The sequence below is a fragment of the Streptomyces sp. NPDC002619 genome, from assembly GCF_042889305.1.
Taxonomy (GTDB): domain Bacteria; phylum Actinomycetota; class Actinomycetes; order Streptomycetales; family Streptomycetaceae; genus Streptomyces.
The window spans coordinates 1-108,133 of the sequence record NZ_JBIAQV010000025.1 but is presented as its reverse complement, the minus strand read 5'-3'; the positions used below and the strand labels follow the sequence as shown (position 1 = coordinate 108,133).

91 protein-coding genes, 1 tRNA gene and 6 pseudogenes are annotated in these 108,133 nt (G+C 69.8%); 58 read left to right on the top strand and 40 right to left on the bottom strand.

The window, feature by feature from the left end:
• Positions 1-176 precede the first annotated feature (176 nt).
• The 4 genes from ACFYXB_RS30810 to ACFYXB_RS30795 all read left to right on the top strand — a co-directional run bounded on the left by ACFYXB_RS30810 (position 177) and on the right by ACFYXB_RS30795 (position 4,368).
• A complete protein-coding gene (locus tag ACFYXB_RS30810; RefSeq protein ID WP_389587859.1) occupies positions 177-446 on the top strand; it encodes a WhiB family transcriptional regulator in 270 nt (89 codons plus the stop codon).
• A gap of 123 nt (positions 447-569) precedes the next feature.
• Positions 570-2,195, top strand: coding sequence for a cytochrome bc complex cytochrome b subunit (locus tag ACFYXB_RS30805; RefSeq protein ID WP_389587857.1), 1,626 nt, complete (start codon positions 570-572; stop codon positions 2,193-2,195).
• Between the two features lie 226 nt (positions 2,196-2,421).
• Complete coding sequence (locus ACFYXB_RS30800) at positions 2,422-3,372, top strand: alpha/beta hydrolase (protein ID WP_351360495.1); 951 nt, start codon at positions 2,422-2,424, stop codon at positions 3,370-3,372.
• 153 nt (positions 3,373-3,525) lie between these two features.
• Complete coding sequence (locus tag ACFYXB_RS30795; RefSeq protein ID WP_351360492.1) at positions 3,526-4,368, top strand: alpha/beta hydrolase; 843 nt, start codon at positions 3,526-3,528, stop codon at positions 4,366-4,368.
• Positions 4,369-4,825: 457 nt separating this feature from the next.
• On the opposite strand, the gene ACFYXB_RS30790 is transcribed toward ACFYXB_RS30795, so the two are convergent.
• The 4 genes from ACFYXB_RS30790 to ACFYXB_RS30775 all read right to left on the bottom strand — a co-directional run bounded on the left by ACFYXB_RS30790 (position 4,826) and on the right by ACFYXB_RS30775 (position 10,608).
• A complete protein-coding gene (locus tag ACFYXB_RS30790; protein WP_389587867.1) occupies positions 4,826-5,284 on the bottom strand; it encodes an Ohr family peroxiredoxin in 459 nt (152 codons plus the stop codon).
• Positions 5,285-5,855: 571 nt separating this feature from the next.
• Positions 5,856-8,543 (bottom strand): pyruvate dehydrogenase (acetyl-transferring), homodimeric type, encoded by a 2,688-nt coding sequence (gene aceE / locus ACFYXB_RS30785; protein WP_389587854.1) that lies wholly within the window; start codon positions 8,541-8,543, stop codon positions 5,856-5,858.
• 256 nt (positions 8,544-8,799) lie between these two features.
• A complete protein-coding gene (locus ACFYXB_RS30780; protein ID WP_389587852.1) occupies positions 8,800-9,627 on the bottom strand; it encodes a helix-turn-helix transcriptional regulator in 828 nt (275 codons plus the stop codon).
• A gap of 48 nt (positions 9,628-9,675) precedes the next feature.
• Complete coding sequence (locus ACFYXB_RS30775; protein ID WP_389587850.1) at positions 9,676-10,608, bottom strand: SDR family oxidoreductase; 933 nt, start codon at positions 10,606-10,608, stop codon at positions 9,676-9,678.
• Between the two features lie 228 nt (positions 10,609-10,836).
• Between ACFYXB_RS30775 and ACFYXB_RS30770 the strand changes: the two genes are divergently transcribed.
• Together ACFYXB_RS30770 and ACFYXB_RS30765 are read left to right on the top strand one after the other, a co-directional pair.
• Positions 10,837-11,274, top strand: a complete 438-nt coding sequence (locus ACFYXB_RS30770; protein WP_389587849.1) for a cupin domain-containing protein — start codon at positions 10,837-10,839, stop codon at positions 11,272-11,274.
• 102 nt (positions 11,275-11,376) lie between these two features.
• A complete protein-coding gene (locus tag ACFYXB_RS30765) occupies positions 11,377-12,042 on the top strand; it encodes an NUDIX domain-containing protein (RefSeq protein ID WP_389587847.1) in 666 nt (221 codons plus the stop codon).
• Positions 12,043-12,058: 16 nt separating this feature from the next.
• Here ACFYXB_RS30765 and ACFYXB_RS30760 read toward each other — a convergent pair whose 3' ends face one another.
• The 4 genes from ACFYXB_RS30760 to ACFYXB_RS30745 all read right to left on the bottom strand — a co-directional run bounded on the left by ACFYXB_RS30760 (position 12,059) and on the right by ACFYXB_RS30745 (position 16,246).
• Positions 12,059-12,946, bottom strand: coding sequence for a carbohydrate ABC transporter permease (locus tag ACFYXB_RS30760; protein WP_389587846.1), 888 nt, complete (start codon positions 12,944-12,946; stop codon positions 12,059-12,061).
• Entirely contained in the window at positions 12,943-13,923 is a 981-nt protein-coding gene (locus tag ACFYXB_RS30755) for a sugar ABC transporter permease (RefSeq protein ID WP_351360466.1), read from the bottom strand. The genes ACFYXB_RS30760 and ACFYXB_RS30755 overlap by 4 nt, the downstream gene beginning before the upstream one ends.
• Positions 13,920-15,233 (bottom strand): ABC transporter substrate-binding protein, encoded by a 1,314-nt coding sequence (locus tag ACFYXB_RS30750; RefSeq protein ID WP_389587843.1) that lies wholly within the window; start codon positions 15,231-15,233, stop codon positions 13,920-13,922. Before ACFYXB_RS30750 ends, ACFYXB_RS30755 begins: the two co-directional genes overlap by 4 nt.
• A 293-nt stretch (positions 15,234-15,526) precedes the next feature.
• The gene (locus tag ACFYXB_RS30745) at positions 15,527-16,246 is read right to left on the bottom strand and encodes a GntR family transcriptional regulator (RefSeq protein ID WP_389587841.1); all 720 of its coding nucleotides are present in this window, start codon (positions 16,244-16,246) and stop codon (positions 15,527-15,529) included.
• Between the two features lie 211 nt (positions 16,247-16,457).
• Here ACFYXB_RS30745 and ACFYXB_RS30740 point away from each other — a divergent pair, with 211 nt between their 5' ends.
• The 5 genes from ACFYXB_RS30740 (at position 16,458) to ACFYXB_RS30720 (ending at position 21,178) form a co-directional block, all read left to right on the top strand.
• Positions 16,458-17,477 carry a sugar ABC transporter substrate-binding protein gene (locus ACFYXB_RS30740; RefSeq protein ID WP_389587839.1) on the top strand — a complete coding sequence of 340 codons (1,020 nt, stop codon included), beginning with the start codon at positions 16,458-16,460 and terminating at the stop codon, positions 17,475-17,477.
• A gap of 5 nt (positions 17,478-17,482) precedes the next feature.
• Complete coding sequence (locus tag ACFYXB_RS30735; RefSeq protein ID WP_389587837.1) at positions 17,483-18,553, top strand: ABC transporter permease; 1,071 nt, start codon at positions 17,483-17,485, stop codon at positions 18,551-18,553.
• 4 nt (positions 18,554-18,557) lie between these two features.
• Complete coding sequence (locus ACFYXB_RS30730; RefSeq protein WP_351360452.1) at positions 18,558-19,469, top strand: ATP-binding cassette domain-containing protein; 912 nt, start codon at positions 18,558-18,560, stop codon at positions 19,467-19,469.
• Positions 19,470-19,661: 192 nt separating this feature from the next.
• Positions 19,662-20,930 (top strand): serine hydrolase domain-containing protein, encoded by a 1,269-nt coding sequence (locus ACFYXB_RS30725; protein ID WP_389587835.1) that lies wholly within the window; start codon positions 19,662-19,664, stop codon positions 20,928-20,930.
• Positions 20,931-20,980: 50 nt separating this feature from the next.
• The gene (locus ACFYXB_RS30720) at positions 20,981-21,178 is read left to right on the top strand and encodes a hypothetical protein (RefSeq protein WP_351360446.1); all 198 of its coding nucleotides are present in this window, start codon (positions 20,981-20,983) and stop codon (positions 21,176-21,178) included.
• A 129-nt stretch (positions 21,179-21,307) separates the two neighbouring features.
• On the opposite strand, the gene ACFYXB_RS30715 is transcribed toward ACFYXB_RS30720, so the two are convergent.
• Genes ACFYXB_RS30715 through ACFYXB_RS30705 form a run of 3 tightly spaced genes read right to left on the bottom strand, consistent with a single transcriptional unit; the run spans position 21,308 to position 24,329 of the window.
• Positions 21,308-22,315, bottom strand: coding sequence for a Gfo/Idh/MocA family oxidoreductase (locus ACFYXB_RS30715; protein WP_389587833.1), 1,008 nt, complete (start codon positions 22,313-22,315; stop codon positions 21,308-21,310).
• Positions 22,316-22,358: 43 nt separating this feature from the next.
• Positions 22,359-23,147 carry an SDR family oxidoreductase gene (locus ACFYXB_RS30710; RefSeq protein WP_389587831.1) on the bottom strand — a complete coding sequence of 263 codons (789 nt, stop codon included), beginning with the start codon at positions 23,145-23,147 and terminating at the stop codon, positions 22,359-22,361.
• Between the two features lie 15 nt (positions 23,148-23,162).
• Positions 23,163-24,329: a phytanoyl-CoA dioxygenase family protein gene (locus tag ACFYXB_RS30705; RefSeq protein WP_389587829.1), complete on the bottom strand. Its 1,167-nt coding sequence runs from the start codon at positions 24,327-24,329 to the stop codon at positions 23,163-23,165.
• A 120-nt stretch (positions 24,330-24,449) separates the two neighbouring features.
• Between ACFYXB_RS30705 and ACFYXB_RS30700 the strand changes: the two genes are divergently transcribed.
• Positions 24,450-25,481 carry a LacI family DNA-binding transcriptional regulator gene (locus ACFYXB_RS30700; protein ID WP_389587827.1) on the top strand — a complete coding sequence of 344 codons (1,032 nt, stop codon included), beginning with the start codon at positions 24,450-24,452 and terminating at the stop codon, positions 25,479-25,481.
• On the opposite strand, the gene ACFYXB_RS30695 is transcribed toward ACFYXB_RS30700, so the two are convergent.
• Positions 25,462-26,622 carry a Gfo/Idh/MocA family protein gene (locus ACFYXB_RS30695; RefSeq protein ID WP_389587825.1) on the bottom strand — a complete coding sequence of 387 codons (1,161 nt, stop codon included), beginning with the start codon at positions 26,620-26,622 and terminating at the stop codon, positions 25,462-25,464. The genes ACFYXB_RS30700 and ACFYXB_RS30695 overlap by 20 nt on opposite strands.
• 111 nt (positions 26,623-26,733) lie before the next feature.
• Between ACFYXB_RS30695 and ACFYXB_RS30690 the strand changes: the two genes are divergently transcribed.
• Positions 26,734-27,738 (top strand): LacI family DNA-binding transcriptional regulator, encoded by a 1,005-nt coding sequence (locus tag ACFYXB_RS30690; RefSeq protein WP_389587823.1) that lies wholly within the window; start codon positions 26,734-26,736, stop codon positions 27,736-27,738.
• On the opposite strand, the pseudogene ACFYXB_RS30685 reads toward ACFYXB_RS30690, so the two are convergent.
• Positions 27,728-28,110: pseudogene (locus ACFYXB_RS30685) on the bottom strand (cupin domain-containing protein). The gene ACFYXB_RS30690 and the pseudogene ACFYXB_RS30685 overlap by 11 nt on opposite strands.
• Before the next feature lie 142 nt (positions 28,111-28,252).
• Between ACFYXB_RS30685 and ACFYXB_RS30680 the strand changes: the two are divergent.
• Positions 28,253-28,765, top strand: coding sequence for a hypothetical protein (locus tag ACFYXB_RS30680; RefSeq protein WP_389587821.1), 513 nt, complete (start codon positions 28,253-28,255; stop codon positions 28,763-28,765).
• A gap of 84 nt (positions 28,766-28,849) precedes the next feature.
• Here ACFYXB_RS30680 and ACFYXB_RS30675 read toward each other — a convergent pair whose 3' ends face one another.
• The gene (locus tag ACFYXB_RS30675; RefSeq protein ID WP_389587819.1) at positions 28,850-29,428 is read right to left on the bottom strand and encodes a TetR/AcrR family transcriptional regulator; all 579 of its coding nucleotides are present in this window, start codon (positions 29,426-29,428) and stop codon (positions 28,850-28,852) included.
• Positions 29,429-29,636: 208 nt separating this feature from the next.
• On the opposite strand from ACFYXB_RS30675, the gene ACFYXB_RS30670 reads away from it, so the two are divergent.
• From ACFYXB_RS30670 to ACFYXB_RS30660, 3 genes and pseudogenes are all read left to right on the top strand, one after another.
• Positions 29,637-31,064: an MFS transporter gene (locus ACFYXB_RS30670; RefSeq protein ID WP_389587817.1), complete on the top strand. Its 1,428-nt coding sequence runs from the start codon at positions 29,637-29,639 to the stop codon at positions 31,062-31,064.
• Positions 31,065-31,109: 45 nt separating this feature from the next.
• Positions 31,110-31,183, top strand: a tRNA-Pro gene (locus ACFYXB_RS30665).
• 48 nt (positions 31,184-31,231) lie between these two features.
• Positions 31,232-31,558, top strand: a pseudogene (locus ACFYXB_RS30660) (AMP-binding protein); the annotation flags it as partial.
• Between the two features lie 27 nt (positions 31,559-31,585).
• Here ACFYXB_RS30660 and ACFYXB_RS30655 read toward each other — a convergent pair.
• The 9 genes from ACFYXB_RS30655 to ACFYXB_RS30615 all read right to left on the bottom strand — a co-directional run bounded on the left by ACFYXB_RS30655 (position 31,586) and on the right by ACFYXB_RS30615 (position 39,762).
• Complete coding sequence (locus ACFYXB_RS30655; RefSeq protein WP_351365807.1) at positions 31,586-32,284, bottom strand: GntR family transcriptional regulator; 699 nt, start codon at positions 32,282-32,284, stop codon at positions 31,586-31,588.
• A 17-nt stretch (positions 32,285-32,301) separates the two neighbouring features.
• On the bottom strand, positions 32,302-33,303 hold the full coding sequence (locus ACFYXB_RS30650; protein WP_388504335.1) for a proline racemase family protein: 1,002 nt from the start codon (positions 33,301-33,303) through the stop codon (positions 32,302-32,304).
• A 21-nt stretch (positions 33,304-33,324) separates the two neighbouring features.
• On the bottom strand, positions 33,325-34,224 hold the full coding sequence (locus tag ACFYXB_RS30645) for a dihydrodipicolinate synthase family protein (protein WP_389587814.1): 900 nt from the start codon (positions 34,222-34,224) through the stop codon (positions 33,325-33,327).
• A gap of 70 nt (positions 34,225-34,294) precedes the next feature.
• Positions 34,295-35,683, bottom strand: coding sequence for an NAD(P)/FAD-dependent oxidoreductase (locus tag ACFYXB_RS30640; RefSeq protein ID WP_389587813.1), 1,389 nt, complete (start codon positions 35,681-35,683; stop codon positions 34,295-34,297).
• Complete coding sequence (locus tag ACFYXB_RS30635) at positions 35,676-35,975, bottom strand: (2Fe-2S)-binding protein (protein WP_389587811.1); 300 nt, start codon at positions 35,973-35,975, stop codon at positions 35,676-35,678. The genes ACFYXB_RS30640 and ACFYXB_RS30635 overlap by 8 nt, the downstream gene beginning before the upstream one ends.
• Positions 35,972-37,132: an NAD(P)/FAD-dependent oxidoreductase gene (locus tag ACFYXB_RS30630; RefSeq protein ID WP_389587809.1), complete on the bottom strand. Its 1,161-nt coding sequence runs from the start codon at positions 37,130-37,132 to the stop codon at positions 35,972-35,974. The genes ACFYXB_RS30635 and ACFYXB_RS30630 overlap by 4 nt, the downstream gene beginning before the upstream one ends.
• A gap of 64 nt (positions 37,133-37,196) precedes the next feature.
• A complete protein-coding gene (locus tag ACFYXB_RS30625) occupies positions 37,197-38,048 on the bottom strand; it encodes a hypothetical protein (RefSeq protein ID WP_389587807.1) in 852 nt (283 codons plus the stop codon).
• Between the two features lie 124 nt (positions 38,049-38,172).
• Positions 38,173-38,439: a hypothetical protein gene (locus tag ACFYXB_RS30620; RefSeq protein ID WP_389587805.1), complete on the bottom strand. Its 267-nt coding sequence runs from the start codon at positions 38,437-38,439 to the stop codon at positions 38,173-38,175.
• A gap of 228 nt (positions 38,440-38,667) precedes the next feature.
• Entirely contained in the window at positions 38,668-39,762 is a 1,095-nt protein-coding gene (locus ACFYXB_RS30615) for a M12 family metallopeptidase (RefSeq protein ID WP_389587803.1), read from the bottom strand.
• Between the two features lie 94 nt (positions 39,763-39,856).
• On the opposite strand from ACFYXB_RS30615, the gene ACFYXB_RS30610 reads away from it, so the two are divergent.
• A complete protein-coding gene (locus ACFYXB_RS30610) occupies positions 39,857-41,689 on the top strand; it encodes a LuxR C-terminal-related transcriptional regulator (RefSeq protein WP_389587801.1) in 1,833 nt (610 codons plus the stop codon).
• A gap of 30 nt (positions 41,690-41,719) precedes the next feature.
• Here ACFYXB_RS30610 and ACFYXB_RS30605 read toward each other — a convergent pair whose 3' ends face one another.
• A complete protein-coding gene (locus ACFYXB_RS30605) occupies positions 41,720-44,284 on the bottom strand; it encodes a CHAT domain-containing protein (RefSeq protein WP_389587865.1) in 2,565 nt (854 codons plus the stop codon).
• Between the two features lie 188 nt (positions 44,285-44,472).
• Here ACFYXB_RS30605 and ACFYXB_RS30600 point away from each other — a divergent pair, with 188 nt between their 5' ends.
• From ACFYXB_RS30600 to ACFYXB_RS30590, 3 genes are read left to right on the top strand one after another with little or no spacing between them, the layout of a single operon-like run.
• Complete coding sequence (locus tag ACFYXB_RS30600; protein ID WP_389587799.1) at positions 44,473-45,909, top strand: S8/S53 family peptidase; 1,437 nt, start codon at positions 44,473-44,475, stop codon at positions 45,907-45,909.
• Positions 45,906-46,544, top strand: a complete 639-nt coding sequence (locus ACFYXB_RS30595) for an RNA polymerase sigma factor (RefSeq protein WP_389587797.1) — start codon at positions 45,906-45,908, stop codon at positions 46,542-46,544. The genes ACFYXB_RS30600 and ACFYXB_RS30595 overlap by 4 nt, the downstream gene beginning before the upstream one ends.
• A gap of 5 nt (positions 46,545-46,549) precedes the next feature.
• On the top strand, positions 46,550-47,065 hold the full coding sequence (locus tag ACFYXB_RS30590; RefSeq protein ID WP_389587795.1) for a hypothetical protein: 516 nt from the start codon (positions 46,550-46,552) through the stop codon (positions 47,063-47,065).
• A gap of 85 nt (positions 47,066-47,150) precedes the next feature.
• Here ACFYXB_RS30590 and ACFYXB_RS30585 read toward each other — a convergent pair whose 3' ends face one another.
• On the bottom strand, positions 47,151-47,963 hold the full coding sequence (locus tag ACFYXB_RS30585) for an N-formylglutamate amidohydrolase (RefSeq protein ID WP_389587793.1): 813 nt from the start codon (positions 47,961-47,963) through the stop codon (positions 47,151-47,153).
• A gap of 84 nt (positions 47,964-48,047) precedes the next feature.
• On the opposite strand from ACFYXB_RS30585, the gene ACFYXB_RS30580 reads away from it, so the two are divergent.
• Positions 48,048-48,389, top strand: a complete 342-nt coding sequence (locus ACFYXB_RS30580; RefSeq protein ID WP_389587791.1) for a DUF5713 family protein — start codon at positions 48,048-48,050, stop codon at positions 48,387-48,389.
• 112 nt (positions 48,390-48,501) lie between these two features.
• Here the strand turns inward: ACFYXB_RS30580 and ACFYXB_RS30575 are convergent, their stop codons facing one another.
• A complete protein-coding gene (locus ACFYXB_RS30575) occupies positions 48,502-50,721 on the bottom strand; it encodes an NADP-dependent isocitrate dehydrogenase (RefSeq protein ID WP_389587790.1) in 2,220 nt (739 codons plus the stop codon).
• Positions 50,722-50,891: 170 nt separating this feature from the next.
• Here ACFYXB_RS30575 and ACFYXB_RS30570 point away from each other — a divergent pair, with 170 nt between their 5' ends.
• Complete coding sequence (locus tag ACFYXB_RS30570) at positions 50,892-51,401, top strand: hypothetical protein (RefSeq protein ID WP_389587788.1); 510 nt, start codon at positions 50,892-50,894, stop codon at positions 51,399-51,401.
• A 12-nt stretch (positions 51,402-51,413) separates the two neighbouring features.
• On the opposite strand, the gene ACFYXB_RS30565 is transcribed toward ACFYXB_RS30570, so the two are convergent.
• The 3 genes from ACFYXB_RS30565 to ACFYXB_RS30555 form a co-directional block, all read right to left on the bottom strand.
• Positions 51,414-52,520: a mechanosensitive ion channel family protein gene (locus ACFYXB_RS30565; protein WP_389587786.1), complete on the bottom strand. Its 1,107-nt coding sequence runs from the start codon at positions 52,518-52,520 to the stop codon at positions 51,414-51,416.
• A gap of 248 nt (positions 52,521-52,768) precedes the next feature.
• Entirely contained in the window at positions 52,769-53,533 is a 765-nt protein-coding gene (locus ACFYXB_RS30560; protein WP_389587784.1) for a crotonase/enoyl-CoA hydratase family protein, read from the bottom strand.
• Positions 53,534-53,687: 154 nt separating this feature from the next.
• A complete protein-coding gene (locus tag ACFYXB_RS30555; protein ID WP_351356481.1) occupies positions 53,688-54,662 on the bottom strand; it encodes a lysylphosphatidylglycerol synthase domain-containing protein in 975 nt (324 codons plus the stop codon).
• Between the two features lie 144 nt (positions 54,663-54,806).
• Between ACFYXB_RS30555 and ACFYXB_RS30550 the strand changes: the two genes are divergently transcribed.
• From ACFYXB_RS30550 to ACFYXB_RS30540, 3 genes are all read left to right on the top strand, one after another.
• Entirely contained in the window at positions 54,807-56,690 is a 1,884-nt protein-coding gene (locus ACFYXB_RS30550) for an ABC transporter ATP-binding protein (protein WP_389587781.1), read from the top strand.
• Between the two features lie 178 nt (positions 56,691-56,868).
• Positions 56,869-58,224, top strand: a complete 1,356-nt coding sequence (locus ACFYXB_RS30545; protein WP_351356475.1) for a lectin — start codon at positions 56,869-56,871, stop codon at positions 58,222-58,224.
• 85 nt (positions 58,225-58,309) lie between these two features.
• Entirely contained in the window at positions 58,310-60,472 is a 2,163-nt protein-coding gene (locus tag ACFYXB_RS30540; protein ID WP_389587863.1) for an RICIN domain-containing protein, read from the top strand.
• 3 nt (positions 60,473-60,475) lie between these two features.
• Here ACFYXB_RS30540 and ACFYXB_RS30535 read toward each other — a convergent pair.
• Positions 60,476-60,664, bottom strand: a pseudogene (locus ACFYXB_RS30535) (3-oxoadipate CoA-transferase); the annotation flags it as partial.
• A gap of 108 nt (positions 60,665-60,772) precedes the next feature.
• Positions 60,773-62,050, bottom strand: coding sequence for an ATP-binding protein (locus ACFYXB_RS30530; RefSeq protein WP_389587779.1), 1,278 nt, complete (start codon positions 62,048-62,050; stop codon positions 60,773-60,775).
• A 443-nt stretch (positions 62,051-62,493) separates the two neighbouring features.
• Between ACFYXB_RS30530 and ACFYXB_RS30525 the strand changes: the two genes are divergently transcribed.
• On the top strand, positions 62,494-62,826 hold the full coding sequence (locus ACFYXB_RS30525) for a deoxyxylulose-5-phosphate synthase (RefSeq protein WP_389587777.1): 333 nt from the start codon (positions 62,494-62,496) through the stop codon (positions 62,824-62,826).
• Between the two features lie 208 nt (positions 62,827-63,034).
• Positions 63,035-63,130, top strand: a pseudogene (locus ACFYXB_RS30520) (TetR/AcrR family transcriptional regulator); the annotation flags it as partial.
• Between the two features lie 86 nt (positions 63,131-63,216).
• Here ACFYXB_RS30520 and ACFYXB_RS30515 read toward each other — a convergent pair.
• Positions 63,217-63,834, bottom strand: coding sequence for a LysE family translocator (locus tag ACFYXB_RS30515; RefSeq protein WP_389587775.1), 618 nt, complete (start codon positions 63,832-63,834; stop codon positions 63,217-63,219).
• 115 nt (positions 63,835-63,949) lie between these two features.
• Here ACFYXB_RS30515 and ACFYXB_RS30510 point away from each other — a divergent pair, with 115 nt between their 5' ends.
• From ACFYXB_RS30510 to ACFYXB_RS30460, 11 genes and pseudogenes are all read left to right on the top strand, one after another.
• Entirely contained in the window at positions 63,950-64,402 is a 453-nt protein-coding gene (locus ACFYXB_RS30510) for an Lrp/AsnC family transcriptional regulator (RefSeq protein WP_389587773.1), read from the top strand.
• Positions 64,403-64,684: 282 nt separating this feature from the next.
• Positions 64,685-65,623 (top strand): ATP-binding cassette domain-containing protein, encoded by a 939-nt coding sequence (locus ACFYXB_RS30505; RefSeq protein WP_389587771.1) that lies wholly within the window; start codon positions 64,685-64,687, stop codon positions 65,621-65,623.
• Positions 65,620-66,474: an ABC transporter permease gene (locus ACFYXB_RS30500; RefSeq protein WP_351356467.1), complete on the top strand. Its 855-nt coding sequence runs from the start codon at positions 65,620-65,622 to the stop codon at positions 66,472-66,474. Before ACFYXB_RS30505 ends, ACFYXB_RS30500 begins: the two co-directional genes overlap by 4 nt.
• A 76-nt stretch (positions 66,475-66,550) precedes the next feature.
• Positions 66,551-67,810, top strand: coding sequence for a histidine kinase (locus tag ACFYXB_RS30495; RefSeq protein ID WP_389587861.1), 1,260 nt, complete (start codon positions 66,551-66,553; stop codon positions 67,808-67,810).
• Complete coding sequence (locus tag ACFYXB_RS30490) at positions 67,807-68,475, top strand: response regulator (protein WP_389587769.1); 669 nt, start codon at positions 67,807-67,809, stop codon at positions 68,473-68,475. The genes ACFYXB_RS30495 and ACFYXB_RS30490 overlap by 4 nt, the downstream gene beginning before the upstream one ends.
• A gap of 454 nt (positions 68,476-68,929) precedes the next feature.
• On the top strand, positions 68,930-69,529 hold the full coding sequence (locus ACFYXB_RS30485; protein ID WP_389587767.1) for a TetR/AcrR family transcriptional regulator: 600 nt from the start codon (positions 68,930-68,932) through the stop codon (positions 69,527-69,529).
• Positions 69,530-69,640: 111 nt separating this feature from the next.
• Positions 69,641-70,192 carry a carboxymuconolactone decarboxylase family protein gene (locus tag ACFYXB_RS30480; RefSeq protein ID WP_389587765.1) on the top strand — a complete coding sequence of 184 codons (552 nt, stop codon included), beginning with the start codon at positions 69,641-69,643 and terminating at the stop codon, positions 70,190-70,192.
• Between the two features lie 91 nt (positions 70,193-70,283).
• Positions 70,284-71,189, top strand: a complete 906-nt coding sequence (locus ACFYXB_RS30475; protein WP_389587763.1) for a fumarylacetoacetate hydrolase family protein — start codon at positions 70,284-70,286, stop codon at positions 71,187-71,189.
• Positions 71,189-72,448, top strand: coding sequence for a VOC family protein (locus ACFYXB_RS30470; RefSeq protein WP_389587761.1), 1,260 nt, complete (start codon positions 71,189-71,191; stop codon positions 72,446-72,448). The genes ACFYXB_RS30475 and ACFYXB_RS30470 overlap by 1 nt, the downstream gene beginning before the upstream one ends.
• 3 nt (positions 72,449-72,451) lie before the next feature.
• A pseudogene (locus ACFYXB_RS30465) lies at positions 72,452-72,607 on the top strand (FAD-dependent monooxygenase); the annotation flags it as partial.
• Between the two features lie 193 nt (positions 72,608-72,800).
• The gene (locus tag ACFYXB_RS30460; RefSeq protein ID WP_389587759.1) at positions 72,801-73,193 is read left to right on the top strand and encodes a lipocalin family protein; all 393 of its coding nucleotides are present in this window, start codon (positions 72,801-72,803) and stop codon (positions 73,191-73,193) included.
• A 22-nt stretch (positions 73,194-73,215) separates the two neighbouring features.
• Here the strand turns inward: ACFYXB_RS30460 and ACFYXB_RS30455 are convergent, their stop codons facing one another.
• Positions 73,216-74,277, bottom strand: coding sequence for an amidohydrolase family protein (locus ACFYXB_RS30455; protein WP_389587757.1), 1,062 nt, complete (start codon positions 74,275-74,277; stop codon positions 73,216-73,218).
• A gap of 61 nt (positions 74,278-74,338) precedes the next feature.
• On the opposite strand from ACFYXB_RS30455, the gene ACFYXB_RS30450 reads away from it, so the two are divergent.
• The 12 genes from ACFYXB_RS30450 to ACFYXB_RS30395 all read left to right on the top strand — a co-directional run bounded on the left by ACFYXB_RS30450 (position 74,339) and on the right by ACFYXB_RS30395 (position 85,876).
• Positions 74,339-75,118 carry an MBL fold metallo-hydrolase gene (locus ACFYXB_RS30450; RefSeq protein ID WP_389587755.1) on the top strand — a complete coding sequence of 260 codons (780 nt, stop codon included), beginning with the start codon at positions 74,339-74,341 and terminating at the stop codon, positions 75,116-75,118.
• Positions 75,119-75,146: 28 nt separating this feature from the next.
• A complete protein-coding gene (locus tag ACFYXB_RS30445) occupies positions 75,147-76,253 on the top strand; it encodes an NAD(P)-dependent alcohol dehydrogenase (RefSeq protein ID WP_389587753.1) in 1,107 nt (368 codons plus the stop codon).
• A gap of 36 nt (positions 76,254-76,289) precedes the next feature.
• Complete coding sequence (locus tag ACFYXB_RS30440) at positions 76,290-76,841, top strand: VOC family protein (RefSeq protein ID WP_389587751.1); 552 nt, start codon at positions 76,290-76,292, stop codon at positions 76,839-76,841.
• Positions 76,838-78,511: an FAD-dependent monooxygenase gene (locus ACFYXB_RS30435; RefSeq protein ID WP_389587750.1), complete on the top strand. Its 1,674-nt coding sequence runs from the start codon at positions 76,838-76,840 to the stop codon at positions 78,509-78,511. Before ACFYXB_RS30440 ends, ACFYXB_RS30435 begins: the two co-directional genes overlap by 4 nt.
• Before the next feature lie 34 nt (positions 78,512-78,545).
• The gene (locus tag ACFYXB_RS30430) at positions 78,546-79,406 is read left to right on the top strand and encodes a fumarylacetoacetate hydrolase family protein (protein WP_389587748.1); all 861 of its coding nucleotides are present in this window, start codon (positions 78,546-78,548) and stop codon (positions 79,404-79,406) included.
• 10 nt (positions 79,407-79,416) lie between these two features.
• Positions 79,417-79,860 carry a hypothetical protein gene (locus ACFYXB_RS30425; RefSeq protein WP_389587746.1) on the top strand — a complete coding sequence of 148 codons (444 nt, stop codon included), beginning with the start codon at positions 79,417-79,419 and terminating at the stop codon, positions 79,858-79,860.
• Between the two features lie 5 nt (positions 79,861-79,865).
• Complete coding sequence (locus tag ACFYXB_RS30420; RefSeq protein WP_389587744.1) at positions 79,866-81,116, top strand: oxygenase MpaB family protein; 1,251 nt, start codon at positions 79,866-79,868, stop codon at positions 81,114-81,116.
• A gap of 83 nt (positions 81,117-81,199) precedes the next feature.
• Positions 81,200-81,865, top strand: coding sequence for a TetR/AcrR family transcriptional regulator (locus ACFYXB_RS30415; protein WP_389587742.1), 666 nt, complete (start codon positions 81,200-81,202; stop codon positions 81,863-81,865).
• A gap of 158 nt (positions 81,866-82,023) precedes the next feature.
• On the top strand, positions 82,024-82,737 hold the full coding sequence (locus ACFYXB_RS30410) for a GntR family transcriptional regulator (protein WP_389587740.1): 714 nt from the start codon (positions 82,024-82,026) through the stop codon (positions 82,735-82,737).
• An 88-nt stretch (positions 82,738-82,825) separates the two neighbouring features.
• Complete coding sequence (locus ACFYXB_RS30405; protein WP_389587738.1) at positions 82,826-84,145, top strand: MFS transporter; 1,320 nt, start codon at positions 82,826-82,828, stop codon at positions 84,143-84,145.
• 48 nt (positions 84,146-84,193) lie between these two features.
• On the top strand, positions 84,194-85,555 hold the full coding sequence (locus ACFYXB_RS30400) for an acyclic terpene utilization AtuA family protein (protein ID WP_389587736.1): 1,362 nt from the start codon (positions 84,194-84,196) through the stop codon (positions 85,553-85,555).
• A 3-nt stretch (positions 85,556-85,558) separates the two neighbouring features.
• A complete protein-coding gene (locus ACFYXB_RS30395; protein ID WP_389587734.1) occupies positions 85,559-85,876 on the top strand; it encodes a DUF4387 domain-containing protein in 318 nt (105 codons plus the stop codon).
• A gap of 481 nt (positions 85,877-86,357) precedes the next feature.
• Here the strand turns inward: ACFYXB_RS30395 and ACFYXB_RS30390 are convergent, their stop codons facing one another.
• Complete coding sequence (locus tag ACFYXB_RS30390; protein WP_389587732.1) at positions 86,358-87,044, bottom strand: SDR family oxidoreductase; 687 nt, start codon at positions 87,042-87,044, stop codon at positions 86,358-86,360.
• Between the two features lie 255 nt (positions 87,045-87,299).
• Complete coding sequence (locus ACFYXB_RS30385) at positions 87,300-87,917, bottom strand: TetR/AcrR family transcriptional regulator (RefSeq protein WP_389587730.1); 618 nt, start codon at positions 87,915-87,917, stop codon at positions 87,300-87,302.
• Positions 87,918-88,167: 250 nt separating this feature from the next.
• On the opposite strand from ACFYXB_RS30385, the gene ACFYXB_RS30380 reads away from it, so the two are divergent.
• A complete protein-coding gene (locus ACFYXB_RS30380; protein WP_389587729.1) occupies positions 88,168-89,400 on the top strand; it encodes a PP2C family protein-serine/threonine phosphatase in 1,233 nt (410 codons plus the stop codon).
• A gap of 228 nt (positions 89,401-89,628) precedes the next feature.
• On the opposite strand, the gene ACFYXB_RS30375 is transcribed toward ACFYXB_RS30380, so the two are convergent.
• The 4 genes from ACFYXB_RS30375 to ACFYXB_RS30360 are packed head-to-tail and all read right to left on the bottom strand — an operon-like array spanning position 89,629 to position 94,114.
• Positions 89,629-91,032, bottom strand: a complete 1,404-nt coding sequence (locus tag ACFYXB_RS30375; protein ID WP_389587727.1) for a sensor histidine kinase — start codon at positions 91,030-91,032, stop codon at positions 89,629-89,631.
• On the bottom strand, positions 91,013-91,690 hold the full coding sequence (locus ACFYXB_RS30370; protein ID WP_389587725.1) for a response regulator transcription factor: 678 nt from the start codon (positions 91,688-91,690) through the stop codon (positions 91,013-91,015). Before ACFYXB_RS30370 ends, ACFYXB_RS30375 begins: the two co-directional genes overlap by 20 nt.
• 4 nt (positions 91,691-91,694) lie before the next feature.
• Positions 91,695-91,937, bottom strand: a complete 243-nt coding sequence (locus ACFYXB_RS30365) for a hypothetical protein (protein ID WP_389587723.1) — start codon at positions 91,935-91,937, stop codon at positions 91,695-91,697.
• Positions 91,934-94,114 (bottom strand): MMPL family transporter, encoded by a 2,181-nt coding sequence (locus tag ACFYXB_RS30360; protein WP_389587722.1) that lies wholly within the window; start codon positions 94,112-94,114, stop codon positions 91,934-91,936. The genes ACFYXB_RS30365 and ACFYXB_RS30360 overlap by 4 nt, the downstream gene beginning before the upstream one ends.
• A gap of 271 nt (positions 94,115-94,385) precedes the next feature.
• Between ACFYXB_RS30360 and ACFYXB_RS30355 the strand changes: the two genes are divergently transcribed.
• The 3 genes from ACFYXB_RS30355 to ACFYXB_RS30345 are packed head-to-tail and all read left to right on the top strand — an operon-like array spanning position 94,386 to position 98,387.
• Entirely contained in the window at positions 94,386-95,516 is a 1,131-nt protein-coding gene (locus ACFYXB_RS30355; RefSeq protein WP_389587720.1) for an ABC transporter substrate-binding protein, read from the top strand.
• Between the two features lie 5 nt (positions 95,517-95,521).
• On the top strand, positions 95,522-97,273 hold the full coding sequence (locus ACFYXB_RS30350; protein WP_389587718.1) for an ABC transporter permease: 1,752 nt from the start codon (positions 95,522-95,524) through the stop codon (positions 97,271-97,273).
• Positions 97,266-98,387 carry an ABC transporter ATP-binding protein gene (locus tag ACFYXB_RS30345; protein ID WP_389587716.1) on the top strand — a complete coding sequence of 374 codons (1,122 nt, stop codon included), beginning with the start codon at positions 97,266-97,268 and terminating at the stop codon, positions 98,385-98,387. Before ACFYXB_RS30350 ends, ACFYXB_RS30345 begins: the two co-directional genes overlap by 8 nt.
• Before the next feature lie 95 nt (positions 98,388-98,482).
• On the opposite strand, the pseudogene ACFYXB_RS30340 reads toward ACFYXB_RS30345, so the two are convergent.
• Positions 98,483-98,641: pseudogene (locus tag ACFYXB_RS30340) on the bottom strand (transcriptional regulator); the annotation flags it as partial.
• Between the two features lie 137 nt (positions 98,642-98,778).
• Between ACFYXB_RS30340 and ACFYXB_RS30335 the strand changes: the two are divergent.
• The 3 genes from ACFYXB_RS30335 to ACFYXB_RS30325 all read left to right on the top strand — a co-directional run bounded on the left by ACFYXB_RS30335 (position 98,779) and on the right by ACFYXB_RS30325 (position 107,825).
• On the top strand, positions 98,779-101,931 hold the full coding sequence (locus tag ACFYXB_RS30335; RefSeq protein ID WP_389587714.1) for a discoidin domain-containing protein: 3,153 nt from the start codon (positions 98,779-98,781) through the stop codon (positions 101,929-101,931).
• A gap of 284 nt (positions 101,932-102,215) precedes the next feature.
• Complete coding sequence (locus ACFYXB_RS30330; protein WP_389587712.1) at positions 102,216-105,776, top strand: choice-of-anchor D domain-containing protein; 3,561 nt, start codon at positions 102,216-102,218, stop codon at positions 105,774-105,776.
• A 75-nt stretch (positions 105,777-105,851) separates the two neighbouring features.
• Positions 105,852-107,825, top strand: a complete 1,974-nt coding sequence (locus tag ACFYXB_RS30325; RefSeq protein WP_389587710.1) for a discoidin domain-containing protein — start codon at positions 105,852-105,854, stop codon at positions 107,823-107,825.
• Positions 107,826-108,133 lie beyond the last annotated feature (308 nt).

Sequence of the window (108,133 nt, the reverse complement as noted above, 5' to 3'; positions counted from 1 at the left end):
CAGCCACCACACCCCCCGACAGTCGGATCGCATGTCACCACACATCCAACCGCCGCAACCGCCAATCCGGCGAACCTTCCCGGTCAGAGCACTAGCTCTCGCCACACCGAGGCATCCGGCGCCTGAGAAGTGTTCCGTACGACATCAAGAAAGAGATCTTCGACGAGGAGGTTTCCGTGGACTGGCGTGAAAGGGCGATCTGCTGGGGCGCGGACCCGGACCTGTTCTTTCCCGTGGGGAACAGCAGCAGCGGTCCGACGCTGATCCAGACGGACGGGGCGAAGGCCGTGTGTCGGCGTTGCCCTGTGATGCGGGAGTGCCTGCAGTGGGCCATCGAGGTCGATCCCGTGGAGGGAGTTTGGGGCGGCACCACAGAACAGGAACGCCGCGTCATGAAAGCACGCCTGATGCGTGAGTCCCAGAAGGCGACGGCACCAGCGGCGTGACGGGCACGGCGACTTTCTGACAGGTACCATTCCGGCGTTTCGGCATGTCACACCTTCATGGGCTGACTGGTCATAAAGATGACAGCAGTTCACGGATCCTGTTTCAGGAATGAATGGTGAGACATGGAGAACGAGAGTCAGTCAACCGGTTCGGAGGAAGGCCGTAGAGGCGAAAAGGTCATCGATTGGCTCGACATCAGACTGGGCCGCCGTGGCACAGCGAAGACCTTGATACGAAGGGCCTTTCCGGACCACTGGTCCTTCATGCTGGGGGAGATCTGCCTCTACAGCTTCGTCGTCCTCGTCATCACGGGCGTGTACCTGACTTTCTATTTCCATCCCTCGTCGGAGCAGGTCCACTACCACGGAAGCTATGTTCCTCTGCAGGGCCAGATGGTGTCGGAAGCATTCAATTCGACCATGCACATATCCTTCGATGTCCGTGGCGGCCTGCTGATGCGGCAGGCCCACCACTGGGCGGCACTGATCTTCGTCGCCGGCATGATCGTGCATATGATGCGAGTGTTCTTCACAGGGGCCTACCGCAAGCCGCGCGAGCTCAACTGGGTTTTCGGCTTCCTGCTGTTGATCCTCGGTATGTTCGGAGGGCTGACCGGATACGACCTGCCGGACGATCTCCTTTCCGGCACCGGGCTGGCGGTGGTCAACGGAACGATCCTCTCGGTGCCCGTCGTAGGCACCTATCTGTCGATGTTCCTCTTCGGCGGGGAATTCCCGGGCGATGATCTGGTGGCGCGATTCAATGCGATCCATGTACTGGTGATCCCCGGTGCCATGGTGGCCCTGATCGTCTGGCACGTGGTCCTGTACCGCCGGCACGGGCACATGCAGTATCCCGGGCCCGGACGCACGAACAAGAACATCGTCGGGACACCGCGTCAGGTGCACGCCGTGAAAGCGGCCGGATACTTTTTCCTCGTAGCCGGGGTCATCTTGTTTATCGCGTCGATCGCGCAGATCAACCCCGTCTGGAATTACGGCCCCTATCGTCCCGATCAGGTCTCAGCCGGATCTCAGCCCGACTGGTACATGGGCGTGGCCGACGGCATGCTGCGCGTCATGCCCGGCTGGGAGATCAGCGCCTGGGGCCACACTCTCGCGCTCGACAACCTGATCCCGCTCGCGGCCGGTGTCGGCTTCTTCCTCGCGTTGGGCGCGTATCCCTTCGTCGAGTCCTGGGTGACCGGCGACGACCGCGACCAGAACCTCCTCGACAGACCACGCAACCGGCCGGTGCGCATGGCTCTTGGTAGCGCATGGCTGAGTGTCTACTGCGTGGCACTGCTCGGAGCGGCGAACGATCTGATCGCCACTCGACTGCACGTCTCCGTCAACGACGTGACGTGGGCGGTCCGCATCGGTCTGTTCGCCGTGCCCGTTGTCGTCTACACCGTGACGAAGCGGTGGGCCCTCGGCCTCCAGCGCAGCGACCGCGACTTGGTGCTGCACGGCCGCGAGACCGGCATCGTCGAACGACTGCCGAACGGGGGGTTCGTCGAGGTGCACGAACTCCTCGGTCAGGAACGGCTGCACATCCTCACCGGGCACGAGCAGTACACACCCCTCACCGCCGTCCCCGCGGGAAGCGAGGACAACGCGGGGAGCAGACCCACTCCGGCCCCGCGGCTGCGAGCACGGCTCAGCCGCCGCTTCTACGGTGCGGGAGCCCAGATCCCCAAGCCCACCATGTGGGAGTACGAGGAGATCACCAGCCGGCACGGACGGTGACACAACCCCCCGGTCCAGGACGCGAATTCGCGCCTGGACCGGTCTCTTTCCCTCGATTGATTCCGCCGAGCTACCAGTGATATTTCAGCCGACGATAGCCCGCAGTGCCCTCTTACAGGCGGCAAGGGCGGAATAAGGGTTGTCATGGATTTACGTCACACATTCGATGGAGGGCCTGTCATAAGGGTGAAAGCAGCATGCAGGCCCGCTAGAAAGGAGCAAATTCATGAACCATCACGTTCTTGAGCCTGCCGCGCAGAAGATCGCGGATGCCACGGCCAATCCGCCTTTCCTGTACGAGCTCGGTCCGGAGGATGCGCGGAAGGTCCTGGACGACCTGCAGGCGGCGCCCGTCGAGAAGCCCGACGTGCAGGACAAGTGGATCACGGTACCCGCCGAAGTCGGCGATGTCCGGGTTCGTATCGTCAAGCCCGTCGATGCCCGGGGCATGCTGCCGGTCGTTCTCTACGTGCACGGCGGTGGCTGGGTGCTGGGGAATTCCGGCACTCATGACCGTCTGGTGCGTGAGCTGGCCGTGGGCGTGGACGCCGCTGTCGTGTTCGTCGAGTACGACCGTTCTCCCGAGGCCAAGTACCCGGTCGCCATCGAGCAGGCGTACGCGACGGCGCGGTGGGTCACGGCGAACGGTGCCCAGGAGGGCCTGGACGCCTCTCGTATGGCCGTGGCCGGTGACTCCGTCGGCGGGAACATGACCGCGGCGCTGGCCATCCTGGCCAAGCGGCGCGGCGACGTGACCTTCGTGCACCAGTCGCTCTACTACCCGGTCACGGACGCCGCCCAGGACACCGAGAGCTACCGGGATTTCGCGGACGGGCCGTATCTGACCGCGAAGGGCATGGCCTGGTTCTGGGACTGCTACACCACCGACCTCGTCCAGCGGGCCGAGATCACCGCGTCGCCGCTGCGGGCCAGTCTGCAGGACCTGGAAGGGCTGCCGCCCGCCCTCGTCATCGTCGACGAGAACGACGTGCTCCGGGACGAGGGCGAGGCCTACGCCCGCAAGCTGACCCAAGCCGGTGTGCCCACCACCAGCATCCGCATCAACGGCATCCTGCACGACTTCATGATGCTGAACGCCGTCCGGCCCACGCAGGCCGCAACTGCGGCGATGCAGCAGGCCGTTCACACGCTGCGTACCGCCCTGCGCACAGTCTGACGCACGTCCGGCGGCTCGGCGCGCAGCCGCTGCCGTCCACGGCCCCCTGCTCTCCACCCACCTGAGTTCGGTGTGCGGCAGTGCGCTGCCCCACACCACGCCTGTCCGCGCATGCGGACACGGCTGGACACACACACCTTCGAAAGGCCTGTCATGAACCGTCGTTCTTTCTACCGACGTGCCCGCACTCCGCTCGTCCTCACGGCCACGCTGACCGTTGCCGCGGCTCTCCTTGCCGCCACGGTCGCCCCGGCGAGTGCCGGCAAGGGTTCCTCCTCGCAGAGCCGTATGCCGACCGTGGTCCTCGTCCACGGAGCCTTCGCCGATTCGAGCAGCTGGAAGGGTGTTGTGAAGAGGCTGATGGACGAGGGCTTCCCGGTGGTGGCCGCGGCCAATCCGCTGCGCGGACTCAGCAGCGACGCCGCCTACCTCAAGCACATCCTGGCCGACATCGACGGGCCCGTCGTACTGGTCGGCCACTCCTACGGTGGTGCGGTCATCAGCGACGCCGCGGTCGGCGCGGACCACGTCAAGGCGCTGGTCTACATCGCCGCGTTCCTGCCCGAGAAGGGTGAGAGCGCCACTGAGCTCGCCGGCAAGTTCCCCGGCAGCACGCTCGGCGAAGCCCTGCTCCCCGTCCCGATCACCCTGCCCGACGGCTCCCAGGGCACGGATCTCTACATCGAAGAGTCCAAGTTCCACGACCAGTTCGCCGCGGATGTCCCGGAGAACACCACCGACCTCATGGCGGTCACCCAGCGGCCCGTGACCAGTGCCGCACTGGAAGAGGGCGCCTCCGAGCCCGCCTGGAAGACCATCCCGTCCTGGGTCCTGGTGGCCACGGAGGACCGCAACATCCCCAGCAAGCTCCAGACCTTCATGGCCGAACGCGCCGAAGCTCACACGGTGCAAGTCCGGGCATCGCACGCCGTGAGCGTCTCCCGCCCCGACGCCGTCGCCCGGATCATCGAGGACGCGGCGCGATCGACCCGCTGACCGACCGGCACCGAGGGGCGGGGGGGCTCTTTTGCCACCTCGCCCTCACGCTCGGCCGCCGGCCCGCGAACCTGATCCGTCCACTGGGTGGGCGGCCGACCGCTTCTTCGCTCGCAGCCCGTTCGCTCCGGCGGCGGGCGAAGAGCGACGCATCGTCCGGATAGGCCCCGACGGCCTGGAGCGCGCCGCGGCCACGCACCACGGGTGCTCCACACACACGTTGTGGAGCCGGTACCACAGGGCGATGGGTGATCCCCGCACCTACCCGCGCGCGCTGCTCGCTCGCCCGGGGGCGGTCCATCGTGCGGTGCAGGACACCCTCCGACCGAAACTCGGCCGCCATGCTGTCAGGGAAGGCAGGAGGGAGGTCTACGGCCTCGTACTTCCCGGTGACGAGAACCAGTGATACCGCGGCCGCCGGCCGCGCCCGGAGAGAAATAAAGGCCTCCTGTACCGTTCAGGGAGCCAACCTGATGGTTGTCGGCGTTCCCTTCCAGGCCATCTTGGCGTAGGGGCACAGTGCGTCGGCCTTCTCCAACAGGGGAGCGGCGACCTCCGGCGCGGCACCTGGCCAGTTGACCACGAGGTCGACACGCAGCAGATAGCCACCGTCTGCCGGATCCCGTCCGAAGGCCACGGTCGCGTCCACGGAGATCGCGGCAGGATCGAGTGCTTCCTGCCGCGCCACCAGGCTGAGGGCCCCGTGGAAGCACGCCGCGAAGCCGGCGGCGAACAGCTGCTCGGGGTTGGTTCCCTGGCCGTCGCCGCCGAGTTCGGCAGGCATGCGCAGGCTCAGGTTCAGGACCCCGTCGGCCGACTGGGCCAGCCCCGAGGCTCGCCCGTGCGCGGCCGCACCGCCGCTGACGGTCACGGTCGTGGAGTAGATCGTGGAGAAGGACGCCCCGTCGAAGTCCATGTCGGTGGACAGATTGGGCAACCGGAACTGCTCGGTCACAGCATGACTCCGACGTCGTGGCATCCGCTTCGGTACGTCCCCGGCAGCACGCCGAGAGCGGGCAACACGGAGGGGCGTGCGGGCTCAGTGTGTGCACGGGTTCTCGCCCGGCGGGTAGGACCGTACACCCGTCCGCAGACAGGGGGCAGTGCGCCGCTCATGATCATGACCATCGTCACGTCGTGTGTCCTTGAAGTAATGGAGAAATCTTCGTTCCGGATAACCGGTTGACCGGCAAGTCACTCCTCTTGTGACACGTCGTCCATCGGCCCGGATCCGCCGAATCCCGGCCGGCGGCCAGAAGCGGGGCGAAAGGCACCGACGTACCTGGAGACGCGCGATCGTCCGATGACCAGAATCTTCGGGGCGCCGCGCACCCCGCCGCCGGCGAGCTCCAGCAGTACTCCGGCGGCGGGAGAGGGACCTGGCCTCCACCTTGTCGGTGGAGGCCTCCGGCGGGAGTTCGTCTGCCTCGGCCTCGCCGGCCTGCTTCAGCCGGCAGGTGTCACTGGCAGCAATCTGTGGGACCGGCTCAGCTCTGCCGGCCGTAGCGCTCGCGGGCCTGTGCGACCGTCTCCGGGCGGACCGCTCCTGTTCGTGCCAGCTGGTCCAGGGCCGCCACGACGATCGACTCGGCGTCCACGCGGAAATAGCGGCGCGCCGCGTCCCGGGTGTCCGACAGACCGAAGCCGTCCGTCCCCAGGGACGAGTAGTGCTGCTCGACCCACTGGCTGATCTGGTCGGGCACCTGCCGCATCCAGTCGCTGACGGCCAGGACCGGTCCTTCGGCATCCGACAGCGCGCGGGCCACATACGGGACGCGCTCCTCGCCGCGCAGCCGCGCCCGGTCGACGCTCAACGCATCACGGCGCAGTTCCGTCCAGGAGGTCACCGACCAGACGTCGGCCTGCACTCCCCACTGGGACTCGAGCAGTTCCTGCGCGTCCAGAGCCCAGTGGATCGCTGTACCGGAAGCCAGCAACTGGATCCGGGGCCCGGCATCGGGGGACTCCGCCCGCCGGAACCGGTACATGCCCCGCAGGATTCCCTCTTCCACCAACGGCCCGGAGGGCATCGGCGGCTGCTGCTTCGGCTCGTTGTAGACAGTCAGGTAGTAGAAGACGTCCTCCGGCTGCTCGCCGTACATGCGCCGCAGACCTTCCCTGACGATCACCGCGATCTCGTAGGCGAACGCGGGGTCGTAGCTCACCGCTGCCGGATTGGTGGATGCCAGGAGATGAGAATGCCCGTCGGCGTGCTGCAGACCCTCGCCCGTCATCGTCGTACGACCGGCCGTCGCCCCGATGACGAACCCGCGCCCCATCTGATCCGCGAGTGCCCAGAACTGGTCACCGGTTCGCTGGAACCCGAACATGGCGTAGAAGATGTAGAAGGGGATCATGGGTTCGCCGTGCGTGGCGTACGAGGTCGCCGCAGCGGTGAACTCGGCCATGGAACCGGCCTCGGTGATGCCTTCGTCGATGAGCTGGCCGTTCCTGGCCTCTCGGTAGTGGAGCAGCTGATCCGCGTCGACCGGTTCGTACGTCTGCCCCTGCGGCGAGTAGATTCCGGCCGTCGGGAAGAGGGACTCCATACCGAACGTACGGGCTTCGTCGGGGATGATCGGCACCCAGCGCTGCCCCGTCTCCTCGTCGCGCATCAGGTCCTTGACCAGACGCACGAGCGCCATGGTCGTGGCGACCTCCTGCTTGCCGAAACCCTTCCGCAGGGTTTCGAAGGGGCGCGACGGCGGCTGCTTCAGTGGCTTGACGACAACGGTGCGTACCGGAGCGGGCCCTCCCAGGGCAGTACGTCGGTCGTGCAGGTACTGCACCTCGGGCGAATCCTCACCGGGGTGCCAGTACGGCACCAGGTCCCCGCTGAGGGCACTGTCCGGTATGGGCAGTTCCAGCACGTCCCGCATCTGACGGAACTGTTCCATGGTCAGCTTCTTCATCTGGTGGTTGGCGTTGCGCGACTCGAAGTCCGGCCCCAGCGCGTGTCCCTTCACCGTCTGGGCGAGGACGACGGTCGGCTGCCCCCGGTGCTCGACCGCGGCCCGGTAGGCGGCGTAGACCTTCAGCGGTTCGTGCCCGCCGCGCGAGTTCCCGAACAGATCGGTGAGCTGGGAGTCGTCCAGGCCCGCGGCGATGACGGAGAGCTGGTCGCCGGTGAAGAAGTGCTTGCGGATGTAGGCCGCGTCCCGAGCCGCGTACGTCTGCATCTGGCCGTCGGGCACCTCACCGAGGCGGCGGACCAGAGCGCCGCCGGTGTCCTGCCGCAGCACGGGGTCCCAGGCCTCGCCCCACAGAGACTTCACCACGTGCCAGCCTGCTCCGCGGAATCGGGCCTCGAGTTCCTGAACGATCTTTGAATTTGACCGTACGGGACCGTCCAGGCGCTGCAGGTTGCAGTTGACGACGAAGGTGAGGTTGTCGAGACCCTCACGGGCGGCGAGCGCCAGCGCGGCTGTCGATTCGGGCTCGTCCATCTCCCCGTCCCCGAGGAACGCCCAGACACGGGATCCCGAGGTGTCCTTGATGCCGCGGTCGTGCAGATAACGGTTGAACCTGGCCTGGTAGATGGCTGCGAGGGGACCGAGACCCATGGAAACGGTCGGGAACTCCCACAGCCACGGCAGGCGCCTGGGATGCGGGTAGGACGGCAGTCCGTGGCCGCCGGCCTCACGGCGGAAGCCGTCCAGCTGCTCCTCGCGCAACCGTCCTTCGAGGAACACCCGCGCATAGATGCCCGGCGACGCGTGCCCCTGCAGGTACAGCTGATCGCCGGAACCGTCCCGGTCCTTCCCCTGGAAGAAGTGGTTGAATCCGATCTCGTAGAGCCATGCCGCCGAGGCGTAGGTGGAGATATGTCCGCCGAGGCCCAGGCGGGAGCCACGCGTCACCATCGCCGCCGCGTTCCACCTGTTCAGAGCGGTGATACGGGATTCCATGGCGATGTCGCCGGGAAAGACCGGCTGGGCGGACGCCGCGACGGTGTTGATGTAGTCCGAGGAAAGGAGCGGAGGAAGGACGATCCCGGAGCCGGCCGCGTACTCGTGCACCCGTCGCAGCAGGTACACCGCCCGTTCCGGCCCCGCGTTCCTGATGACGGCGTCAAGTGATGCCTGCCATTCCGCGGTCTCCTCGGCGTCAGGGTCGGGCAGTTGGTCGAGTTCACTCGGTGCGGAGGACTCTGCGGGCCGAGCCGGATCACTCATGGCGGCCTTCCTGTTCAAGGCGTGCGGTCCCGTACCCTCCATGGGTCGGTGACCCTGCTGGTGTCGTCGTGACGGCGAAGTCGGCCGTTCATGGTGTACGACCGTGGTGACGCTGTCGTTGTGACACTGTTTCCTCGGCCCTCGCCACCACTGCTGTGCCCGCCCCGGGTGCCGACGCTTCCGCTGGGCGCGCGAGGACGGCAACGCGCTGTCGCACCGCACCCTTCGTGCGCCGCGAACGCCGCGGCCGCCCGAGTCAGCCGCCGAGGGCGGAGAGCAGTTGCAGGCGCTCGTGGCTCTCCGAACCCGGAACCGCTGTGAAGACCAGGAGCCGCTGCGCCTGATCCGGGTCGACCAGTGTCTGGCAGTGCAGTTCCAGCCGTCCCAACTGCGGGTGCTGGAAGCGCTTCGGCGCACAGTAGGGTCCGAGCACCGGGTGCTCGGACCAGAGCGCGGCGAACTCGGGGCTGGCCGTGTGGAGCGCGTCGACGAGTTCGGCGGTGCGTGAGTCACCGCCGTCACGTGCGTAAGCGCCGTAGAGATCCGCCACCAGGAGGCGGCTGTGCACGGAGTGGTCGCCGTTGGGATGGGTCAGGCGGGTGCCGGGATCGGTGAACCACCGGAAGTGGAGACTGCGCGCCAGTCCGGTGAAGGCCGTCTCGTCGCCCAGCAGCGCTACGGCCATCCTGGTCTGTCTCAGCGTTTCACCCAGGTGGTTGACCACCTGCGCCGGAGTGTCCTCCAGCCGGTCGAGGATGCGCATCATTCCCGGATTGATGTGATCGCCGCGCCGGACCCGTCGGGGCGTGGCGTAACCGGCGAGCTGAAACAGATGATCGCGCTCCTCGAGCGCCAGATGCAGGCCGCGGGCGAGCGCGGCGAGCATCTGCTCCGACGGGTTCGGTCCGCGCGGTTGCTCGATCCGGCTGTAGTAATCGACCGACATGTCGCACAGAGCCGCCACTTCCTCCCGGCGCAGCCCGCCGGTACGCCGGCGGCGCCCGCGGGGGAGCCCGACGTCCTCCGGTTGGAGGGCCTCACGCCGCGCCCTGAGAAAGGCCGCCAGTTCGGCTCTGTCTGCCATGGCACTGTCCTGACCGGTCGAAACGGATACCTGAACGATGCTGTTGCCTCAGACGGCCGCGAACGTGACGCCCGTGAGACGCTCGGCGATCTCCCAGAGCCGGGCCGCGTCGGCTTCGTTCCGGGCCGACTTGTAGATCGCCAGCTGTGTGGGGCCGCCGGTGAACTGGCCCAGGCCGTCGGGGCCGTACAGGCGTCCGCCATGCGCGTCGGGGCTCGTGACCGCGTACAGCAGGGGCAGCAGCCCGGCGTCGACGGAGTGCACGAAGATCCCCCAGCGCGCCAGCCGCCTCATGATCGCTTCATGGGGTGCGGGGCGGGTGCGCCCGAGATTGGGCCCGGACGCGTAGAGGTTGGTCAGTGTCGTGCCGGGGTGGGCGGCGTCGCTGACGATCCCCCATCCGCCCGCGGTGCTGCGTCGGTCCAGTTCGAGGGCGAACAGTAGATCGGCCAGCTTGGAGAGGTTGTAACTACGCACCGGTGAATAGCGCTGTTCGCTCTGCAGGTCGTCCCAGTTGATCCGGCCGCTGCGCGCGGCGCTGCTGGTCACGGTGGTCACCCGAGCCCTGCCCGCCCGGAGCAGCGGCATCAGACGCCCGGTGAGCGCCACATGCCCGAGATAGTTGGTCCCGAACTGCAGCTCAAACCCGTCCTCTGTGGTGTGCCGGGTGGCCGGTGCCATCACTCCCGCGTTGTTGACCAGCAGGTCGATCGGCCTGCCCTCCGCGTTCAGTGCGTCGGCGAGGGTCTCGACGGACGCCAGCGAAGCCAGGTCGAGGACGCGTGTGGAGACCTTCGCCTCGGAAACGCTCGAGCGGATGCGTTCCACGGCAGCGGCACCTTTGGACATGTTGCGCACCGGCAGGACCAGTTCGGCGCCCGCACGAGCGAGCCGTTCGGCCAGCCCCAGGCCGACACCGTCGCTCGCCCCGGTCACCACCGCGAACTTTCCTCGCAGGTCAGGCACGTGTACGTCAACCATTTCACACTCCCAGCGGTGCGGCCCTCTTACCGGTCACCAGAGTTCATGAACCCGGCGGCCGGATCCATGTGGTGCTGAAGCATGGATCGGCAGGGCATGGATCACCACACTGACCAGCAACACCGTGTGACCCAATGTTGTTCCGAGTACTCTGGATGCGCACTTCGCACAGTGACCGGAGTCACCGAGGTGACCCGGCGCGTGACGCCCGGATGAAAGGACGTGAGCATGGCCGACGTCTCGGAGCTCGTCTCCCGGCTGGGCCTCCAACCGCACATCGAGGGCGGCTGGTTCAGGGAGACCTGGAAGACGGCCGCCGAGGCACAGCCCGGTTCGTACGACGGCGCACGCGCCTTCGCCACCGGCATCTACTTCCTGCTGCACCCCGGCGAGGTGTCCCGGTGGCACCGGGTCCGTTCCGACGAGCTGTGGCTGTGGCACCGGGGCGGACCGCTGCGGATCCGGCTGGGCGGGGACGGTGACGCTCCCGACGAGGCGGCCGCAGAGCCCGTGGTGCTCGGCGCCGGCGTCGAACACCACGAGACACCCCAGTTCGTCGTCCCGGGCGGTGTGTGGCAGACCGCCGAACCCGCCGACGACCAGCCGGTGCTCGTGACCTGCGTCGTCGCCCCCGGATTCGACATGCGGGACTTCGAGATGCCGTGACGCGCCGCTCGGACGGCGGGCAGGAAGCGAAGTGCGAGCCGCAGGATGGTAGAGAGGTGGCATGAGCACCTCGTACGACACCACCCGCGCGGCGGGCGTCCGATGACCGCCGGTATCGACACCCCGGACCGCCGGGGCCGTACCGGACTCGACAGGACCGGGCTGGACCTCAGCGGCAATCCGCGGGTGAAGGTCCGGAACGTGAAACTCCTGTCCAGCCACTGGTACGTGGAGCGCGCCACCACCTTCGACCTCCAGCGGTCCGACGGGACCTGGAGCACCCAGCAGCGCGAGACGCACGACCGGGGAAACGGTGCCACCCTGCTCCTGTACGACACTGAGCGTGCGACCGTGCTGTTGACCCGGCAGTTCCGCTTCCCCGTCTACGTCAACGGCCACCCCGACGGCATGCTGATCGAGACGCCGGGCGGGCTGCTCGACGACGAGGACGAGCACCCGGAGATCGCGGTGCGGCGCGAGGCGGTGGAGGAGACCGGGCACACCGTCGGCGACGTCCAGCACGTCTTCGACGTCTATATGAGCCCAGGCTCGGTCACCGAGCGCGTCAGCTTCTACGCCGCCGCCTACGGACCGGCCACCCGCACCCACGAGGGCGGGGGACTGGACGAGGAGGGCGAGGACATCGAGATCGTCGAACTGCCCTTCCAGCGGGCCCAGGAGATGATCCGCACCGGGGAGATCGCCGACGCCAAGACCATCATGCTGCTCCAATGGGCCGCGCTGGAAGGGCCGTTCGCACGCCCTTGACCCCGCTGCCGTGCGGTCACCCCTTGTTGGAGCCCAGGGTCAGACCGCTGACGAACTGCCGCTGGAGCGCGAAGTACACGATCAGCGTCGGGATCGCGGTGAGCAGGGCGCCGGCGGCGACCAGGTTCGGGTCCGTGAAGTACTGGCCGGAGAGGTTGTTCAGGGCCGAGGTGATCGGCATGTTCTCGCCGGTCGAGATCAGGACGAGGGCCCAGAAGAAGTCGTTGTAGATCCAGATCGACAACAGGGTCGCCAGGGCCGCCATGGCGGGGCGGCACAGCGGCAGCGTGATCTGCCAGTACAGCCGCCACACCGAGGCGCCGTCGACGAGCGCGGCCTCGGTCAGCTCATGGGGCAGCAAACGCATGTAGTTGCTCAGCACGAAGGCGCAGAATCCGGACTGGAACGCCACATGGATCAGGACCAGGCCGAGCGCGGAGTCGTACAGTTTGCCGCTCGCAGTGATGCCGGGGAGGTTGGTGAGCAGGTACAGCCGGTACAGCGGGGTGATGATGACCTGCTGGGGGAGCAGGTTGCCCGCCGTGAAGACCAGCATCAGCGCGAGGTTGAGGCGGAAGTCGAAGCGGCTGACGTAGAACGCGACCATCGACGACAGGAACAGCGTCAGCAGCACGGCCGGCACCGCGATCAGCACCGTGTTGCCGAAGTAGTGCAGCATGTCCGACTGCACGAACGCGTTCTTGAAGTTGTCCAGGCTCAGCTTGTCCGGCCAGGACACATAGCCCTTGGCACTGGTCTCGCTGTACGGGCGCAGTGCCGAGAAGATCGCCCACAGCAGGGGGGCGAGCCACGCCAGCGCCGCACCGGCGAGGAAGACGTGCAACAGGATCCGGGCGGGGCGGATGGGGGTGCGCTGCTTGCCGAGCGCGCTCACGGTGCTCATGATCGCCGCTCCTTCCGGAAGGTGGCCACCAGGTACGGGATGATCACGGCTAGCGAGATCACCAGCAGGACCACCGCGATCGCGGATCCGTAACCGATGCGGCTGGACTCACCGATGATGTTGTTGGTCACCAGGATCGACAGCAACTCGGTGCCCTGGGCGCCCTTGTTGAAGACGAACACCAGGTCGAAGGCGCGCAGGGCCTCGATGATGGTGACGACCAGGACGACCGTGTTGGTGGGGCGCAGCGTCGGGAAGATGACGTTCTTGAACGTCTGCCACTCGTTTGCGCCGTCCAGGGCGGAGGCCTCGCGCAGGGACGGGTCCACGCCCTTCAGACCGGCCAGGTAGAGGATCATCATGTAGCCGGTGTGCCGCCAGGAGGCGGCGATGAGGACGGCCCAGAGGTTGAGCTTCGGGTCGCCGATCCAGTCGATGTAGTGGCCGGGCTTGTTGGCCCCGATGAGGCTGTTGATCAGGCCCGTGTCCGGGTTGTAGACGAGCTGCCAGACGAAGCCGATGCACGCCATCGAGATGACGACCGGCAGGAAGAAGGCCGTCTGGTAGACGCGGCTGAAGCGGATCTTCTTGTCCAGCTGGACGGCGAGGAAGAGGCCTAGCGGCGTCGGGATCAGGATGAGCACCACGAACCAGATGACGTTGTGCTCGACGGCGGGCCAGAACTGCGGGTTGTCGGAGAACAGTTGCTTGAAGTTCTCCAGGCCCACCCACTTGATCGAGTCGAAGCCGATGCCGTCCCAGGTGGTGAAGGCGAGGGCGATCGAGGCGAGGGCGGTGACCCAGACGAGGGCCACGTGCAGGACCGTGGGCACGCCCGCCATCAGGGCGAGCGTGAATCGGTCACGGCGGGTCAGCAGGCGCCGATGGCCCTGCGTGACCCGCTTCTTGTCGGATGCGGCGCCCGGAGGCGGCACGGCGGCCGCCCCCGGGGTCTTCGTAGTCATGTCGGTGGTCATGCGGAAGCGAAGATCGTCTTCTTCTGGCGCTCGATCGAGGACAGCAGGCTGTCGACGCCCTTGGGGTTCTGGAGGAACTTCTGCAGCCCGGGCTGCATCACCGTGGAGGTGAAGTCGGGCCGGCTGTCGCGGTCCATGAACTGGGTGAGGCTCTTGGCGCCACTGATCATCGTGAACGCCTTCTTCTGCAGCGCCGAGTAGGAGGAGGTGTCGGCCTTGCTGGAGGCGGCCACCACGCTCGGGTCGGTCTTGAGGTAGACCTGTTCGGCCTCCGGCGTGCCCAGGTACTCCAGCAGCTTGACGACACCGTCGTGGTTCTTCGGGGACTTGCTGACCATGAAGCCGTCGGTGGGCGCCTCGACGGTGTCCTGCCCGTACGCGGAGTTGATCTCCGGGAAGGCGAAGAAGTCGAGGTCGTCCAGGTCGGCCTTGTTGGTGAACTGCTGCGCCACGAAGCTGCCCAGCAGATACATGCCGGCCTGCTTGGACACCAGGGCCTGCGCGGCGTCCTGCCAGGTGCGGCCCATGAAGCCGTCCTGGTGGTACGGGAGGAGCTCGGACCAGTGGTCGAAGGCGGCCTTCACCTTGGCGTCGGTCCAGGAGGCCTTTCCGCCCATCAACTCGACGTGGAAGTCGTAGCCGTTGAGGCGGAAGTTGATCTGGTCGAAGGTGCCCATCGCGGGCCAGGCGTCCTTGTCGCCGAAGGCGATCGGGACCAGGCCGTCCTTCTTCATCTGCTTGCACAGGGCGATGAACTGGTCCCAGGTGGTGGGGACCTGGTAGCCGTGCTGCTGGAAGACGCTCTTGCGGTAGAAGACCGCCCACGGGTACGTGGTCAGCGGCACGAAGTAGTACTTGCCGTCCTCGCCCTTGCTGAGCTTCTTCATCGCGTCGGGGAAGTTGTCCCCGATCTTCGCCCACACGTCGTCGATGGGGCTGGCGAGCTTCTTGGCCGCGAAGAACTGCATGCGGAAGCCGGCGAACCAGTTGAACACGTCGTCCGGCGTGCCCTGGAGGTACGAGTTGATCTGCTCCTGGAAGGTGTTGTGGTCCTTCGTGTTCACGTCGACCGTGATGCCGGACTGCTTCTTGAAGGCCGCGTAGACGTCCGCGAAGGCCTTCTTCGGCACCGCGTCCGAGGCGTTGGAGCCCAGGGAGACGGTCTTCGGGTCGGAGGAAGTGCCGCTGCCGCCGCAGGCGCTCAGCAGGGGTATGCCGGCACCGGCGAGAAGGGCCGCGCTGCCCGCTCCGCGGAGCAGGGATCGGCGGCTGGGACCCGGGACGGAGAGACCGGAAGGGGACAGGCGCATGGCGGCTCCTGAAGGCAGGGGTTCGGCCAAGGGGAGAGCAGGCCCCCAAAAGGTCGTCGAAACCGATCAGAAACCAACTCGACCGAACATCGTGGCGTAATAACAGCCCCATGTCCGCTGACGCGTCAATAGCTCCCGTGCGTCTCTTGCCCGAAACGTAATCGACACGATCACCAGCGAGTTCTGTTCAGAATCCAACAGTCGTGAGAGCCGGCGCGACAGGGACGCCGTGCGGCGGGCGGACTGCTGTCCTCCGCTTAAGGCCTGACCAGCAACTGGAAGTTGAACGCGTATCAGGATGCTTGGTAGATGTGCGTCCCGAACTCGACCGGGCGGCCCGTGTCGTCGTACGCCGTGCGCTGCATCGTGAGCAGTGCGGCACCTTCCTTCTCGTCGAGGCGGGCTGCCTCCTCGGTGGTGGCCGAGCGGGCGCCGATGGTCTGCCGGGCGCTGTGCAGGGTGATGCCGGCCGAGCGCATCATCCGGTACAGGCCGGTCGACTCCAGCCGCTCCGTGTCGAGTTGGAGGAGTGCCGCGGGCAGGTGGTTGCACAGGAGCGCCACCGGCCGGCCGTGCGTGAAGCGCAGCCGCTCCAGGAGCGTGACCTCGCCGCCCTCCGGGACGCCGAACGCGGCCGCGACGTCCGCGGTCGCCGGTACGGCCTCGTTGCGCAGTACCCGGGTGGTCGGGCCCTGGCCGGCCGACTCCAAGTCGTCGTACAGGCTGCTGAGTTCCAGTGGCCGCTTGACCTGACTGTGCACCACCTGGGTGCCGACGCCGCGCCGGCGGACCAACAGCCCCTTGTCGACCAGGGACTTGATGGCCTGCCGGACCGTCGGCCGCGACAGACCGAGCCGTACGGACAGGTCGATCTCGTTGCCCAGGTGGTTCCCCGGGGCCAGCGCCCCGTGCTCGATGGCCGCCTCCAGTTGCCGGGCGAGCTGGTAGTAGAGCGGCACCGGACTGGTGCGGTCCATCGTGATCAGATCGTAGGTTCGCTGCGCCTCTGTCATGTGCGGCGATCCCTAGGCTGTTCCTCGGACGGGCCCGACGCCTCTCAGGTGTGGATCTGCGGGGTTCCGCCGTCAATGATTTGTACTTACATTCTGACCTGAATGTGAAATGATGTCTTAACAAAATATTGACAGCGGGCGTCACAAGGGCTTGGATCGCGTCCCAGCACTCTGCATCCTTTCCCCTGTAGCACAGCGAGGTGCCGGAAAGATGGACCGCTCTTCTCACACCCGTTCCCGCAGACTGGCCCCCGTCGTGGCCGTCGCCGCCGCGGCAGCACTGACCCTCGCCGGCTGCTCGAGCAGCTCCGGCGGAAAGAAGTCAGAGGACGGCGGCTCGAACGCCTCCGCGGGCAAGGCCACCACCCCCCGCATGACGGTCGCGCTCGTGACGCACCAGGCCCCGGGGGACACCTTCTGGGACATCGTCCGCAAGGGCGCCGAGGCCGCCGCGGCCAAGGACAACATCAAGCTGATCTACTCGGCCGACCCGAACGCCGGCAACCAGGCCAACCTGGTGCAGAACGCGGTCGACCAGAAGGTCGACGGCATCGCGATCACCCTCGCCAAGCCGGACGCCATGAAGGGCGTCGTCGGCAAGGCGAAGGCCGCGAACATACCCGTGGTCGGCCTCAACTCCGGTGTGAGCGACTGGAAGAAGCTCGGCCTCATGGAGTTCTTCGGCCAGGACGAGACCGTGGCGGGCGAGGCGCTCGGCAAGAAGCTGAACGAGCTCGGCTCCAAGAAGGCCGTCTGTGTCATCCAGGAGCAGGGCAACGTCGGTCTGACCCAGCGCTGCGACGGCGTGAAGAAGACGTTCTCCGGCACGACCGAGACGCTGTACGTGAACGGCACGGACATGCCGTCCGTGAAGTCGACGATCACCGCCAAGCTCAAGCAGGACAGCGCCATCGACTACGTCGTCACGCTCGGCGCCCCGTTCGCGCTGACCGCCGTGCAGTCGGTGTCCGACGCGGGCAGCAAGGCGAAGATCGCCACCTTCGACCTCAACAAGGAACTGACCGGGGCCATCTCCAAGGGCACGATCGAGTTCGCGGTGGACCAGCAGCCGTATCTGCAGGGCTACCTGGCGGTCGACTCCCTGTGGCTCTACAAGAACAACGGCAACTACAGCGGCGGCGGTGAGCAGCCCGTGCTGACCGGCCCGGCCTTCGTGGACAAGACGAACGTCGACGCCGTCGCCCAGTTCGCCGCGAAGGGCACTCGGTGAGCAGCATGTCCCAACAGGCTGAGCCGGCGGTCGGAACACCGCCGGCCCCCGGCCCCAAGCAGACCGACGGCCGAACCGCCGAGCGTCCCCTGGTGCTCAGGCTGCTGGCCCGTCCCGAAGTGGGCGTGTTCCTGGGCGCCCTGGCCGTGCTCGTCTTCTTCCTGATCGCGGCCCCCTCTGTCCGCCAGGGCAGCTCGATGGCCACGGTGCTCTACCAGTCGTCGACCATCGGCATCATGGCCCTGCCGGTGGCCCTGCTGATGATCGGCGGCGAGTTCGACCTCTCGTCCGGTGTCGCCGTGATCACCTCGGCGCTCACCGCGAGCATGCTCAGCTACCAACTCACCATGAACATCTGGGTCGGTGTGATCGTCGCGCTCGTCGTGTCCCTCGCGATCGGCGCGTTCAACGGCTGGATGGTCGTCAGAACAGGCCTGCCCAGCTTCCTCGTCACCCTAGGCACCTTCCTGATCCTGCAGGGCGTCAACCTCGCGGTGACCAAGCTGATCACCGGCAACGTCGCCACCGACGACATCAGCAACATGGACGGCTTCGACCAGGCGAGGAAGATCTTCGCGTCGTCGTTCGACGTCGGCGGCGTCCAGGTGAAGATCACCGTCGTGTGGTGGCTGGTCTTCGCCGCGATCGCGACGTGGGTCCTGCTGCGCACCAAGTACGGCAACTGGATCTTCGCCGTCGGCGGCAACAAGGACAGCGCCCGCGCCGTCGGTGTCCCGGTGAACTTCACCAAGATCACGCTGTTCATGACCGTCGGCTTCGGCGCCTGGTTCATCGGCATGCACCAGCTGTTCTCCTTCAACACCGTCCAATCCGGCGAGGGCGTCGGCCAGGAGCTGATCTACATCGCCGCCGCGGTCATCGGTGGCTGTCTGCTCACCGGCGGAAACGGCTCCGCGATCGGCCCCGTCTTCGGCGCCTTCATGTTCGGCATGGTCAACCAGGGCATCGTCTACGCCGGTTGGAACCCCGACTGGTTCAAGGCCTTCCTCGGCGTGATGCTGCTCGGCGCCGTCATGATCAATCTGTGGGTCCAGCGCACGGCGACCAGGAGGTGACCCGATGACAAACAACGGAACCGGAACCCACGGCGCCGTCCTCCCGGACACCGCACCCCAGAAGGACGGCTCGATCGTCGAACTGCGCGGCGCCGGCAAGTCGTACGGCAACATCCGCGCCCTGCACGGCGTCGACCTCAAGGTGTACCCGAGCCAGGTGACCTGCGTCCTCGGCGACAACGGCGCCGGCAAGTCCACCCTCATCAAGATCATCTCGGGCCTGCACCAGCACACCGAGGGCGACTTCCTCGTCGACGGCGCGCCGGTGCGCTTCACCAGCCCGCGCGAGGCCCTCGACAAGGGCATCGCCACCGTCTACCAGGACCTGGCCACCGTGCCCCTGATGCCGGTGTGGCGGAACTTCTTCCTCGGCTCCGAGATGACCAAGGGGCCCTGGCCGGTCCGCCGCCTGGACATCGCCCGCATGAAGGAGACCGCGGACCAGGAACTGCGCAACATGGGTATCGTCCTGGACGACCTGGAGCAGCCCATCGGCACGCTCTCCGGCGGCCAGCGCCAGTGCGTGGCCATCGCCCGCGCCGTCTACTTCGGCGCCCGCGTGCTGATCCTGGACGAGCCGACCGCCGCCCTCGGCGTCAAGCAGTCCGGCGTGGTCCTGAAGTACATCGCCGCCGCCCGCGACCGCGGACTCGGCGTCATCTTCATCACCCACAACCCGCACCACGCCTACATGGTCGGCGACCACTTCAGCGTACTGCGCCTCGGCACCCTCGAACTCAGCGCCGAGCGCTCCGCGATCACCCTCGAGGAGCTGACCAACCACATGGCGGGCGGCGCGGAACTGGCCGCCCTCAAGCACGAGTTGGCGCAGGTCCGCGGGGTCGACACGGAGGAACTGCCCGAAACGGAGGACCTCACCGCACCGGTGGTGAACTCGCCCGAGGCAAGCTCCTGACCATCGCGTAAGCCCTCGACCGTGGCGCGGGGCGATGCACCGCGGTGGTCACGTACGCCCCGTCGCCGTCGACAGGCGGCGGTCGGCGGGCGCTCCTATCCTGGATGGACTGGGCCGTCCGGTCTTCCGAGCCCGCCGCGTTGCATGACGTCCGCGGGCCTGTTCCGGTGTGTCGTCATGCGGGAGTGGCCCATGTCGCACGCGTCGAAGCGGTTGCGCAGGGTGGCCGTCGTCGTCACGGCGGTGGGGACGCTGGTGGCGGTGCCGTCCGCGGACGGCACCGCCACCGCGACCGCGGCACCGCCGTACGCCACCGGCACCGCGGCTGTCACCGAGGCCGACCCGCCCTCTCCGTCCGCCTCGGGCGACGAGGTCCGCAAGCTCACGGCCGCCATGGAGCGGAAGCTCGACGCGACCGTGCAGCGGGTCATGCGGGAGACGAAGGTCCCAGGGGGGATCGTCGGCATCTGGATGCCCGAGCAGGGGCGGTACGTGAACTCCTTCGGCGTCGCCGACAAGACCAGCCGCCGGCCCATGTTTCCCGACCTGAACATGCGCATCGGCAGCGAGACCAAGACGTTCACGGTCACGGCGCTGCTGGAACTGGTCGACAAGGGCGCGGCCAGCCTGGACGACCCGATCGGCAAGTACATCAGCGACGTACCGAACGGGGACAAGATCACCCTGCGCGAGCTGGCGGGCATGCGCAGCGGGCTGTTCAACTACACCCAGGACGACGACTTCTTCAAGGCCTTCACGTCCGACCCGCAGCGGCCGTTCACCCCGCAGCAACTGCTCGACTATGCGTTCAAACACCCCGTGCTGTTCCCGCCCGGCGAGAAGTTCGACTACTGCAACACCAATCTGATTCTGCTGGGCCTGGTGATCGAGCAGGTCAGCGGTCAGCACCTCGGTGACTACCTCCAGCACAACGTCATCGACCCGGTCGGGCTCAAGGACACCCTCTTCCCCGTCGCCAATGAGTTCCCGACCCCGCACTCGCAGGGCTACACCAACCAGACCGCGACCGGAAAGGTCGAGGACGCGGCCGACTGGAACCCGTCCTGGGGCTGGGCGGCCGGTGCGATGATCTCGGACCTGGAGGAGCTGCGGGTGCGGGCGCGCACGGTGGCCACCGGCGAACTGCCGAACGGCGACTTCCTGATCAGTCCCGCCACGCAGAAGCAGCGGCTCACCATGTCCCCGACGACCATCCCCGGCGCCGGGTACGGCCTCGGCATCTTCAATGTCCGGGGCTGGATCGGGCACAACGGCTCCCTGCCCGGCTACGAGTCGCTGACCGTCTACCTTCCGTCGGCGGAGACGACCCTGGTCGTCCTTCTGAACACCGACATCGACTACAAGGGCGCAGAGCCCAGCACGGTCTTCGGCGAGGCGATCACGAAGCTCATCTCCCCGGCCCATGTCTTCACCCTGCCCGCGGAACCCGCGGCGCGGTGAAAACGTTCAGATGACGCAGGGGGTGTGCGGAAGATGACGGGGAGGACGAGATGACGAAGACACGCAAGAACGAGCGGAACACGGACGGCACCGACGGCACGGACGAGGGCCTGCGCCGAGCCCGGTTCGGTACGCTGCCCGAGCGGGTCCGCCCGGAGGACACGGTGGAGACCAGCCCGGCCACGCTGCCCGACCCGGCACGGGACACCTACAACCCCGACGAGTGGCTGGTCCGCTACTGCCTGTGACGTCCGGGGATTACAGCAGTCGTACGGCGTCGACGACGAGCACTACGCACCCTTCGTCGACGCCCTCGCCGTACTGCTCGACGCAGGCGCCGCCGACGGCTCACTGAAGAACGGCCTCGACCCGGCGTCTCAGGCCGCCCCGCGCACCTCCTCGATCGTCACCGGCCGGTGCTCGGCGAGGGACAGCGTGCAGGCCTCGGCGATCCAGCCCGCCTCCAGGGCGTCCGCGACCGTGCAGGGGGACGGGCGGGCGCCGGCCACGACCTCGGTGAACGCGGTGAGTTCGGCACGGTAGGCGGCGGTGAAGCGGTCCATGAAGAAGTCGTGCGGGGTGCCCGACGGGAAGGTGACCCCGGGTTCGACCGAGCGCAGTGGCAGCTTGTCGTCCAGGCCGACGGCGATGGAGTCCCGGAAGCCGTGCAGCTCCATGCGGACGTCGTAACCCCGGGCGTTGTGGCGGCTGTTGGAGACCACCGCGATCGTGCCGTCGTCCAGCGTCAGGATCGCGCCGGTGGTGTCCGCGTCGCCGGCCTCCTTGATGTACTCGGCCCCTCGGTTGCCGCCGACCGCGTACACCTCCTTCACCTCGCGGCCGGTCACCCAGCGGATGATGTCGAAGTCGTGCACGGAGCAGTCGCGGAAGATCCCGCCGGAGGCGGCGATGTACGCGGCCGGGGGCGGCGCCGGGTCGAGCGTCGTCGAGCGGACCGTGTGCAGCTTGCCCAACTCACCGCCGCGCACCGCCTCCCGCGCGGCCATGAAGCCCGCGTCGAAGCGGCGGTTGTAGCCGATCTGGATGGGTACGTCGCTGTCCGCCACGGCCTTGAGGACCGCCACGCCCTCCTCGACGGTGCGGGCGACGGGCTTCTCGCAGAAGACCGGGACGCCGGCCTCGACGCCGGCCAGGATCAGGGACGGGTGGACGTCGGTGGCCGCCGCGACGACGAGGCCGTCCACCCCGGCGGCCAGGACCGCCTCGGGCGAGTCCGCGACCTGTGCCCCGAACCGCTCGGCGGCGGCCTTGGCCGCATCCGTGAACGGATCGGCGACGACGAGGGACTCGACGGCGTCGAGTCCCGAGAGGGTCTCGGCGTGGAAGGCGCCGATACGGCCGAGGCCGAGGATTCCGATGCGCATGCGGGTGTTGCTCCTTGGAGTGCGGATGTCGTGCGAGAGGAGGTCAGTCCAGCCCGCCCAATACGTTCTGGTCCCAGTCGATCACCGAACCGGTCACCACCCCGGACCGCTCGGACAGCAGCAGGACCACGAAGTCGGCGATCTCGTCCGGCTGGCCCAGCTTGCCCATCGGCAGCCGGGCCGCCGCCTGTTCGCGCCAGTCGTCCCCGGCGCCGTGGAAGGCCCGCTGCGTCGCGTCCTCGCCCTCGGTCGCCGTCCAGCCGATGTTCAGGCCGTTGATCCGGATCCGGTCCCAGCGGTGGGCGTGCGCGGCGTTGCGGGTCAGGCCGATCAGCCCGGCCTTGGAGGCGACGTACGGGGCCAGGAACGGCTCTCCGCCGTGCGCGGCGGACGTGATGATGTTGACGATCGTGCCCGGCGCTCCGCGCCCCACCATGTCGGCGACCGCCGCCTGCATCGCGAAGAACGGCCCCTTGAGGTTGATCGCCACGTGCGCGTCGAACAGCTCGGGCGTGGTGTCCAGCAGCGTGCCGCGGGAGGTGAGCCCCGCCGAGTTGACCAGGCAGTCGACCCGGCCGTACGCGTCGACCACCGCGGCGACGGACGCCTTGGCCTGCTCGGCGTCCGCGAGGTCGGCGCGGACGTACATCGCCTTGCCCCCGGCCGCCGACAGCTCGGCCACCAGCGCCTCACCGGGCTCGGGACGGCGGCCGGTGACGGCCACCACCGCGCCCTCACGGACGGCGGCCCGCGCGATCGCGGCGCCCACCCCCTGGCTGCCGCCGTTGACGAGGACGATCTTTTCCCGGAGAAGTCCTTCGAGAAGTCCCATGCGTTTATTGCCCCTTCAGCTCTCGCGCCGGCCGACGCCGGCCCGCAGCTCGTGCCGCAGCGCCCGCGGACTCCACCCCTCGCGCACCGCCCGCCGTACGACATCCGCCTGCGAGGGCGGCGCCAGACCGTCCACCGGCGGGTCGCTGTCCAGGTTGGTGGGGAACGGGTAGCCCTCGGCGCTCGCGGCGATCACCCGCTCCAGCCACTCCTCGCCCACGCCCTCGGCCTTGCGCCGCAGCAGCACCGGGAAGACCGCACCCGCCACCGCCTCCCGGTCCACCGTCTCCATCGCGCGCCCGAACGCCGACGACACCTGGAGGAGGTTGGCCATCCGGCGGATGTCCGCGGTGTGGTTGGAGCCGGCCGCGTGGAAGAGGGCCGGGTTGAAGAAGGCCGCGTCGCCCTTGGCCAGCGGAAGTTGGACGTGGTGCGCCTCGAAGTACGCCTGGAACTGGGGGAGTCGCCACGCGAGATAGCCGGGCTCGTACTGCTGGGAGTACGGCAGGTACAGCGTCGGCCCCGACTCGACCGGCATGTCGCAGTGGGCGACCGCGCCCTGGAGCGTGAGCACGGGGGAGAGGCGGTGCACGTGCGCCGGGTAGCGGGCGGCGACCTCGTTGGTGAGGAAGCCGAGGTGGTAGTCGCGGTGCACGGTCTGTCCGGCGCCGCCCGGATTGACCACGTTGATCTGCGAGGTGACCTGGTAGCCGGGGCCGAGCCAGGCCGTCGAGACCAGGGCCAGGACGTCGTTGGCGTAGTAGTCGGCGAACGCCTCCGGGTCGTACAGCGCCGCCTTCTCCAGCGCGTTCCACACCCGGTCGTTGGCGCCCGGCTTGGCGAAGTGGTCGCCGGCCGCGGCCCCCGAGGCCCGCTGCTCGGCGATCAGCGCGTCGAACACCTCGGTGGCCCGGTCGACCACCGTCGGATCCGGGAAGGCGGTCCGGAAGACCACGATGCCGGGGCCGTCGGTCAGCGCGCGGACGAGTTCGGCCTGGACCGCACGGCGGTCACCGGCGGCGCGGAGCCGCTCGCTGTCATAGACGAGGACGTTCTGCTCCACCGACGCGGCGTGCGGGTAGTCGGCGAGGTGCGTGGTCCGCCCGACCAGGGCGCGGAACGCGTCGAGGTCGCAGTCCTGCTCGGCCGGCCAGGCACGGCCTTGCGCGGTGGTGAGGGACATCTGCGTCCTTCTTTCGGTCACGGAGGTGACGTGGTGCTGTCATTCTTGTCAGTACAAACCCATCGAACAACCAGCAGGAAGCCATCAAAAACCCCTCAAGAGGCCGAGGAGTCCGCACCCATGGGCCACCCCTTCCCCATTCGTGAGATCGCACGTCAGGCCGGTCTGAGCGAGGCCACCGTGGACCGTGTGCTGAACGGCAGGGGAGGCGTGCGGGACAGCACCGCGCAGGAGGTGCGCCGCGCCATCGCCGACCTGGACCGCCAGCGCACCCAGGTCCGGCTCGTCGGCCGTACCTTCATGGTCGACATCGTGATGCAGGCGCCCGAACGGTTCAGCACCGCCGTACGGGCCGCCTTGGAGGCCGAACTCCCGTCGCTGCACCCGGCCGTGCTGCGCTCCCGCTTCCACTTCCGGGAGACCGGACCGGTGGCCGAGCAGGTCAGGACCCTCGACCGGATAGCCCGGCGCGGCTCGCAGGGCGTCATCCTCAAGGCGCCTGACGTCCCCGAGGTCACCGCCGCCGTCGGCCGCCTCACCGCCGCCGGCATACCGGTCGTCACCTTGGTCACCGACCTGCCCGCCAGCGGCCGGCTCGCCTACGTCGGCATCGACAACCGGGCGGCCGGCGCCACCGCCGCCTACCTCATGGGCCAGTGGCTCGGCGACCGGCCCGGCAACATCCTCACCAGCCTCAGCAGCGGCTTCTTCCGCAACGAGGAGGAGCGCGAGATGGGCTTCCGCGGCGCCATGCGGACCCTCCACCCGCAGCGCACGCTCGTCGAGATCACCGAGGGGCAGGGCCTGGACGCCACGCAGTACGACCTCGTCCGGGCCGCCCTGGAACGGGACCCGGAGATCCGCGCGGTCTACTCGATCGGCGGCGGCAACATCGCGACGGTGAAGGCTTTCGCGGACCTCGGCCGCGAGTGCGCCGTGTTCGTCGCCCACGACCTCGACCACGACAACACCCGTCTGCTGCGCGAGCACCGGCTGTCCGCCGTCCTCCATCACGACCTGCGGCACGACATGCGCGAGGCCTGCCACCTGGTGATGCGCGCCCACGGCGCCCTGCCGCCCGCGGGGCCCGCCCTGCCGTCCGCGATCCAGGTGGTCACGCCCTACAACATGCCTATGACGTCGGTACGTTGACCCACGCGCCGCTCTCCGCCGAGCGCGCCATCGCGTCCAGTACGACGGCGCTGTGCACGGCGTCCGCGAGGGTGGTGCCGTACGGCGTGCCCTCGGCGACCGAGCGCAGGAACCGGTACGCCTCGATCACCTTCAGGTCGTCGTAGCCCATCGCGTTGGCCGCGCCCGGCTGGAAGGCACCGAACTCGCCGTCCCCCGGGCCGACATACACCGTGCTGACGGGCTGGTCCTGGTACGTCGTACCGCGGCTGACGCCCAGCTCGTTCATCCTGCGGAAGTCCCAGAACACCGCGCCCTCGGTGCCGTGCACCTCGAAGCCGTAGTTGTTCTGCTCGCCGACCGAGACCCGGCAGGCCTCCAGGACACCGCGGGCGCCGGAGGCGAAGCGCAGCAGGCAGCTGACGTAGTCCTCGTTCTCGACCGGGCCGAGCTCGCCGCCGGAGGCGAGCGCGTGTCCCGCGGTGGCGCCGACCGGACGGGCCCGCTCAGGGACGAAGACCGCGGTGTCGGCGGTCAGGGACGTGATGTCGCCGAGCAGGAAGCGGGCCAGGTCGGCGCCGTGCGAGGCCAGGTCGCCGAGGACCCCGCTGCCGCCTCGCTCGCGCTCGTACCGCCAGGTCAGGGCGCCGTCGGGGTGGGCCGCGTAGTCGCTGAACAGACGGATGCGCACATGGGTGACCGCACCGATCCCACCGGCGGCGATCAGGTCCCGGGCCGCCTCCACGGCAGGCGCGTTGCGGTAGTTGAAGCCGACGGCCCCCTGGACGCCCGCCTTGGCGACGGCGTCCGCGACCGCGCGGGCGTCCTCCGCGGTCAGGCCCACCGGCTTCTCGATCCAGATGTGCTTGCCCGCCTCGGCCATCGCGACGCCGATCTCGCGGTGCAGGAAGTTCGGTGCGGTGATGCTGACAGCGCGGACGCGCGGGTCCGCGGCCACCTCGCGCCAGTCGCGGGTCGTCGAGGCGAACCCGAACTGCGCGGCGGCCTCCTCGGCCCGGCCCGGCACCTCCTCGGCGACCGTGACAAGGCGCGGCCGCAGCGGGAGTTGAGGATAGTGGTGCGGGACGCGGGCGTACGCCTGGGTGTGCACCCGGCCCATCCAGCCGAACCCGACGACGGCGACACCGAGCGCATCCACCATGACAGCCCCTCTTTGGACCGGTCCATTCCCTGTCCAAGCTACACTGTGAGGTGAACTTCCCGGTGTCAAGCCCTTTGACAAGCCACTACGCCGCATGGAACGGTCCAACCCATGAAACCGCCGACGATCCGCGACGTGGCCGACCGGGCCGGAGTCTCCAAGTCGCTGGTCTCGCTGGTGCTGCGCGGCTCCGGGCAGGTACGCCCCGAGAAGCGCGAGGCCGTGCTGCGGGCCGTACGGGAGCTGGGCTACCGGCCCAACGCGGCCGCGCGCAGCCTCAGCGAGCAGCGCACCCGAACCGTCGGCGTCCTCCTCAACGACCTGCGCAATCCCTGGTACGTCGACCTGCTCGACGGCCTGAACTCGCTGCTGTACGAAAACGGCCTGCACATGCTGCTCGCCGACGCCCGCCTGAACCGCCGTATCGGCCACGACCTCACCGGCCCGTTCCTGGACCTCGGAGTCGACGGCCTCGTGGTGGTCGGCACCCTGCCCGATCCAGGCGTGCTCGGCACGGTCGCCGAGCGGATCCCGGTCGTCGTCGCGGGTGCCCGCGAACCGGTACTGCCCGGCGTCGACGTCGTGGCCGGCGACGACGAGGCCGGGGCGCGGCTGGTGACCGAGCACCTCATCGGGCTCGGCCACCGCCGGATCGGGCACATCGCGGGGTACGGCGCGGTGGGCGAGCTGCGGCGGCGGAGCTTCGAGGCGACGATGCGGGCGCATGGCGCCGAGCCGCTGGTCGAGCCCAGCGACATGACGGAGGAGGGCGGCTACCGCGCCACCGTCCGGCTGCTCAGCCGCCCCGACCGCCCCACCGCCGTGTGCGCCGTGAACGACATCGCCTCCGTCGGTGCCCTGTCGGCGGCCGAGGAACTGGGCCTGCGCGTACCGCGCGACCTGTCCGTCACCGGCTACGACAACACGAGTATCGCCCGGCTGCGCCACGTCTGGCTCACCACCGTCGACACGGCCCCGCTCGAGGTGGGCCGACGCGCCGCGCGCTGCCTCCTGGAGCGCTTCGAGCGGCCCGGGGAAGCGGGGCGGACCCAGCTGGCCGTACCGACGCTTGAGGTCAGGGGCACCACGGCGGCACCCCCGGACCTCACAGGCTGATCGCGTAGGCCTTGCGCAGCGTCTCGTGCACCGTCCACGTCGTACGGTCGCCCGCGCGCAGGACGGCCAGGTCGCCGGGCCCGACCCGCAGCGTGGGCCCGCCCTCGACCTCGATGGTCGCCGCACCGTTCCTTGGGTTCGGTCAAGCATCAGCAGTTCCGAACCCCTGAGCACCACGAACAGCTCGTCCGCCTCGGTGTCCGTGACGACGCCCGGGGTGATCTGCCAGATGCCGCGGATCTGCCGGCCGTCCGCGGACTCCCAGACCACTTTCCCGGTCACCTCGGGCGTGCCGGAGACGATCTGCTCCGGGTCGAGCGGTTCGGGTTCGAGCGCGGCGTCGGGGACGTGGAGAGCGAAGCTGTGGGTCATGGGGTGACCCTGGCGAGCGTGTCCGTGGTCCGGCCGTCGACAGAGTGTGCGGCATCGGGCCTGGTGGGAGGACACTTCGTCGGGCCGCGTCGTCGGGCCGTGCGAGTGGCGGTGGGGCCGGGCGCGGGTGATCATGGTGGGCATGCCCGACTCCGCGGCGGCCGAGGGCGAGCCGCACCGGCACGACACCCGCGAGGCCGTGCTGTTCGGCGGGGTCTACGGTGCCGTCCTGGCCAGCTCGATGGTCGCCGCGCTCACCATGCACGGGCACAGCACGGCCGCCTCCCGCCGCTACGACGCCCTGTGGCTCCTGGTCACCGCGTTCGCCTCCGCCCTCGCCCACGGCTACGCCCACTACATCGCCGAACGCGGACCGCACCGCCGCTGGGACGTCCCGCGCACCCTGGCCGAGGAATGGCCCCTGGTCGTGGCCGTGGTGCCGACGGTCGTGATCCTCGCCGGAGCGGGCTGGGGCTGGTGGCCGCCGAACGGCGTCGAGTACCCGGCGTTCGCCCTCAACATCGTGATCCTGTGCGTGCTCGGCGTCGTCACCGCGCGCTGGTCGCGCCGTTCCTGGCCGCGCACCGTCGTCATCGGCGCGATGGACGCACTGCTCGGGGTGGTCGTGGTGGTGGCGAACGCGCTCATCAAGTAGGCGAGGGAGTTCGGCGTTCCGAATCCGTTCCGGTTCGCCCGCTTCGACCTCGTACGCGAACCCGCGTGACGGAGTGTGCCGCTCTCAGCGGGTGGCGCGTACGCCGTCCAGGGCGATCGCCAGGACGCGGTCGCGCTGGGCGTCGTCGTCGAAGGATGTCGCCATGATCCCGGCGACCATGCGCAGCAGATCGCCGAAGGTCATGTCCGACCGGGCCTCGCCCGCGCGCTGGGCCCGCTCCAGCAGCGGGCCGCTGGCCGAGTACATCGACTCGCGGCAGGCCTGGAAGATCTCCGACTCGTCGTTCAGGGCCTCGCGCACCGCCCGCTTGGTGACCATGTAGCCCGCGAACCGCTCCAGCCACGCCGTCAGCGCCTGCCACGGCGGCAGTTCGGCGACGTCCTCGGCAACCCGGCACAGGGCGTTCACCTCGCTCGCGTAGACGCTCTCGAAGAGGTCACGGCGAGTGGGGAAGTTCCGGTACAGCGTGCCGATGCCCACGCCCGCGCGCCGGGCGATGTCCTCGAGGGAGGCCTCGGCGCCCTTCTCCGCGAAGGCTTCGCGCGCGGCGGCGAGCAGGGCGTCGTAGTTGCGGGCGGCGTCCTTACGGTGCGGCCGCTGGGACGCGACGATCTCGCTGACGGGGAACGGCGTGGCCGTCACTACTGCCTCCCGGGGAGCGGGTTGAAGCGGAGGTATGCCTCCGCTACAGTGGAGGGGTACCTCCACTTTAGCAGTCCGGAGCGGCTTCGCCCTGGGCAGACGTGCCCACGCCGCGAAACCCCCGCATTCTCACGCCACGGGCCTGCGCCGATCGCACCGCCCGCCCCCCAGATCCACCCTCCGCGTACGTCTTCGGAGAGGCACCTTCATGCCCCGGAAGTCCACCCCCCTCACCTTCGCGGTCCTCGCGACCGGTGCGGGCGTGTTCTCCATGCTGCAGTCGCTGATCGCGCCGGCCCTGCCGACCGTCCAGCACGCGCTGCACACCTCGCAGTCCACCGCGACCTGGGTGATGACGGCGTATCTGCTGTCCGCCTCGGTCTTCACCCCCATACTCGGCCGGGTCGGCGACCTGGTCGGCAAGAAACGCACGCTCGTCGCCGTCCTGTTGGCCGTGCTGGCGGGCTGTCTCGTGGCCGCGCTCGCGCCCACCATCGGCGTCCTCATCGTCGCCCGCGTCATCCAGGGCATCGGCGGCGCCCTGTTCCCGCTGTCCTTCGGCATCATCCGGGACGAGTTCGCCGCGGCCCGGGTCAGCGGCAGCATCAGCAACCTGTCCGCCGTGATCGCGGCCGGCGGCGGCGTCGGCATCGTGGCCGCCGGTCCCATCGTGTCCGCGCTCGACTACCGCTGGCTGTTCTGGATCCCGGTGGGGATCGTCGCCGCGACCACGCTGATCGCCTTCCGTTACGTGCCCGAGTCGCCCAAGAGGGCCACCGGCAGCGTCAGTTGGCTCGGCGCCGTACTGCTGTCCGCATGGCTGGTGGCGCTGCTGCTGCCGCTGAGCCAGGCGGGCCAGTGGGGCTGGGGTTCGGCGAAGGTGATCGGGCTGTTCGCCGCCGCCGTGGTCCTGTTCGCGCTGTGGCTGTCCGTCGAGGCCCGCTCCCGCACCCCGCTGATCGACCTGCGCGTGATGCGGCTGCCCGCGGTGTGGACCACCAACTCCGCCGCCCTGCTGTTCGGCGCGGGCATGTACGCGATCTGGTCCTTCCTGCCCGGGTTCGTCCAGACACCCGGTTCCGCCGGCTACGGCTTCGGCGCCAGCGTCACCGGGTCCGGTCTGCTCATGCTGCCCATGCTGCTCGCGATGTTCCTCTCCGGCATGATCGGCGGACGCCTCGCCCACCTCATGGGCCCCAAGGTGCAGCTCACCGCCGGCGCCGCACTGGGCGCGATCGCCTGCGGCGTCCTCGCCCTCTGGCACGACGAGCAGTGGCAGATCGCCTTCGTCTCCGGCGTGTTCGGCCTGGGCATCGGCCTGGCCTTCGCGTCGATGGCCAACCTCATCGTGGGTAGCGTCCCGCCCGAGCAGACCGGCGCCGCGACCGGTATGAACGCCAACATCCGCACCATCGGCGGCTCCATCGGCGCCGCGCTCACCAGCGTCCTGGTCACCGGCCGGCTGCAACCCTCGGGCCTGCCCTACGAGTCCGGCTACACCCACGGCTTCACCCTGCTGGCGCTGCTCCTCCTCGCCGCCTCCGGCGCCGCCCTCCTCGTCCCGGCCCGCCGCCCCGACCGCCCCGGCGAGCCGGTCACGGAGCGCCCGGCGCCGGCACCCGTACGCGTGCGGTAGGGTTGACCTGCGCGATCACGCGGAACACACCGCGTGGCACCGCACCGGGACGTGGCGCAGCTTGGTAGCGCACTTGACTGGGGGTCAAGGGGTCGCAGGTTCAAATCCTGTCGTCCCGACGGTGCGAGGGGCCTTCGCAGGCGAGAGTCTGCGAAGGCCCCTTTTCCGTGGGCCGGCGCCCGGCATCGCCCAGCTGCCCGCCGTCTTTGCCTCCGCCCTGCGCGGCTGACCAGGAAAGCCCGCACTTGAACCTCGCCGACGTCCTCACCCGCTCCGCCCACGTCCACGGCGACCGCTTCGCCGTCGAGCTCGACGACCAGCACCTCACGTGCGCCGAACTGCACACCCTCGCCGGGCGCACGGCCGCGCTCCTCGCCGCACGCGGGGTCCGGCCCGGCGACCGGGTCGGCCTGATGCTGCCCAACGTGCTGGAGTTCCCCGCCCTCTACTACGGCATCCTGCGCGCCGGCGCCGTCGTGGTACCGATGAACCCGCTGCTGACGGGGCTGGGCGTTCGCCGATCAGTCCCGTGCCGCCCACAGGCCGCGGACGTGGCCGAGGTGGCGGGTCATGATCTCGTGTACGGCCCTCTCGTCGCGGTCGAGCAACGCGTCGAGGAGTTCCAGGTGTTCCTCGGCGGAGGAGAGCAGACGGCCCGCCTGCACGAGTGCGGTGAGGCCGTAGAGGCGGGAGCGGCCGCGCAGGTCGGCGACGACCTCGACGAGGTGGGCGTTGCCCGCGAGGGCCAGCAGGCCGAGGTGGAAGCGGGTGTCGGCCTCGACGTAGGCGATGAGGTCGCCCGCCACGGCCGCCGTGACGATCTCCCGTGCGGCCGGGCGCAGCGCCTCCAGCGAGACCCGGTCCGCCGTCCGGGCCAGCTCGGTGACGGTGGGGATCTCGATGAGCGCGCGGATGTGCGTGTACTCGTCGAGCTGCCGGTCGGAGACCTCGGTGACCCGGAAACCCTTGTTGGGCACCGTGTCGACCAGGCCCTCCTTGGCCAGGTCCAGCATCGCCTCGCGCACCGGCGTCGCCGAGACCCCGAAGCGGGCGGCGAGCGAGGGCGCCGAGTAGACCACGCCCGGCCGCAGTTCCCCCGCGATCAGTGCGGCCCGCAGGGCGTCGGCGACCCGCTCCCGATAGCTGCTCCGCCGGCCGCCCAGCCGGGGGAGTTCCGGGCCCTCCGCCGACTGCGGCCGCTGTGCCATGTCACGCATCATCAGAGTGTATGCGGCTCCTAGAGGACGAAGCCCTCGGGGAACGGGTCACTGGGGTCGAGCAGATACTGGGCCGTCCCCGTGATCCACGCACGCCCGGTGAAGCTGGGCAGCACGGCCGGGATCCCGGCGACCTCGGTCGTGCCCAGCAATCGCCCCGTGAAGTGGGTGCCGATGAAGGACTCGTTCACGAACTCGGTGTGCAGTGGCAGTTCACCCCGTGCGTGCAGTTGCGCCATGCGCGCGCTCGTGCCCGTACCGCAGGGCGAGCGGTCGAACCAGCCGGGGTGGATGGCCATCGCGTGCCGCGAGTGCCGGGCGGTGGAGCCGGGCGCGTACAGGTGGACGTGATGGCAGCCGCGGATCGACGAGTCCTGAGGGTGAACCGGCTCCGCCTCGGCGTTGATGGCCTCCATCAGCGACAGGCCCGCCGCGAGGATGTCGTCCTTGCGGGACCGGTCGAAGGGGAGGCCGAACTCGTCCAGCGGGAGGATGGCGTAGAAGTTCCCGCCGTACGCCAGGTCGTACGTCACTGTGCGCCCGTCGGCGAGCACGGCCTTGCGGTCCAGGCCCACGCTGAAGGACGGCACATTGCGCAACGTGACGTTCCTGGCGGCACCGTTCTCCACCGCGACCTCGGCGACGACGAGCCCGGCCGGCGTGTCCAGACGGATCGTCGTGACCGGCTCGACGACCTCCACCATGCCGGTCTCGACGAGGACCGTCGCCACGCCGATCGTGCCGTGCCCGCACATCGGCAGATAGCCGGAGACCTCGATGTAGACCACGCCCCAGTCACAGTCCGGGCGGGTCGGCGGCTGCAGGATCGCGCCGCTCATCGCGGAGTGCCCGCGCGGCTCGTTCATCAGCAACTGCTTGATGCCGTCGCGGTGTTCACGGAACCACAGCCGGCGCTCGTTCATGGTCGCGCCGGGGATGGTGCCGATGCCGCCGGTGATCACGCGGGTGGGCATGCCCTCGGTGTGCGAGTCGACGGCGTGCAGGACGAGTTTGCTGCGCACGGAACGGCCTCCTTGTCGGGCTTATCGGGCGAGCCCCGCGGCGAGGGCTTTCTCGGTGGCCGCGCGGACGGCGGCCTCCTGCTCGGGCAGCAGCGGGACGCGCGGCGGGCGCACCGGGCCGCCGTACCGGCCGGCGATGTCCATGGACAACTTGATGGCCTGCACGAATTCGACCCGTGAGTCCCAGCGCAACAGCGGGTGCAGCTGCCGGTACAGGGGGAGCGCGGCGGCGAGGTCCCCGGCCACGGCGGCCCGGTACAGCTCGGCCGACGCGGCGGGCAGCGCGTTCGGGTACCCCGCCACCCAGCCCTTGGCCCCCGCGACGGCCAGCTCCAGCAGGACGTCGTCCGCGCCGACCAACAGGTCCAGTTCCGGGGCGAGTTCCGCGAGGCGGTAGGCGCGGCGGACGTCGCCCGAGAACTCCTTGACGCCCTGGACGTATCCCTCGCTGTACAGCCGGGCGAGCAGTTCGGGAACGAGGTCCACCTTCGTGTCGATCGGGTTGTTGTACGCGACCACCGGCAGTCCGGCGCGGGCGACCTCGGCGTAGTGGGCGAGCACGGACCGCTCGTCGGCGCGGTAGGCGTTCGGCGGCAGCAGCATGACCGACGCGCAGCCCGCCTCGCCCGCCTGCTCGGCCCAGCGGCGGGCCTCGGCGGAGCCGTAGGCGGCCACGCCCGGCATCACCCGCGCGCCGCCGATCGCCGCCACCGCCGTCTCGACGACCCGGGCGCGCTCCTCGGGCGTCAGCGTCTGGTACTCGCCGAGGGACCCGTTCGGCACGACGCCGTCACAGCCGTTCTCGACCAGCCAGGTGCAGTGCTCGGCGTACCTGTCGTGGTCCACGGTGAGATCGTCGCGCAGGGGCAGGGCGGTGGCGACCAGGACGCCCCGCCAGGGTCGGTGCTGCGGGTCGGACATGAACGGGCCCCTCTTTCAATAGGGTGTGACATAGCACTGACGCTCGATGGCTTCCGGTGGCTGCCCCGACTCACTCCAGATGTTTCTCGGACAGTCCCGCGAGCACGCCCAGCGGCACCGGCCGGGCGAGCGGTCGCCGCGCAGGCGTGAGCGGGCAGCCGGTGATGCCGGCGACCGCCGGGCCGCACATCCGGCCCTGGCACCAGCCCATTCCGGCCCGGGTCAGCAGCTTCACGGTGCGCAGATCACCGGCCCCCAACTCGCCTGTGGCCGTACGGACTTCACCGGCGGTCACCTCCTCGCAGCGGCACACGACCGTGTCGTCGGGCACCCGCTCCGCCCATCCGGCGGGCGGTGCGCAGACCGAGTCGACCGCTGCGAAGAACGTACGGAGCCGGGTCCGGGCGCGGTTCGCCGACGCCCAGGCGCGCGGGTCGGGCGCCGTCCCGTGCAGCCGGGCGGCGATCGACCGCCCCGCGATGTGGCCCTCGGCCAGCGCGAGCGCCGCACCGCCGATCCCGGTCGTCTCTCCGGCCGCCCAGACACCCGGGACGTCGGTGCGCTGCTCGTCGTCGACGCGGACGTCCGTCCCGTCCAGGGTGCAGCCCAGCGACTCGGCGAGGTCGGTGTGCGGCAGCATGCCGTGGCCCACGGCCAGGGTGTCGCAGGGGATACGGCGCTCGCTGCCGGGCCGGATGCGCCCGTCCGCGTCGAGCCCGGCGACGGTCACCGCCTCCAGACGGTCGGCGCCGTGCGCCTCGACCACGGTGTGCCGGACCAGGGCGCGTACGCGGTGACGCAGCAGCCGGGCCGTGTACCAGGCGCCCTCCGCGAGCTTGTCCGGCTGCGCGGCCAGGGCCGACGGCAGCCGCAGCAGCGCCCCGGGAGCGGCGGATTCGACGAGTGCGGCCACCCGCGCGCCCGCTGCGGCGAGCCCCGTCGCCACCGGGAGCAGCAGCGGGCCGGTTCCGGCCACGACGGCCGTACGCCCTGGCAGCACCAGCCCGCCCTTGAGCATGGCCTGCGCACCGCCCGCGGTGACGATGCCCGGGAGGGTCCAGCCCGGGAAGGGCAGCACCGTCTCGTAGCCTCCGGTGGCGAGCAGCACGGCATCGGCGCGCACCACGACACCGTCGTCCTGTGCCGGACCTGCCAGCGCGTGCACGGCGAATCCCCGCTCCACGCACCACACATGATGGTCCGTCAGCCGTTGGATACGCCCGTCCGCCAGGTGTCGGTCAAGCCCCGTACGCAGCCGCTCCCACGTGCGCCACTGGTGGTGCAGGGCCTCTGGGCGGCGTGCGCCGAGCGCGGCGGCAGGCTGCCGGTAGAACTGTCCGCCCGCCTCCGCAGCGGCGTCGATCAGGGTCACTCGTACGCCTCGTGCGGCCGCCGCGAGCGACGCGGCCAGCCCCGCCGGACCCGCCCCGATCACCGCGAGATGCGGTCGCTCAGTCATCGTGGCCCGTTCCCTCCTGCGTACGGATCATGTCGCCGGCCCGTACCGGAACCAGGCAAGCGCGTTGGTTCGGGTGGCCGTTGACGGTCACCAGACAGTCGAAGCACACGCCGATCCCGCAGAACACCCCACGTGGGCGGCCCCCTTCGCGCGTGGTGCGCCAGGCGGTCACGCCCACCGCCCACAGCGCGGCGGCGACGGTCTGGCCGGGCAGCGCCTCGATGCTCCGGCCGTCGAACGTGACCGTGAACGCCGGGCCGGGCCGGGCCCGAACCAACTCCATCGGATTCAAGCGGAGTTCACCTCGTCTCCCGTGAAGCGGTGTGGCCGGAACGGCGTGAGGTCCAGGTCCGTCGCCTTCCCGCCGAGCGCCTGGGCGATCAAGTGACCGGTGCCGGTGGCGAGTCCGATGCCTGCGCCCTCGTGCCCGCAGGCGTGGAACAGCCCGGGCACACGCGGATCGGGGCCGATCGCGGGCAGGTGGTCGGGGAGGTACGGCCGGAAGCCCACGTACGTGCGCAGCGCCCGCACCCGCTCCAGGAAGGGGAACAGTTGGGTCGCCCCGAGCGCCAGGGCCCGTACGACGGGCAGTGAGAACGACCGGTCGAAGCCCACCCGTTCGCGGCTCGCGCCGATCAGGACCGGACCCGCGGCCGTGCCCTCGACGACCGGTGAGGTCTGCAGCGCGGCCGAGTCGCTCGCCACGTCGGCCACGTAGTCCGCGGCGTACACCTTGTGCCGGATCAGCCGGGGCAGCGGTTCGGTGACCAGGACGAAACCGCGGCGGGGGAGCACCGGCAGGCGCGCGCCCGCCAGAGCGGCCACCTGGCCGCCCCAGGTGCCGGCGGCGTTGACCACGGCCGGCGCGTGGATGTCCCCGTGGTCCGTGCGGACTCCGCGCACCGCGCCCTCCGTCGTGCGCAGCACACCGGTCACGGTCAGGCCGGTGTACAGCCGGGCCTCGGAGGCGCGTATCAGGTAGGTGGCGGCCAGCGCGGGCATGACCTGGGCGTCCTGGGGGTAGCGCACGCCACCGGCGAGGCCGGGCGCCAAGTGGGGCTCCAGCTCGTGGAGTTGGCTCCCGTCCACATTCTCCGCCACGACCCCGGCGGCCCGTTGGCCGACCGCGAAGTCCGTCAGCGACGTCAGCGCGTCGGTTGTGGCGGCGACCACGACACCGCCCTTGGGCTCGTACTCGACCGCGTCCCCGAACTCCTCACCCAGCTCTGCCCACAACCGGCCGGAGAGCAGGGCGAGTTCCAGCTCGGGACCCGGTTCCTTGTCGGAGACGAGCAGATTGCCCTCACCTGCGCCGGTGGTGCCGCCGGCGACCGGGCCACGGTCCACCACGACGACGTCGAGACCCGCCCGCGCCGCATACAGGGCGCAGGCCGCGCCGGTCATTCCGGCGCCGACGACCACGACGTCGCAGGTCAGTCCATTCCCCACGCCAGTACTATGTCACATGTTTCTGACCCCTGGGGAGGTCGTGTGCGCGGACCACCGACAGCCGTCAGTCGAACTCGCTCGGGTCCGGCGACGGAGTCTTCCCGGCGAGCACGTCCCGCAGACGCTGCGCGCCCTGCTGAGCTGCCCTCGCGGTGCTGTCGTGATCGGCGCCCGACAGACCGCCGTTGGTGACGACGGCTCCGGATGCTCCGACCCGCAGCGCGGCGACGTCCACGGTGAGCGTGGTCGGGTTCCCGTCCGTGGTGCCCTGCACCATCACCGTCAGTGCCTGCTGGGCGTCGCCCGTCTTGGGCAGCGAGGCCCCGACGACCTGGACCGTCCGCTTGCCGCCGTCGGAGCCGGTCGCGGTGAACTGGTCGCACTTCTGCGGGAGGCTCTTGATCCAGGCGAGGGACTTGTCCAGCGAGGCCCGGCCGTAGTCGCCGACCTGGTACAGCAGCCGGGCGTCGCCCGCTGTGAACCCCTTCAGCGCCGAGGCACCGGTCGCCCGGCCGAGCAGACTGTCGGAGTAGAGGCTGTCGAGGAGCTTCTGGCAGTCGGCGGCGTTCGTCTTCGCGTCCAGGAAGTCGGCGACGTCGACCTTGCCGACCAGCATCTGGTTCCGCCAGGAGGCCGCGTTGTTGGCCTTGGTCCAGTTGTCCTCGATGTCGGCCTCGGTGATCAGAGCTGCCTTCGCACCGGCGCCGGTGAGGGTACGGGTCGCAGAGGGACTGGGGGACTTGGTCGGTGTCCGGTCCGGGGACTTGATCGGGGAGCGGTCCGGAGACTGCTCGACCATCGGCGAGGCGGACACGGCGTCGGAGGCGCCGCCGTCCGAGCAGGCCGCCGTGGTCAGCAGCGTCCCCGCCGCCAGGGCCGACGCGAGAACACGCACAGGACGGGACGGACGGTTCATCGCGACTGCCTCCTCGGAACACGGTACGTGCTTCCACGCCACCACCGCCGACGGCCTCCGACCAGCGCAACGGGCCGTTCGGGTGACGGGGCGGGAGGGGCGGTCGGGCCGATCGGACCCGCGTTCAGGCGGAGCCGTCGCCGTCCTCGGGTGCGGACACCCGCACCCGGCGTCCGCCGCAGCGCGGGCAGACCGCATCGGTGAGGGGTGAGCGCATGGCGCGGCCCGCCTCGTCGACGTACTCCTGCGTGTTCAGCCCGGTCGGGTCGGTGAAGAACACGGCCTGGAACCGGACCTGCCAGCCATGTCCGCAGTCCCGGCACTCGAACACGAACGTCTCGGGCACGGCACCCGGCACCGGCCCGGCCTCCGGAGGCGGCTCCTCGGTCATGGATCCCGGTCCTCTCGCGTGACGGACTCCTGCGGGTCCTGCCCGGCAGGGTCGATCACCACGTGTTCCCGGCACCAGGGCTCGTACGCCCGCTCGGTCCTGTCCCGCCGAAGGCCCGCCGGGCCGGCGTGGCCGAGGATGTCTCCCTCCCCCGAAGGCGACATCCTCGGCCGCTCCCCCGGCGCCGGACAGTTGGTCCGAGCCCCCCGCGTGCCGTGGCCTGTGCTGTCACCAGCACATGACGGCCGTCTCTCCCGAACCCCATGTGGAGTACAGGCGCACGCGGACGAAATAGCGGCGGCCCTTGACGAGCCGGACTCCGAGTGTGGCGTCGTGCGTTGCGCTCCCGTCGTCGTGCCCGGCGAGGAAGCGCGGTTCGCCGTCGCGTTCCTCGAAGACCACGACGACCCGGTCGCCGTCGCCGAAGGTGCCCACTGTGTACGTGCGGGTCTCCGGCGGCTCGACCGTGAAGTCGGCCTGCCCGCCCGGGCCGAGGCGCAGCGGCGCCGAGCGGTACGGCACCAGCTCGTCCGGCCGGGACGGGCCGGCGGGCGGGTACCAGCGGAGCGCGAGCTCCTTGTCGGCCGGGGACAGTGTGCCGGCCGGATGCAGCCCCCCGCGGTACTGCTCCGGCTCCAGGATCAGCCCCGGCGCGAAGGGATACCCCATGATCGACTGCGGGTCCCACACCGAGCCGTTGGCCTCGGACGGATCCAGCTTGCGCAGGATGTTGATGTACGTCCTGTCCCGGCTCCAGAAGTTCGGCGGGCCCGCCAGCTCGGCGTACACGGCCTCGTCGTCCCAGTGGAGCCCGGCGAACGGGCTCTGGTGCTCGTGCAGCAGCCCGAGCGCGTGCCCGATCTCGTGCAGGGCCGTCCCGCGCTCACCCGGCGCGGTCAGGTCCCAGCCCAGGTTCATCGTGCGCTCGTTCATACCGGCCGTGAGCGCGTCACGGCCCACCGCCGACCAGGAACCGGCACCCGGCTGGAACCCGATGCGCAGCTCCGCCTCCCGGCGGTCGCCGACCTCGGCGAACCGCACTCCGATGCCGAGGTCCTGCCACTCCTGGAAACACTCCCGTACGACGTCCTGCTGCTCCTTGGCGCCGGCCCATGGCATCCGGCGCGTCCCGCCCGTCCCCGGTACGGGGATCACCGAGCTGTCGTCGCCACCGTTGTCCGCGTCGAAGAAGTAGTAGTGCAGGACCGTGCCGTTGACCCACATCCGCCGCCCGCCCAGCAGCGCGCTCAGCCGCTTGGCGGTCAGCCCCGGTGCGAAGGAGGGGGCCGACTGCTGCGGGAGCGAGCAGTAGCGCTGAGTCATGGGGCAAGCCTGCCGTCGGTCCCGCGTGGACGCCTGAGTCGGGGGCTACTCAAGTCACCCTGTATCAGGCGTGAGTAGTCGAGCTCTCCTTCATGTGACGACTTACGCACAGCAGCCCAAGACCCTGGAACTGCCCTGGCCGTTCACCGGCCGGGAGCAGGAGTTGGGGCTGATACGCCGCTCCCTGGCCGCGGGGCGGCACGGCATCGCGGTGACCGGACCGGCGGGCTGCGGAAAGACCAGGCTGGTCACCGAGGCCGTGCGGGGCACCGACTGCGCCCGGGTGACCGGCATGCCCGAGTCCGGCGGGCTGCCCTTCGCCGCGTTCGCCCATCTGCTGCCCGAGACGGTCTCGCTGCACCGCGCCGTGCAACTCCTGTCCGGGGTACGGCTCCTCGTGGTCGACGACGCCCATCTGCTCGACGAGGCCTCCGCCGCCCTGGTCCATCAGCTCGCGGCGCACGGCCGCACCCGCTTGATCGTCGTCGCGGCCGACGACGCGCCGGTGCCGGGCGCCGTGTCCCGGCTGTGGACCGGCGAACTCCTGCCGCGCCTCGCCCTGGAGCCGCTGCCCCGCGAGGAGACGGCCCAACTGCTCGCCATGGGCACCCCGTTGGAACCACTCACCGTGAACCGACTGCACCGGGTGTGCCGGGGAGACCTGCGCCTGCTGCGCGACCTGCTGGGCGCCCTGCGGGAGTCCGGGCCACTCAACCCCCTCCCGGGCACGGGAGAGTGGGCGTGGCGCGGCCCGGTGCCGGTGACCGCGACCGTGCGCGAGCGCATGGCCCCCGCCCTGGACCGCTCCGGACCGGGTGAACGCGACGCCCTGGAACGCCTCGCGTTCGCCGAACCGCTCCCACTGCACCTGGACGGCCTCGACCTCGATGTCCTCGAACGCCTGGAGGCCGACGGCCTGCTCCACGTCGACGACCACGGCGGCGTCCATCTCGCCCACCCCCTGCACGGCCCGGCCCTGCGCGCCACGGCCGGCCGGCTGCGGGCCCGGCGACTGGCCCGCACACCGGGGTGGTGCGGCCCGGCCCTGGCGGCCGAACAGCGGGAGCTGACAAGCCGGATCGAGGAGTGGGATGTACGGCCCCTGCCGACGCCCGTGGGGGAGTGGCTGGCGGCGGAGGGCGCGCCAGTACCGGCCGGATACGCGGCCGTACGGGCCAGGTTCTCGCGGCTTCGGGGGGAGCTGCGGGAGGCGGCGGCGTGGGCGAGGGAAGGACTGCGGGAGGCGCCGGGGGACGCGTCCTGCAGAGCCGAACTCGCTCTCGCTGCCGCGCAGTCGGGGGACGTGGCCCCGCTGGAGGAGGACACGGTGAGCGAGGCGGAACCGGCGGCCGGCGGTACGGCCGTCTGGGCCGCGGCCGCGCGGGGTGACCTCGACGGTGCGGTCGGGGCCCTGTCCGAGGACGGTGTGTACGCCCTGTACGACGTCGTGCGCCTCGGCGCTCCCGAGCGCGTCGCCGGCCGGCTGCCGGAGGCCGGGGTCCTGGCCCGGCACGCCGACGCGCTGCTCCGAGGTGACGGTCCCGCCCTCGACCGTGCGGCGCGGGCGCTGGAGGAGCGCGGCTTCCTGCTGTTCGCGGCGGAGGCGCACGCCCAGGCCGTACGCGCGCACCGCGACCCGCGCGCCGCCCGCACGTCCCGCACCCGGGCGGTGGCCCTCGCCCGCCGCTGCCAGGGCGCCCGCACCCCGGCCCTGTCCGGACTGGTCCTCGGCGAACTCACCGCCCGCCAACGGCAGATCGTCACCCTCGCCGCAGCCGGTCTCAGCAACCGCCAGATAGCCGAGCAGCTCACCCTGTCGATCCGCACGGTCGGCAACCACCTCTACAGCGCGTACGCCCGCCTCGGCGCCAGCGATCGGGGCGCCCTGCCCTGGCTGATGGACCTGCCGGAGACGGCGTCCGCCTGACCTGATCGATCTGTCGACCGGGCCCGCCCGTCACGCCGCCCCGAACGCCGCGAACGCCCAGCCCGTCGCCCGGTGGACCGCGTCGTCCGGTACTGCGGCGCGGGCGTCGCGCAGGGCCTCGGCCAGGGACAGGCCCGTGTCCAGGCCCTTGTGCAGGGCGAGCATCAGGGGGACCACGGCGGCGTCGTTCACGGGCGCGCTGCTCGCCACCACCCCCGCCGTGCCCAGCGGAAGCAACGCCGTGACCAGACCCAGCAGTTCGTCGGCGCCCACCGACGCCAGGCGCGCGGTGTCGCAGCTGGAGAGGATGATGCGGTACGGGCTGCGGTCCAGGCGCTCGAAGTCGTGGACGATCAGCGGGCCGTCGGCCATCCGCAGCGACGAGAACAGGGGGCTGTCCGCGCGGAACGTGCCGTGCGCGGCGATGTGCGCGAGCGCCGCCCCGTCCAGCTCCTCCAGGACCCGCGGCACCCGGGCGTCCTCGTGCGAGAGGACCGTCGCCGCGCCGTACCGGCCCGCCAGCTCGGGGACTTCGGCACCGCCCGTGGCCAATCCGGGCCCGCGCACGAGGACATGACGCCCGCCCGGCGGCGGCTCGGTCTCCCGGGCCCGCAGCCAACTGCCCGCCGACGGCGACACACTGAGCACCCGGTCCCGCAGCGAGGGCAGCAGGGCCCAGGGCACCCGGTGCAGCGCGCCGGGCGGCACCACCACGACCGGTCCGTCCCCCAGGTGCGCTACGGCACCGCCCAGCAGCAGCTCCTCCAGCCGCCGCCCCGCCGCCTCCACCAGCGGCAGTCTGCCCTCCGCCCCCGGATGCGCCAGCCGCCTGAGCCCCGCCTGGACGTGCTCGGCCTCGGCCACCGCCTCCGCCAGCGGCCCGCCCTCGAACCGCCGCACCCGCCCCTGACCGCACAGCAACACCTGCACGCGCCCGTCCAGCACGGCGAGTTCGACCAGCCGCCCCTCACCCAGGCGCTCCAGCAGCCGCCCGGCGTCGAAGCGGTTCCCGTCGCCGAGGGAGTCGCCGCGCATGTGATGGGTGCGGGAACGTATCTCCCGCTCCAGACGCCGCTGTTCACGCTCGAGCGCGGGCACCGGCCGCCCCTCCATACGGGCGGCCTCCGCGCGGGCGGCGATCTCCCGGAACGCCGTCAGCCCGCTCAGCAGCACCGGGTCGGCGGGCGGCCGGGTCGGCGGCGCGGACAGCACGGTCGCCCGCCAGCGCTCGCTCCACTCCAGCAGCCGCCGCGGCCCGCCCCCGGCCAGAGACGCCTGCTGGGCCAGCGCCGCCAGCTCCGCGCCCTGCGCCGTCGCCCGGGCGCGCAACTCCGAGGCGCCGAGCGTCATCCGGTGGTCGTCGAGCACGTCGAGCCCGCGCCGGCACGCCTCCAACACGCCCCGCGTCGAACCCGCCGCCCGCGCCCGCAGCGCCTGCGCCGCCCAGCCCGTCATCCGGGCCAGCGGCGGCCCGCCCGACCTGCTGCGTGCGGCCACCGCGAGATGCCGCTCCGCGTCCACCGTCCAGCCCAGGTCGAGCGCGATCCGGCCTGCCAGCAGCGACGCCTCCGGCGCGCTGGGCGAGCCGAACGCCGCCAGCCGGTCGGCGACCGCCGCCGCGTCCGCGACCAGCCGTCCCGAGGACCGCCCGGTCGCCACCCGGGCCTCGATCAGCACCAGCCGGGCGTGCGTCTCCCACCAGGTGCGCCGCTGCCCGGCGAACAGCCGTACGGCGACGGCCGCTCGGGCGATCGCCGTGTGCGGGTCGCCCGCCGACCGGGCGGCTCGCGCGGCGGCGAGCAGCAGTTCGGCCTTGCGGGTGGACTGCCCGCCGATCCGGTCGAGCGCCGCGATCGCCGCGTCCGCCTCCGCGAGCGCCTCCGGGGCCAGCCCGGCCGCCATCAGCACCTCGCAGCGGCGGATGTAGAGCATGAAGGTCGGCGTGCCCAGCTTGGCGTACCGCTCCTCGGCCTCGTCGAGGAGCCGCAGCGCGACCGGGATGTCGCCCGACCGGAACGCGGCGAGGCCTCGGCTCTCCACAGCGTCCGCCTTGTCGTGCTCCTGGCCTGTCGTCTCCCACAGCCGCTCGGCCGCCGCGAAGTCGGCGTCGGCCCGCTCCACTGCGCCCAGTGCCAGATGCACCGTGGCCCGCAGCGTCAGTGCCCGCGCCGTCCAGATCACGTCGTCGGCCTGCCGCAGCACCGGGATCGCCCGCCGTACGTCCTCCAGGGCCTCCCGGTGATGCCCCAGCACCCACCACACATACGCCCGCCGGTACAGGACCCGGGCCCGGGTGTGCCCGGTGCCGCGCGCGACACCCTGCTCGAACGCCGTCAGCCCCTGCCGAGTGCGCCCCGCGTGCACCAGCGCGACCCCGAGCGTGGCCAGGACGTCGGCTTCCCGCTCGGGCGACTCCGCGTGGGCCGCGAGCGCGCGGGCACGCCGCAGATGGCCCAGGGCGATCCGCATGTCGCCGAAGTCCCGCTGCCAGATGCCGATCACCTGATGGGCGACGGAGGCGTGCAACGGCGCCGGATCGGTCTCCAGTACCCGCTCGGCCCGCGCCAGCGCGTCGCCCGGGGCGGCGAACACCATCGGCAGCAGTTCGAGAACCGATTCGCTTCCCGCTGCTGTCACCCCTCGGATAGTACTGGCCTCGGGATTTGTGTCACACGGGTTTGGCACGGTCCGTCCCTGCTGTATCAAACGGTCCGTCCCAGCTGTATCAACCCGACGCCCCGCGGCTCTGATTGACGACCACCGCACCAGTGGGAGGACCTGTCATGCCACCTCAGCGATTCCACGAGCAGTTCGACAAGATCCAGCGCTCGCTGCCCGACGTCCCCCTGGCGATGGGGCCGGACGACTCGGCCGAGTTCATCTATGAGAAGGGCTTCGTCCTCGCCCGCGACGGCGAGGAGGCACGGGTCGTCGAGGACACCGTGCGCACTCACTTCACCGAGGCTCCCGACCTGGTCGCGGACCATGTGCGGCGAGTGAGCCCCGAGACCAACCGGACCGGCGTCACCCGGATCCAGGTCGGCGACCCGGGCCAGGGCGACCGCGCCGGTGACCCGGCCGTCGGCCACGCGCTGCGCGCCCTGCGGGAGGCGGAGGGTCGCCACGGGCGCCGACTGGTCAGCCGTAACCACGTGGTGTCGATCGCGGTCAACGCCTGCCCCGGCGACGAACCCGTCCCCGCCCCGCTCACCGAGCCGCCCAACCCCGCGGCGGCCGAGGCCGGTCACGACCCGGACACCGCCGTCGGCGTCCTCGTCATCGACACCGGCCTCATGCACGACTATCGCTCCTACCCGCTGCTCGCCCACACCGAGGGCGACGCGCAGCTCAGGGAGACCGACGACCAGGGCGTCCTCCAGCAGTACGTCGGACACGGCACGTTCATCGCCGGGCTCGTGGCGGCCGTCGCGCCCAACACCGACGTCACCGTACGCAACACACTCACCGACGCCGGCGCCATCCTGGAGTCCGACTTCGGCGCCAAGCTCTTCGCGGCGGTCGACCAGGGCGGCTGGCCGGACATCATCAGCCTTTCGGCGGGCACCTCCAACGGCCGCACCGACGGACTGCTCGGCCTCGACGCCTTCATGACCGAACTGCGCGACCAGGGCACCCTGTTGATCGCCGCGGCCGGCAACAACGGCAGCGCCGCACCGTTCTGGCCCGCCGCCTACGCCACCCTGCCCGGCTACGAGGACGTCGTGCTGTCGGTCGGCGCGCTGCGCGGCGACGGCGAGTTCGGCGCCTGCTTCAGCAACCACGGCTCCTGGGTGCGCGTCTACGCCCCCGGCGAGCGGCTCACCAGTGCCCTCACCGGCTTCGGCGCGCCGGTGCCGTACGTGTACCAGCACTCCACCTACGACGCCTGCCGGTACGGCTTCACCTACGCCTGCACCTGCCAGTCCCCGCGGCACACGGGCGTGTTGAGCGAGGAGCGGGAGACCACCTCGGGCAAGCCCGACCAGGTGATGTTCGACGGCCTCGCGCAGTGGAGCGGCACCTCGTTCGCCACCCCGGTCGCCGCCGGGCTGGTCGCCGCGCACATGACGGCGCACAAGGAGTCCGACCCGCGCGCGGCAGGCAGGCAACTGCTGGCGAACAACACCGAGTTCGCCGAGGTGCGCGGGGCGCACGTGCCGGCGCTCAGGCCGGCCACCTGGCGCCCGGTCCCGGTCGTGCGACGCGGCCACCCCGCATGACGGCGGGAACCCTCCCCTCCACGGCGTACGATGTCATGCCGTACACGAGGGGTGGGACCGTGGACCGTACAGAGGTCGGCGTGCTGGTCCGGGCCGCGGTCGACGGTGACGCGGCCGCCTGGAAGGCGCTGGTGGAGGGGCTGAGCCCGCTGGTGTGGTCGGTGGTGCGCGCGCACCGGCTCTCCGACGCCGACGGGCACGAGGTGTTCCAGACCGTGTGGCTCCGCTTCGCGCAGCACCTCGGCCGGATCCGCGAACCGGAGAAGGCCGGGTCCTGGCTGGCGAGCACGGCGCGGCACGAGTGCCTGAAGGTCATCAAGGGGCTGACGCGGCTCATGCCGACGGACGATCCCCAGGTCCTCGACCGGGTCAGTGAGGAGCGCACGCCGGAGCAGACACTGATCGACTCGGAGGAGGCCGCGGCCCAGGCCGAGCGGATCCGGCGTCTGTGGCAGGAGTTCGAGGAACTGGGCGAACGGTGCCGCCAGTTGCTGCGGGTCCTGATGGCCGCACCGCCGCCGAGCTATGTCGAGGTCTCGGCCGCGCTGGGCATCGCGGTGGGCAGCATCGGACCGCTGCGCCAGCGCTGTCTGCGCAGGCTGAGGGCGCGACTGGACGCACGGGGGGCGGTGTGAGGGACATGGACGACATGAGCGGGGAGAGGTTCTCGGACGAAGGACCCGAGGGGCTCGACGGGCTCGAAGAGGCCTTCGACGACGCGGAGTTCGACGCCACGCTCCTGGAGGAGGAGTTGCGCCAGGCGGCCGCCGTCCTGGACCCGGTCCCGGCCGAGCTGCGCCAACTGGCCATCGAGGCCTACGCGTTGCACGACCTCGACGCCAAGATCGCCGAGCTGACCTTCGACTCTCTGGTGGACGCCCTCCCGGTGAGAGGGGTGACGGACGCGCCGCGGATGCTGACCTTCCGCGCGGGCGGGCTGACCGTCGACGTCGAGGTAACCGGTCAGGGCCTGATGGGGCAGGTGCTGCCGCCGCAGTCGGCCCGGATCGAGGTACTCGGCGGTCGGCAGACGGCGGCCCCGGTCCCGGTCGACGCCATGGGCCGCTTCACCAGCGACACCCCGCCCTTCGGCCCGTTCGCGCTACGGGTGCGGACCGGCGGCGATGTGATCGTCACGGAGTGGTTGCGGGCCTGAGCCCGGACGCGGGCCCTGCCCCAGGTGACCGGCAGAGGCGGTGCCACCAGGTGGCCGGCAGGGTCCGCGGGCCGCGGACCGCGGATCATGGTCTTGCGCCGCGGTCGGCGACGCCGTCGGCCAGGGCGGCGAGTGCGGAGGCCAGCCGCCCCAGTCCCGGCCCGGCCGGCCCGCCGGGCTCGGTCATGTACGTGTCCCGGCGGATCTCGACCATGAGCGCGCCGACCCGGGGCTCCTTGCCGTAGAACTCCAGAGGCACGTACGCCCCGGCGAACGGGCTGTCGAGTCCCGTCTCCCCGCACCCGGCGAACGCCTCACGGGCCAGGTCCGCCAGCCACGCCGGGGTGTGGAAGGCGTCGGTGCCCACGCAGACAGGGGGCCGCGGGCCCGCGCCGTGCAACTCGTAGGGCAGCCGGCGCGTGGGATACGAGTGGACGTCGATGACGACGGCCCGCCCGGTGCCCGCGAGCCGGTCACGCACCGCCTGTGTCATCGCCTGCGCGTACGGCCGGAAGTAGCGGCCGACCAGCGGCTCCGGATCGGTGTCCGCGGGCCGCAGCGGGTCGCCGTGCGTGGTCCGCGTGTAGACGGCGCCCATCCCTACGGCGAGCATCTCCTCCCGCTCGTCCGGGAACCGCTCCGGATCGACGACCAGCCGCGACAGCCCGTTCACGAACCGCCAGGGCGTGACCGGGGCCAACCGGGCCGCGTCCTCGGCGAGTCGGGCCGTATGCGCGTCGGTGATGTGGTCCAGCTCCCGCTCCAGCGCGGCGTCGTCCAGCACGATCCCCGCGCGCACCGCGGCGGGTATCTCCCGCGCCGAGTGCGGCACATGAAGGATCACCGGTGAGTCGCCGGCCCCGGGCAGGAGCTCGAAGGAGGGTGCGGCAGGGGTCATGGGGCTGCTCCCGGGGCGTTGTCAGTGGCGTGCGGCAAGATCAAAGGTGCCACATCGACCGCCGACTCCAGCGGGGGGAACAGCATGCCCGTCAGCAACCAGCAGGTGACCGCTCATCCGTTTCTCCGGGTCATGTACCGGGACGGTTACTACCCCGACCACGTAGTGGACAAGGGCAGGGAGATCCTGGTGCGCCTGTGCGAGCGCATCGAGGCGGAGCGGCCTGGCGACCTGGCCGCGCTGTACGTCCTGACACAGGCGGCCACGGACGAGTTCAACGACCTCCAGGAGGCGTTCCTGGAGGCCGACAGCGAGATCGAGACCGTGGCCCGCGAGGCGATAGCCGAGGACTTCTGGTTCATCGCCGAGGCCTACGGATTCGCCGACGCCGACGCGGAGGAGCTGATCGCCACCCGGGACTGGTGATGTCCTGCCGATTCAGCCCGGTCGGCGCGGTTGGTGGCCCCCATCGGCACGCCCATACGAAGATGCCCCCGCCCGGCAGGGGCGGAGGCATCTCTCAGGGAACCGCGGGGCGTCAGCTCAGGGACGCGAGGGTCTCGTTCCAGGTGGCCGACGGGCGCATCACGCCGTCCGCCTTGGCCTTCTCCGGCTTGTAGTAGCCGCCGATGTCGGCCGGGGAGCCCTGCACGGCGAGCAGCTCGTCGACGATCTTCTGCTCGTTCGCGGCGAGCGTCTCGGCGAGCGCCGCGAACGCCTTGGCCAGGTCTGTGTCCTCGGTCTGTGCGGCCAGCTCCTGCGCCCAGTACATGGACAGGTAGAAGTGGCTGCCGCGGTTGTCGATGCCGCCCACGCGACGGGTCGGCGACTTGTTCTCGTTGAGGAAGGTCGCCGTGGCGCGGTCCAGGGTGTCGGCGAGGACCTGGGCGCGGGCGTTGCCCGTGGTCTTCGCGTACTGCTCGAAGGACGGCACCAGGGCGAAGAACTCACCCAGCGAGTCCCAGCGCAGGTAGTTCTCCTTGACCAGCTGCTGAACGTGCTTCGGGGCGGAGCCGCCGGCGCCCGTCTCGAACAGACCACCGCCCGCCATCAGCGGGACGACCGACAGCATCTTGGCGCTGGTGCCCAGCTCCAGGATCGGGAACAGGTCGGTCAGGTAGTCACGCAGCACGTTGCCGGTCACCGAGATCGTGTTCTCGCCGCGGCGGATGCGCTCGATGGACAGCTTCGTCGCCTCGACGGGGGGCAGGATCCGGATGTCCAGGCCCTCGGTGTCGTGCTCCGGCAGGTACCGCTTGACCTTCTCGATGATCACGGCGTCGTGGCCGCGGTTCTCGTCCAGCCAGAAGACGGCCGGGTCGCCGGTGGCGCGGGCTCGGGTGGCGGCCAGCTTGACCCAGTCACGGATCGGGGCGTCCTTGGTCTGGGCGCCGCGGAAGATGTCACCGGCGGCGACCGGCTGCTCCAGGACCACGTTGCCGTCCTGGTCGACCAGGCGGACCGTGCCCGGGGCCGGGATCTCGAAGGTCTTGTCGTGGGAGCCGTACTCCTCGGCCTTCTGCGCCATCAGGCCGACGTTCGGGACCGAGCCCATGGTCGACGGGTCGAAGGCGCCGTTGGCCCGGCAGTCCTCGATCACGGCCTGGTAGACGCCGGAGTAGCTGTGGTCCGGCAGGACGGCGAGGGTGTCGTGCTCCTGGCCGTCCGGGCCCCACATGTGGCCGGAGGTGCGGATCATCGCCGGCATGGACGCGTCGACGATGACGTCCGAGGGGACGTGCAGGTTGGTGATGCCCTTGTCGGAGTCGACCATCGCCAGCTCGGGGCCCGCGGCGATCTCGTCGTCGAAGGACGCCTTGATCGCGTCGCCCTCGGGCAGGGCGTCCAGGCCCTTGAGGATGGTGCCCAGACCATCGTTCGGGGACAGACCGGCGGCGGCCAGCGTCTCGCCGTACTGCTCGAAGGTCTTCGGGAAGAAGGCCCGGACGACGTGGCCGAAGATGATCGGGTCGGAGACCTTCATCATCGTGGCCTTCAGGTGCACGGAGAACAGGACGCCCTCGGCCTTGGCGCGGGCGACCTGCGCGGCGAGGAACTCGTTGAGCGCGGCGGCGCGCAGCACGGCGGCGTCGACGACCTCGTCCTTGAGGACCGGCACGGACTCGCGCAGCACGGTGGTGGTGCCGTCCTCGCCGACCAGTTCGATGCGCAGCGTGCCGTCGGCGGCGATGACCGTGGACTTCTCGGTGGACGCGAAGTCGTTCTCGGCCATCGTCGCCACGTTCGTCTTGGACTCGGAGGTCCAGGCGCCCATGCGGTGCGGGTGGGTCTTGGCGTAGTTCTTGACCGAGGCGGGGGCGCGGCGGTCGGAGTTGCCCTCGCGCAGGACCGGGTTGACGGCGGAGCCCTTGATCTTGTCGTAGCGGGCGCGGATCTCGCGCTCCTCGTCGGTCTTCGGGTCGTCCGGGTAGTCCGGCAGCGCGTAGCCCTTGCCCTGGAGCTCGGCGACGGCGGCCTTGAGCTGCGGGATCGACGCCGAGATGTTCGGCAGCTTGACGATGTTGGCCTCGGGCGTCTTGGCCAGTTCGCCCAGCTCGGTCAGCGCGTCGGCGATGCGCTGGTCCTCCTGGAGGTACTCCGGGAAAACGGCGATGATGCGGCCCGCCAGCGAGATGTCGCGGGTCTCCACGGCGACACCGGCCTGCGAGGCGTACGCCTGGACCACCGGCAGGAACGAATGCGTCGCCAGGGCCGGGGCCTCGTCTGTGTAGGTGTAGATGATGGTCGAGTCAGTCACCGGGTGCTCCGCTCCACGTCTGCAACATTGCTCGACATCAAGATATCTCCTGATCGACCCGGGCTCGACAGGGGTCCACCGGCCTTCTGCGCGGGGCAGGGCCGGGGGGCCGCGCCGGGGACCGCGGGGGAGCCGGGGTCGGGGCCGTACTCCCGCGTACGATCGCCCGCGTGACCGAGTTCTCCGTCGTGGTCTGCCTGCCGCCGACCGCACCAGGGACGGTGCACGCCGCGGTGGCGGCCGCCCTGGCTCCGTACGACTTCAACGCCACCCCCGACGGGAACCCGGCGGGCGAGTGGGACCGGTGGATCATCGACCGCGATCCGGCGGTCGAGGTCCCCTTCCGCGTCCTGCCGGCCCATGACGGCGACCCCCGGCTCCTGACGGCCGCCCGCCTCCCTGCCGACGACGTGCGTCCCCTGGGTCCGCTGGAGTGCCACGGCGGGCCCAGGGGGCTGCTCGACTTCACGGGGATGCGGCGGGAGGCGGCGCTGCGGCACGAGGCCTTGGCAGCCACGCGGGAGGAGGCGATCCGGACGGCGCTGCCCGGCTTCGCCCTCGTCACGCTCGAGGGCGAGTGGATCGACGCGGACGACGACGGCTACTGGGAGCGCGCCGACAGCTACCTCGACCGCCTGGCCGCCGAAACCGTCGTCGTCGGCCTGGCCTGCCACTGCTGAACCCCGGCCGGACTACTCCTGGCCCGCGGCCCTCGGGCCCGTACGGTCCGCCGGCACGTCGTTCCCGCCGCGCTGCTGCGGGATCACCACCGTGCCCTGCTGGAGCGCCACCGTGCGGGCGGGGGCCGGGATGCTGATGCCCTCCTCGCGGTAGCGACGGTGCAGGCGCTTGATGAACTCGTGCTTGATCCGGTACTGGTCGCTGAACTCGCCGACGCCCAGGATCACCGTGAAGCCGATGCGGGAGTCGCCGAACGTGTGGAAGCGGATGGCCGGCTCGTGCTCAGGGACCGCGCCGGTGATCTCGGTCATGACCTCGGTGACCACCTCGGAGGTCACGCGCTCGACCTGGTCCAGGTCGCTGTCGTAGCTCACCCCGACCTGCACCAGAATCGTCAACTGCTGCTCAGGGCGTGTGAAGTTGGTCATGTTGGTCTTCGCCAGCTCCCCGTTGGGGACGACCACCAGGTTGTTGGAGAGCTGACGGACCGTCGTCTGGCGCCAGTTGATGTCCACGACGTAGCCCTCCTCGCCGCTGCTCAGCCGGATGTAGTCGCCGGGCTGGACGGTCTTGGAAGCGAGGATGTGGATGCCCGCGAACAGGTTGGCGAGCGTGTCCTGGAGCGCGAGGGCCACGGCCAGACCGCCGACGCCCAGGGCGGTCAGCAGGGGCGCTATGGAGATTCCCAGTGTCTGCAGCGCCACCAGGAAGCCGATCGCCATCACCAGCACCCGGGTGATGTTGACGAAGATCGTGGCCGAGGCGGCGACACCGGAGCGGGACTGAGTGACGCCCTGCACCAGACCGGTGATCACCCGCGCCGCCGACACCGTCACGGCGAAGATCAGCAGCACCTGGAGCGTCTGGTTGGTCTGGTGCTGGACCGCCCGGGTCAGCGGCAGCACCGCCGCCGCGGCGGCCCCGCCGGCCGCGATCGCCCCCCAGGGGAGGGCGGTCCGCAGCGCGTCCACGATGACGTCGTCGCCGCTCCAGCGGGTCCGCTTGGCGTGCTTGGCCAGCCAGCGCAGCAGCGCCCGCGACAGGAACGCCGCCACCAGGCCCGCCGCCACCGCGATACCGGCGAGGATCAGGTCGTCCAGGGTGAGCGCGCGGTTCACCGGTCACCTCCGGGGACACGAACTGCGGCGTGCTGCGCCGCCGACGGCCGGATGTGAAGTCTCGTCACGTTGTCCACCTGCTCGTTTCCGGGATGTGCGATCGCGGCGGCCGTACGACGGTCGAGATGACATCGACGACCGGCCGCGACCGCTCATCCTGCCGTATCAGGAACAGGAGTTCGCGCCCGGCGGGGTGTGCGGACCGACAGGGCTGGGCCGGTGTGACTCACATATACGTCCTGTGTGACTCACATGTCCCTGAAGGAACCGTGTCGTCCCGCGCCCCCGGCGAAGCGCGCCGCGCCTTCCAGGCCCTCCGCCAACACGCCCATGCCATGGCGGAGTTCGCCCCTCAGCGCCGCCGTCTCATCCAGACCCTCCTGCTCCAGCACCGACGCCCGGTCGCCGCGCAGGCACGCCTGTGGGAACTCCGCGATGGCCGCCGCCAGTTCCTCCGCCTCGGCGCGGGCCCTCCCGGCCGGGACGACGCGATTGGCCAGGCCCATCTCGTAGGCCTCGCGCGCCGGCACCGGGCGGCCCGTGAGGATCATGTCCAGGGCGCGGCTGGTGCCGATCAGCCGCGGGAGCCGTACCGTGCCGCCGTCGATGAGCGGCACGCCCCAGCGGCGGCAGAACACGCCGAACACGGCGTCCTCCTCCACCACCCGCAGATCGCACCACAGCGCGAGTTCGAGGCCACCGGCGACGGCGTGCCCCGAGACCGCCGCGATCACCGGCTTGGACAGCCGCATCCGGGTCGGGCCCATCGGGCCGTCGCCGTCCTCAGCCACCCGGTTGCCGCGATCGGAACCCATCGCCTTCAGGTCCGCGCCCGCGCAGAACGTGCCGCCCTCGCCCCACAGCACCGCCACCCGGGCGTCGTCGTCGGCCTCGAACGTGCGGAACGCGGCGGCGAGTTCGGCCGCCGTCGGACCGTCCACGGCGTTGCGGACCTCGGGGCGGGACAGCACGACCGTGGTGACATGCTTCTGGCGTTCCAGCCGGACCGGCATGGCGAACTCCTCTCCTCGGGCGGACGACGGACCCTCGTCGTACGACGGATCCGCGTGCGTACGACGGATCCGCAGGCGTACGACGACTCCTCGGCCGGACGACCGACCGAGGAGTCACTGTGCCATCCGATGGCAGGCCCGGTCAGAGGCGAGGTCAGATGACCTTCAGCCGCACCAGCGCGCCCAGCGTCAACGCCCCAGGCACCAGCGGCAGCCAGACGGTGATGATCCGGTACGCCAGCACCACCGCCGTCGCCACGGCCACCGGGCTGCCCGCCGCCACCAGCGCCACGACGAGCGCCGCCTCGACGGAGCCGAGCCCGCCCGGCGTCGGCACCAGGGCCACCGCGACCGTCGCGGCCAGATAGGCGACCGCCATGTGCGCGGGCGGCACCGGCAGCCCCAGCGCGAGGCCCACCAGGACCAGCCCGGCCGCCTGGAGCGCGGGGAAGGCCAGCGAGCCGCCCCACAGGGCGAGCGCCCGCGCCGGCCGGGTGTGCACCAGACGCGCCTCGCCCAGCGCGGTGCGCAGGAAGCCGAAGACGGCCGTCCGCAGCCGCCGTACGAGCAGCAGCACGCCCACCGCCACGACCGCCACCACGCCGATGCCGGCCAGCAGGGGCCCGCCCACGCCGTCGGGCAGCAGGCCGCCGATCCGCAGCGCGTGCGGGAAGACGGTCAGCAGCACGGCCAGCAAGCCCACCCGGGCGACGGACTCCGCGAGCAGAAACAGCGCGAGTGCGGCCGAGGACCGCGCCAGCGGCACCCCGCACACCGTCATGAACCGCAGATTGACCGCGCCGGCGCCCAGCCCGGTGGGCAGCAGATGATTGGCGGCGCCCGCCGCGAGCTGTGTGGCGAGCAGCCTGCGCCGGGGGAGCGGTTCGATGACCGCGCCCTGCCGGGTGAAGGCGGCGGCGACCCAGGTGAGGCAGGTCGCGGCGGCCGCAGCCAGCAGCCACGGCCAATCGGCCTCCCGCAGATGCCGGAAGCCCTCGCTGAGCACGGGCCAGTGCTGCGCCGCGATCACGGCGACGAGCAGGACCGGGAGCAGGCACAGGATCTGCCGCACGGGCAGGCGCCGCAGGAACCGTCCCGGGCCGGAGTGGGGGAGTCGTACCGCTGTCACGTCCGGAGAGGTTTTCCGCGCCACACCAACTGCGGGTTGCGGGATCACGGACAGGGGCTTACGGATCGGAAGCGGTCGCACGTTGACCTTCGAAAGCGGTGGCACCTTGACCTCAACGACGCTCGAGGTTCTACGTTCTCTTCCATGAGCATGGAGACCACAGCGTGGACACAGCTGCACAGCGTGATGACCGCCCAGCAGGAGCGCCGCCCCTTCGACCGTGCGACGCTGCGCCGCATCGCCGCCTTCGCCCGCCCGCACCGCCGCCGTATCGTCCACTTCGTCCTTCTCGGGGTGGTCACCGCGCTGCTCGCCGTCGCCACCCCCGTCCTGGCCGGCCGCGTCGTGGACACGATCGTGTCGCACGGCGACGCGGGCACGGTCGTACGGTTCGCGCTGCTCATCGCCGTCCTCGCGATCGCGGAGGCAGCCCTCGGCATCCTCGGGCGCCGCCTCTCGGCGACGCTCGGGGAGGGACTCATCCTCGACCTGAGGACGGCCGTGTTCGATCATGTCCAGCGGATGCCGGTCGCGTTCTTCACACGCACTCGTACGGGGGCACTCGTCTCCCGACTCAACAACGATGTCATCGGCGCGCAGCGCGCCTTCAGCAACACCCTCTCGGGCGTCGTGAGCAACGTGGTCACGCTGCTGCTCACCCTCGCCGTCATGCTCACCCTGTCCTGGCAGATCACCCTGCTCGCCTTGGTGCTGCTTCCGGTGTTCGTGATCCCGGCCCGCCGGATGGGCAGCCGGATGGCCCGGATGCAGCGGGAGGCGGCCGCGCTCAACGCGGAGATGGGCACCCGGATGACCGAGCGCTTCTCCGCCCCCGGCGCGACCCTGGTCAAGCTGTTCGGCCGCCCCGAGGAGGAGTCGGCGGAGTTCGCGGCCCGCGCCGCCCGGGTCCGGGACATCGGCGTTCGTACGGCCACCGCCCAGTCGGCGTTCATCACCGCCCTGACCCTCGTGTCCTCCCTGGCCCTCGCCCTGGTCTACGGCCTCGGCGGCTGGTACGCGCTGCGCGGCACCCTGGAGGCGGGCGCCGTCGTGTCGCTGGCGCTGCTGCTGACCCGGCTGTACGCGCCCCTCACCGCGCTCGCCGGGGCCCGCGTCGAGGTGATGAGCGCGCTGGTCAGCTTCGAGCGCGTCTTCGAGGTGCTCGACCTGAAACCGCTCATCGAGGAGAAGCCCGACGCGCGCGAGGTGCCCGAGGGCCCGGCCGCGGTCGAGTTCGACGACGTCCGCTTCGGCTACCCGTCCGCCGACAAGGTCTCCCTGGCCTCTCTGGAGGAGGTCGCCACGCTCGACACCCGGGGTGGCGCCGAGGTCCTGCACGGCATCTCCTTCCGCGCCGAACCCGGGCAGACCGTAGCCCTTGTCGGCTCCTCGGGCGCCGGGAAGTCGACCATCGCCTCACTGCTGCCGCGCCTGTACGACGTCGACGGGGGAGTCGTCCGCATCGGCGGCACCGACGTCCGCGACCTGACCGCTGCCTCCCTGCGGGCCACCCTCGGCATGGTCACCCAGGACGGCCACCTCTTCCACGACAGCGTCCGCGCCAACCTGCTGCTGGCCCGCCCCTCGGCGAGCGACGACGAGCTGTGGGACGCGCTGACCCGCGCCCGCCTCGACGACGTCGTACGGTCCCTGCCCGACGGTCTGGACACAGTGGTCGGCGAACGCGGCTACCGCCTGTCCGGAGGCGAGCGTCAGCGTATGACGATCGCCCGGCTGCTGCTGGCCCGCCAGCGCGTCGTGATCCTCGACGAGGCCACCGCCCACCTGGACAACACCTCGGAGGCGGCAGTCCAGGAGGCGCTCGCCGAGGCGTTGGAGGGGCGGACCGCGGTCGTCATCGCGCACCGGCTGTCGACCATCCGGGCCGCGGATCTGATCCTGGTGGTCGAGGCCGGCCGGATCGTGGAGCGCGGTACGCACGAGGAACTGCTCGCGGCGGACGGCCGGTACGCGGAGCTGCACCGCACGCAGTTCGCCCAGCGGGACGACGAGGTGACGGCGGTCTGATCCGCGGGGGTTGGGAGGGGGTGCGGCCCGGCGGGTTACCGCGCACCCCCTTGACGTCAGTGGTCCGGACCTTTAACTTCACGCCTTAATCAAAGACTCCGGATGCACCCAACACCCAGTAGTCACTTGCGTGTTGGGCCCGTGTTCCGGCACCCCCCACGTGAAAGGCCGCCCCCGCATGGCCAGACCACTGACTGCAGCCGTCTCCCTCTCCGCCCTGTCCCTCGCCGCCGGCCTCCTGACCGCCGCCCCGGCCCAGGCCGCGACCGGCACCATCACCGGTCTGGCCGGCAAGTGCCTGGACGTGGCCGGGGCGAACTCGGCCGACGGCACCGCCGTCCAGCTCTACGACTGCAACGGCACGAACGCCCAGCAGTGGACCGTGGGCACCGACGGCACCATCCGCGCCCTGGGCAAGTGCCTTGACGTCACCGGCAATTCGACAGCCAACGGCGCCAAGGCCCAGCTGTGGACCTGTACCGGCGGCGCCAACCAGAAGTGGACCGTCACCTCCGCCCACGACATCGTCAACCCCCAGGCCGACAAATGCCTGGACGTCACCGACAACTCCTCCGCCAACGGCGCCCGCGCCCAGATCTGGACCTGCACCGGCGCGAGCAACCAGAAATGGACCGCACCGGCGGCGGGCGGCACCACTCCGGCCGCGCCGATGGCCGTCGCGCCGTACCTCTACAACGGCTGGGGCAGCCCGCCCAGCCCGACCACGATCACCCAGGCCACCGGCGTGAAGTGGTTCACCCTCGCCTTCGTCCTCAGCAATGGCTACTGCAACCCGCAGTGGGACGGCAGCCGTGGACTCACCGGCGGCGTCGACCAACAGACCGTCAACACCGTGCGCGCGAACGGCGGCGACATCATCCCGTCCTTCGGCGGCTACAGCGGCAACAAGCTGGAGAGCTCCTGCTCCAGTGCGGGCGAACTCGCCGGCGCCTACCAGAAGGTGATCAACGCCTACGGGCTCAAGGCCATCGACATCGACATCGAGGCCGACGCCTACAGCAACGGCACCGTGCAGCAGCGCACGGTCGACGCGCTGAAGACCGTGAAGGCCAACAACCCCGGCCTGAAGGTGTACATCACCATCGGCACCGGCACCACCGGCCCCGACACAAGCCTGATCAACCGGGCCGCGGGCTCCGGTCTGAGCGTGGACGCCTGGGCCATCATGCCGTTCGACTTCGGCGGCGCCGGCCAGAACATGGGCAACCTGACGGTGTCGGCGGCCGAGGGACTGAAGAACGCGCTCAAGAACGCGTACGGCTACAGCGACGACCAGGCCTACCGGGACATGGGCATCTCCTCCATGAACGGCATCACCGATCAGAACGAGACGGTGACGGTCAATGACTTCCGCACCATCCTGGCGTACGCGCAGCAACACCATCTGGCCCGCCTGACGTTCTGGTCCGCGAACCGCGACCGGCCGTGCACCGGCGGCCCCGCCGACAGCTGCTCCGGCGTCAGCCAGTCCGCCTGGGACTACACGCGCGTCTTCGCCGGCTACACCGGCTGACCGAGGCCCCCACCCCCCCACCGTCGGCCGACCCTGTCGGCAAGGAGGACCCGTGCTTCGACTCCTGCGCCCCGCCACCAGATCCATGGCCGCCACCCTGGTCACGGTGGCGGCGGCGTCCTTCCTCACGGCCGCGCCCGCACCGGCCGCGACCAGCCAGGCCGCCGCGCTGCCCAGCGGTGCGTCCACCCTCGTCAACGCCGCGAGCGGCAAGTGTCTGGACGCCAAGGCCGCCGCCACGGCCAACGGCACGGTCGTGCAGCAGTACACCTGCAACGGCACCACCGCCCAGCAGTGGACCTTCACCGCGACCAGCGACGGCTACGTCCGCATCAACAACGGCAACAACGCAAACCAGGTCGTGGACGTCACCGACGTCTCGACGGCCGACAATGCCCCCATCCAGCTGTGGGCCTACGGCGGCGGCGCCAACCAGCAGTGGCTGCCCGTCGACGAGGGCGGCGGGGCGTACCACTTCGTCAACCGCAACTCCGGCAAGTGCCTGGACGACCCGGCGGCCTCGACCGCCGACAGCGTGCAGTTCGTGCAGTACACCTGCAACGGCACGGCCGCCCAGCGCTTCCAGGTGGCCCCCGTGACCCCGCCCTCCGACTCCGTGGACCTCGGCCCGAACGTGGCCGTCTTCGACCCGTCGATGTCGTCGTCCACGATCCAGAGCCGACTGAACTCGATCTTCCAGCAGCAGGAGACGAACCAGTTCGGCTCGCAGCGCTACGCCGTCATGTTCAAGCCGGGCACGTACAGCGCCGACGTCAACGTGGGCTTCTACACCCAGGTGTTGGGCCTCGGTCTGACGCCCGACGCGGTGACCGTCAACGGCAAGGTGCACGCCGAGGCCGACTGGTTCAACGGCAACGCCACGCAGAACTTCTGGCGCGGCGCCGAGAACCTGTCGGTCAACCCGACCGGCGGAAGCGACCGTTGGGCCGTCTCGCAGGCCGCGGCCTATCGCCGGATGCATCTGCGCGGCAACCTCGCGCTGGACGACGGCGGATGGTCAAGTGGCGGCCTTCTCGCCGACAGCAAGATCGACGGGCAGGTCAACTCCGGCAGCCAGCAGCAGTGGCTGACCCGCAACTCGCAGCTCGGCAGCTGGACCGGCTCCAACTGGAACATGGTCTTCGTCGGCAGCCAGGGGGTCCCCGCCACCAGCTTCCCCAGCCCGCCGTACACGACGGTCGCGCAGAGCCCGGTGACCCGTGAAAAGCCGTTCCTGTACGTCGACGGCTCGGGCAACTACCAGGTGTTCGTCCCGGCGTTGCGCACCAACTCCACGGGGACCAGCTGGGCGAGCGGCAACCCCGCCGGCAGCTCGCTCCCGCTGAGCCAGTTCTACGTCGTGAAGCCGGGCGCCACCGCCGCGCAGATCAACTCGGCCCTGGCGGCGGGCCAGAACCTTCTGGTCACGCCCGGCGTCTACCACCTGAACCAGACCCTGAAGGTGACCCGCCCCGACACCGTCGTCCTGGGCCTCGGCCTCGCCACCTTCGTGCCGGACAACGGCGTCACCGCGATGACCGTCGCCGACGTCGACGGAGTGAAGATCGCCGGCGTCCTCTTCGACGCGGGCACCACCAACTCGCCCAGCCTGCTGGAGGTCGGTCCGACCGGCTCCTCCGCCTCCCACGCGGCGAACCCGACCTCCCTGCACGACGTGTACTTCCGCGTCGGCGGCGCGGGCGTCGGCAAGGCCACCACCAGCCTCGTCGTCAACAGCGACAACGTCATCGGCGACCACATGTGGATCTGGCGCGCCGACCATGGCAGCGGCGTCGGCTGGACCAGCAACACGGCCGACACCGGGCTCATCGTGAACGGCGACGACGTCACGATGTACGGCCTGTTCGTGGAGCACTACCAGAAGACCCAGACCGTCTGGAACGGCAACGGCGGCCGTACGTACTTCTTCCAGAACGAGATGCCGTACGACCCGCCCAACCAGGCCGCCTGGATGAACGGCTCCACCCAGGGTTACCCGGCCTACAAGGTCGCCGACTCCGTCACCAGCCATCAGGCCTACGGCCTCGGCAGCTACTGCTACTTCAACGTCAACCCGAGCGTCACCGCCGCGCACGCCATCGAGGCACCGAACAACGCGGGCGTCCGCTTCACCAGCATGGTGACGGTCTCCCTCGGCGGCACCGGCACCATCAGCCACGTCATCAACAACACGGGAGGGCCGTCCAACTCCGGCACGAACGTCGCCAATCTGAAGAGCTATCCGTGACCGTCACCAGGTGAGGGGCAGGCGCCGGCCGAGTTCGGCGAACCCCATGCCGTAGGTCTCCCGTACCCGCACGCCGGCGGGGCCGGTGTCGAACACCCCGTGGTCCCTGTAGACACGGGAGACACAGGCCGTGCCGGTGAGCGGGTACGTGCACATCGGGACCAGCTTGGGGCTGCCGTCCCGGGCGAACAGCCACGCTCGGCGCTGCGGCGCGCGATCGGGACGGAGGCCGTGCCCTGGTGGGCGTGGCGTGTCGATGCCGGGCGTGCGCTACGACCCTGATAGCCCGGCAGCAGAGGCTCAGAGGCGGCTGTACTGCTCGATGTCCTCGGTGAACTCCTCGATCGCCCGCGCCGTGAGCGTGGGCCGGGTGTCGGCGATGGCGTCGAGGTAGTCCTCGGTGGTGGCGGGCCGGCCCTTGCGATCGGTGACCTCGCGTTCGAACGCCGACTGCGCTCCCTTGCGAGCGGCGAACTCGATGTCGGCCGGCGTGAACAGCTCACTGGCCGCGACCAGCTGGTCCACGTCCACCGAGCCCGCGGTCGCCTTGAGATAGCGGGCCCAGATCGCCGCGCGGGCGGTCGCGTCGGGCGGCCCGATCGGGATGACGTAGTCGAAACGGCCCGGCCGCAGAAAGGCGGGGTCGAGGGACCGTACCGAATTGGTGGCGCAGGTCAGCAGCCGGGCGTCGTGCTCGCGGAAGCCGGGGATGAGTTTCAGCAACTCGTTGGTCACCCCGTGCCCGGGGTCGACCGCCTTCCCGGAGCGCACCCCGGCGATCTCCTCGACCTCGTCGATGAACAGGACCACCGAGTCCAGTTCCGCGAGGTCCGCGAACGTCTCGCGCAGCGCCGCGGCGAGCCCGTCGCTCGTGGCGGCCGCGAGCCGGGACGGGAACAGCTCGACGAACGGCCAGCCGAGCCGCGAGGCCACCGCCTTGGCGAAGCTGGTCTTCCCGGTGCCGGGCGGGCCGAAGAGGATGACCGCCTTCGGCGGGGCGACACCGTAGCGGTCGGCCAGTGCCGGCTCGGCGAGCGGGAGTACGACACGGCGCTCGACGACCTGCTTCTCCTGCTCCCTGCCTGCCATGTCGTCCCACAGCCCCTCGGGCAGCATGCGCCCGCCCAGATCCGTGAGAACGGCCGCGTGGGAGGGCCCGTACGGTTCGACCTTCTCGTAGTAGACGAGATCGTCGCGGGACTGGTAGCCGGAGTTCTCCAGGGCCTTCGTCCCCGCGGCGCGGGCGGGCAGGAGGGCACTGACGCGGCGTACCCCCTGCGCCCGCAGCCGCCGTTCCAGCTCGGTGAGGAGGGCGCTGCCGATACCGCGCTCGCGCCACCGGGAGGCGAGCGCCATCAACAGGACCCACCCCCGCCGCCCGTGCGCCTGGGCCACGGCCATGCCCACCAGCTGGTCACCGACCACGGCGACCACCGCCGTCTGCCCGGTCCGGGCCTCGGCCATCACCTCGGAGACCGGGAAGACCGGGGCCTCGTCGGCCCGGCGGCTCTCGTCCCATATCTGGACGGCCTGGTCGAGATCGTCGTCACGATAGTCACGCAGATGCCATGCGGGCATGGCCCACCTCACCGGTCCCGGGACACTCCATTGTCACCGCAGGGGCGCCGACGGGCGACCGGGCCGCGTCTCCCGCCGGAGACCCGGCCCGGTCAGCGAGACGGGGAGCGGCGTCAGCCGCTGTCGCTCGGTAGGGGGTGGGGTGGGGACGAAGACGAGGGCGTGGCCGAGCGGAAGCCGATCCCCGCTCGTGGCGGCAGCCGCACCGGTCGCGTAAGCGACAGTCATGCTCGCGGAAGTCGATCCGGCGCGCCCGATCACGTGAACAACGGCCGCCGGACGACGGACATTGCGCTCAGTCAGATGATCGCTGCTTGGCCGGTCCAGTATCCGGGTGACGCGTGGGCCGCGTTCGTCGGGCTCACCTCGTAGGAGCGGCACATCTGACCCTCGTGCGCGGAAATCCTGTCGAGCCTCGCCTCGGTCCCGCCTAACCTGGCGGTATGGCTCACGCGAAGACCTCGTACGTCTGTCTGCCCTGCCGGGCCTCGTACAAGCAGCCCTACAACCGTGACAGGCGGCACCGGATCTGCCCCCGCTGCGCGGAGCCACTGATCCACGTGGGGTCGGCCTTCGCTCCGCCCCGGCGCCGGGACACCGCGGCGTGGCGGACACTGTCCGTCCTGCTGCACGCGGGGGTCGGCTTCCACAAGAGCTGTTGTGGCGGGCCGGGTTACCGTCCGCGCACCCTGCGGGAGGTCCGCGAGCGGATGACGTACGCCCGACGCAGCGGCGAGCCGTTCGCCAGGGCGCTCGTACGGTACGACGTGCTGTAAAGGAGCCAGGGGAACCAGTTCCCGGTGTCGACGGGTTTCACGTCGATTCCTCGGCTTTCGCTCCTGTCGGCGCTGCCGCAGGCCACGCGCGGGGAAACGGCACGCGCAGGGATTCCGCCGCGACCGGCGTGTGCTCGGCGGTCGCGTGCAGCCGACCGTCGCACAGGACGATGGCGGCGCTGCGGAGCATCGTATCGACCAGTTCGGCGGCGAGTGCCTCATGGCTCGCGCCGAGCGGGACGTCCGTGCCCTGACGACGGTGGCCCGGGAACTCGGCCCACTCCTCGACGCGGCGGTGAGCAAGGACGACCGATCGGCCGCCCTGCTGAAGCGTGGCCGCGAAACTCCCGAGCCGGGGACTTCCAGGTGGTACACGGTCCGGAGGGGCCGTCATCCGGCCAGGCGCTCCACGAGGAGGAACCCGCCGATGATGATCATCATGGCGCCGCTGGTGCGTGTGACGACGCGTGCCGCCGCCGGGCGGGCTGCCAGCACGGTGCGGGCCAGCATGCCCACGCCGAGGTAGACGACGGCGCAGCTCGCCATGTGAAGGGTGCCGAACAGACCGGTCTGCGCGGCAACCGGCCAGCCTTCCGCGGGATCGATGAACTGGGGGAACAGAGAGAAGTACAGCAGCAGCGCCTTGGGGTTGAGTCCGCTGATTCCCGCGCCTCTCAGCATGACCTGCCAGCCGGAGGCGGCTACGGCCTCGGCGGAGGCGCTGGGTGTGGCCGGCCTCGCCAGGACGCCCCAGCCGAGCCACATCAGATAGGCGGCCCCGAGAACGGTCAGCGTCGTGAGGAGGCTCGCGGAGCTGGCGACGATCACCACGAGGCCGGCCACTGCGAGCAGGGTGTATCCGGCGTAACCGGCCACCAGCCCCGCGACCGCGGGGAACAGCGACCGGTTTCTCAGCCCTGCCGCGATCGCGTAGGCCCAGTCCGCGCCGGGAGTGAACACCAGGAGGAGGTCCACTGCCAGGAAAGCCGCCACGGTGCCCGTGTCCATACCGGATCTATCCTTCTGCCGCTCGTCTGTACGAGAGGGAAGAGTAGGAGTTTTCCGGGCGAAAGTGTTTCCAAAGATTCCCCGTTCTCTCGAACTTCTGAGAATAATCTTCTCCATGGACGACCTGGATCGGAAAATTCTTGCCGAGCTGCAGTTGAACGGCCGTCTGACGGTCACCGAACTGGCCGCCCGGGTGAAGCTCAGCGTCTCGCCGTGCCACCGGCGCCTGCGCGACCTCGAACGTACGGGCGCGATCCGCGGCTACCGCGCAGTCGTGGACCCGGCCGCTGTCGGCCTGGGCTTCGAGGCCCTGGTGTTCGCCACCCTGGGCTGGGAGGACCGGGATACGGTCACTGCCTTCGAGCAGGCCGTGAGCGCGGTCCCACACGTGGTGCAGGCCCAACGCCTGTTCGGTGAGCCCGACTATCTGCTGCGCGTGGTCACCACCGACCTGACGGCCTTCCAGCAGCTCTACGACCAGCGGCTGGCCACCTTGCCGGGTGTCCAGCGCCTGACATCCACCCTGGTCATGAAGCAAGTTGTCCACGACCGCGCGTTGCCCGAGTAGTACGCTCCGGAGACTGCCCTTGACCTGCAAAAAGCGGGCAGGGAGCAGACAAGGCAGGCGGCTGGCCGGCAGGCATCGGCCTTGCTCGCGTCGGCGCTCTCCCCCTGGCTTCCCCCAGGGCCGGCCTGCGTCGCCGGCCAGCGCCGGGACCGTAGTACCCCGGTACTACCCGCCCGGCAGGGTTCAGCCCCGGGTACCACCGGATCCGGGGGATCGCGGGCCTAGCGTTGCGGAGGAGGCGTCAGGCGTGCCGGACGCCGCAGCCCGAGAGAGAGAACGCGAATGATCGACGCACAGCAGCTCACCAAGAGGTATGGGGAGAAGACAGCCGTCGACGGTCTGGACTTCACCGTGAAGCCGGGCACCGTGACCGGTTTCCTGGGGCCCAACGGGGCGGGAAAATCCACGACGATGCGCATGATCGTCGGGCTCGACGCGCCCACGAGCGGCTCCGTCACGGTGAACGGCCACCGCTACGCCCGCCACCAGGCGCCGCTGCAGGAGGTCGGGGCGCTCCTCGAGGCGAAGTCGATCCACCCGGGCCGCTCGGCCTACAACCACCTCCGGGCGCTCGCGCTGACCCATGGCATTCCGCGCCGCCGGGTCGACGAGGTCGTCGAACTCGCCGGTCTCGGCAGCGTCGCGACGAAGCGGGCCGGTGCCTTCTCCCTCGGCATGGGGCAGCGCCTCGGCATCGCGGCCGCGCTGCTGGGCGATCCGCAGACGGTGATGCTGGACGAGCCCGTGAACGGACTCGACCCCGAGGGTGTGCTCTGGATCCGCAATCTGCTGACGTCACTCGCGGCCGAGGGACGGACGGTGTTCGTCTCCTCGCACCTGATGAGCGAGGTGGCGCTGGTGGCGGACCACCTGATCATCGTCGGCCGGGGGCGGCTGCTGGCCGACACGACCGTGCGCGATCTGGTCCGCGAGGCGGGCGGCGACACCGTGAAGGTGGCGACGCAGGACACCGCACGGCTGCGGGACGTGCTGGCCGGGCCGGGCGTGGAGATAACCGGCCGGGTCGGCTCCGAGGAGCTGCAGGTGACCGGGGTGAGCGCTCGCGAGATCGGGCTGAAAGCGGCCGAGCACGGGATTCCCCTGTTCGAGCTGACCACGAAGGCGGTGTCGCTGGAGGAGGCATTCATGGAACTGACCAGGGATGCCGTGGAGTACCACGGCTCAACCACCGGCGCCGACGCCTCCCGGAGGGCGGCATGAGCACTCTGACCGCAACCCCCGAGAGCCCCGGGACCGCCGATGTCGCTCCCGCCGCTCGTCCCGTCTACCGGGTGACCGGACGGCGTGTGCTGTCCTCGGAGTGGGCCAAGCTCTGGTCCCTGCGCTCCACCTGGATCACCCTCGGCCTGGGCCTGTTGTTCCTCGTCGCCTTCGGCGTCATCGCCGCCAGCCATTACAAGTCCGGGATCGACTCAGGCCGCCCCATGGACCGCGACTTCGCCTCCGCGACGGCGGTGAGCCTGTCCCTCTTCGGCACGAACTTCGCCCAGCTGGCCCTCGGCGTACTCGGTGTGCTGGTCACGGCGGGCGAGTACTCCACCGGCATGATCCGCTCGACCCTGGCCGCGGTGCCGCGCCGGCTCCCCGTGCTGTGGTCCAAGGCAGCGGTGTACGGGCTGGTCGCGCTGGTGATCGCCACCGCCGGTGCGTTCGTCGCCTTCCTGGTCGGCAGCCAGATCGTCTCCGGCACGCCCGCCGCCATGGGCCTCGGCCACGCCGGCGTCGTACGCAGCCTGCTCGGCGCCGGGCTCTATCTCGGTCTGGTCGGTGTGATCGGCACCGCCCTGGGCGCGCTGCTGCGGTCCGTGGCCGGCGGCATCTCGGTCCTGGTCGCCGCCCTCATGCTGGTCCCCGGACTGATCTCCCTGCTGCCCAGCTCGTGGCAGGGCAACATCGACCCCTACCTTCCGAGCCACGCGGGTGAGTCGATCTTCGCCCTGACCCACGACTCCACCACCCTGTCGCCCGCCGCCGGGCTCCTGGTGTTCCTCGGCTGGACGGCGCTGGCGCTGGCCGGGGCGGCGTACCGGCTGCTGCGCAGCGACGTCTGAGCACCTGCCCCCGCATCATGGGCCGGACCCGCATCATGGGCTGGTGAACTCCGTGACCACCGAAGACCTCAGCGGGATGGGGCCGCTGGTCGCCCGGCTAGGCCGGGCCGGCCAGCGGCTCCGGCACGCCGACCGGGCCCGTCCGTGGGTGCTGGACACCGCGGTGGTGGTCCTGGTCTTCCTACTGTTCTGCCTGCCGGACCTGCTGCACGGGGGCGGCGGGGACGGCGACGGTCCGCGCCGTTTCCGCCTGGCGTTCACCCGGCTGCCCCTGGCCGGCATGCTGGCCCTTCAGGCCGGGCTGGTGCTGCCGCTGCTGTGGCGGCGGCGGGCGCCCGCAGTGGCCTTCGGCGCCGTCACGGCCGTGTTCGTCCTGCAGTGGTCTCTCGGCGCCGCACTCCGTGCGGACGTCGCCCTCTTCGTCGCCCTGTACAGCCTGGCCCTGCACGGGCGGCTACGGCAGCTGCCGTGGGCCTGCGCGGCCATGGCGGGTGCGTTGGGCCTGGTCGCGGCACGGGTCTCGGCGGCGGTGTCGGTCTGGGACGCGCTCTTCTTTCTCCTCAGCACGGCGACCGCGGCCCTCGCGCTCGGCCTGATGATCCGCATCCGGCGGGCCCAGCTGGCCGGGCTGCGGGACCGTGCGGCCCGGTTGGAGATAGAACGCGACCAGCGCGGCAGGCTCGCTGTCGCGGCCGAACGGACACGGGTGGCCCGCGAGATGCACGACATCGTCGGGCACAACCTGTCGGTCATCATCACGCTCGCCGACGCGGGTGCCTATGCCACGGCCGTCGCTCCGGAACGGGGCAAGGAGGCCCTGCACCTCATCGGCGACACCGGCCGCCAGGCCCTGAGCGAACTGCGGCGCGTACTCGGCGTGCTGCGGGAGGCGGACGGCCCGCGCACCGAGCCCGAGCTGAGCCCGCAGCCCGGTCTCGCGGACATCGACGCGCTGTGCGAGGGGGTGCGCGCCGCCGGCCTGGAGGTCGTCTACCGTACCGCCGGTGACGTCGACGCCCTCGACAACGGGGTGCAGCTGACCGTCTACCGCATCGTGCAGGAGGCCCTGACGAACACCCTGAAGCACGCCGGTGCCGGCGCCCGTGCGAACCTGGCGATCGCCGTGGCGGACACGCGGGTGACCATCACCGTCCAGGACTCCGGCCCACCCGCCCCGGTCGGCCGGCGTGGACCGGCGAACGAGGAAGGACACGGCCTGGTGGGGATGCGAGAACGAGCGGCTCTCTACGGCGGACACGTCAGCGCCGGTCCCGTCGGCGCGGGATGGACGGTGCGGGCCGCACTCGACCTTGCTCCCCAGGGCGGTGCCCGATGACCACCGTGCTCGTCGTGGACGACCAGCCGCTCCAGCGGTACGGCTTCCGCATGCTCCTCGACTCCGTGCCCGAGACGGAGGTGGTCGGCGAGGCCGCGCACGGAGCGGAAGCGGTGCGCAGGGCCGCCGAACTCCGCCCCGACGTCGTCCTCATGGACGTACGCATGCCGGGCATGGACGGCATCGAGGCCACGCGCCGTATCGTCGCCGCCGGCGACCGCTCCCGCGTCCTCGTTCTGACCACCTTCGACCTCGACGAGTACGTCCACGCGGCCCTGCGCGCCGGAGCCAGCGGCTTCCTCCTCAAGGACGCCCGCCCCGAGGAACTCCTCGCGGGCATCCGCGCCGTGGCCGTCGGAGACGCGGTGATCGCTCCCGCACTTACCCGCCGGCTCCTCCACGAGTTCGCCCGGCTCGTACCACCTCGTGCCGACGGCTCCGCCGAGGATTCGAGGCTGAGCTCCCTCACCGACCGCGAACGCGAGATCCTCGTCGCCATCGGCAAGGGGTGGACCAACGGCGAGATCGCCACCCGCTTCGTCCTGTCGGAGTCCACGGTGAAGACCCACGTCGGCCGCGTCCTGTCCAAGATCGGCGCCCGTGACCGCATCCAGGCGGTGATCTTCGCCTACGACCACGGCCTGGCCCGTCCCCAGGCGGGGTGAGCCGACGAGTTCAGCCGTAGCCCGGCAGCGAAGCGAAGCGATCCATCGCACGGGATGAGATCAAATCTCCAGGCGGTAGTTCGCATTCCTTCGGGCGCAGCGGGACTGCCTCGTCGTGGAGGTGCAGCGGCGTGCCGGGCGGCGATGACGAGGTCGCCGCGGGGGATCGGCGTCGGCGTCCAGGCCCGTGCCGGTTCTTGGTCCCCGGTGGTCGGCCGGGGTCGGCCGGGGGTGGGCTTCTGTGCACGGCTGGGGTTGCGGCCGCTGGACGCAGGTTTGTGAACCCCTGCCGGACTCGTGCCGGCTGCGGAGCCTGGGGGCCGTCCGGCCGGGGGCTTGCTCATGGGTCGGTTCCGGGTCCGCTGTCCAGCGTCGTGGAAATAGTACGGTTGCGATCCCGAGCCTGGTCTACGGTGATGGTACGAAACAGTTCCGTACTAAAGGGAGCCTCGCGATGGCCCGTACCAGCGGTGATGAGCCGATCCGCCGTCCTCGGATGACCCCCGAGCGGGAGAAGGAGCTGCTCACCACGGTGATGGACGTGGTGCGCGAGGTCGGATACGACGAGTTGTCCATGGACCTGGTCGCAACCCGGGCGCGGTGCAGCAAGGCCACGCTCTACCGGATGTGGCCGGGCAAGCCGCAGATGGTCTCGGCGGCGCTTTACGCCACGCGGCCACTTAGGCCGGAGGAGATCGACACCGGGACGCTTCGCGGCGACCTGATGGCCATGGTCGATCTGTTCGGCCCGCACGCGGAGAAGGACTCGGCACTGATCGCCGCACTGGGACATGCCGTGCTCACCGACAGGGAGCTCGCCGAGGCGCTGCGCACCACGCTGGTGCAGCCCTGGTTCGCCGATCTCACCGGTGTCGTCGACCGGGCCGTCGAGCGGGGTGAGCTGGCTTCCAGACCCGCGGCGACGGAGTTTTTGCCACAGTTGCTCATCAGCGTGGCGCTGACCCGTCCGGTGTTCGAGGGCGTCCCCGCCGACGCGGAGCACCTCGCACGCTGTGTCGACCATGCGCTGCTTCCCGCGCTGCTGCACACCTGACCCGGCCACCTGACGGAAACGTCGCCGACCAGCCGGAGGACGCCGAGCCCCTGAGTACGGAGAACGACCGATAGGGGCAGAGTCTTGAGCCGAGAAACCACACCACCGACCATGCCCGTCGGCGCTCCCCTGGCGCCCGCCGAGCGCACGGAGGAGCAGCGTGAACTGCTCTCCGGAGTCCTGGGGGACGACGCACCGAATCTCTTCAGCACCGTGGTGCGCCACCCGGCACTGTTCCGGGCCTGGCTGCCTTTCTGCCTGCAACTGCTGGCGCACTCGGTGTTCCCGGGCAGGGAACGCGAGCTGCTGATCATCCGGACCGCCTGGCGCTGCGGAAGCGCCTACGAACTGGCGCACCACCTCGAACTCGGCGCCCGGGAAGGGCTGTCCGACCACGAACTGGCCGCGCTCACAGGCGAGGCCGCGGGGACCTGGTCCACGCGTGAGCGCCTGCTGGTCGCTGCGGCCGACGAACTCCATGCGAACCACGTGATCCGCGATGTCACCTGGCGTGAGCTGAGTGCGCTGCTGACCACGGAGCAGCTGATCGAACTGCCCATGCTGGTGGGCCACTACGTCCTGCTCGCCGGAACCCTCAGGTCCCTTGGGGTGCCGCTCGACGGCCCGCAGGCCGCTTCGACGTTCCCTCTCCAGAGCCTGTGAATCGCTGAGCCTCTGGAATCTCCGAACCACATCTCCGAACCGCTGAATCTCTGAACCTCCAGCAATCCTCGAGCCGAAGGAGGGCGCTGTCATGCGCCTAGGAGTCATCGCCAACCGCTTGGTCCTCATCGACAAGGACACCGCCGTCGATCTGGAGCAGGCCAGCAAGGGCCGCTTCCCGGCCGATCCCGAGCGTGTCTTCGACACCTGGGACGCCCTGGTCGAGTGGGCCGTCACGCACACCTGGGACGAGGAGCAGGAGCGTCTGCCTCTCGACGGGCTGGAGAATCCCGTACCGGCGCCGCGGCAGGTCTTCGGCATCGGCGCCAACTACCGGGACCACCTGGAAGAGGCCGCCCGGGCCCAGGGACACCAGGGGGAGGTCCCGGTGCCCGAGACACCACTGATCTTCACCAAGTTCCGCAGCAGTCTCGCCGGCCCGCACGACCCCATCCCGCTGCCCACCCGGAACGTCGACCGGGAGGTCGAACTCGTCGTCGTCATCGGCCGGCCCGCCGAACGCGTGGCGGAGAAGGACGCCTGGAGTCACGTCGCCGCCCTCACCGTGGGCCAGGACATCTCCGAGCGCGTGATGCAACTGGCGGGCATCGCACCGCAGTTCAGCATGGGCAAGTCCTTCCCCGGCTTCGGTCCCATGGGCCCCGTGCTCGTCACGCCGGACGAGTTCGACGACCCGGACGACCTGGAGATCGGCTGCAGCCTGGGCGGTCAGGTCATGCAGACGGGACGTACCCGCGACTTGATCTTCTCGGTCCCCGAGGTCATCGCGCACATCTCCGGGGTGTGCCCCCTGCTGCCCGGCGACGTGATCTTCACGGGCACGCCCGCGGGCGTCGGCGTGTTCCGCAGGCCGCCGGTCTTCCTCCAGCCCGGCGACACCCTCGTCACCTGGGTGAAGGGCCTCGGTGAACTGCACAACCCCGTGACGGCGGGCCCCGGTTACTCCGCCACGGACGACCAGAACGGAGACAAGTGATGACCACCTCGACACCCGATAGGTCCGGCACGGCACCAGAGCGGTACGACGTCGGCGGAGTGCTTCTGCCGCGCCCGTTCAAGATCCGGCGCTTCGGCCACTTCGGCTTCAACTCCGACCACCTCGACGAGTCGATCGCCTTCTACACGGACCTGCTGGGCTTCCGCGTCACCGACGAGGTCAACCTGTTCGAGCAGGTTCCGCCGGAGGTACGCCCCCTGGTGGAGGACGTCGTCAGCGACCCGCGGATGATCTTCACCAGCAACTCCTCCGACCACCACGCGCTGCTGCTGGCCCACCGCACCTTCGGCACCATGAACGGCAACGACCGCATCGCGAAGGACATCACCCTCAGCCAGATCACCTGGCAGGTCGGCAGCCTCCAGGAAGTGCACGACGCGGAGGACTACCTGCGCGCCAAGGGCGTGGCGTTCGGGCGCGTCGGGCGGGACATGCCCGGCGGGAACTGGCACATCTACTTCCGCGACCCGGACGACAACATGGTCGAGCTGTACTACGGCATGGAGCAGATCGGCTGGTCCCGCAACTCCAAACCGCACGCGATGCACTACCGGGGCTTCGACACCAGGCCGCCGCTGCCCCAGATGTCGGAAGCCGCGGAAATCCGTGAGGCGCTGGACAAGGGCATCGACATCCACTCGGGCTGGCGGCCCTCCGAGTCGCACCTGGAGGAGACTCACGAAGTGGGTGGCATCCTCCTGCCGCGTCCCTTCAAGGTCACCCGGCTCGGCCCGGTGTCGGTGTTCACCGAGCGCATGGACGAGATGGTCACGTACTACACGGAGTTGCTCGGCTTCGAATGCGTCGAGGAGTCCGAGTACCGCGGCAAGCGCATCGTGTTCCTGCGCAACGGCACCGAGCACCACTCCTTCGTGCTGGCGGACAAGGCGCTGCGCGGCATGCTCGGGCTGAGTGAGCACACCTCGTGCCTGAGCATGGGCATGGAGGTGGGCAGCTACCGCCAGCTGCGCGCCGCGGTGGACTTCCTGGTCGGCCACGGCCACACCCCGGTCGAGGGCGTTCCGCCGGAGCTGTACACGGGCATCGACTACGCGGCCCACCTGCGTGACCCGGACGGCCACCTGGTCTGCCTGTACTACTACATGGAGCAGGTCGGCTGGGACGGCAGGCCGCGGCCGCGCAGCGAGCGCCGCACCGTGACGGACACCTGGCCCGACGCACTCGAGCCGCTGTCGGACACGTACGTCGACCAGACCTACATGGGACCGCTGGGCTGACCGATGAGCGACGACACGACAACGACGAAAGGTGCCGCCACGCAGCGGCTGGACGCCGACGTACTGATCGCGGGCGCCGGCCCGGTCGGCCAGGTGCTGGCACTTCTGCTGGCCCAGCAGGGTCTGCGCGTGAGCGTGGTGGAGCGGTGGGCGCAGCCGTCCACGCACACTTCATCTCCTCGCTCGGAGTCCACATCGGGGACGGCCACCGGGCGGGGGGAGAGCGCGTGGGCAGGTCACCGGCACCTCTTGGCTGGACCGTCAGTGGGGCGGCCTGCCCGACTTCTTCGCCGACTTCCTCGGCCGGAGTCAGGCAACCGCCCTGTCGAGCGCGGAGCCCCCGGCCAGCCCGATGAACTCGATCTGGATTTGCCCCCAGCTCGACAACGGAGTCAACATCGTCATCGCCCAGCTGCGCGACCTGGTGAACCAACAGATCTTCCTGGCGCTGACCGCGGTCCACCCCGACGGCACGCACGTCGTCGCACCGACGATGCTGCCGGTCGAGGCCACCGACCCGTGGACCAGCCCGGTCACCGGCCGCAGCTATCCCACCCGGTGCGTTGTGCGCGCCCCGAAGATCGGCACCGAGCTGATCATCGAAGTGCCGTACAAGGAGCAGGAGATCGTGCCCAAGGAACCCTCGTTGACCAAGTTCGAAGGCGCGGCCACCGTCACCGGCACCTACCAAGGACAGCGGGTGGCCGGCCACGCCTACCTCGAACTCGTCGGCGACTGGTCCTGAGCGGGCGGCACCCCGCCCGGTGTCAGGCGAACCTGGGGAACAACCTGAGCGCGTTGTCGCGTTCCACGCCCCGGCGCTGGTCCTCGGTGAAGCCGTCGAAGCCGATGAGGTTGTCGATGTTGCGTACGACCGTGGGCTCCGGGGCCGCGGGCCAGTCGGTTCCGAAGAGGATGTGGTCCGCGGTGGTCACCTCCAGCGTCGGCAGCAGGGAGTTGCGGCTGCCGGCAAGTGCCGTCTCGTAGTAGAGCCCCCGCAGCACCTCGGCGACGTGGGCGGGATCGATGTCCGCGTCCTTTGGCCCCCGCCCCATGACGGTGTGTTCGCCGATCCGCCACCCGAGGGCGGGCAGCGCCCCGCCGCAGTGCGCCAGGATCAGCCGCAGCCCGGGATGCCGCTGGAAGACACCGGTGTACAGCGCGTTGGTGATGGTGCGCGCGGTGTCGAAGGGGAACTCGACGATCGAGCTCGGCCGCCCGAAACCGAGGACGTCGATGTGCGGGCAGTCCTCGGGGTGGACGAAAACCGGTACTTCGCGCCGCGCCAGCTCCGCGAGTACGGGTTCGAGGGACGGATCACCGAAGTAGCGCCCCAGCACGTTCGAGGTCAGCACCACTCCGTCGAGCCTCAACTCGTCCAGGGCGTACGCGACTTCCGCCAGCGCCTCGTCGGGACCGTCCGCCGGAAGCGTCGCGAAGGCTCCGAAGCGACCAGGATGCCTCGCGATCAGCTCGGCGTGCCCTTCGTTGATCAGCCGGGCAAGGCGCGTCCCGAAGTCCGGGTCGTCGTCCGCCCCCGCGAACGAGATCGGCATGGACACGAGCTGGGCGGCGATCTGCTGCCTGTCCATGTAGGCGAGGGCGGCCTCCGGTGTCCATCGCACCGAGATGCGGTATCCGCCGGTCGGCCGGAAGCCCCGGCCCGCGATCGCCATCATCGCTTCGTCCGACACGCCATGAGTGTGGACGTCAATCCGTTGACCAGGCACGACGGTGCTCCTCTTGCTCTGTGGTGTGCTGCCGACCCTAGGCAGCAAACTGTCATGCGTCAATTTATTCGCACTCACAACGGGCCAGATGGAACTCATATGGCGTCGTTCGCGGCTTCAGTAAATTGACGTTCGACACTTTAATGGCTACGGTCGAGGCATGCAGATAGGTGATGTGACAGTCGAACCCCTCACCGACGGCGTCATACCGATGCCGCCGAACCTGCTCTACCCGGACGTGCCGTTGTCCGTGTGGCAGGCCCTGCCCGGCGTCCTCGACCAGCACGGGATGCTTCAGGTCCCGTTCGGCGGATTCCTGGCCACCGACCGGCAGGGACATCGCGTCCTCTTCGACCTGGGCGGCGGGCTCGCCCCGCAGCTGCTGCCCGACGGTGAGCTGCCCCCGGTCTGCGAACTCCTGCCGAAGCGGCTGGAGAAGCTGGACTGCCCGCTCGGCTCTGTGACCGACGTGGTCCTCAGCCATCTGCACATCGACCATGTGGGCTGGGCCTCCACCGCGGGCGTGCCCACGTTTCCCCAGGCCAGGCACCACATCCATGCCGCGGACTGGAAACACTTCGTGGGCGGCGACGCCGATGACGCCGTACGCGACAAGGTCGCTCCGCTGCGGGACGCGGCCGCGTTGTGGGAGGGCGATTCCGTCTCGCCGTACGACTGGCTGCATCTCGTGCACGCGCCGGGCCACACACCGGGCGCCTCCCTCGCCCTGATCGGGTCGCAGGGACAGAGCCTCGCCCTGGTCGGTGATCTCTTCCACCATCCGGCGGCGCTGGACCACCCGCACTGGCGCTGCGGCTTCGACTGGGACGCACCGGCCGCTGCGGCCGCCCGGGCCCTCTGGCTGGAGACGCTGCGCGCCACGGACACGCCACTCGTCGGCCCGCACTTCCCCGAACTCCGGCCGGTCACGCTCCGATGAACCGGCCGCACCCTGCGAAAGGCTTGCCATGAACGGTGTGAAAGCGGCGGTGTGCCGGCCGGACAGCGACGATCCCTTCGATCTGGAAGAGGTGAGCATCGGCGATCCCCGCCCGGACGAGGTGCTGGTGCGCTTCACCGCGGCCGGGTTGTGCCATACGGACCTGGAGGTGGCGGCCGGACGTATGCCCACGCCCCTCCCGGTCGTCGCCGGGCACGAAGGGGCCGGTGTGGTCGAGGCGGTCGGCGCCGCCGTCACCGGGTTCGGGCCCGGCGACCGGGTAGTGGCCAGCTTCAGCTTCTGCGGCACCTGCCGGAACTGTCTGAGCGGACGGCCCGCGTACTGTCCCCTCCACTTCCCGCTGAACTTCGGTGCCCAGCGCGTCGACGGCTCGGTCGGGCTGCGCGACGCCTCGGGCAGGCCGGTGCACGACCACTTCTTCGGACAGTCGTCCTTCGCCGGGTACGGGCTGTGCCGGCCGAGCAGCCTGATCAAGATCGGCGAGACGGACCTGCCCGATCACGCGCTCGCCCCCCTCGGCTGCGGCATCATCACCGGCGCCGGCGCGGTCTGGAACCTGCTGAAGGTCTCGCCGGGGAGCACGGTGGCCGTCTTCGGCGCAGGGGCCGTCGGGCTGAGCGCGGTCATGGCGGCCGCAGCAGCGGGCGCCGCACGGATCATCGTGACCGACCGGCACTCCGCACGGCTCGACCTTGCCGCCCACCTGGGCGCGACCGATGTGGTCGACGCGACCGAGGGTCTTGCCGTCGAGCGGGTACGGGAGCTGACCGGCGGACCGGGCGTCGACTTCAGCGTGGAGTCCACCGGCGTACCCGACGTGATGTCGCAGGCCGTGGCCGCGCTCGCCCCGTTGGGAAGTGCCGCGATCCTCGGAGTCGCTCCGGACGCGGACCTGCGGACCAGCGCGTTCGCACTCCTCGAAGGACGGACCGTGACCGGCTCGATCGTCGGCCACCAGGCCCCGGCGGTCCTCGGTCCCCGCATCCTCGACCTCCACGGCAAGGGCCGCTTCCCGCTGGAGGCCTTGATCCGCACCTACGCACTGGACGACATCAACAAGGCCGTCGCCGAGGTGCGTTCGGGAGCGGCCGTCAAGGCCGTCCTCCTCCACTGAGCCGCCAACTCCCCTATCAGGCAAGGACGAAAGACAATGTCAGGGATTCGTCTGTCCGAGGTCGTGCTGCGGACGACCGACTACGACCGCCTCTGTGACTTCTACTCGCTGCTGCTCGGTCAGCCGCGCAGCGTGGAGATGACACCGCCCCCGTCCGACGACCCGGACGAGCCGTCGCGCATCTGCTTCTTCAACTTCTACTTCGATCACCCCTACACCGAGCGCATCGCCGTCTTCGAGTGCACGGACCTCGGGCCGGGCAGGTCCTCGCGCGGACTGCACCATTTCCAGCTGCGGACGCCGACCGCCGACGCCCTGCTGGATCTCTACAGCACCCTGAAGGCGGCCGGCTTCCTTCCGGTCGAGGCGTCCAACCACGGCCCGGGGACGAGCTTCTACTACCTCGACCCGGACGGGAACCGCGTCGAACTGTCGTCCCTCAACTTCTCCTCGCAACAGGAGATGCAGGACTTCATGGCGACCGAGGAGTTCAAGAGCAATCCCAACGGCTTCCCGCTCGACCCCGAGCGTCTGCTCAAGGGCCGCGAGGCCGGCCGGGACCTGAGCGCATTGGTCTGGGAACGATGACACTCACCTCGGAGCCGGGCCCCACCGGCGACCTCGCGGACGACACGACGTACGACGTGGTGATCGTGGGCGGCGGTCCCGTCGGCCTGGCGACCGCCGTCGAACTGGGCTCCCGCAGGCTGTCCGTGCTTCTCGTCGAGCGTGAGGACGGCGTGGTCCGTTACCCGACGGCGGAGTCCGTCGACACCGCGTCCATGGAACTCCTGCGCCGGTGGGGCATCGCCGACGCCGTACTCCGCAGCGGCTTCCCCGCGGATGCTCCGCGGGACATCTCGTTCGTCTCCCGCATGACCACCTACGAACTGGCCCGGTTCCCCCGCCCCTGCAACGCGGACCGGCGCGAGACCACGCACGGGCTGAGCCCCGAAGGGGGCGTGTGGTGGCCGAAGTTCTGGTTCGACCTCGCGCTTCGGGAACGCGCCGCCGCCGAGACCACGGTGGACCTGCGCTACCGGTGGACGTGCGACGCCTTCGACGACGGCACGCACGGCGTGACCGTACGGCTCTCCTCGCAGGCGTACGGCCGCAGGACCGTGCGGGCGCGCTACCTGGTGGCGTGCGATGGTGCGGCCTCTCCGGTCCGCAAGGCCCTGGGCATCGGGTCGCTGCGGGACTCGGCCGACGTCCGGGCCCGCTGGCAGGGGGCCTTCGTGCGGCTTCCCGGGCTGCGCGACCGAATTCCACACGCCCCAGCCGTGCAGTACTACCTGGTCAACCCCCGTCGCATGATTCTCGGTTCGCTCGACGGCGGTGAGCTGTGGCGCGTCACCTATCCGCTCGCGGACGGGGAGTCGCCCGCTGCCGCCGAGGTCCGTGCCACGGTCGCCGACGCGCTCGACTGCCCGGTCGCGGAGGTCGAAGTGCTCGACGCCCGGGGGTGGAGCGGCGACGCGGTGGTCGCCGAGTCCTTCCGCTCTGGCCATGTTCTGCTGGCGGGCGATGCCGCGCACTGGATGTGGCCCTCGGGCGGACACGGGATGAACACCGGACTCGGCGACGTGGCCAACCTCGGCTGGAAGCTGGAGGGCGTACTGCGGGGCTGGGCACCGGACACCCTGCTCGACACCTACACCGCCGAGCGCCGTCCGCACGCCGAACGCATGGTCCGCCGCGCCTGGCACAACTACCGCGCCGACAACGCGCTCCTGCCCGACCCGGCACTGGACGACCCGGTGCGGAAGGAGGCACGCGACCTGGCCGGCGAGCGGATTGTGACCACCCGATGGACCGAGTGGCGCTCCCTCGGCGTCCAACTCGGCTTGTGCTACCCGCAGTCGCCCCTCATCGTCTCCGACGGGACCCCCGAGCCCCCCGAGGACCCGGAGGAGTACGTGCCCACGGCACGCCCCGGGCATCGCGCCCCGCATGTCGCGCTGGCCGACGGGAGCTCCGTGCTCGACCTCTTCCGCGGGCACTTCGTCCTGCTGAACCTCGCCCCCGCCGTGGACAGCGGGGCTCTGGCCCACGCGTTCCGAACCCGAGGAATACCTCTCGACGAGGAGTGGATCGGCGCGGACGGCGCCCGCCAAGCGTACGGATCCGCCATCACGCTCGTACGCCCCGACGGCATCGTCGCCTGGCGCGGTGACACCTGCCCGGCGGACACCGACGCCCTCGTGGACCAGGTCATGGGTCGGTCGGCCGGCGACTGCGGAACAGCCAAGGGCTGAGGAACCGCCAAGTACGGAGGAACGGAGAAACACCATGTTGCTCGCACAGACCGGCGACGGCCTCGCACGGGTCGGTCCCGACGGACTGCAACTCCTCGACGCCCCCGGCCGATCTCTGGAGGACTTCATCGTCGCGGGCCGGCTGGCCGAGGTGCGAGGCTTGCGGCTCCGCAAGGAGATCAGCCGGGAGCACGCCACGATCGCACCTCCGGTGCGGCGTCCCGGCAAGATCGTCGTCATCGGCCTCAACTACCGGGACCACGCGGCCGAGACGGACAGCCCCCTGCCCGCCCGTCCCCGCTTCCACCTGATACCCGGCTCCGCCGTCACCTCCCCGGGTGCCGCCGTCCGGCTGCCGGACTCCGCGCCGAAGCGGGTCGACTACGAGGGTGAACTCGCCGTCGTGATCGGGCGAACCGGCCGCGACATTCCAGAGGCGGACGCCTGGGACTTCGTCGCGGGCGGGACGGTCGCCAACGACCTCTCGGCGCGCGACGTCCAGTCGGGAGAGAATCCGGCGCTGCCGATGGCCAGCCCGGCCCTCGCCAAGGGCTTCGACGGCTTCAAACCGCTCGGGCCCGCCCTGCTCACCACGGACGAACTGCGCCTGCACGACGCGCTGGACCTCACCACCGAGGTCAACAGTGTCGTACGCCAGCGCTCCTCGACGGCCGAGCTCATCTTCTCGGTCCCTCAACTCCTCGCGTACGTCAGCTCGTTCCTGACCCTGGAAGCCGGTGACGTGCTCCTCACCGGGACCCCGGGCGGGACCGGCGTCGCGGACGGGTGGTTCCTGACGGCGGGCGACGTGGTGTCGGTCACCCTCGCCAGGATCGGCACGCTGACGAGCACGATCGCCCCGCCGCAGGACGGGACTCGGCAGGGGCGGCCATGACGAGCGATGGATGCGTTCTCTGCCGACGGGCCGCGGCGCTCGCGGGCTCGGATCCTGGCTGGCTGGTGCGGACCGGGCACTGGGGAGTGTCCAGCACCCGGCGATGCCGGCACCGGGCTGGGTCGCTGCCCAGACGCTGCGGCACACCGAGGGACTCGCCGATCTGGACGACGCCGAGGCCGGCGAACTCGGCCCGCTGCTCCGCCGGTTGAGTGCGGCGGTGACGTGGGTGACCGACTCGGAACGTGTCTACACCTACTCCCTCGGCGAGGGCAGTCCGCACACCCACATTCTGCTGGGCCCGCCCCTGCCGGACCTGCGCGGCGCGGCGTTCATCACAGCACTGATGCGCCGCGACGCATCCCTGGCGGACGAAGCAGCCGCCCTCCGCGTCGCCCGCGATCTGGCCGGCGAACTGGCCACGGGAATCACTCGAACCATGGGAAAGCGGTGAGATCAATGACGCAGTCGACCGAAGTGGCGATCCCCAAGATCTTCACGTACTTCGAGACCGCCGAAAGCCCTCAGGGCCAGGCCCTCAAGTGGAAACTCGAGCGCCTGGCCAAATGCCACCTCGACGTCTCCGAGGACCTGGCGAAGGCCTTCGGGCGGGCCATGAACACCGGGGACCGGCTGGGCGACGCCTATGTCGAAGCGGCCTTCGCCTCGCCCAAGGGCAGGTCCCGTGCCCGGAAGGACGTCGAGCTGGCACTGCACGGCGGCATCAAGAGTGTCAGCGATCCGTCCCCGGAGCTGGTGGCGCTGTTCGAGCAGATCAACACCGATCCCGAGTGGGTGGACTGGGGGAAGGTCGAGCACGGTGCGGAGGTCTTCCGGCGGTACAAGGAGCTGTACCCGTACTTCGGCATGTCGACGTTCAACGCGTACGGTCTGGAGACCGTCGCCAAGCCGCTCGCGCTGACCGGCGCCTACACCGGAGGGTCGGCGTTCGGCCGGTTTTTGGAGACCTCCCGGCTCTGGACCGACACCACCGAGCCCGGCGCCATGCGACCCGGCGCCGTGGGACGCCGCTCCGCGGTGCTCGTGCGCACCCTGCACTCGATGATCCGGCACACCCTGCTGCCGCACCCTGAGTGGGACCGGGCCCGGCTGGGCATGCCCATCAGCCAGTTCGCGCAGACCGGGACCCTGCTGCTCAGCTCGTTCGCCCCCGGGATGCAGCTGAAGCTGCTCGGCTACCGTCCCACTGACGCCGACGTGGAAGCCATGATGCATCACTGGCGCTATGTCGGTTACCTCATGGGCGTCGAGCCGCCGTGGTACCCGGAGACGGTGGCCGAGGGCTTCAAGGCCAACCTCTTGCTCGGGCTTTCGGAGCAACCGAAGATCGACAAGGACTCCCAGGAACTGTGCCGGTCATTCATGGACACCTTCCTGCCCCCGACGGACGCGAAGGGACTGCGCCAGATCTACGGCAAGCTGCGCTACAGGGCACAGCTCGGTCATGCGCGCTTCTACCTGGGCGAGGAGGGCTACCGGAGCACGGGCCTGCCCGACGCCGGCCTGTGGCGCTTCGCTCCGCTCGCCCGGGTGCCCGGAAACCTGACGCGAGAGACCCTGCGCCGCAACGTCCCGGGCGTGTCCGGATGGATCGACGAGATCAACCGGCGCGATCGGCACGCATTCCTCAATACGAACCTCGAAGGCGGCGAAGCGAAGTTCAAGCCCGTCGACAAGCTCACGCGGTAAAGGAATAGCCGCCCTGTCCGCCCGGTACTCGTCTCCGCTCCTCCGGCCCCACGGAGGAGCGGAGGCACCGCTAGGCTGGCCCCATGCCTGATAATCCGCCCCGCGTCACCCGCCCACGAGGACGTCCACCCAAAGATGCGCAATTCGCCCCGACCGACCAGGTCATGGCCGCCGCGATCGAGGCTTTCTCAGTGCATGGATACAACGGCGTGTCGCTGCGGACCGTAAATGACGAACTGGGCGTCAGCCGCAATCTGCTCTATCAGCGCTTCGGATCGAAGGCGAATCTGTGGCGGGCGGCCGTCGACTGGGCCTTCCGTCCTCTCGTGGATTACCTGGTGGCTGCGGACGACGAATCGGCCGACCCCATGGTGCGGTTGAGAATGCTGATCCGGAATTTCATCGAGTACTCGGCAACGCGCCCCTATCTGGCTCGCCTCGTCACGTTGGAAGGCGTGGCCGCCACGGATCGCCTGGACTATCTCTACCACCATTACATCGAGCCCATCAGGTCGCGCTTCATCCCCGTTTTTGAACTCCTGCACGACCAGGGAAGAATCAAGAAAGTCCCCTACGAAACCTTCTATTTCCTGCTCACTTCGGGCGGATCCGCGCTCTATGGCCAGATCGCGCTCGCCTCGATGATGAACCCGGAGCTGACGTCGACGGCGGAGACGCGCGTGCGGCTCTATGCCGAGAACGTGGCCGAAGTGCTCCTCAACGGCCTGTCACTGTCCAACTCCAACTGAACGGGCGTGGGCCTCGGCGGTCTCGTTCGGATCAGTCAGTCGTTGGACCGGCGAGCCTCTCGTCCCGGGCGGCGGGGAGGTCCACCTGCAACGTCCCCGAAAACACCTCGGAACCAACCCATTGACTGTTTGCTATAGCAGGAGTCACGCTTACGGCCATGAGCAACCCCCTCGGTCCCATGGAGACCGCGTCACTGGCCGACCAGGCCTACCAGCGGCTACGTGACGCAGTGCGCGAGGGCACCTTGCGACCAGGGGAGAAGATCACCGAACGTGATCTCGCCGCCCGCCTCGGCGTCAGCCCCACCCCAGTACGCGAAGCGCTGCGCCAGCTGGTGCACGAGAAGGTCGTGGAGCGGGTCGGTACCCGGGCTCTGCGGATCGCGGACCATCCCCCGGCCGCGCGCTCAGAGGTCGTGGAGGCCGAAGTGCGCCTCTCCGCCCTGATGGCCCGCCTCGCCGCCCGCAACGCCACCGATGCCCAACTCGCCGAGCTGGCCGAGTTGCTGGACCGGGCCGACGGCTTGGTCGCGGAGTTGGAGCGGGTGCTGGCCCAGCAGGGGGCGGATGCTGCGGTGGCCGACCTGCTCACCGCCCTCTTCCGGATGCTGCGGCAGTTCCACCACCAGGTGGAAGCCTCCGTCGGCAATCCCGTCCTGGAGGGGCTGTTGCACCAGGCCCGCGCCTTCAGTGACGAGGAGCGTCTGGACCTGACCATGAAGCTTGCCCCCGAGCGGGCTGAAGCGTTCCGCCGCCGCTACCGCGAACACCGCGGCCTGCTCGACGCTCTCCTGGACCGGGATGAAGAACGAGCCGAGCAGCTCGCCATGCATCACCACCGCGAGGCACTGATCCAGCTCTCCAGCATCTGATCGCCCTCCCGGCCGCCTGCTCGTCAGTCCCGCGCGGGAGGAGGTCGGCCGACAGCACTGTTGCTATAGCATATGGCAAGGAGCCGCCATGATGCACGACACGCGTCCGCCCTCCCCAGGCGGAGCGCCGGCCACCCAGAACAAGGTGGCCATCACCCCCACCCGGATGAGCGCCGGCGCCGTCGCCTGGGTGGCGATCGCGATCTTCGCGCAGGAATCGGTGTGGAACTTCTACGAGGCCCAGGTGCCGGCGCAACTGCGTGGGTACCTGTCGTCCGCGACGCTGATCGGGTTGATCATGGGCATGGACACCGCCTTCGGTGTTTTCGTCCAGCCAGTCATGGGGCGCTTCTCCGACCTCCGGGCCCGGCACCGTTTCGGCCGGTGGCCGATCATCGTCGTCGGCGCGTGCCTGGCCGCGATCCCCTTCGCGCTGATTCCGTGGGCCACGAGTCTGCCCGCCCTGATGATGTGCATCGTGTGCTTCGGCCTGACGGCCAACGCGTTCAAGGGTGTCACCGAGACGTTGGTGTCCGACTACGTCGCCGCGGGCAACCGCAGCAAGGCGCAGGGGTTCATCAAGGCCGGTGTCAGTCTCACCATCGTCGTCTCCTCGCTCATCAGCCTGCTGGTCGTCGACCACAGCCTGAAGGCCGCCTTCGCCATCCCCCCGCTGCTGATGCTCATCGCGATAGGCCTGTCCAGCTGGTTTCTGGGCCGCGACCACGCCCGTCGGCGCCTGCCCTCCCAGAACGAGGCGGATCCCGGTACCGCCCCTCAAGGGCTGGACGAATCGGCCTCGCCCTGGGCGGTCATCAAGGATGTCGTCCGCGACCCCAGCCGCTCCCGGCTGCTGCTGATGGTGGGCATCTTCTGCTTCGCCGGGATGTGGTCGGCACTGCGCGCCATGACCACCCCGTACGGCATCGAGGTACTGGGGATGTCCCGAGGCCGGGCCGGAGCCATCGCCCTGCCCGGTGCCGTCGCCTTCCTCGCCACGGTCGTCCCCATCGCCTACCTGTCCGGCCGCATCGGCCAGGTCCGCGCCATCCGCTACGGCGTGGCACTCTTCGTCGTCGGCCTGCTGACCGGCTTCGCCGCGCCCAACGCGCCCATGACCGCGGCAGCCATGGCGATCTCCTCCGTCGGCTACGCCGTCTTCGCCGTCAACGCCCTGGTCGCCCTGTGGAACCTGGCCCCCAACGACCGGGTCCTCGGCGCGTACACGGGCCTGTACACCATCGCTTCCGCATCGGGGATCTCGCTCGGCCCGGCACTGCTCGGCGTCACCGTGGACCTGACCGGCTGGCGCTACATGCTCCTGAACGCAGCGGTGTTCGCCGCGATCACCTTCGCTGTCTTCACCAGCCTCACCCGCCGCACAGCAACCGCCGCGCGGACCGCCTGAACCAGGCCGGCGGAGGGCCACTTCCGCACGCACAGAGAGACAGCACCCATGGAATTCCGCATCCTCGCCCCCACCGGCGCCCTCGGCGCCGGCTTCGACGCCGACGCCTTCCACCGGGGCGTCGAAGCCCGCCCGCATGTCATCGCCTGCGACGCCGGATCCACCGACAGCGGCCCCGCGGCCCTCGGCTCCGCCACCCCGAAACTCTCCGCCCAGGCCGTCACACGGGACCTGCGTCTGCTGCTCAAGGCCCGTGACACGCTCCAAGTACCGCTGATCATCGGCTCCTGCGGCACCAGCGGCCGGGACGCGGGCGTCGACTGGGTCGCGGGGCTCACGCGGGCCCTCGCGGCTGAGCAGAACGTCCACTTCAGGCTCGGCCTGATCTACTGCGACCAGCCGGCGGAGCGCCTTGAGAAGCTGTACGACGAGGACCGCATCCGGCCGCTGCCCCATGCCCCGGAGATCGACCGCGAACTCTTCGCGCGCAGCCACACCGTCGCCATGATGGGCGTGGAGCCCATCCAGCAGGCCCTGGCCGACGGGTGCGACGTCATCCTCGCCGGACGGGCCAGCGACACCGCGCTGTTCGCCGCACTGCCGCACATGCGGGGTGCGGAGCCGGGCCTGACCTGGCACATGGCCAAGACCGTCGAATGCGGCGCCGCCTGCGCGATCCCGCCCTCCGCCAATGGCCTGCTCGTGCATCTGCGCGACGACCACTTCGACGTGACCACGCTCGCCGAAGGCAGCCGTCTCACCCCGCGCTCGGTCGCCGCCCACACCCTGTACGAGAACGCGGACCCCTTCCATATCCTGGAGCCGTCCGGTGCGCTGGACACCACGCACGCCACCTACAAGGCCGTCGACGAGCAGACCGTCCGCGTCCGCGGCGCCCGGTACGTGCCGGCGGACGGCTACACCAACAAGCTGGAAGGCGCCGAGCTCGTCGGCTATCAGACCGTCGTCATCGGCGGCGTACGCGACCAAGTCGTCATCAGGCGGTTGCCCGACCTTCTGTCGTTCGCCGAGAAGTACTTCGAAGAGAAGATCCTCGACGTCTTCGACGGCCAGGTCGACCCCGGCACCGTCGACATCGACTACCGCCTCTACGGGGCGGGAGCCGTCCTCGCCGGCCACGAACCCGACGAACTCGACCCCGCCGAGATCGGCGTGGTCATCACGGTCACCGCCCCGGACCAGGCCACAGCGCACGCCATCTCCACCTTCGTGGCCCATGCCAGCAGCCATCTGCCCATGCCCGAGTACGACGGGCTGGTCTCCACGCTGGCCTACCCGTACTCGCCGCCGGAGATGGACCGCGGCCCGCTCTACCGCTTCACCCTCAACCACGTCGCCACCGGCGTCACGCCCTGCGAACTCTTCCGCACCACCACCGAGGAGCTGTAACCCATGGCCACCCTGCTCGACTACTGCTCCCTGGTCCGCTCCAAGAACGCCGGGCCCTTCACCCTCACCTTCGATTTCATGTGCCGGGACGAGCACACCTATCAGGCCCTCGTCGGGACCGGCTTCCTCAACCGGGAACTCTTCGCCGGCCTCTTCGGTGCGGACGAGGGGCAGGTCCTCGTCGTCAACCACCCCCTCGCCCTCGCGGTGAAGGTCTCCCTGCCTCGCCCCATCATCCAGGGCGACCTACGCGACAGCGACTGCTACGCCGGACAGCAGTACGCGCCGCTGATGGCAATGGAACTGCCTGAACTGTGCTGAGACGCGCTTCCTTGACGGTTTCGGCTGCGTTGGTCACGGGCGAGTACGGAACGGCTCGACTACCGATCCGGCGGCCGACACGGCGAACCCGCTGTTGCCTGGTTCGACGCGGACCTCAACACGGAGTTGACCCTCGCCCCCGACTTCCGGTCCTTCATTGAGGGGCTCGCCTCTGCCCGTGACTTCGAGAGCGTGCACGCGGAAAACACCCGACTGAGCTCGCTCCCGAACAAAAGGTCGCGCCTCAATGGGGGAGTCAAGCGCCGTCGTGTGTGATCAGTAGCCGGTGTACTGAACAGCCGTCCGGCTGACCAGCGAGGCAGAACAGGCCCGCGGCTCTGAGCAGTTCAGATGCCGTGGGCTTCTGTCGTTGTTGGTCGGCGTCGGGTGACCTCATACGGCCCAAAGACGGCCCCGGGCCTTGATTGTCCGGGGCCGTTTTGTATCTGGCTTCTACACCTCTTCGGGTAGGGCGGTCGTGTCAGGTGACGCGCAGTCCGCCGTCGACGAACAGGTCCTGGGCGTTGACGCCGGTGTTGCGGAGGAGGAAGTCGGTGGCGTCGGCGACTTCCGCCATCGTCACCAAGCGCCCGATGGGGGTACGCGGTACGTGGGGGTGGTCGGGCACGTCGCGCCACCTCGGGCTGTCGCCCACCACGCCAGGATGGAGCGCGTTGACACGATGGGGTGCGATCTCCAGTGCGAGGGTCTTCACCAGCCCGGTGACAGCAGAGTTGATGGCGGTCACGATGGTGGAGCCGGGGTAGGGACGTTCTTTGGCCAGGCCGCCGAAGAGGACGACCGACGCGCCGGGGGTGAACCGGTCGCGCAGGACGCGCACGGTCTCCGTGTACCCCACCAGCTTGATGGTCACGGCTTCCACGGCCTTGGCGATGTCGAAATCCGCGAGAGTGTTGAAACCCTCTGAGACGCCGGTGATCACCAAGTTGTCGACATCCCCCACATCGGCGAGCGCTCCGTCGATGGTCTCCGGCCGCGACAGATCAACGGCCAGACCCCGGACCGTGTCAGCGATCTCGGCGGCCACGGTATCGGCGCGCTCCCTGGTGCGGCTGGTGATGATGACGCTGTCGCCGCGGTCGGCGAATCGCTGCGCCAGAACGCGTCCCAGCGCGCCGCTTCCTCCGACGATGATCGAGGTGGTCACAATCCACGGGTCCCTTCGGAGGACATGCAGCCCATGAGCTATCTTATGCGGCCAGATATGGACGGTTGGGGCGCCACCGGAGTGGTCACTCGGACGGCCCAGCAGCCGTCCCGCCGATCGGTCGCCGTGCCGGTAGGTCAACGCCAGGGTCCGCGCTGTATCGAGCATCGTGACCGATGCCGGTCCGCCGGCTGATCGGTCCGGAATCCGGGGCACATGCCGGTACTCGCGGCTTGAACGCGGCGAGTTGGCGGCTCATCGTCCGGGCCGGGCGGCTGGCGCCGCGGCAAGGGCGGCGCGGGCCGCGCGGTCGCCCACGGCATGGTCGATGGGTTCGCCGGTGACCAGGAGCCGATAGTAGATCGGCGCGGCCATCAGTCCGATCAGCTCATGTGGATCGGTGTCCGCCGGTAGTTCACCGCGCTGGATCGCCCGTTCGACGATGGGCGCGGCGAGCCGCTGCCGTTCGGCGAAGTGGTTCCGCTTGACCTCGGCGACCTCCGGCACTCTGGCTGCATCGGAGAACAGCACGGCTACCACGATCGCGCCCGCGTCGCCGGTGAGAACGTCCACGATCGATCGGGCGTACGCACGCAGGTCGGTCTCGATCGCACCGGTGTCCGGAACCGGGACCCTGGCGTCGACCAGGTCGCCCATGGCGGCCGCCACCAGCCTGTCCTTGGTCCCCCACCGTCGGTAGATCGTCGTCTTGTGCACGCCGGCCCGCACTGCGATGTCCTCGATGGACAGTGCGGCGTAGCCGCGCTGTCCCAGCTCGAGCAGCGTCGCCTCGTATACGGCCGCACGCACCCGAGCACTGCGACCGCCCGTGCGGACCGTGCCGCGCCGTTCGGTGAAGGTCGCCGAAGCCATGATGCTACTCCTTGTTGCGTTTACTGGCACCAATGTGCCAGAGTTGCGCAAATGAGACAAACGTTTCACTACCGGTCGAAGGGGTCACCTCGGGCCGGTAGTGGCCATCAGGCGCCGCAACCGTGATTTGCAGCAGCCGCACCACCGCTGACAGTTTAGAGTTCAACCTTATTGCCTCATTTAGGCATAGTTCAGGTAGTTTCGACTGCAGGCGGGCATCGAAGAGCCGTCTCCGCCTAAGGACAGAAACATGGGTGTACAGGTCAAGGGGTCCATCGCATCCCGTGGCGCCGCCATTCGGTCGTTCAGGCAGGTGATCGCCCCGAAGCGGCTCTCCCGGCGGATGCGGGAAGAGGACCGGCCGTTCTCGCCGGCGCTCCTGACTCCGCTGTTGGTGATCGTGCTGGCCTCGGTGGCGGCCCTCTTTACGCCCCACCTGCAGTTCTACCGCCTGCTCGGGGCGGCCCCCGCGCTGGCCGCCGCGATGTTCTCCGTGGCCGGCACGCTGGGCATCGGGCTGCTGACCCTGATTGCCGGCTTCGCCATCTCCGCCGCCGACCACACTCTGGACCGGACTCCCGGAATCTTCACCCTGATCACGATCGCGGCTGTCACCCTGGCCGCCGCCTACGCCAGCCGGGTACGGCAGCACCGGGAGCGCACCCTCGCCGAGGTCCGCGCCGTGGCGGAGACGGCGCAGCACGTGCTGATGCGCCCGGTCCCGCATCACCTCGGGCACATCGACGTCGAGGTTCTCTACCAGGCGGCCGCCGCGCAAGCCCGCATCGGCGGCGACTTCTACGAGGCGCGGCAGACCCCGCACGGAGTGCGGCTGATCATCGGTGACGTGCGCGGCAAGGGCCTTCCGGCCGTCGAGGCCGCCTCGGTCGTCCTCAGTTCCTTTCGGATATTCGCCGAGGACACCCCCCACCTGCCGGACCTGGCACACCGGCTGGAGACCAGCATCAGCCGTTACGGCGAGCACGTCCCCACTGACGACGCGCTGGAGCGCTTCGTCACCATCCTGCTCGTCGAGATCCCCGCCGGAGAACCCATCGCCCGCCTGGTCAACTGCGGGCACCCTCCGCCGCTGCTGTTGCACGGCGGCGAAGTGCGCGAGGTGGAACCCAGCGCGCCGTCACCGCCCATCAACATGGCCGCCCTGCTCGGCGACCACTACCAGGTCGACACCATCCCCTTTGGCGCCGGCGACCGCCTGCTGCTCTACACCGACGGCGTCAGCGAGACCCGCGACGGTATCGGCGCCTTCTACCCCCTCGCCCAGCGCGTCCGCCGATGGGTCCTTGCCCCGCCCCGCCAACTCCTCGACCACCTCCGCCAGGACCTGCGCGCCTACGTCCACGGCACCCGTGACGACGACCTCGCCGCCCTGGTGGCCCACCGCATCACACCGTGCGACCGGGAGCGGGCCGAACTAGGAGGGCTACGGCCACTCCGGTCGACTGGCCCCAACATTGGTTGAGCACCTGCGTAGCCCTCTGACGTGCAACCTTTCACGCCGGATTGGATTGCCCCTGGTCGGCAAGGGCTCTGCAGCGTGCAAGTTTGTGAGGTTGTCCTCGACCGGTTCGACGGCCTGGATCTCGTTGTCGTTCATGTCCGTCCGTCCCGGCTGGTCAACGGCCCAGGTCAGAGCCCCTACCAGCCTTTCACATCACGGACTTACACGATCTTTCAGGCATGCTCTTGGTCACGCGGCTTCCGATGGCGGGCCGGCGACGGGCAGGCGGACCGTGAAGGTGGCTCCGCGTTCTTGCCCGTCGTGTTGCCGCACCGTTGAGGTGACCGTGATGGTTCCGCCGTGAGCGGTGACGATGTCGCGGGCGATGGACAGTCCCAGGCCGGTTCCGGTGCTCTCGCCGGCGTGACGGGTACGGGCCGCCTCCAGGCGCATGAAGCGGTCGAAGACGCGCTCGCGGTCGGCGGGCGGGATGCCGGGGCCGTCGTCGGCGACCTGGATGACCGCGGTCGCCGGGCCGTCAGTGGTCAGGGTCACCTCGATGGTGTGTTCGGCGTGGCGGTCGGCGTTGTCGAGCAGGTTGCGGATCAGGCGGGTGAGCTGGTCCGGGTCGCCGGTGACGCGGACGTTCTCCGCGGCATGGAGTGCGACGGGGACGCGGGCCGGTGCGGCGTCGACAGCGGCCTGGACCAGCGTGACCAGGTCGACCGGTTCGCGGTGGCGCAGCAGGGTGTTGTCGTCGGAGCGGGCCAGCAGCAGGAGTGCTTCGACCAGGCGTTGCAGCCGGGTGGTCTCGGTCACGGCGCGGGTGGCCAGTTCGGGCCAGGGGGCCTGGTCGGGGTGGGCGAGTCCGACCTCCATCGAGGTGCGTACGGCGGCGAGGGGTGTGCGCAGTTCGTGGGAGGCGTCGGCGACGAAGCGCCGTTGGCGGTCGGCGGACGACTCGAGGCGGTCGAGCATGCCGTTCAGGGTGCGGGTGAGGCGGCCGATCTCGTCGTCGCTGCCGGGTTCGGGGATGCGCCGGTGCAGATCGCTGCCGGTGATCTCGGCGGCCTCGGCGCGGATACGTTCGACCGGGCGCAGGGTGCGGCCGATCAGCAGCCAGGAGACGCCGACGGCACTCAGAAGGATCACGGGCAGAAGGTAGAGAAGGTGTCCTTGGAGGTCGTGGTTCAGGTATGCCAGCAGTTGGGTGGAGCCGCCGACGTAGACGACGACGGGTTCGGTGCCGGTGACATAGCGCTGCGCGATCACCCGTTCGTCCCCGCGGCTGGACGATGAACCCGGCGCGGGCCGGGGTGTGGTGCGGTCGGCGGGGAGTGTGTAGAGGACGGGCTGGCCCGCGACGTTGGCGGTCGAGGCGATCACGGTGCCGGAGGAGTCCACGACCTGGGCCCACACGGTGGCATCGCCGGGGGAGGGAGGCAGGCGGGTAGGCAGGCGTCCGGCGGTGGCGGACTGCCCGACGGAGTCCGCGTAGGCGTTGAGTGTGGTCGTCACGTTGGACCGTACGGAGGTGACCAGGGTGAACGCGAGGACGGCCGTGACGATCGCGACGGTCACGGTGATGGCGAGGGTGGCCAGCAAGGTGAGCCGCAGGCGGAGTGAGCCGCGGCTAGGTGCGTTGCGGGTCAATGCGGTACCCCGATCCTCGGACCGTTTCGATGGTGCGGGTGGCGAACGGCTGGTCGATCTTCCGGCGCAGGTGATGGATGCGGACCTCGACGACGGCCGGGTCGGCCTGGGAGGCCGCGTCCCAGCAGTGCTCCAGCAGTTCGCTCTTGGACACCACGCGGCCTTCCGCCCTCAACAGGTACTCCAGGACCGCCAGTTCGCCGGGCGTGAGGGTGATGGCCCGGCCGCTGCGGTGTACGGTCCGGGTGGCCGGATCCATCGTCAGGTCGCCGGCTTGCAGCAGTGCGGGGCGCGGGGGTGCTCCGCGCCGCAGCAGGGAGCGGATGTGGGCGAGCAGGACGGGGTACTCGAAGGGTTTGGTGAGGTAGTCGTCAGCGCCCAGGTCCAGGCCCTCCGCCTGATCGAGGGCCGCGTCCATCGCGGTGAGCATGAGGAGCGGCGTCCAGTTCCCGGCCTCCCGCAGCCGTGCGCAGATCTGGTAGCCGTCCAGGCCGGGGAGCATGACGTCGAGGATGATCAGGTCGAAGTCGTGTTCGGTGGCCTGCCACAGTCCTTCGGCGCCGTCGGCGGCCAGTTCGACGGTGTAGCCCTCGGCCCGCAGTCCCCAGGTCAGGGACGCGCCGAGGGCTTCGTCGTCTTCGATCACCAGGATGCGCATGGGGCTATGCCTTGGTGTGGGAGCAGCGGGTGCCGGCCGGTGCGGCAGTGGTCTTGGACAGGCTGGTGGTGTGCGGGATGGAGAGCTGGAGGACAAGTCCGGTGCTGTCGGGACGCGCGACGTTCAGCCGTGCCCTCCCCGTGGGGACCCGCAGGCCCGCGAGCGTGTCCGTGAGGTGCGCGGTGCCGCCGTGAGGTAGGCGGCACCCGCGGCCACGCGGTTCTCGATCACGGTACGCATGACTCAAGCATGCATGGAGGCATGGGGGCCTGCCGGGCTGGGTGTGCCGTTGTCGTCCCGGTCGTGACGGTCCGCTGCTTCGCCGATGGCGGAGGGCCTGACCCGCAGCAGGCGGGCGGCCCAGGTGGGCAGGTACCAGTTGGCCCGGCCGAAGAGAACCACCAGAGCGGGGGTGAGCAGGGTGCGTACGACCAGGGCGTCGATCAGGATGCCCGCTGCCATACCGGTGGCCATCATCTTGATGGTCACGTCCGGGGTGGAGGACAGTGAGATCAGGGCGAGAAAGAGGATCAGGGCGGCGCTGGTGACCAGGCGTCCGGTGCGGCTGACCCCTTCGATCACGGCGTCGTTCGTACGCCCGGTGCGGTCGTACGCCTCACGGATACGGGCCAGGATGAACACCTCGTAGTCCATCGAGACCCCGAAGAGGAACCCGAAGAGCAGCATGGGCACGAACGGGCTGATCGACCCGGTCGCGGGAATGCCCCACAGGGTGTTGGAGCCCCAGCCGTGCTGCCAGACGAGGACCAGTACGCCGTAGGCGGCGCCGACCGACAGCAGGTTGAGCGCGACGGCTTTGGCCGGCAGGAGCAACGAGCGCATGCCCCGGGCCAGCAGCACAAAGGTCACGAGGGCGACCACGGCGAACAGCACCGGGAACCAGCTGGACATGATGTGCGCGACGTCCGTGGACTGGACCAGATTGCCGCCGATCATCGCGTTGTGCGGGGCCGCCGTACGCAGGTCGGCCAGGGCGGTTCCGGGGTGTGCCGTGCCGATCTCGGTCTTCGGCAGCGCCATGATGACCGAGCTGGTGGTGTGCTGCCAGGCCGGGTTGTCGGCGACCAGGACGCCGTGCAGGTCGGGGAGGCCGCGCAGGGTCGCGGCGGTGGCCGACGGATCGGTTCCCGCCGGGAGCCTGATCGGGATCGAGGTCAGTACGCCGGTGGGGAACCCGTCGTGCTGCAGAGCCTTGAGACCCTGCTCCGCCGGGCCGCTCGCAGCCAGCGAGGTGGAGGCGGGGGCGGCGCTGTTGATGGTCAGCCCGAAGGCGCACAGGGTGCCAAGGATCGCGGTTCCCAGCAGGGCTGCGGTCTTGGGCCTGGCCACGATGGTGCGTGCGGTGCGCGTCCACATCGTTCCGGGTCCGGTGCTCTTGCGGCGACGCAGCCGGATCTTGTCCAGGCGCGGCCCGGCCGTGGACAGCAGCAGGGGGATGGTCGTGAGCGCTACGAGTGCCGCGATGGAGGGGATGAACAGACCGGACAGGCCGACCCCTTGGAGAAAGGAGACGGGCACGACGATCAGCGCGAACAGGCCGAGGGAGGCGATCAGTGCGCTGAAGGCGACCGAGTGCCCGGCGCGGTGCAGTGACCGCAGGACGGCCTGCTTGTTGTCGGCGCCCTCGTCGCGTTCCTCGCGCCAGCGGTTGACCAGCAGGAGCGCGTAGTCGACCGAGAGTCCGAGTCCCAGCAGGGCGACGATGAACTGCACCGAGGGGTTGATGGCGATGTTGGTGGCATAGGTCAGACCCCAGATGGCCAGTTGCATGGTCAGCACGGAGACGATGGCGGACAGCAGCGGGAGCAGGGCGAGCGCGGAGCCGAAGACCCAGGCCAGCACCAGAAGTGCGAGGCCGACTCCGACGAGCATCTCGGTCAGCACGCTCGACCCGGAGCTGGAACCGCCCGCACTGAGCTGCTCGATGCCGGTCTGGTGCACGGTGGTGCCGGGCACCGCGTGGCTGATCGCGGAACTCATCGAGTCCAGCACCGGCGGTGCGACCCCGGTGCCCTGCTGCGGCGGGTACACCATCACCAGGGTCGAGGTTCCGCCGGTGCCGACCAGAGCGCGGTCGCCGGTGCTTGCGTACGACAGGTCGTGCACCCCAGGCACGGACGCGGCGACCTTGTCGGCGGCGGCGAGGCCCGCCTTGACGGCGGGGCTGCCGGCGGTGGTGCCGTGCGGCAGGTTGACGACCAGCACGCTGGGGTTGGCGCTCACCCCGCCGTACTCCTTCTGCAGTGCGGCGTTGGCGTGGTAGCTGGCCGTGTCGACCGTCGTGCCGCTCTTGAGGCGATCGGCCACTTGGGGCGCCATCAGCACCCCGACCACGGTCACGACGACCCAGGCCAGGGCCAGCCCTATCCGATGCCGCATGACGAACGCGGCGAAGCGTTCCACGAGATCCACCTCCGGGAGCAGGCCGGATCCACAAACAGACCGGCGACGCCTGCCGAAGCTAGGAGCGCCAACCTTTCGATTCGCTTAACCGCCGCCCCTCGCGCCACGCCGTCGTTTCGGGCAGGTTGGAGAGAGATCACCGGTGGGTTCCGGCAGCCCTGACGCCCTTGGAAGCACCGGTGCTGACCCAACAAACACCTACTGGCAGGCCGCTCGGGAACGTCGCCGGCGCACCCGCTATAGCAAATAGCCTGCCCGGAAAGAGGTCGTCATGCGCGCTCGTTCCTCCCGCTCAGCCACCCGTACGGGGCTCGCCGCCGTGGCGCTCGGCGCGGTGCTCGCCGCCTGCTCGTCGGCCGGCACCGGCCAGACGTCCGACACCGGTTCCGCGAGCCCCGCAGCCCCGGCGGCGGTGGCCGACCTGGTGACCAAGGCGCACGGCGAAACCGGGCTGATCATCTACGGCAATACGCCCGCTGGCGTCATCCAGCCGCTGCTCAAGGCCTTCACCAAGACCTATCCCTGGATCAAGCCCGCGTACTCGCAACTCTCGGACAACCAGGTCTACAGCAAGTACCAGTCCGAGCACGCCCAGGGCGCCCACACCGCGGACCTGCTGATCTCCGACTCGATCCAGCAGGTGGTGCAGGGCGAACAGAACGGCCTCTTCGCCGACGTCGCCCCGCAGGGACTGGCAGACTTCCCCGCGTACACCAACCAGGGGCATGGCGTGTACGTGATGTCGCCCGACCCGGTCCTGGTCACCTGGAACACCAAGCTGCTGTCCAAGAACCAGGCCCCCACCAGCTACGCGGGACTCGCCGCGGACGTCAAGAAGGACCCCTCCCAGCACCCCCTCGTCAGCTACTCGCCCAACAACCCGCTGGGTTACGAGGCGGTCTACGGCCTGAACCACATCCTGGGCGCCACCACCGTCAACAGCTATCTGGACACGTACGGCCCGCACACCAAGACCCTGGACGAGGGACTGGACGGCCTGCAGTACCTGGTCCAGGGCGGCGCCTCGGCCGGATGGCTCTCCAGCGGCCTGGCCCAGGCCGTCGTCCCGCAGTACAAGGGCCTGATCTCCTACGGCTACATGAGCGACGCCACCCCGCTGACCCCGCGCCTGATCACCCAGACCGCCGGCGCCGCCTCCCCGGCCTCCGCCCAACTGTTCCTGGATTACATCTACAGCGACGCCGGCCAGCAGGTCATGTGCGCGGCGGGCATGGAGGCGTCGATGAACAACTTCCAGCCCGCCAACGGCTGCACCGCGAGCCTGACCGAACTGGCCAAGCACGTACCGGCCAAGACCACCTACCTCGTCCCGGTCTCCCAGGACGTCGTCAACCAGCAGAAGCCGATCACCGACCACTGGAACAAGGCCCTGGGTCGCTGAGCACCATGACCCGGAACACACCCACCGTCGCCCCACCCGCCGCCCGGTTCGCCGCGGTCCCGACCGCCCCGCGCCGCCGCCCCGCGCCGGGGCAGTACGCGGTCTGGGCCGTGATCGCCGTGCTGACCCTGGCGCCATTGGTGCCCCTGGTCATCACCTCGTTCCTGTCGAAGCCCTACTACCTGCCCGGAGGCGTGTTCAGCACCGACGCCTACCGGCAGCTCCTCGCCGATGCGGCGTTCCGCCGGGCCGCCTGGAACACGGTCCTCTTCGCCGTGACGGCCACCGCTCTCGCGGTGCTGCTCGGCGCCGCCTTCGCCGTCCTGATCACCCGCACCAACCTGCCCGGCAGACGGCCGCTGGGACACGCCCTGCTGGCCCCGCTCCTCATCCCGCCGCTGGGCCTGATCGTCGGCTGGGAATCGCTGTACGGACCGGCCGGCTATCTGACCCAGCTGTGGTCCAAGAACCTGCACCTGCCCGCCTGGAATCTCACCTCGCTGCCCGGCATGTCCGTCCTCGGAGCCGTGGTGACGCTCCCCATCGCCTACCTGACCTGCAAGGCAGTCCTGGACAGCGCGGACGGCACGCTGGAGGACGCCGTACGGGCCTCCGGCGGCGGCACGCTGCGCGTCCTCACCACCGTGACCGTGCCGATGCTGCGCACCGCCCTGCTCGACAGCGGGCTGCTCATCTTCACGCTCTGCCTGGAGGTGCTCGGCATCCCGCTGTTCCTGGGCCGCCCGGCGAACATCCAGTTCATCGCCAGCTACCTCTACGACACCTGGTCCAGCAGCAGACTCCCCGACCCGCCCGTCGTCTCCGCCGGAGCGATCCTGCTGCTCGTGGTGGCCTCGGTCCTTCTCGTCGTACGCGACCGGCTGCTGCGGCACTCCGCGCGCTACACGGCCGGCACCCGGGCCACTCCGCCCGCGCGTCCGCTGGATCTGGGGCGCTGGCGCATTCCGGCCGCCGTGGGCATGGCCGGCTTCGTCGGCCTCACCTGTGTGATCCCGCTGCTGGGTCTCGTCCTCATGTCGTCGGTCACCGATCTGACCACCCTGGTCGCCCCCTGGCACCTGTGGACCGCCGCCAACTGGGACCAGATCTGGACCGACCCCACGCTGCACCGCTCGATCACCGACAGCCTGACCGTCGCCGCCGTCGGCAGCGCGGCCACCGTCGTCCTGGTCGCCCTCGCCACCGTCATCGCCCACCACTCGGGCTTCCGGCTGCGCCGCACCCTGCCCGCGCTGCTCGTCTACCCCAGGGCCACCCCCGGCATCGTCTTCGGAGTCGGCTTCTTCTGGCTGTTCCTGATCGTCAACTGGCCCGGCGCACTGCTACGTAACAGCCTGTGGGGCGAACTCCTCGCCCTGAGTGTGCGCAACATGACCTTGGCCTACATCATCCTGGCCCCCGCCCTGGCCCGGATCAGCCCGGAACTGGCCAAGGCAGCGGCTACCTCCGGCGCGAGCTGGTGGACCACCACCCGCCGCATCACCCTGCCCCTGCTGCGCCCCGCCCTGCTCAGCGCCCTGGTGCTGATGTTCGTGACCCTGGTCAGCGACTACGACCCCGTGGTCTTCCTGACCAAGCCCGGCACCGAACTCCTCGGCACCACCATGCTCCAGACCTGGTCCAAGGGACTTCCCGGGCCGGTCGCCGCCATGGCCCTGGTCCAAGTCCTCCTGGTGGCTCTCGCGTTGGCGGCGGGCCTCGGCTGGACCCTGCGAAAGAAAGGCCGCCATGCCTGAGATCTCCGTACACCGGTTGACCCAGACGTTCGGGTCCACCCGCGTCCTGGACGCCGTCGACTTCACCGTCCTCGACGGCGAGTTCGTCACCCTGCTCGGCCCCAGCGGCTGCGGAAAGACGACCACCCTGATGTCGATCGCCGGGTTCCACACCCCCGACGAGGGCACCATCGCCCATGGCGACCGCACGCTGTTCGACGCCGCACAGATCCACAACATCCCTGCCGAACAACGGGAGTTGGGCGTGGTCTTCCAGTCGTACGCGCTGTGGCCGCACCTCACCGTCGCGCAGAACGTCGCCTTCCCCCTCAGGGTCCGCCGCACCGACCGCACCGAGATCAGGCGACGCGTCGGTGAGGTCCTGGACCTGGTCGAACTCGGCCACCGCGCGGACGCCCACCCGCACCAGCTCTCCGGCGGCCAGCAGCAGCGCGTCGCCCTGGCCAGAGCACTCGCCCACGGCCCCAGCGCCCTGCTGCTCGACGAGCCCTTCTCCAACCTCGACGCGAAACTGCGCGAACGGGCCCGCGAATGGCTCGGAGACCTCCAGCGCGACCTCGGCATCACCACCGTCTTCGTCACCCACGACCAGACCGAGGCCCTCGCAATGAGTGACCGGATCCTGGTCATGAACAAGGGCCGCATCGTGCGCGCCGGCACCCCCGAGGACGTGTACCGCCGCCCCGGCAGCCGTTTCGTCGCCGAGTTTCTGGGCCGCTGCAACTTCCTTACCGGTACGGCCCGTTCAACCGGCCCCGGCACAGGGCTGCTGGAAGCTCCCGGTCTGACCGGTGGCGTCCCGTTCCGCACCGACACCCCGCTCGCCCCCGGACCGGTCACGGTGGCGATCCGTCCCGAAGCCCTCACACTGACCGCGGCCGACACCGCCACGACGGGATGGCATGCGCACATCACCCACACCACGTTCCTGGGCGACCACTACCTCCACACCCTCCAAGCCGGGCCTCATACCCTGCAGGCCCACAGCACCCACCCACTCCCCACCACGGTCCGGGTCACAGCCGACGCCGACGCCGCCGGCCTCGTCACCGACGACGGCATTTCACCGGACCCCCGACGCGACGCCCCGCTCACCGCATCGCACGCTGTTTGACCGCCGCACCAGACATCAAACGGATCCGCACTCCCGCCGCGGGCCCCCGGTATCTCATCCTCGGCAGAAACTCTGGCCGTGTGGATCTTCGACCTCTGGGCCAGATGCGTCCCTTGGTAGCCGAGAGTGAAGGTGCCAATGGCGGGGTGGTGGTAGGTCTTACGGCCGTACGCGTGCCCCTTGACGTCGTAGCGCTCCCACAGGCGGGCGAAGTCCGGGCTCTTGAGCAGGAGTTCGCCGACGAGCTGGGTGATTGATATTTGCGTACTTCAGTAAGAAATTTGTGATGGCTTGCATGGCTCATTCTTTACTTCGTCAGAATCTAGTGGGGTGGATGGGGGCTCTGTACGGTCGGGGCGCCGGTTTCCCGCACTCCTTGAAGGAGCATCAGATGCTGACGATCCCCAGACCCCGGCGACTGGCGGCGGCCGCCGTCGCCGCGGTCGGCGCGATGTGCGTGTCCGTCTTACCGGCCGCCGCCACACAAGGGGCGCCGCCGTCCAAGCCGCTCCGGGCCGGCCCGACGGCCCACACTCCCCGGCAGGCGCAGGCGCAGGCGGCAGCGAGCGCGGCGGTGGGTGCGACGACGCCGTTCTCGGTCTACGAGGCCGAGGCGGGAACGCCGGGCGGGGGTGCGGCCGTCCGGTCGCTGACCTCGGCGCCGACGACGCAGTACTCAAGCGCCGCCTTGGAGGCTTCGGGCCATTCCTATGTCCACCTGGGCGGCACGGGCCAGTCGGTGCAGTGGACGAACACCACCGGGCAGCCGATCTCCTTCATCAACGTCCGCGCCGGCATCCCGGATTCGGCATCCGGCGGTGGTGTCACCGGAACGCTGAACCTGTACGTCAACGGGGTGTTCCGGCAGGCGCTGAACCTCAACTCGCGGCAGAGCTGGGTGTACGAGGGCAACGGCAACTACAACACGAGCGACAACCAGAACCCGGCCGACGGCGACCCGAGGGTCTTCTGGGACGAGTCGCACACCTTCGTCACCGGGGCCCCGATCCCGGCGGGCGCCACGTTCTCGCTGCGGCAGGACTCCGACAACACTGCGTCCTTCTACGACGTGGATTCCGTCGACGTGGAGAACCCGCCGGCGCCGCAGGCGCAGCCGGCGAACTCGATCTCGATCACGAGTTGCGGTGCGGTGGCGGACAACAATCCGACCAATGGTGCGGCCGACAGCCAGTCGGTGGACAGCCGGGCCGCCATCCAGAACTGCATCGACCAGGCCCAGTCGCAGGGAAAGACCCTGTGGATCCCCCAGGGCACCTTCTACGTGAAGGGCACCGCGGGACTGAACGCACAGGGGATCACCATCGCGGGCGCGGGCCTGTGGTACAGCACGATCTACCGTGACGTCCCGGTCCCCAACAGCACGCCGCTGGCGGCACTGTTCGACCTGACCTCCTGCACCGTGCGGAACTTCCACATCGACGCCAACGCCGTCAGCCGGAGCACCATCGGCGGGGACGGCGGCGCGATGGACACCACCGGCACCGGCTGGCTGGCCGACGGCATCTGGACCCAGCACACCATGTCGGGCTTCTGGGCCTCCGGCACCGGCGGGAAGGTACAGAACAGCCGGCTAACGTCGATCTGGGCGGACGGGATCAACGTCAACAACGTGTCGCTGGGCGCGGACACCGGGAACAACTTGACGGTCACCAACAACTTCGTCCGCGGCACCGGGGACGACGCGATCGCCATCAACTCGGTGAGCTACAACACCAACAGCGACGGTTCCAAGACCTACTACAACCCGATGAGCAATGTCACCGTCAGCGACAACACCTCGATCGCACCATGGGGCGGCAAGGGTGTCGGGATCTACGGGGGCAGCGGCCATCAGGTCAAGGACAACTACATCAGCGACACGGCCCGCTACATCGGTCTGGGAGCCGGGCGCTTCGGTGTCAACGGCAGCGACCTGCTGTCCGCGACCGTGACGGGCAACACCGTGGTCCGCTCCGGCGGCAACGCCTACAGCCAGGGCCAGCCCGCCCTGCACATCGGCAACGGCGGCGACGGGCAGAACACCGGGATCGTCGACAAGGTCACGGTGACCGGCAACACCGTCACCGACTCCCTCTATGACGGGATCGGCTTCTCCACCTCGACCAACACCCTGCTGCAGGACAACACGGTCAGCAGCCCCGGCCGCAACGGCATCGCGATCTCGCCGTCGTTCTACCCGGCGCCCACCGGTTCCGCGACGATCACCGGCAACACGGTCACCGGGCTCACCTCCGGCGCCTCAGCCTTCGTCAACAACTCCACCGGGTTCGTCGCGACGCTCAGTGACAACCACTGGCCGCCGGCCGCTCCCGAGGGCCCCTACGGCGGCACCCCGGCCGCCGTGCCCGGCACGGTGCAGGCGGAGAACTACGACACCGGCGGCCAGGGGGTCGCGTACAACGTCACCTCGGTCAACGGCAACGCCAACTCCTACCGCGCCGACGGCGTGGACCTGGACAACACCTCGGACACCGGCGGCGGTTATAACCTGGGCTGGACCGGCGCCGGACAGTGGTTCCGCTACACCGTGGACGTCGCCACGGCCGGCACCTACGCCCTCAGCCTGCGCGTCGCGGCCCCGGCCGCGGTGCCAGGCGCGCTGCACCTGTCGGACGCCTCCGGCACCGACCTCACTGGAGCCGTCGACCTGCCCGCCACCGGCGACTGGCAAACCTGGGGCACCGCGACCGCCCACGTGACCCTGCCCGCCGGCCGGCAGATTCTGACTCTCAACCAGGACACCGGTGGCTGGAACATCAACCACCTCGCCTTTGCCGCGGGGAGCGGCTCACCGCAGGCCACCCTGACCGCGTCTCCCGGATCACTGACCTTCGCCGACCAGGCGGTGAACACGAGCAGCGCCGCGCAGACCGTCACTATCACCAACTCCGGCACCGCCACCGCCTCGATCACCGGGGTCACCGCCGGCGGTGACTTCGCCCAGACCACCACCTGCGGCACCTCCCTGGCCGCCGGTGCGAACTGCACGGTCTCCGTCACCTTCAGACCCACCGCCTCCGGCCCTCGCACCGGCACCCTCTCCCTGACCGGCAGCCAGTCCAACAGCCCAACCGCGGTGGCCCTTTCGGGCACCGGCATCGACCCCACCGGGACCAACCTCGCCGCCGGCAAGCCCACCAGCGAGTCCAGCCACACCGACGTATACCCGTCGTCGAACGTGACGGACGGCAACCAGGGCTCCTACTGGGAAAGCGCCAACAACACGTTTCCGCAGTGGGTCCAGGTCGACCTGGGCTCGGCCCGGAGCGCCTCCCGCGTGGTCCTGCAACTGCCCCCCACCTGGGGCGCCCGCACCCAGACCCTGACCCTCGGCGGCAGCACCGACGGCACCACCTTCACCGCCCTGAAGTCCTCGGCCGCCTACCCCTTCGACCCGAGCACCAGGAACACCGTCACTCTCACCTTCCCCGCCACCACCCAGCGCTACTTCCGCGTCACCATCACCGCCAACAGCGGCTGGCCCGCGGGCCAGGTGTCCGAGTTCCAGATCTGGAACTCCTGACCCCACCCTCTCCACGGTGCCGCCGGACACCCGTCCGGCGGCACCGCCATGTGCGCGGCCCGGCGCTGGATGCAGCCTCAAGACGGCACATTAGATCTTGCAGGCTGAATTTTTATTGTTGCAATGCTCTATCTAGTTCTTGCGTGTCCATGTCGAGGATATTACGGTCCCCCTCGCGTCGTTACCGCCCCCCGTCTCCCCCCTCTCCCTTTGAGTCCCCCCCACCCTCTCTCTGGCGGTGTCAGCGGCACAGTTCCGGCATTTCGCGATCAAAGGAGTGGCAAGTGTTCCATTCCATCCGAGATCTGAGACGAGCCCTCGTCTGGGCGGTCAGCACCGCGATGGTGGCTGCTGTCGGCGTCGTCGCTCTGGCCGTCCAACCGGCCTGGGCGGCGACCGCCGCCACCGGCGGCAGCGGTGCGAGCCTGCCGTACGTCGAGGTGCAGGCGGAGAACTCCGCCACCAACGGCACACCCATCGGCCCGAGTTACACCCAGGGCCAGTTGGCCGACGAGGCGTCGTACCGCAAGGCGACGACGCTCCAGGGCACCGGCAAGTACGTCACGTTCACCACGCCGGTGGCCACCAACTCGATCAACTTCCGCTACAGCATCCCCGACACCTCGAACGGCTCGGTCTACACCGCCGCGCTGTCCCTGTACATCGACGGCGTCAAGCAGCCCGACTTCACCCTGACCAACGCCTACAGCTGGTACTACGGCAGCTACCCCTTCACCAACTCGCCGGGCAGCAACCCGCACCACTTCTACGACGAGGCCCACCGCCTGTTCTCCACCACCTATCCGGCGGGCACGACCTTCAAGTTGCAGGTCGACGCCGGGGACACCGCTTCCTCGTACACGATCGACTTCGCCGACTTCGAGCAGGTCGGCGCCGCCCTGACCGCACCCTCGGGGTCGGTGTCGGTGACCAGCAAAGGCGCCGACTCCACCGGTGTGAGCGACGCGACCAGTGCGTTCAACGCCGCGATCAGCGCGGCCGGCCCCGGCGGCACCGTGTGGATCCCGCCGGGCACCTACAACATCCCCGGCCACATCAGCGTCAACAACGTCACGATCGCCGGCGCCGGCATGTGGTACTCCACCGTCACCGGCACGGCACCCGGCTTCTACGGCAACTCCGCGCCCTCGGCCAGCACCAACGTGCGCCTGCAGAACTTCGCGATCTTCGGCAATGTGCAGGAACGCGACGACAGCGCCCAGGTCAACGGCATCGGCGGCGCGATGAGCGACTCGACCGTCTCCAGCCTGTGGATCGACCACATGAAGGTCGGCGCCTGGATGGACGGGCCGATGGACGGGCTGACGTTCACCGGCATGCGCATCCGTGACACCACCGCCGACGGCATCAACTTCCACGGCGGCGTCACCAACTCCAAGGTGACCAACAGCGACATCCGCAACACCGGCGACGACGGCATCGCCACCTGGGCGGACTCCGCCATCGGTGCCGACGCCAACGACACGATCTCCAACAACACCGTGTCCCTGCAGATCCTCGCCAACGGCATCGCGATCTACGGCGGCCACGACAACACCGTCAGCGGCAACCGGGTGGTGGACTCCGGCATCACCCAGGGCGGCGGCATCCACGTGGGGCAACGTTTCACGTCGACGCCGGTCGGCACCACCACGATCTCCGACAACACCCTGATCCGGGACGGCAGCCTCGACCCGAACTGGCAGTTCGGCGTGGGCGCACTGTGGTTCGACGGCAGCCAGGGCGCGATCACCGGCCCGATCAACGTGACCAACGCGCTGATCCAGCAGAGTCCGTACGAAGCCGTCCAGTGGGTCGAGGGCACCATCAGCGGGGTCAACCTCAACAACGTGACCATCGCCGGAACCGGAACCTTCGCCCTGCAGGAACAGACCGGCGGCGCCGCAAAGTTCACTAACGTCACGGCGACCGGCGTCGGTTACTCGTCCCCGGTGTACAACTGCTCGGGCGGCAACTTCGTCGTCACCGACGGCGGCGGCAACTCCGGCATCAGCGGCACGCCGTACTGCGGCGGCTGGCCGGCTCCGGTCTACCCGCCCTACCCGTCCGAAGGCGTGACGGCCACCCCCGGCGCGCTCAACTTCGGTTCGGTCGCGACCGGTTCGACGAGCGCCGCACAGACCGTGACGGTCTCCAACCCGACCAACACCGCCGCGTCCGTCTCGTCGATCTCCACCAGCGGCGACTACTCCCAGACCAACACGTGCGGCTCGTCGATCGCGGCGAACGGCTCGTGCACCGTCAGCGTGAAGTTCGCGCCGACCGCGACCGGCAGCCGTAGCGGCACTCTGACCGTCAACGCGGGCGGGAACACCAACACGGTCAGCCTCTCCGGTACCGGCACCGCGCCGGGCCCGGTTCTGAACACCGACCCGGCGAGCCTGTCCTTCGAGAGTACGGTGGTCGGCTCGTCGGCCACCGCGCAGACGGTGAAGGTGACGAACTCGGGCACCGCGTCGGCGACCGTCTCGGGCGTCGCGGCGACCGGTGACTTCAGCCAGACCAACAACTGCTCCACCCTCGCGGTCGGTGCGTCCTGCACGGTGAACGTCGGGTTCAAGCCCACCGCGGGCGGATCGCGCACGGGCAACCTGACCGTCACCAGCAACGCCAACAACAGCCCGACCGTCGTCTCCCTGACCGGCAGCGGCATCGACAGCACCACCAATGTCGCCGCGGGGAGGCCGGCCTCGGCGAGTTCGAGCTCCAGTCCGTACGTCGCCTCGAACCTCACCGACCCGGACGCCTCGACGTACTGGGAGGGCACGAACGGCTCGTTCCCGCAGTGGGCCCAGGTCGACCTCGGCCAGAACTACAGCGTCGGCAAGGTCGTGCTCAAGCTCCCGCCGGCGACGGCGTGGTCGGCTCGCACGCAGACCCTGTCGGTGCAGGGATCCACGGACGGCTCCAGCTTCTCGACGATCAAGGCATCGGCCGGGTACACCTTCGACCCGAACACCAACAACAACACGGTGACCATCACGTTCAACGCCGCCACGGCGAGATACGTGCGGGTGAACATCACCGCCAACACCGGGTGGAACGCCGCTCAGTTGTCGGACTTCCAGGTGTTCCCCAGCTCCGGTGGTTCCTCGCCGGCGACCTTGTCGACCAGCCCGACGTCGTTGTCGTATCCCACCCAGGCGCTCAACACCGCCAGCAGTGCGCAGACGGTCACGGTGACCAACACCGGAACCGCCGCCGCGACCGTCTCCGGCATCACCGTCACGGGCGACTTCTCCCAGACCAACAACTGCGGGACGTCGATCGCGGCGAACGCCTCCTGCACGGTGAACGTCACGTTCAGGCCCACCGCGTCCGGCACCCGCACCGGCGACCTCAGCATCGCCAGCAACGCGTCGAACGGCACGGCCACGGTCGCGCTGACCGGCACCGGTGCCGGCACGGTGAGCAGGAACCTGGCAGCCGGCGCGGCCACCACCGAGTCCAGCCACACCGACGTCTACGCGTCCTCGAACGTGACGGACGGCAACCAGGGCTCCTACTGGGAGAGCGCCAACAACGCCTTCCCCCAGTGGGTCCAGGTCGACCTCGGTTCCGCGCAGAGTGCGAGCCGCGTCGTCCTTCAGCTCCCCGCGGCCTGGGGCGCCCGTAACCAGACGCTGTCCCTGTCGGGCAGCACCGACGGTTCCGCCTTCACCACCATCAAGTCGTCGGCCACGTACACCTTCGACCCCACCACCAACAACACGGTCACCATCACGTTCACCGCGACCACCCAGCGATACGTCCGGGTGAACATCACGGCGAACAACGGCTGGCCGGCCGGTCAGATCTCGGAGTTCCAGGTCTGGAACACCTGACCTGACCTGATCTGACTTGATGGTGCCGCCGAGCGCAGGCGCGCTCGGCGGCACCGACCACCGAAAGGAGTCCAGATGGGTGTCACACGCAGAGTCTTCTTACGGGCCGCGATCACGGCCACCGCGGTGGGAACGGTGGGAGCCGCCGAGACCGTACTCGCCCCAACCGCGTCAGCGGCCAGCCCGCCGGGCGACGTGGTCGGCAAGATCAGCGTCGGCTACCAGGGCTGGTTCGCCTGCCTCGGCGACGGCGCGCCCATCAACGGCTGGTGGCACTGGACCCAGAACTGGGGCCAGCCGCCGTCCCCGTCCAACACCGGCATCAAATGCTGGCCCGATATGCGCGACTACACCAGGACGTACCAGACGTCGTACGCCGCCCTCGGCAACGGCCAGCCCGCCACGCTGTTCTCCTCGTACGACCAACAGACGGTGAACACCCACTTCCTGTGGATGCAGCAGAACAACATCGACACCGCGGCACTCCAGCGCTTCAACCCCACCGGCGGAGAGGGCCCCACCCGCGACGCCATGGCGACCAAGGTGCGCAGCGCGGCTGAGTCGTACGGGCGGAAGTTCTACATCATGTACGACGTGACGGACTGGACGAACATGCAGTCCGAGATCAAGACGGACTGGACGGCCAAGATGTCCGCGCACACCGCGTCCTCGGCATACGCGAAGCAGAACGGCAAGCCGGTCGTCTGCATCTGGGGCTTCGGCTTCAACGACAACGACCACCCCTTCACCGCCGACGCCTGCCTCGATGTCATCAACTGGTTCAAGGGCCAGGGCTGTTACGTCATCGGCGGCGTCCCGCGCGAATGGCGGACGGGCACCGGGGGCTCACGGGCCGGCTATCTGGGCGTCTACCACGCCTTCAACATGATCTCGCCGTGGATGGTCGGCGCCATCGCCAATGTGACAGAGGCCGACAACGCCTACAACACCTACACGCTCGGCGACCAGGCCGACTGCGACGCCAACGGCATCGACTACCAGCCCTGCGTCCTGCCCGGCGACGTCTCCGGCCGGCAGCGCGCGCACGGCGACTTCATGTGGCGGCAGTTCTACAACATGGTGCGGGCCGGGGTGCAGGGCATCTACATCTCGATGTTCGACGAGTACAACGAGGGCAACCAGATCGCCAAGACCGCCGAGACACAGGCATGGGTGCCCACCAACTCCGGATTCCTCGCCCTCGACGAAGACGGCACCGCTTGCTCCGCCGACTACTACCTTCGCTTGACCGGCGACGGCGGCCGCATGCTCAAGGGCCAGATAGCACTGACCGCCACTCGCCCCACCCAGCCCGTCGTTCCCACCGGCGGTGACACCACACCGCCCGCTGCGCCGACTGCACTGACAGTCGCCGGACACACCAGCGACTCCGTCTCGCTGGCCTGGAACACGTCGACCGACAACGTCGGCGTGACCGGCTACCGCGTCCTGCAGGTGTCCGGCTCGACCAGCACACAGGTGGGCACCACCAGCGCCGCCTCGTTCACTGTCACCGGACTCGGCGCGTCCACCGCGTACACCTTCGACGTCGTCGCCTTCGACGCGGCGGGAAACGCGTCGCAGCCCTCCAACCAGGTCACCGTCACCACCGACCCCCCTTCCAGCACCACCAACCTCGCCCTCCACCGCCCCACCTCGGAGAGCAGCCACACCCAGACATACGCCTCGGGCAACACGACCGACGGCGACACCAACACCTACTGGGAGTCCGCCAACAACGCCTTCCCGCAGTGGGTCCAGGTCGATCTGGGCGCCACGACCGGTGTCAAACGGATCGTCCTCCACCTTCCCCCGGCGACCGCCTGGGCCACCCGTACCCAGACCATTTCCGTCCAGGGCAGCACAGACGGCGCCACCTTCGCCCAGCTGCTCGCCTCGGCGGGTTACACCTTCGACCCGGCAACCGGCAACACCACGACCCTCACGGTCCCCTCCACCGTCACCACCCGCTACGTACGCCTCACCTTCACCGCCAACAACGGCTGGCCGGCCGGGCAGGTCTCGGAGTTCCAGGTCTTCGGCGTCTGATGAACAGAGGGCCTCGACCTTACCGTCGCGTGCCGGTTCGGCGGCCGGGGAGTAGCGAGGCGCGACGCAGACGGCTGCGCGCGTCGTGACGGCGCTGGCACTACTACTGGTGGCGATGCCAGTAGGACGGCTTTGGGCCGATTGCAGTCCGCGGTTGCCCTTGATCAGCATGTCGTTGACGGCGTGGGTCGTCGATCCGCGCCTGTTTCGGTTCTAGTGCCGCATCAGCCAACGTTCGCCCTGTTCCTGATGAGATGATCACGGCAGTCATCGGGGCTGGCAGCCCTGGATCGGGGAGTGAGGCGCCG

Excerpts from the sequence above, each read along its gene's own strand:
- ACFYXB_RS30745 (WP_389587841.1), bottom strand. The coding sequence starts at position 16,246 with ATGACAGAGGCGCAGCGAACCTACGATCTGATCACGATGGACCGCACC.
- ACFYXB_RS30530 (WP_389587779.1), bottom strand. The coding sequence starts at position 62,050 with ATGCCCGCATGGCATCTGCGTGACTATCGTGACGACGATCTCGACCAG.
- ACFYXB_RS30765 (WP_389587847.1), top strand. The coding sequence starts at position 11,377 with ATGACCGCCGGTATCGACACCCCGGACCGCCGGGGCCGTACCGGACTC.
- ACFYXB_RS30695 (WP_389587825.1), bottom strand. The coding sequence starts at position 26,622 with ATGGTGGATGCGCTCGGTGTCGCCGTCGTCGGGTTCGGCTGGATGGGC.
- ACFYXB_RS30430 (WP_389587748.1), top strand. The coding sequence starts at position 78,546 with ATGTTGCTCGCACAGACCGGCGACGGCCTCGCACGGGTCGGTCCCGAC.
- ACFYXB_RS30460 (WP_389587759.1), top strand. The coding sequence starts at position 72,801 with ATGAACTCGATCTGGATTTGCCCCCAGCTCGACAACGGAGTCAACATC.
- ACFYXB_RS30615 (WP_389587803.1), bottom strand. The coding sequence starts at position 39,762 with ATGACTCAGCGCTACTGCTCGCTCCCGCAGCAGTCGGCCCCCTCCTTC.
- ACFYXB_RS30455 (WP_389587757.1), bottom strand. The coding sequence starts at position 74,277 with ATGAGTTCCATCTGGCCCGTTGTGAGTGCGAATAAATTGACGCATGAC.
- ACFYXB_RS30440 (WP_389587751.1), top strand. The coding sequence starts at position 76,290 with ATGTCAGGGATTCGTCTGTCCGAGGTCGTGCTGCGGACGACCGACTAC.
- ACFYXB_RS30545 (WP_351356475.1), top strand. The coding sequence starts at position 56,869 with ATGGCCAGACCACTGACTGCAGCCGTCTCCCTCTCCGCCCTGTCCCTC.
- ACFYXB_RS30760 (WP_389587846.1), bottom strand. The coding sequence starts at position 12,946 with ATGAGCACCGTGAGCGCGCTCGGCAAGCAGCGCACCCCCATCCGCCCC.
- ACFYXB_RS30720 (WP_351360446.1), top strand. The coding sequence starts at position 20,981 with ATGACGAAGACACGCAAGAACGAGCGGAACACGGACGGCACCGACGGC.
- ACFYXB_RS30480 (WP_389587765.1), top strand. The coding sequence starts at position 69,641 with ATGCCCGTCGGCGCTCCCCTGGCGCCCGCCGAGCGCACGGAGGAGCAG.
- ACFYXB_RS30405 (WP_389587738.1), top strand. The coding sequence starts at position 82,826 with ATGATGCACGACACGCGTCCGCCCTCCCCAGGCGGAGCGCCGGCCACC.
- ACFYXB_RS30355 (WP_389587720.1), top strand. The coding sequence starts at position 94,386 with ATGCGCGCTCGTTCCTCCCGCTCAGCCACCCGTACGGGGCTCGCCGCC.
- ACFYXB_RS30725 (WP_389587835.1), top strand. The coding sequence starts at position 19,662 with ATGTCGCACGCGTCGAAGCGGTTGCGCAGGGTGGCCGTCGTCGTCACG.
- ACFYXB_RS30600 (WP_389587799.1), top strand. The coding sequence starts at position 44,473 with ATGCCACCTCAGCGATTCCACGAGCAGTTCGACAAGATCCAGCGCTCG.
- ACFYXB_RS30585 (WP_389587793.1), bottom strand. The coding sequence starts at position 47,963 with ATGACCCCTGCCGCACCCTCCTTCGAGCTCCTGCCCGGGGCCGGCGAC.
- ACFYXB_RS30780 (WP_389587852.1), bottom strand. The coding sequence starts at position 9,627 with ATGGCAGACAGAGCCGAACTGGCGGCCTTTCTCAGGGCGCGGCGTGAG.
- ACFYXB_RS30690 (WP_389587823.1), top strand. The coding sequence starts at position 26,734 with ATGAAACCGCCGACGATCCGCGACGTGGCCGACCGGGCCGGAGTCTCC.
- ACFYXB_RS30790 (WP_389587867.1), bottom strand. The coding sequence starts at position 5,284 with ATGGACTTCGACGGGGCGTCCTTCTCCACGATCTACTCCACGACCGTG.
- ACFYXB_RS30605 (WP_389587865.1), bottom strand. The coding sequence starts at position 44,284 with ATGGTGTTCGCCGCCCCGGGCGACGCGCTGGCGCGGGCCGAGCGGGTA.
- ACFYXB_RS30515 (WP_389587775.1), bottom strand. The coding sequence starts at position 63,834 with ATGGACACGGGCACCGTGGCGGCTTTCCTGGCAGTGGACCTCCTCCTG.
- ACFYXB_RS30740 (WP_389587839.1), top strand. The coding sequence starts at position 16,458 with ATGGACCGCTCTTCTCACACCCGTTCCCGCAGACTGGCCCCCGTCGTG.
- ACFYXB_RS30335 (WP_389587714.1), top strand. The coding sequence starts at position 98,779 with ATGCTGACGATCCCCAGACCCCGGCGACTGGCGGCGGCCGCCGTCGCC.
- ACFYXB_RS30580 (WP_389587791.1), top strand. The coding sequence starts at position 48,048 with ATGCCCGTCAGCAACCAGCAGGTGACCGCTCATCCGTTTCTCCGGGTC.
- ACFYXB_RS30350 (WP_389587718.1), top strand. The coding sequence starts at position 95,522 with ATGACCCGGAACACACCCACCGTCGCCCCACCCGCCGCCCGGTTCGCC.
- ACFYXB_RS30500 (WP_351356467.1), top strand. The coding sequence starts at position 65,620 with ATGAGCACTCTGACCGCAACCCCCGAGAGCCCCGGGACCGCCGATGTC.
- ACFYXB_RS30395 (WP_389587734.1), top strand. The coding sequence starts at position 85,559 with ATGGCCACCCTGCTCGACTACTGCTCCCTGGTCCGCTCCAAGAACGCC.
- ACFYXB_RS30670 (WP_389587817.1), top strand. The coding sequence starts at position 29,637 with ATGCCCCGGAAGTCCACCCCCCTCACCTTCGCGGTCCTCGCGACCGGT.
- ACFYXB_RS30680 (WP_389587821.1), top strand. The coding sequence starts at position 28,253 with ATGCCCGACTCCGCGGCGGCCGAGGGCGAGCCGCACCGGCACGACACC.
- ACFYXB_RS30435 (WP_389587750.1), top strand. The coding sequence starts at position 76,838 with ATGACACTCACCTCGGAGCCGGGCCCCACCGGCGACCTCGCGGACGAC.
- ACFYXB_RS30445 (WP_389587753.1), top strand. The coding sequence starts at position 75,147 with ATGAACGGTGTGAAAGCGGCGGTGTGCCGGCCGGACAGCGACGATCCC.
- ACFYXB_RS30715 (WP_389587833.1), bottom strand. The coding sequence starts at position 22,315 with ATGCGCATCGGAATCCTCGGCCTCGGCCGTATCGGCGCCTTCCACGCC.
- ACFYXB_RS30620 (WP_389587805.1), bottom strand. The coding sequence starts at position 38,439 with ATGACCGAGGAGCCGCCTCCGGAGGCCGGGCCGGTGCCGGGTGCCGTG.
- ACFYXB_RS30475 (WP_389587763.1), top strand. The coding sequence starts at position 70,284 with ATGCGCCTAGGAGTCATCGCCAACCGCTTGGTCCTCATCGACAAGGAC.
- ACFYXB_RS30770 (WP_389587849.1), top strand. The coding sequence starts at position 10,837 with ATGGCCGACGTCTCGGAGCTCGTCTCCCGGCTGGGCCTCCAACCGCAC.
- ACFYXB_RS30525 (WP_389587777.1), top strand. The coding sequence starts at position 62,494 with ATGGCTCACGCGAAGACCTCGTACGTCTGTCTGCCCTGCCGGGCCTCG.
- ACFYXB_RS30705 (WP_389587829.1), bottom strand. The coding sequence starts at position 24,329 with ATGTCCCTCACCACCGCGCAAGGCCGTGCCTGGCCGGCCGAGCAGGAC.
- ACFYXB_RS30490 (WP_389587769.1), top strand. The coding sequence starts at position 67,807 with ATGACCACCGTGCTCGTCGTGGACGACCAGCCGCTCCAGCGGTACGGC.
- ACFYXB_RS30370 (WP_389587725.1), bottom strand. The coding sequence starts at position 91,690 with ATGCGCATCCTGGTGATCGAAGACGACGAAGCCCTCGGCGCGTCCCTG.
- ACFYXB_RS30510 (WP_389587773.1), top strand. The coding sequence starts at position 63,950 with ATGGACGACCTGGATCGGAAAATTCTTGCCGAGCTGCAGTTGAACGGC.
- ACFYXB_RS30755 (WP_351360466.1), bottom strand. The coding sequence starts at position 13,923 with ATGACCACCGACATGACTACGAAGACCCCGGGGGCGGCCGCCGTGCCG.
- ACFYXB_RS30385 (WP_389587730.1), bottom strand. The coding sequence starts at position 87,917 with ATGGCTTCGGCGACCTTCACCGAACGGCGCGGCACGGTCCGCACGGGC.
- ACFYXB_RS30595 (WP_389587797.1), top strand. The coding sequence starts at position 45,906 with ATGACGGCGGGAACCCTCCCCTCCACGGCGTACGATGTCATGCCGTAC.
- aceE (WP_389587854.1), bottom strand. The coding sequence starts at position 8,543 with ATGAGTGATCCGGCTCGGCCCGCAGAGTCCTCCGCACCGAGTGAACTC.
- ACFYXB_RS30560 (WP_389587784.1), bottom strand. The coding sequence starts at position 53,533 with ATGCCGGTCCGGCTGGAACGCCAGAAGCATGTCACCACGGTCGTGCTG.
- ACFYXB_RS30420 (WP_389587744.1), top strand. The coding sequence starts at position 79,866 with ATGACGCAGTCGACCGAAGTGGCGATCCCCAAGATCTTCACGTACTTC.
- ACFYXB_RS30800 (WP_351360495.1), top strand. The coding sequence starts at position 2,422 with ATGAACCATCACGTTCTTGAGCCTGCCGCGCAGAAGATCGCGGATGCC.
- ACFYXB_RS30540 (WP_389587863.1), top strand. The coding sequence starts at position 58,310 with ATGGCCGCCACCCTGGTCACGGTGGCGGCGGCGTCCTTCCTCACGGCC.
- ACFYXB_RS30590 (WP_389587795.1), top strand. The coding sequence starts at position 46,550 with ATGGACGACATGAGCGGGGAGAGGTTCTCGGACGAAGGACCCGAGGGG.
- ACFYXB_RS30655 (WP_351365807.1), bottom strand. The coding sequence starts at position 32,284 with ATGATGCGTGACATGGCACAGCGGCCGCAGTCGGCGGAGGGCCCGGAA.
- ACFYXB_RS30805 (WP_389587857.1), top strand. The coding sequence starts at position 570 with ATGGAGAACGAGAGTCAGTCAACCGGTTCGGAGGAAGGCCGTAGAGGC.
- ACFYXB_RS30750 (WP_389587843.1), bottom strand. The coding sequence starts at position 15,233 with ATGCGCCTGTCCCCTTCCGGTCTCTCCGTCCCGGGTCCCAGCCGCCGA.
- ACFYXB_RS30485 (WP_389587767.1), top strand. The coding sequence starts at position 68,930 with ATGGCCCGTACCAGCGGTGATGAGCCGATCCGCCGTCCTCGGATGACC.
- ACFYXB_RS30795 (WP_351360492.1), top strand. The coding sequence starts at position 3,526 with ATGAACCGTCGTTCTTTCTACCGACGTGCCCGCACTCCGCTCGTCCTC.
- ACFYXB_RS30730 (WP_351360452.1), top strand. The coding sequence starts at position 18,558 with ATGACAAACAACGGAACCGGAACCCACGGCGCCGTCCTCCCGGACACC.
- ACFYXB_RS30470 (WP_389587761.1), top strand. The coding sequence starts at position 71,189 with ATGACCACCTCGACACCCGATAGGTCCGGCACGGCACCAGAGCGGTAC.
- ACFYXB_RS30415 (WP_389587742.1), top strand. The coding sequence starts at position 81,200 with ATGCCTGATAATCCGCCCCGCGTCACCCGCCCACGAGGACGTCCACCC.
- ACFYXB_RS30325 (WP_389587710.1), top strand. The coding sequence starts at position 105,852 with ATGGGTGTCACACGCAGAGTCTTCTTACGGGCCGCGATCACGGCCACC.
- ACFYXB_RS30400 (WP_389587736.1), top strand. The coding sequence starts at position 84,194 with ATGGAATTCCGCATCCTCGCCCCCACCGGCGCCCTCGGCGCCGGCTTC.
- ACFYXB_RS30710 (WP_389587831.1), bottom strand. The coding sequence starts at position 23,147 with ATGGGACTTCTCGAAGGACTTCTCCGGGAAAAGATCGTCCTCGTCAAC.
- ACFYXB_RS30700 (WP_389587827.1), top strand. The coding sequence starts at position 24,450 with ATGGGCCACCCCTTCCCCATTCGTGAGATCGCACGTCAGGCCGGTCTG.
- ACFYXB_RS30495 (WP_389587861.1), top strand. The coding sequence starts at position 66,551 with ATGGGGCCGCTGGTCGCCCGGCTAGGCCGGGCCGGCCAGCGGCTCCGG.
- ACFYXB_RS30380 (WP_389587729.1), top strand. The coding sequence starts at position 88,168 with ATGGGTGTACAGGTCAAGGGGTCCATCGCATCCCGTGGCGCCGCCATT.
- ACFYXB_RS30640 (WP_389587813.1), bottom strand. The coding sequence starts at position 35,683 with ATGACTGAGCGACCGCATCTCGCGGTGATCGGGGCGGGTCCGGCGGGG.
- ACFYXB_RS30645 (WP_389587814.1), bottom strand. The coding sequence starts at position 34,224 with ATGTCCGACCCGCAGCACCGACCCTGGCGGGGCGTCCTGGTCGCCACC.
- ACFYXB_RS30425 (WP_389587746.1), top strand. The coding sequence starts at position 79,417 with ATGCGTTCTCTGCCGACGGGCCGCGGCGCTCGCGGGCTCGGATCCTGG.
- ACFYXB_RS30775 (WP_389587850.1), bottom strand. The coding sequence starts at position 10,608 with ATGGTTGACGTACACGTGCCTGACCTGCGAGGAAAGTTCGCGGTGGTG.
- ACFYXB_RS30505 (WP_389587771.1), top strand. The coding sequence starts at position 64,685 with ATGATCGACGCACAGCAGCTCACCAAGAGGTATGGGGAGAAGACAGCC.
- ACFYXB_RS30735 (WP_389587837.1), top strand. The coding sequence starts at position 17,483 with ATGTCCCAACAGGCTGAGCCGGCGGTCGGAACACCGCCGGCCCCCGGC.
- ACFYXB_RS30450 (WP_389587755.1), top strand. The coding sequence starts at position 74,339 with ATGCAGATAGGTGATGTGACAGTCGAACCCCTCACCGACGGCGTCATA.
- ACFYXB_RS30550 (WP_389587781.1), top strand. The coding sequence starts at position 54,807 with ATGAGCATGGAGACCACAGCGTGGACACAGCTGCACAGCGTGATGACC.
- ACFYXB_RS30625 (WP_389587807.1), bottom strand. The coding sequence starts at position 38,048 with ATGAACCGTCCGTCCCGTCCTGTGCGTGTTCTCGCGTCGGCCCTGGCG.
- ACFYXB_RS30345 (WP_389587716.1), top strand. The coding sequence starts at position 97,266 with ATGCCTGAGATCTCCGTACACCGGTTGACCCAGACGTTCGGGTCCACC.
- ACFYXB_RS30410 (WP_389587740.1), top strand. The coding sequence starts at position 82,024 with ATGAGCAACCCCCTCGGTCCCATGGAGACCGCGTCACTGGCCGACCAG.